This is a genomic window from Kitasatospora sp. NPDC094015, from assembly GCF_040304075.1.
Taxonomy (GTDB): domain Bacteria; phylum Actinomycetota; class Actinomycetes; order Streptomycetales; family Streptomycetaceae; genus Kitasatospora.
Genome location: NZ_JBEOUL010000008.1, coordinates 1 through 114,899, shown reverse-complemented (window position 1 = coordinate 114,899; position 114,899 = coordinate 1). Strand labels below are relative to the sequence as shown.

General features: G+C 75.7%; 92 protein-coding genes, 1 tRNA gene and 1 pseudogene. 64 read left to right on the top strand and 30 right to left on the bottom strand.

The features are described from left to right. Nucleotides 1–65: 65 nt before the first annotated feature. Both ABT014_RS12955 and ABT014_RS12950 read left to right on the top strand, forming a co-directional pair. Nucleotides 66–1,058 (top strand): saccharopine dehydrogenase NADP-binding domain-containing protein, encoded by a 993-nt coding sequence (locus tag ABT014_RS12955; protein ID WP_350638753.1) that lies wholly within the window; start codon nt 66–68, stop codon nt 1,056–1,058. Next, nucleotides 1,055–1,801, top strand: a complete 747-nt coding sequence (locus ABT014_RS12950; protein WP_350638752.1) for an MBL fold metallo-hydrolase — start codon at nt 1,055–1,057, stop codon at nt 1,799–1,801. The genes ABT014_RS12955 and ABT014_RS12950 overlap by 4 nt, the downstream gene beginning before the upstream one ends. A gap of 19 nt (nt 1,802–1,820) precedes the next feature. On the opposite strand, the gene ABT014_RS12945 is transcribed toward ABT014_RS12950, so the two are convergent. Next, nucleotides 1,821–3,164: an NAD(P)/FAD-dependent oxidoreductase gene (locus ABT014_RS12945; protein ID WP_350638751.1), complete on the bottom strand. Its 1,344-nt coding sequence runs from the start codon at nt 3,162–3,164 to the stop codon at nt 1,821–1,823. A gap of 156 nt (nt 3,165–3,320) precedes the next feature. Then, the gene (gene sigJ / locus ABT014_RS12940) at nt 3,321–4,202 is read right to left on the bottom strand and encodes an RNA polymerase sigma factor SigJ (RefSeq protein WP_350638750.1); all 882 of its coding nucleotides are present in this window, start codon (nt 4,200–4,202) and stop codon (nt 3,321–3,323) included. Between the two features lie 249 nt (nt 4,203–4,451). On the opposite strand from sigJ, the pseudogene ABT014_RS12935 reads away from it, so the two are divergent. Further along, nucleotides 4,452–10,091 (top strand): annotated as a pseudogene (locus ABT014_RS12935) (type I polyketide synthase); the annotation flags it as partial. A gap of 32 nt (nt 10,092–10,123) precedes the next feature. Continuing rightward, nucleotides 10,124–10,963: a methyltransferase domain-containing protein gene (locus tag ABT014_RS12930; RefSeq protein ID WP_350638748.1), complete on the top strand. Its 840-nt coding sequence runs from the start codon at nt 10,124–10,126 to the stop codon at nt 10,961–10,963. 53 nt (nt 10,964–11,016) lie between these two features. Here the strand turns inward: ABT014_RS12930 and ABT014_RS12925 are convergent, their stop codons facing one another. Both ABT014_RS12925 and ABT014_RS12920 read right to left on the bottom strand, forming a co-directional pair. Continuing rightward, nucleotides 11,017–11,850: a PaaX family transcriptional regulator gene (locus tag ABT014_RS12925; RefSeq protein WP_350638747.1), complete on the bottom strand. Its 834-nt coding sequence runs from the start codon at nt 11,848–11,850 to the stop codon at nt 11,017–11,019. Nucleotides 11,851–11,976: 126 nt separating this feature from the next. Next, on the bottom strand, nt 11,977–14,106 hold the full coding sequence (locus tag ABT014_RS12920; RefSeq protein ID WP_350638746.1) for a SpoIIE family protein phosphatase: 2,130 nt from the start codon (nt 14,104–14,106) through the stop codon (nt 11,977–11,979). A gap of 194 nt (nt 14,107–14,300) precedes the next feature. Between ABT014_RS12920 and ABT014_RS12915 the strand changes: the two genes are divergently transcribed. After that, nucleotides 14,301–16,094: a stealth family protein gene (locus tag ABT014_RS12915; RefSeq protein ID WP_350638745.1), complete on the top strand. Its 1,794-nt coding sequence runs from the start codon at nt 14,301–14,303 to the stop codon at nt 16,092–16,094. A 10-nt stretch (nt 16,095–16,104) separates the two neighbouring features. Here the strand turns inward: ABT014_RS12915 and ABT014_RS12910 are convergent, their stop codons facing one another. Genes ABT014_RS12910 through ABT014_RS12900 form a run of 3 tightly spaced genes read right to left on the bottom strand, consistent with a single transcriptional unit; the run spans nt 16,105 to nt 19,483 of the window. Then, nucleotides 16,105–16,839 carry a succinate dehydrogenase/fumarate reductase iron-sulfur subunit gene (locus ABT014_RS12910; RefSeq protein ID WP_350638744.1) on the bottom strand — a complete coding sequence of 245 codons (735 nt, stop codon included), beginning with the start codon at nt 16,837–16,839 and terminating at the stop codon, nt 16,105–16,107. Continuing rightward, nucleotides 16,836–18,782, bottom strand: coding sequence for a fumarate reductase/succinate dehydrogenase flavoprotein subunit (locus ABT014_RS12905; protein ID WP_350638743.1), 1,947 nt, complete (start codon nt 18,780–18,782; stop codon nt 16,836–16,838). Before ABT014_RS12905 ends, ABT014_RS12910 begins: the two co-directional genes overlap by 4 nt. After that, the gene (locus ABT014_RS12900) at nt 18,779–19,483 is read right to left on the bottom strand and encodes a succinate dehydrogenase cytochrome b subunit (RefSeq protein WP_350638742.1); all 705 of its coding nucleotides are present in this window, start codon (nt 19,481–19,483) and stop codon (nt 18,779–18,781) included. Before ABT014_RS12900 ends, ABT014_RS12905 begins: the two co-directional genes overlap by 4 nt. Before the next feature lie 83 nt (nt 19,484–19,566). Here ABT014_RS12900 and ABT014_RS12895 point away from each other — a divergent pair, with 83 nt between their 5' ends. From ABT014_RS12895 to modA, 13 genes are all read left to right on the top strand, one after another. Beyond that, nucleotides 19,567–20,544 (top strand): LysR family transcriptional regulator, encoded by a 978-nt coding sequence (locus ABT014_RS12895; protein ID WP_350638741.1) that lies wholly within the window; start codon nt 19,567–19,569, stop codon nt 20,542–20,544. A gap of 255 nt (nt 20,545–20,799) precedes the next feature. Beyond that, on the top strand, nt 20,800–21,003 hold the full coding sequence (locus ABT014_RS12890) for a cold-shock protein (RefSeq protein ID WP_350638740.1): 204 nt from the start codon (nt 20,800–20,802) through the stop codon (nt 21,001–21,003). Nucleotides 21,004–21,507: 504 nt separating this feature from the next. Then, nucleotides 21,508–21,687: a thiazolylpeptide-type bacteriocin gene (locus tag ABT014_RS12885; protein ID WP_350638739.1), complete on the top strand. Its 180-nt coding sequence runs from the start codon at nt 21,508–21,510 to the stop codon at nt 21,685–21,687. Nucleotides 21,688–21,737: 50 nt separating this feature from the next. Further along, a complete protein-coding gene (locus tag ABT014_RS12880) occupies nt 21,738–21,920 on the top strand; it encodes a thiazolylpeptide-type bacteriocin (RefSeq protein WP_033817874.1) in 183 nt (60 codons plus the stop codon). A gap of 154 nt (nt 21,921–22,074) precedes the next feature. Then, nucleotides 22,075–24,759 carry a lantibiotic dehydratase gene (locus tag ABT014_RS12875; RefSeq protein ID WP_350638738.1) on the top strand — a complete coding sequence of 895 codons (2,685 nt, stop codon included), beginning with the start codon at nt 22,075–22,077 and terminating at the stop codon, nt 24,757–24,759. Nucleotides 24,760–24,794: 35 nt separating this feature from the next. Continuing rightward, a complete protein-coding gene (locus ABT014_RS12870; protein ID WP_350638737.1) occupies nt 24,795–25,949 on the top strand; it encodes a lantibiotic dehydratase C-terminal domain-containing protein in 1,155 nt (384 codons plus the stop codon). Next, the gene (locus ABT014_RS12865) at nt 25,946–27,748 is read left to right on the top strand and encodes a hypothetical protein (protein ID WP_350638736.1); all 1,803 of its coding nucleotides are present in this window, start codon (nt 25,946–25,948) and stop codon (nt 27,746–27,748) included. The genes ABT014_RS12870 and ABT014_RS12865 overlap by 4 nt, the downstream gene beginning before the upstream one ends. Continuing rightward, nucleotides 27,745–29,640, top strand: coding sequence for a TOMM precursor leader peptide-binding protein (locus ABT014_RS12860; protein ID WP_350638735.1), 1,896 nt, complete (start codon nt 27,745–27,747; stop codon nt 29,638–29,640). Before ABT014_RS12865 ends, ABT014_RS12860 begins: the two co-directional genes overlap by 4 nt. A gap of 81 nt (nt 29,641–29,721) precedes the next feature. Next, nucleotides 29,722–31,422, top strand: coding sequence for a thiopeptide-type bacteriocin biosynthesis protein (locus ABT014_RS12855; protein WP_350638734.1), 1,701 nt, complete (start codon nt 29,722–29,724; stop codon nt 31,420–31,422). Between the two features lie 74 nt (nt 31,423–31,496). Then, on the top strand, nt 31,497–32,147 hold the full coding sequence (locus ABT014_RS12850; protein WP_350638733.1) for an AAA family ATPase: 651 nt from the start codon (nt 31,497–31,499) through the stop codon (nt 32,145–32,147). A gap of 137 nt (nt 32,148–32,284) precedes the next feature. Next, a complete protein-coding gene (locus ABT014_RS12845) occupies nt 32,285–34,627 on the top strand; it encodes an FUSC family protein (RefSeq protein WP_350638732.1) in 2,343 nt (780 codons plus the stop codon). 174 nt (nt 34,628–34,801) lie between these two features. After that, nucleotides 34,802–37,150, top strand: coding sequence for an FdhF/YdeP family oxidoreductase (locus ABT014_RS12840; RefSeq protein ID WP_350638731.1), 2,349 nt, complete (start codon nt 34,802–34,804; stop codon nt 37,148–37,150). 194 nt (nt 37,151–37,344) lie between these two features. Continuing rightward, complete coding sequence (modA, locus tag ABT014_RS12835) at nt 37,345–38,160, top strand: molybdate ABC transporter substrate-binding protein (protein ID WP_350638730.1); 816 nt, start codon at nt 37,345–37,347, stop codon at nt 38,158–38,160. 76 nt (nt 38,161–38,236) lie between these two features. Here modA and ABT014_RS12830 read toward each other — a convergent pair whose 3' ends face one another. The 3 genes from ABT014_RS12830 to ABT014_RS12820 all read right to left on the bottom strand — a co-directional run bounded on the left by ABT014_RS12830 (nt 38,237) and on the right by ABT014_RS12820 (nt 39,959). After that, nucleotides 38,237–38,668: an SRPBCC family protein gene (locus tag ABT014_RS12830; protein ID WP_350638729.1), complete on the bottom strand. Its 432-nt coding sequence runs from the start codon at nt 38,666–38,668 to the stop codon at nt 38,237–38,239. Nucleotides 38,669–38,789: 121 nt separating this feature from the next. After that, nucleotides 38,790–39,674 carry an oxygenase MpaB family protein gene (locus tag ABT014_RS12825; protein ID WP_350638728.1) on the bottom strand — a complete coding sequence of 295 codons (885 nt, stop codon included), beginning with the start codon at nt 39,672–39,674 and terminating at the stop codon, nt 38,790–38,792. Beyond that, on the bottom strand, nt 39,675–39,959 hold the full coding sequence (locus ABT014_RS12820) for a hypothetical protein (RefSeq protein WP_350638727.1): 285 nt from the start codon (nt 39,957–39,959) through the stop codon (nt 39,675–39,677). Between the two features lie 181 nt (nt 39,960–40,140). On the opposite strand from ABT014_RS12820, the gene sigK reads away from it, so the two are divergent. The 4 genes from sigK (at nt 40,141) to ABT014_RS12800 (ending at nt 42,636) form a co-directional block, all read left to right on the top strand. Beyond that, a complete protein-coding gene (gene sigK / locus ABT014_RS12815; protein WP_350638726.1) occupies nt 40,141–40,812 on the top strand; it encodes an ECF RNA polymerase sigma factor SigK in 672 nt (223 codons plus the stop codon). Continuing rightward, nucleotides 40,809–41,294 carry a DUF427 domain-containing protein gene (locus ABT014_RS12810; RefSeq protein WP_350638725.1) on the top strand — a complete coding sequence of 162 codons (486 nt, stop codon included), beginning with the start codon at nt 40,809–40,811 and terminating at the stop codon, nt 41,292–41,294. Before sigK ends, ABT014_RS12810 begins: the two co-directional genes overlap by 4 nt. A gap of 116 nt (nt 41,295–41,410) precedes the next feature. Beyond that, nucleotides 41,411–41,629 (top strand): DUF6480 family protein, encoded by a 219-nt coding sequence (locus ABT014_RS12805; protein WP_350638724.1) that lies wholly within the window; start codon nt 41,411–41,413, stop codon nt 41,627–41,629. Then, nucleotides 41,623–42,636, top strand: a complete 1,014-nt coding sequence (locus ABT014_RS12800) for a MerR family transcriptional regulator (RefSeq protein WP_350638723.1) — start codon at nt 41,623–41,625, stop codon at nt 42,634–42,636. Before ABT014_RS12805 ends, ABT014_RS12800 begins: the two co-directional genes overlap by 7 nt. 46 nt (nt 42,637–42,682) lie before the next feature. Here the strand turns inward: ABT014_RS12800 and ABT014_RS12795 are convergent, their stop codons facing one another. The 3 genes from ABT014_RS12795 to ABT014_RS12785 form a co-directional block, all read right to left on the bottom strand. After that, nucleotides 42,683–43,261, bottom strand: coding sequence for a hypothetical protein (locus ABT014_RS12795; protein ID WP_350638722.1), 579 nt, complete (start codon nt 43,259–43,261; stop codon nt 42,683–42,685). A 92-nt stretch (nt 43,262–43,353) separates the two neighbouring features. Beyond that, on the bottom strand, nt 43,354–43,956 hold the full coding sequence (locus ABT014_RS12790; RefSeq protein ID WP_350638721.1) for a S1 RNA-binding domain-containing protein: 603 nt from the start codon (nt 43,954–43,956) through the stop codon (nt 43,354–43,356). A 21-nt stretch (nt 43,957–43,977) separates the two neighbouring features. Beyond that, the gene (locus tag ABT014_RS12785; RefSeq protein WP_350638720.1) at nt 43,978–44,340 is read right to left on the bottom strand and encodes a hypothetical protein; all 363 of its coding nucleotides are present in this window, start codon (nt 44,338–44,340) and stop codon (nt 43,978–43,980) included. Nucleotides 44,341–44,560: 220 nt separating this feature from the next. On the opposite strand from ABT014_RS12785, the gene ABT014_RS12780 reads away from it, so the two are divergent. Next, nucleotides 44,561–44,658: transfer RNA gene (locus ABT014_RS12780), tRNA-OTHER, on the top strand. 41 nt (nt 44,659–44,699) lie between these two features. Here ABT014_RS12780 and ABT014_RS12775 read toward each other — a convergent pair. Continuing rightward, nucleotides 44,700–44,996 carry a hypothetical protein gene (locus tag ABT014_RS12775; protein ID WP_350638719.1) on the bottom strand — a complete coding sequence of 99 codons (297 nt, stop codon included), beginning with the start codon at nt 44,994–44,996 and terminating at the stop codon, nt 44,700–44,702. 161 nt (nt 44,997–45,157) lie between these two features. Between ABT014_RS12775 and ABT014_RS12770 the strand changes: the two genes are divergently transcribed. From ABT014_RS12770 to ABT014_RS12750, 5 genes are all read left to right on the top strand, one after another. Further along, complete coding sequence (locus ABT014_RS12770; RefSeq protein WP_350638718.1) at nt 45,158–45,919, top strand: maleylpyruvate isomerase family mycothiol-dependent enzyme; 762 nt, start codon at nt 45,158–45,160, stop codon at nt 45,917–45,919. A 461-nt stretch (nt 45,920–46,380) separates the two neighbouring features. Beyond that, nucleotides 46,381–47,382 (top strand): TIGR01777 family oxidoreductase, encoded by a 1,002-nt coding sequence (locus tag ABT014_RS12765; protein WP_350638717.1) that lies wholly within the window; start codon nt 46,381–46,383, stop codon nt 47,380–47,382. A gap of 253 nt (nt 47,383–47,635) precedes the next feature. Next, nucleotides 47,636–49,300 carry an FAD-binding oxidoreductase gene (locus ABT014_RS12760; RefSeq protein WP_350638716.1) on the top strand — a complete coding sequence of 555 codons (1,665 nt, stop codon included), beginning with the start codon at nt 47,636–47,638 and terminating at the stop codon, nt 49,298–49,300. A gap of 90 nt (nt 49,301–49,390) precedes the next feature. Further along, nucleotides 49,391–50,170 (top strand): serine/threonine protein kinase, encoded by a 780-nt coding sequence (locus ABT014_RS12755; protein WP_350638715.1) that lies wholly within the window; start codon nt 49,391–49,393, stop codon nt 50,168–50,170. Nucleotides 50,171–50,205: 35 nt separating this feature from the next. Further along, nucleotides 50,206–51,732 (top strand): serine/threonine-protein kinase, encoded by a 1,527-nt coding sequence (locus ABT014_RS12750; protein ID WP_350638714.1) that lies wholly within the window; start codon nt 50,206–50,208, stop codon nt 51,730–51,732. Between the two features lie 89 nt (nt 51,733–51,821). Here the strand turns inward: ABT014_RS12750 and ABT014_RS12745 are convergent, their stop codons facing one another. Then, a complete protein-coding gene (locus ABT014_RS12745; protein WP_350638713.1) occupies nt 51,822–52,193 on the bottom strand; it encodes a hypothetical protein in 372 nt (123 codons plus the stop codon). A gap of 350 nt (nt 52,194–52,543) precedes the next feature. Here ABT014_RS12745 and ABT014_RS12740 point away from each other — a divergent pair, with 350 nt between their 5' ends. Continuing rightward, on the top strand, nt 52,544–54,106 hold the full coding sequence (locus ABT014_RS12740) for an MFS transporter (RefSeq protein WP_350638925.1): 1,563 nt from the start codon (nt 52,544–52,546) through the stop codon (nt 54,104–54,106). Nucleotides 54,107–54,269: 163 nt separating this feature from the next. Further along, nucleotides 54,270–54,494, top strand: a complete 225-nt coding sequence (locus tag ABT014_RS12735) for a GlsB/YeaQ/YmgE family stress response membrane protein (RefSeq protein ID WP_350638924.1) — start codon at nt 54,270–54,272, stop codon at nt 54,492–54,494. Between the two features lie 88 nt (nt 54,495–54,582). Here the strand turns inward: ABT014_RS12735 and ABT014_RS12730 are convergent, their stop codons facing one another. The 7 genes from ABT014_RS12730 to ABT014_RS12700 form a co-directional block, all read right to left on the bottom strand. Next, the gene (locus ABT014_RS12730; RefSeq protein ID WP_350638712.1) at nt 54,583–55,029 is read right to left on the bottom strand and encodes a nitroreductase family deazaflavin-dependent oxidoreductase; all 447 of its coding nucleotides are present in this window, start codon (nt 55,027–55,029) and stop codon (nt 54,583–54,585) included. A 126-nt stretch (nt 55,030–55,155) separates the two neighbouring features. Continuing rightward, nucleotides 55,156–55,509 (bottom strand): hypothetical protein, encoded by a 354-nt coding sequence (locus ABT014_RS12725; protein ID WP_350638711.1) that lies wholly within the window; start codon nt 55,507–55,509, stop codon nt 55,156–55,158. A gap of 158 nt (nt 55,510–55,667) precedes the next feature. After that, nucleotides 55,668–56,300: a DUF309 domain-containing protein gene (locus ABT014_RS12720; RefSeq protein WP_350638710.1), complete on the bottom strand. Its 633-nt coding sequence runs from the start codon at nt 56,298–56,300 to the stop codon at nt 55,668–55,670. Nucleotides 56,301–56,337: 37 nt separating this feature from the next. After that, on the bottom strand, nt 56,338–56,592 hold the full coding sequence (locus tag ABT014_RS12715) for a hypothetical protein (RefSeq protein WP_350638709.1): 255 nt from the start codon (nt 56,590–56,592) through the stop codon (nt 56,338–56,340). A gap of 109 nt (nt 56,593–56,701) precedes the next feature. After that, complete coding sequence (locus ABT014_RS12710; protein WP_350638708.1) at nt 56,702–57,334, bottom strand: response regulator transcription factor; 633 nt, start codon at nt 57,332–57,334, stop codon at nt 56,702–56,704. Nucleotides 57,335–57,497: 163 nt separating this feature from the next. Then, nucleotides 57,498–59,753: an FUSC family protein gene (locus tag ABT014_RS12705; protein WP_350638707.1), complete on the bottom strand. Its 2,256-nt coding sequence runs from the start codon at nt 59,751–59,753 to the stop codon at nt 57,498–57,500. Nucleotides 59,754–59,884: 131 nt separating this feature from the next. Then, complete coding sequence (locus ABT014_RS12700) at nt 59,885–60,337, bottom strand: RICIN domain-containing protein (protein WP_350638706.1); 453 nt, start codon at nt 60,335–60,337, stop codon at nt 59,885–59,887. Between the two features lie 181 nt (nt 60,338–60,518). On the opposite strand from ABT014_RS12700, the gene ABT014_RS12695 reads away from it, so the two are divergent. The 17 genes from ABT014_RS12695 to ABT014_RS12615 all read left to right on the top strand — a co-directional run bounded on the left by ABT014_RS12695 (nt 60,519) and on the right by ABT014_RS12615 (nt 79,554). Further along, complete coding sequence (locus ABT014_RS12695) at nt 60,519–60,773, top strand: LapA family protein (RefSeq protein WP_350638705.1); 255 nt, start codon at nt 60,519–60,521, stop codon at nt 60,771–60,773. A 75-nt stretch (nt 60,774–60,848) separates the two neighbouring features. Further along, on the top strand, nt 60,849–61,763 hold the full coding sequence (locus ABT014_RS12690; protein ID WP_350638704.1) for a hypothetical protein: 915 nt from the start codon (nt 60,849–60,851) through the stop codon (nt 61,761–61,763). Nucleotides 61,764–61,982: 219 nt separating this feature from the next. After that, nucleotides 61,983–62,519, top strand: a complete 537-nt coding sequence (locus ABT014_RS12685) for a hypothetical protein (RefSeq protein ID WP_350638703.1) — start codon at nt 61,983–61,985, stop codon at nt 62,517–62,519. 268 nt (nt 62,520–62,787) lie between these two features. Then, complete coding sequence (locus ABT014_RS12680; protein ID WP_350638923.1) at nt 62,788–64,173, top strand: KamA family radical SAM protein; 1,386 nt, start codon at nt 62,788–62,790, stop codon at nt 64,171–64,173. Then, on the top strand, nt 64,170–65,483 hold the full coding sequence (locus ABT014_RS12675; protein WP_350638702.1) for a phenylacetate--CoA ligase family protein: 1,314 nt from the start codon (nt 64,170–64,172) through the stop codon (nt 65,481–65,483). The genes ABT014_RS12680 and ABT014_RS12675 overlap by 4 nt, the downstream gene beginning before the upstream one ends. Further along, a complete protein-coding gene (locus ABT014_RS12670; protein ID WP_350638701.1) occupies nt 65,480–67,204 on the top strand; it encodes a prenyltransferase/squalene oxidase repeat-containing protein in 1,725 nt (574 codons plus the stop codon). The genes ABT014_RS12675 and ABT014_RS12670 overlap by 4 nt, the downstream gene beginning before the upstream one ends. A 73-nt stretch (nt 67,205–67,277) precedes the next feature. Further along, the gene (locus ABT014_RS12665; protein ID WP_350638700.1) at nt 67,278–67,670 is read left to right on the top strand and encodes a hypothetical protein; all 393 of its coding nucleotides are present in this window, start codon (nt 67,278–67,280) and stop codon (nt 67,668–67,670) included. Beyond that, nucleotides 67,667–67,966: a hypothetical protein gene (locus ABT014_RS12660; protein WP_350638699.1), complete on the top strand. Its 300-nt coding sequence runs from the start codon at nt 67,667–67,669 to the stop codon at nt 67,964–67,966. The genes ABT014_RS12665 and ABT014_RS12660 overlap by 4 nt, the downstream gene beginning before the upstream one ends. Then, a complete protein-coding gene (locus tag ABT014_RS12655; RefSeq protein WP_350638698.1) occupies nt 67,963–68,931 on the top strand; it encodes an AMP-binding protein in 969 nt (322 codons plus the stop codon). Before ABT014_RS12660 ends, ABT014_RS12655 begins: the two co-directional genes overlap by 4 nt. Further along, on the top strand, nt 68,928–70,109 hold the full coding sequence (locus tag ABT014_RS12650) for an AMP-binding protein (protein ID WP_350638697.1): 1,182 nt from the start codon (nt 68,928–68,930) through the stop codon (nt 70,107–70,109). The genes ABT014_RS12655 and ABT014_RS12650 overlap by 4 nt, the downstream gene beginning before the upstream one ends. Beyond that, the gene (locus ABT014_RS12645) at nt 70,109–71,437 is read left to right on the top strand and encodes an amidase (RefSeq protein ID WP_350638696.1); all 1,329 of its coding nucleotides are present in this window, start codon (nt 70,109–70,111) and stop codon (nt 71,435–71,437) included. Before ABT014_RS12650 ends, ABT014_RS12645 begins: the two co-directional genes overlap by 1 nt. Then, nucleotides 71,434–72,768, top strand: a complete 1,335-nt coding sequence (locus ABT014_RS12640; protein ID WP_350638695.1) for an ATP-grasp domain-containing protein — start codon at nt 71,434–71,436, stop codon at nt 72,766–72,768. Before ABT014_RS12645 ends, ABT014_RS12640 begins: the two co-directional genes overlap by 4 nt. Then, nucleotides 72,761–74,059 (top strand): MFS transporter, encoded by a 1,299-nt coding sequence (locus ABT014_RS12635; protein WP_350638694.1) that lies wholly within the window; start codon nt 72,761–72,763, stop codon nt 74,057–74,059. Before ABT014_RS12640 ends, ABT014_RS12635 begins: the two co-directional genes overlap by 8 nt. A gap of 6 nt (nt 74,060–74,065) precedes the next feature. Next, nucleotides 74,066–75,367 carry an ATP-grasp domain-containing protein gene (locus ABT014_RS12630; protein WP_350638693.1) on the top strand — a complete coding sequence of 434 codons (1,302 nt, stop codon included), beginning with the start codon at nt 74,066–74,068 and terminating at the stop codon, nt 75,365–75,367. A gap of 17 nt (nt 75,368–75,384) precedes the next feature. Continuing rightward, nucleotides 75,385–76,563, top strand: a complete 1,179-nt coding sequence (locus tag ABT014_RS12625) for a 3-deoxy-7-phosphoheptulonate synthase (RefSeq protein ID WP_350638692.1) — start codon at nt 75,385–75,387, stop codon at nt 76,561–76,563. Beyond that, complete coding sequence (locus ABT014_RS12620; protein WP_350638691.1) at nt 76,560–78,182, top strand: aromatic amino acid lyase; 1,623 nt, start codon at nt 76,560–76,562, stop codon at nt 78,180–78,182. The genes ABT014_RS12625 and ABT014_RS12620 overlap by 4 nt, the downstream gene beginning before the upstream one ends. Then, on the top strand, nt 78,175–79,554 hold the full coding sequence (locus ABT014_RS12615) for an amidase family protein (RefSeq protein ID WP_350638690.1): 1,380 nt from the start codon (nt 78,175–78,177) through the stop codon (nt 79,552–79,554). Before ABT014_RS12620 ends, ABT014_RS12615 begins: the two co-directional genes overlap by 8 nt. A gap of 38 nt (nt 79,555–79,592) precedes the next feature. On the opposite strand, the gene ABT014_RS12610 is transcribed toward ABT014_RS12615, so the two are convergent. After that, the gene (locus tag ABT014_RS12610) at nt 79,593–82,691 is read right to left on the bottom strand and encodes an AfsR/SARP family transcriptional regulator (RefSeq protein ID WP_350638689.1); all 3,099 of its coding nucleotides are present in this window, start codon (nt 82,689–82,691) and stop codon (nt 79,593–79,595) included. A gap of 145 nt (nt 82,692–82,836) precedes the next feature. On the opposite strand from ABT014_RS12610, the gene ABT014_RS12605 reads away from it, so the two are divergent. The 5 genes from ABT014_RS12605 to ABT014_RS12585 all read left to right on the top strand — a co-directional run bounded on the left by ABT014_RS12605 (nt 82,837) and on the right by ABT014_RS12585 (nt 88,214). Then, nucleotides 82,837–83,406 (top strand): hypothetical protein, encoded by a 570-nt coding sequence (locus ABT014_RS12605; protein WP_350638688.1) that lies wholly within the window; start codon nt 82,837–82,839, stop codon nt 83,404–83,406. Continuing rightward, nucleotides 83,403–84,329: a sporulation-delaying protein SdpB family protein gene (locus ABT014_RS12600; RefSeq protein ID WP_350638687.1), complete on the top strand. Its 927-nt coding sequence runs from the start codon at nt 83,403–83,405 to the stop codon at nt 84,327–84,329. The genes ABT014_RS12605 and ABT014_RS12600 overlap by 4 nt, the downstream gene beginning before the upstream one ends. Before the next feature lie 254 nt (nt 84,330–84,583). Continuing rightward, complete coding sequence (locus tag ABT014_RS12595; RefSeq protein WP_350638686.1) at nt 84,584–85,333, top strand: SDR family NAD(P)-dependent oxidoreductase; 750 nt, start codon at nt 84,584–84,586, stop codon at nt 85,331–85,333. A gap of 79 nt (nt 85,334–85,412) precedes the next feature. Continuing rightward, entirely contained in the window at nt 85,413–87,011 is a 1,599-nt protein-coding gene (locus tag ABT014_RS12590) for a phytoene desaturase family protein (protein ID WP_350638685.1), read from the top strand. Nucleotides 87,012–87,137: 126 nt separating this feature from the next. After that, nucleotides 87,138–88,214: a PAS domain-containing protein gene (locus ABT014_RS12585; protein ID WP_350638684.1), complete on the top strand. Its 1,077-nt coding sequence runs from the start codon at nt 87,138–87,140 to the stop codon at nt 88,212–88,214. Here the strand turns inward: ABT014_RS12585 and ABT014_RS12580 are convergent. Genes ABT014_RS12580 through ABT014_RS12570 form a run of 3 tightly spaced genes read right to left on the bottom strand, consistent with a single transcriptional unit; the run spans nt 88,205 to nt 93,030 of the window. Further along, on the bottom strand, nt 88,205–89,569 hold the full coding sequence (locus ABT014_RS12580) for an MFS transporter (RefSeq protein WP_350638683.1): 1,365 nt from the start codon (nt 89,567–89,569) through the stop codon (nt 88,205–88,207). The two genes, ABT014_RS12585 and ABT014_RS12580, sit on opposite strands and share 10 nt — an antisense overlap. Nucleotides 89,570–89,623: 54 nt before the next feature. Further along, nucleotides 89,624–91,660: a PEP/pyruvate-binding domain-containing protein gene (locus ABT014_RS12575; RefSeq protein ID WP_350638682.1), complete on the bottom strand. Its 2,037-nt coding sequence runs from the start codon at nt 91,658–91,660 to the stop codon at nt 89,624–89,626. After that, entirely contained in the window at nt 91,657–93,030 is a 1,374-nt protein-coding gene (locus tag ABT014_RS12570) for an ATP-grasp domain-containing protein (protein ID WP_350638681.1), read from the bottom strand. The genes ABT014_RS12575 and ABT014_RS12570 overlap by 4 nt, the downstream gene beginning before the upstream one ends. 369 nt (nt 93,031–93,399) lie before the next feature. Here ABT014_RS12570 and helR point away from each other — a divergent pair, with 369 nt between their 5' ends. The 10 genes from helR (at nt 93,400) to ABT014_RS12520 (ending at nt 107,399) form a co-directional block, all read left to right on the top strand. After that, nucleotides 93,400–95,550 carry an RNA polymerase recycling motor ATPase HelR gene (helR, locus tag ABT014_RS12565; RefSeq protein ID WP_350638922.1) on the top strand — a complete coding sequence of 717 codons (2,151 nt, stop codon included), beginning with the start codon at nt 93,400–93,402 and terminating at the stop codon, nt 95,548–95,550. Nucleotides 95,551–95,795: 245 nt separating this feature from the next. Then, on the top strand, nt 95,796–96,635 hold the full coding sequence (locus tag ABT014_RS12560; protein ID WP_350638680.1) for a hypothetical protein: 840 nt from the start codon (nt 95,796–95,798) through the stop codon (nt 96,633–96,635). 288 nt (nt 96,636–96,923) lie between these two features. After that, nucleotides 96,924–97,985, top strand: a complete 1,062-nt coding sequence (locus ABT014_RS12555; RefSeq protein ID WP_350638679.1) for a 3-oxoacyl-ACP synthase III family protein — start codon at nt 96,924–96,926, stop codon at nt 97,983–97,985. Between the two features lie 3 nt (nt 97,986–97,988). After that, on the top strand, nt 97,989–98,906 hold the full coding sequence (locus ABT014_RS12550; RefSeq protein ID WP_350638678.1) for a hypothetical protein: 918 nt from the start codon (nt 97,989–97,991) through the stop codon (nt 98,904–98,906). Nucleotides 98,907–98,910: 4 nt separating this feature from the next. Continuing rightward, entirely contained in the window at nt 98,911–100,848 is a 1,938-nt protein-coding gene (locus ABT014_RS12545) for a fatty acid CoA ligase family protein (RefSeq protein WP_350638677.1), read from the top strand. Beyond that, the gene (locus tag ABT014_RS12540) at nt 100,845–101,918 is read left to right on the top strand and encodes an NAD-dependent epimerase/dehydratase family protein (protein WP_350638676.1); all 1,074 of its coding nucleotides are present in this window, start codon (nt 100,845–100,847) and stop codon (nt 101,916–101,918) included. The genes ABT014_RS12545 and ABT014_RS12540 overlap by 4 nt, the downstream gene beginning before the upstream one ends. 48 nt (nt 101,919–101,966) lie before the next feature. Next, nucleotides 101,967–105,101, top strand: a complete 3,135-nt coding sequence (locus ABT014_RS12535; RefSeq protein WP_350638675.1) for a non-ribosomal peptide synthetase — start codon at nt 101,967–101,969, stop codon at nt 105,099–105,101. Continuing rightward, nucleotides 105,098–105,850, top strand: coding sequence for a formyltransferase family protein (locus ABT014_RS12530; protein WP_350638674.1), 753 nt, complete (start codon nt 105,098–105,100; stop codon nt 105,848–105,850). Before ABT014_RS12535 ends, ABT014_RS12530 begins: the two co-directional genes overlap by 4 nt. Before the next feature lie 22 nt (nt 105,851–105,872). Further along, on the top strand, nt 105,873–106,703 hold the full coding sequence (locus ABT014_RS12525) for an alpha/beta fold hydrolase (protein ID WP_350638673.1): 831 nt from the start codon (nt 105,873–105,875) through the stop codon (nt 106,701–106,703). Nucleotides 106,704–106,994: 291 nt separating this feature from the next. Beyond that, nucleotides 106,995–107,399: a PPOX class F420-dependent oxidoreductase gene (locus tag ABT014_RS12520; protein ID WP_350638672.1), complete on the top strand. Its 405-nt coding sequence runs from the start codon at nt 106,995–106,997 to the stop codon at nt 107,397–107,399. Nucleotides 107,400–107,502: 103 nt separating this feature from the next. Here the strand turns inward: ABT014_RS12520 and ABT014_RS12515 are convergent, their stop codons facing one another. Beyond that, complete coding sequence (locus ABT014_RS12515) at nt 107,503–109,722, bottom strand: NADP-dependent isocitrate dehydrogenase (protein ID WP_350638671.1); 2,220 nt, start codon at nt 109,720–109,722, stop codon at nt 107,503–107,505. 162 nt (nt 109,723–109,884) lie between these two features. Here ABT014_RS12515 and ABT014_RS12510 point away from each other — a divergent pair, with 162 nt between their 5' ends. Then, nucleotides 109,885–110,682, top strand: coding sequence for a Mut7-C RNAse domain-containing protein (locus ABT014_RS12510; protein ID WP_350638670.1), 798 nt, complete (start codon nt 109,885–109,887; stop codon nt 110,680–110,682). On the opposite strand, the gene ABT014_RS12505 is transcribed toward ABT014_RS12510, so the two are convergent. Next, on the bottom strand, nt 110,648–111,958 hold the full coding sequence (locus tag ABT014_RS12505) for a M64 family metallopeptidase (RefSeq protein ID WP_350638669.1): 1,311 nt from the start codon (nt 111,956–111,958) through the stop codon (nt 110,648–110,650). The two genes, ABT014_RS12510 and ABT014_RS12505, sit on opposite strands and share 35 nt — an antisense overlap. Nucleotides 111,959–112,087: 129 nt before the next feature. Between ABT014_RS12505 and ABT014_RS12500 the strand changes: the two genes are divergently transcribed. After that, nucleotides 112,088–113,467 carry a helix-turn-helix domain-containing protein gene (locus tag ABT014_RS12500; protein ID WP_350638668.1) on the top strand — a complete coding sequence of 460 codons (1,380 nt, stop codon included), beginning with the start codon at nt 112,088–112,090 and terminating at the stop codon, nt 113,465–113,467. A gap of 112 nt (nt 113,468–113,579) precedes the next feature. Here the strand turns inward: ABT014_RS12500 and ABT014_RS12495 are convergent, their stop codons facing one another. Further along, complete coding sequence (locus ABT014_RS12495) at nt 113,580–114,002, bottom strand: hypothetical protein (protein ID WP_350638667.1); 423 nt, start codon at nt 114,000–114,002, stop codon at nt 113,580–113,582. Nucleotides 114,003–114,154: 152 nt separating this feature from the next. Beyond that, entirely contained in the window at nt 114,155–114,613 is a 459-nt protein-coding gene (locus ABT014_RS12490; protein ID WP_350638666.1) for a hypothetical protein, read from the bottom strand. Nucleotides 114,614–114,899: the final 286 nt, after the last annotated feature.

Sequence of the window (114,899 nt, the reverse complement as noted above, 5' to 3'; positions counted from 1 at the left end):
TGTTGTGTCATGACGCCGCCATGCTACTGCCGCGGCCCCACCCGCCCCACCCCGAGAGAGGGCCCATGACCACCCCCGACATCCTCCTGATCGGCGCCTCCGGCACCGCCGGCCGGCTCACCGCCGTCGAACTCGCCGCCCGCGGCGCCCGCCTGGTGCTGGCCGGCCGCGACCCCGGGCGGCTCGCCGCGACCGCCGCCGCGCTGCCGCCCGGCTCGCCCGCCCCGGTCCTGCTGCCGCTCGACCTCGACGACCCGGCGGCCCTCGCCGCCGCCGTCGGCTCCGCCCGGCTCGTCCTCAACACCGTCGGCCCGTTCGCCCGGCTCGCCGGGGCCGTGATCGACGCCTGCCTGGCCGCCGGCACCCCGTACGTGGACCTCGCCAACGAGCTGACCGCCGTCCGCTCGCTGCTGGCGCGGGACTCCGCTGCCCGGGCGCGCGGCGTCACGCTGGTGACCGGCGCCGGCTTCGGGCCGGCCGTCACCGAGGCGCTGGTGCTGCGGCTGCGCGAGCGGGCGGGGGCACCGCTCGCCCGGGTCGAGGTCGCCTCGGCCGCCGTCACCGCGTACGCCACCGAAGGGGTCAGGACCACCGTCGCCGAGGCACTGGCCGACGGCACCGCGTACTACGCCAGCGGGCGGCTGGAGCACGCCCCGCTCGGCACCGGCCTGACCACCCTGCGGTTCGGCGGCGCCGAGCGCCGGATGCTGCCGGTGCCGGTCGGAGACCTGGAGACCGCCCACCGGGCCTCCGGCGGCGCCGGATCGGTGACCGCCTACGCCCCCGCCCCGGGCTCCCCCGCCACCGCCGGCGTCGACTCCTTCGCGTACGCCCGCGCCGTGGACCGGGCCGGCCGGCCGCTGACGGCCGAACTGCGCTGCGGCGAGGGCTTCGCCGTCAGCGCGGCGATCGCCGCCGGCACGGCGCTGCGGGTGCTGGCCGACGGCGCACCGGGCGCCTGGACCCCTGGCGCGCTGTACGGCCCCGCCCTGGTCGAGGCCGCCGGCTGCACAGTCACCCTGGACGCCGGCGCCCGCCGGCCGCAGGAGCACCGGTGACCCTGCCCGCCGGAGTGCTCCGGCTCGGCGACCCGCTGGTCAACTTCTACCTGGTCCAGGAGGGCACCGACCTCACCCTGGTCGATGCCGGACTGCCCGGCCACTGGCGGCGGTTGACCACCGAACTGGCCCGGATCGGCCGCTCGGTCCACGACATCCGGGCGGTCCTGGTCACCCACGGCCACCTCGACCACCTCGGCCTGGCCCGGCGGCTGAACCGCGAGGCCGGGGCCGAGGTCTGGGTGCACGAGGCGGACGCGCCGATCGTCCGTGCCCCGCTGCGGACCGCGCAGCACTGGCAGCCCGAGCGCTCGCTCGCCCGGTACGCGCTGCGCCGGCCGGCCGCGCTGCGCGCGCCGCTGCACCTGGCCCGGCTGGGCGCGGCGACCACCCGGGCGGTGCCCGACCCCAGGACCTTCCGCGGCGGCGAGCGCCTGGACCTGCCGGGGCGCCCTCTGGTGGTGCACGCGCCCGGCCACACCGCGGGCAGCTCCGCGGTGCTGCTGCCGGAGCACGGCGTCGCCTTCACCGGGGACGCCCTGGTCACCGCCGACACGGTCGGCGGGCGGAGCGGACCGTGCCTGATCTGCCGGGCCTTCACCCAGGACAGCTCCCTGGCGCAGGATTCGCTGCGGGTGCTGGCCGGCCTGGACGCGGACACCGTGCTCCCCGGCCACGGGGAGCCCTGGACGGCGGGCATCGCCGAGGCCGCCGACCTGGCGCTGGCGGCGGGCCTGCGCTGAGCGGGCGCCGGGGCGCGGCTCAGGCCCCGCGCAGCACCGGCCAGAGCACCCGGGGGTGGAACAGCGTGGTGGGTGCCTGGGTCAGGCCCATCACGGCGACGAAGGCCGCGCAGACGTTCTCGTCCACCGCGGCCCGGGCGATCACCCGGTCCAGGTAGCGGTGCTGGATCCGGACCGCGGCGCCGGACGGGCCGCCGGTCGTGGTCGGGAAGCGGACGTCCTCGCTGCTGGACATCAGCCAGGCGTCGGCCGAGGCGGCCGCCACCCCGCGACGCGCCTCCCGGGCGCCCGCGTGGCCGATGCCGTGGGCCCGCACGGCGTCCCGCAGCGCCCGGGCGCCGAAGACCGCGGTCGAAATGCCCTGCCCGTAGACCGGGTTGAAGGTGCAGGCGGCGTCGCCGACCACCACCAGGCCCTCCGGCGAGCGCCGCTCGTAGTGCCGTCGCACGCCCGGCCCGGGGCGGAACCCCCGGACCTCGCCGGCCGGTTCGGCGCCGGCCACCAGGTCGCGCAGGATCGGGTCGCGCAGGCGCTCCAGTTCGGCGGCGAACCCGGCCTCGCCCGGGGCGGGTTCGGCGCCCCGCATGCCGCCGACGGTGACCAGCCAGCGGTCCCCCTCGACCGGGAGCAGCACGCCGAACCGGGGCTGGTCGGGCGCCTTGGTCTGGAGGTAGATCGCCCGCTGGTCGGGATCGGCCCCGGCCGGCCGGTGGTAGAGCCGGCTGGCGTACGCCACCCCGGGGTCGACCCGCTCCTCGGGGGCCGGGGCGAAGCCGGCCGCGGTCAGCCAGTCCGGCAGGTCGGTGGAGCGGCCGGAGGCGTCCACCACCAGCTCGGCGGGGAGGTCGGTCGCGTCGCCGCCGGCCGCGCCCCTGGGGCGTACCCGGACACCGGTCACGGCGGCGCCGTCCCCGAGCAGGCCGAGCACGGCGGTGCCTTCCAGGAACTCGATCGACGGTTCGGCGCGGACCCGCTCCAGCACGGCGTGGTCGAGCACCGGGCGGGTGCAGGAGACGAAGGCGAGGCCGGAGCGGAACCGGGGCATCCAGCCGGCCGAGCTCAGCCAGGTCATGCCGTCGGGCACGTCGATCAGCCGGGCCTGCCGGGCGTCCAGCTCGGCGCCGATGCCGGGGAGCAGCTCCTCCAGCGCCCGGCGGCCGCCCTCCAGCAGCAGGTGGGCGTGGTGCCCCTGCGGGGCGCCGACGCGGACGTCCGCGCCGGCCGGGTAGCGGTCGCGCTCGACCACGACGATCCGGCGGGCCTTGCCGCGCAGCGCCCAGGCGGCCAGGATGCCGGCCAGCCCACCGCCGATCACGACCGCCGTGCCGTACCTGTCCGTGCTGGTGGTGCCCGAAGTCGCCATGCGCCCAGCTTAGGGCTTCGGGTCGGGCCGGACGGCCGCTGCGGCGGCGGTTGTTGAGCGGGGGTCAGCGCCCTGCCCGTCCGGACACCGCCGGGTGTCCGGACGGCGCGCGGGAGGGACGCGGAGGCGCGCGGGAGGGGCGCGCGGGAGTGCGGGTCACTCCTGCGGGACGGTCAGCTCCAGCCGGTCGAGGCGCTCGGGGTCGGCCAGGATGTCGATCTCCACGATCAGGCCGCGCACCACGGTGAACCCCATCACCGACAGCGGCTTGCCGCCCGGCGCGGTGACCAGCCCGGGGGCGCCGTTGACCAGCACCGGACGGGCGTACGCGGCGAACCGCGAGAAGGTGACGGCCTGGCCGGCCACCGCCCCGGCGCCGCGCACCAGCCGGGACATGCCGGCGGAGAGCGCGCCGCCGTCCGCGCGCAGCACCACGTCCGGGTCGAGCAGCGCGAGCAGGGCGTCGAAGTCGCCGCCGCGCGAGGCCGCGAGGAAGGCGCCGACCACCTCGCGCTGGCGCGGCAGGTCGTCCGGCACGGTCTCCCGGCCCTGCACCCGCCGGCGGGCCCGGCTGGCCAGCTGCCGGGCGGCGGCCGGGCTGCGGTCGACGATGGGGGCGATCTCGTCGAACGGCACGGCGAACATGTCGTGCAGCACGAAGGCCAGCCGCTCGGCCGGCGCCAGCGTCTCCAGCACCACCAGCAGCGCGAGGCCCACCGAGTCCGCCAGCACCGCCTGGTGCTCGGGGTCGACCCCGTCGGCGCCGCTGACGATCGGCTCCGGCACGTGCACGTCGAGCGGGTCCTCCCGGCGTGAGGAGCGCGAACGCAGCATGTCCAGCGAGACCCGGGCGACCACCGTGGTGAGCCAGCCGGCGAGGTTGTCGATGCCCGCGTCGTCCGAGCGGTTCAGCCGGAACCAGGCCTCCTGCACGGCGTCGTCGGCCTCGCTCAGCGAACCGAGCATCCGGTAGGCGACCGCCCGCAGGTGCCCCCGGTGCTCCTCGAACCGCTGCGCCAAGAGGTCGCGCCCGTCCATCTGCCGTCCCTTTCGTCGGTGTTCCCACCACCCTGACGCGCCAGGCGGTGCGGATGTGACCGAACGGTCCGGCCCCGGCCGAAAACCACTCGCACACGTGCCTCGGGGGGCGGCCCGTCGTTGAGCTGATGAATGGACAGCGTCCCCGTCCGGTCGACGGAGCACACCCACCGCGGGCGTCTGCGGGCGCCCGCCCGAGTGGTGGAACGGATGAACCAGGGAGTGCGTGAGATGGGCGTTGTACGCGACAGGCTGGCCGAGCTGGCGGGCGCCGACCGCGAGGCGTTCCTGTCGGAGCTGGTGGCCGCCGAGGTCAACGCCGTCCTGGGGCGGGACCGGCACCGGCGGGTGGCCGGCGCGCAGCCCTGGCGCAGCCTGGGGATCTATCGGGAGCTGGCCCGGGAGCTGCGCGGGCGGCTCGCCGAGCGGACCGGGCTGGCGCTGCCGGCCACCGTGCTGTTCGACTGCCCGACCCCGGACGCGCTGGCGGGCTTCCTGCGGGCCGGGCTGCTCGGCGAGCGGGTGAGCATCCCGGTGCCCGCCGCCGAGGGCGGCCGCAGCCCGGCCGATCCGGTGGTGGTGGTCGGGATGGCCTGCCGCTACCCGGGCGGGGTCCGCTCCCCCGAGGAGCTGTGGCAGCTGCTGGCGGCGGGCCGCGACGCGGTCGGCGGCTTCCCGCGCAACCGCGGCTGGGACCTGGCCGGGCTGTACCACCCGGATCCGGCGCACTCCGGCACGACGTACACCCGCGAGGGCGGGTTCGTGCACGACGCGGACGAGTTCGACGCCGCGTTCTTCGGGATCGGCCCGCGCGAGGCGACCGCGATGGACCCGCAGCAGCGGCTGCTGCTGGAGGCGTCCTGGGAGGCGGTGGAGCGGGCCGGGATCGACCCGCTGGCGCTGAAGGGCACCCGCTCCGGGGTCTTCGTCGGCATCGCGTACCAGGACTACGGCCCCGGCTGGCACGAGGCGCCCGAGGAGTACGAGGGGCACCTGCTGATGGGCAGTCTGACCAGTGCCGCCTCCGGCCGGATCGCGTACACCCTGGGCCTGGAGGGCCCGGCGCTGACCGTGGACACCGCCTGCTCCTCCTCGCTGGTGGCGCTGCACCTGGCGGTCCAGTCGCTGCGCGCGGGCGAGTGCTCGCTCGCGCTGGCCGGCGGGGCCCAGGTGATGGCGACGCCCGGGGTGTTCCTGGAGTTCAGCCGCAAGCGCGGGCTGTCCCCGAGCGGGCGCTGCCGGTCGTTCTCGGAGCAGGCCGACGGCACCGGCTGGGCCGAGGGGGTCGGTGTGGTGGTGCTGGAGCGGCTGTCCGACGCCCGGCACAACGGGCACCGGGTACTGGCGCAGATCCGCGGCAGCTCGGTGAACCAGGACGGTGCCAGCAACGGGCTGACCGCGCCCAACGGCCCGGCGCAGCAACGGATGATCCGGCAGACCCTGGCCAACGCCGGGCTCGCCGCGCACGAGGTGGACGCGGTCGAGGCGCACGGCACCGGCACCGCGCTCGGCGACCCGATCGAGGCGCAGGCGCTGCTCGCCACCTACGGCCAGGGGCGTCCGGCCGACCGGCCGCTGCTGCTGGGCTCGATGAAGTCGAACATCGGGCACTCCAAGGCGGCCGCCGGGATCGGCGGGGTGATCAAGATGGTGCTGGCGCTGGAACGCGGCCGGCTGCCGCGCACCCTGCACGCCGAGGAAACGTCCCGTCAGGTGGACTGGACGGCCGGGGCGGTCGAGGTGCTCGGCCGGGACCGGGCCTGGCCGGAGACCGGACGGCCCCGGCGGGCCGCCGTCTCGGCCTTCGGGGTGAGCGGCACCAACGCGCACGTGATCCTCGAACAGGCGCCGCCGCAGGTGAAGTTGCCCGCCCAGGCCGGGCCCCGGCCCGAGCCGGCTGCCCCCGTCCCCTGGGTGGTCTCCGGCCGGAGCGAGGCGGCGCTGCGCGGCCAGGCCGAGCGGCTCCACGCACACCTGCGCGCCCACCCGGGGCTGGGCGCGGCGGAGGTCGGCCTCACGCTGGCCGGGCGCAGCCGGTTCGACCACCGGGCGGTGCTGGTCGGTGGCGGGCGGCCGGAGCTGATGGACGCGCTGGCCGCGCTGGCCGACGGCCGCCCGCGCCCCGGGCTGTACCAGGGGGTGGCCGGCGGGGCCGGCCGGCTGGCCTTCCTGTTCACCGGCCAGGGCAGTCAACGCCCGGCGATGGGGCAGGAGTTGTACGCGGCCCACCCGGTCTTCGCGGCCGCCTTCGACGCGGTCTGCGACGCGGTGGACGGCAGTCGCGGCCCGCGCCCGGCGCGCCCGGTCCGCGAGGTGCTGCTGGCCGCCCCGGGCAGCGCGGAGGCCGCCCTGCTGGAGCGCACCGAGTACGCGCAGGTCGCGCTGTTCGCCCTGGAGGTGGCGCTGTTCCGCCAGCTGGAGGCCTGGGGCGTGCGGCCCGACCTGCTGCTCGGGCACTCGGTCGGCGAGCTGGCGGCCGCCCACGTGGCCGGCGTGTGGTCGCTGCCGGACGCCGCCACGGTGCTGGCCGCCCGGGCCCGGCTGATGCAGGACTGCCGCGCGGACGGTGCGATGGTCGCGATCGCCGCGACCGAGGCCGAGGTACGGGCGACGCTGGCGGGCCGCGCGCACCTGGTGGACGTGGCGGCGGTCAACGGGCCGCTCGCGACCGTGGTGTCCGGCGACGCGGAGGCCACCCTGGAGCTGGCCCGGCAGTGGGCGGCGCGCGGGCGGCGCACCAAGCGGCTCCCGGTCGCCCAGGCGTTCCACTCCCCCCACACGGACGGCATGCTGGCCGCGTTCCGGCAGGTGGTCGCGGGCGTCACCGCGCACCCGGCGCGGATCCCGCTGCTCTGCACCCTCACCGGCCGGCCGGCCACCGACCGGGAGCTCGCCGACCCGGACCGCTGGGCCCGCCAGGCGCGCGGCGCGGTCCGCTTCCTGGACGGCATGCGCGGCCTCCAGGAGCGGGGCGCCACCCACTTCCTGGAGCTCGGGCCGGATCCGGTGCTGACCGCACTCGGGCACGACTGCCTGGACCACGGCGCGGAGACCCGCCCGGTGCTGCTCGCCGCCCAGCAGGGCGGCCGCGGCGAGGCCGGCACGCTGGCCGAGGCGGTGGCCCGGCTGCACGTGGCCGGGGTGCCGGTGGACTGGTCGGCGCAGTTCGGCCGGGCCGGGCGGGTGGACCTGCCGACGTACGCCTTCCAGCGGCGGCGCTACTGGCTGGAGCCGCCGCGGCTGCGGGCCGGGGCGGGGGCGGCGCAGGACCGGGGGCCCGGCCGGTACCGGGTGGGCTGGCAGCCGATGGCGGACCGGCCCGGTCGCCCGCTCGGCGGTCGCTGGCTGGTGGTGGTGCCGGGCGCGGTCCCGGACGGCTTCGCCGCGCGGGTGCTCGGCGCGCTGGCGGGAGCCGGGGCCGAGGCCGTGCCGCTGGCCTTCGGCGGTGGGCCGGCGGGCGGGTACCGGCAGCCGGCCGAACTGCTGGCCGCGGCCCGGGCCGCCGGGGCGCCGTTCGACGGCGTGCTCTCGCTGCTGGCCCGCGACGGGTCGCCGGACGCCGGGCACCCGGTGCTGGCCGGTGGGCTGGCGGCCGAATTCGCCCTGGCCCGGGCGCTGGCCGACCTCGGGTGGCGGTGCCCGCTGTGGTGCGTGACCGATGGGGCCGTCTCCGTCGGGGCCGGCGATCCGGCCGGTGAGCCCGCCCGGGCGATGCACTGGGGGCTCGGACGGACCCTCGCGCTGGAGCGGCCGGCCGGCTGGGGCGGTCTGGTGGACCTGCCGCCGGAGCCCGCAGCGCAGGACCTGGCCGCGCTGTGCGCGGTGCTCGCGGGCGGCCACGGCGAGGACCAGATCGCCGTGCGCGGCGGTCGGCGGTCGGTGCGCCGCCTGCTGGCGGCCGGTCCGGCCGGGCCCGGCCGGTGGCGCCCGCGCGGGACGGTACTGGTCACCGGCGGCACCGGTGCCCTCGGCGGCCGGGCCGCCCGCTGGCTGGCCGCGAACGGCGCGAGCCGGCTGGTGCTGGTCGGCCGGCGGGGCCCGGAGGCCCCCGGCGCCGCCCGGCTGGCCGCCGAACTGGCCGCCGCCGGCGCGGAGGTGACGGTGGTCGCCTGCGACGTCGCCGACCGGGCCGCGCTGGCCGCGGTGCTGGCCCCACTGGCCGGCGAGCTGACGGCGGTGGTGCACGCCGCCGGGATCAGCGGCCGGTTCGTCCCGTTCACCGAGACCGAACCGGCCGAGTTCGCCGAGGTGGTCCGGGCCAAGGTGGCCGGCGCGGTGCACCTGGACGAGCTGCTCGCGGGGGTGCCGCTGGACGCCTTCGTCACCTTCGCCTCGATCGCCGGGGTCTGGGGCAGCGGCGGCCAGGCCGCGTACGGCGCCGCCAACGCCTTCCTGGACGCGCTGGCGCACCGCCGCCGGGCGGCCGGGTTGGCCGCCACCTCGGTGGCCTGGGGCCCGTGGGCGCAGGAGGGGATGGCCGCCGATCCGGCGGTCGCCGACCACCTGCGCCGGCGCGGCCTGGTGCCGATGGAGCCGCAGGCCGCGGACGAGGCGCTGTGGCAGGCGGTGGCGGCCGGGGAGAGCGCGACCACGGTGGCCGAGGTGGACTGGGAACGGTTCGTCACGGCCTTCACCGCGGCCCGGCCGAGCCGGCTGTTCGACGAGCTGCGGCCCGCCCGCCCGGTGGCGGAGCCGCAGGCCGTACCGGCGACCGTCACCGCCGGGCCGGACTTCGCCGCGATGGCGCAGGCGCAGCGGCCCGACGCGCTGCTGGCGCTGGTCCGGGCCCGGGCGGCCGCGCTGCTCGGCCACGCCTCGCCCGAGGACATCGATCCGGCCCGCAGCCTGCTCGACCAGGGCTTCGACTCGCTGGCGGCGGTGCGGCTGTGCCAGGAGCTGGCGGCGGCGACCGGCCTGCGGCTGCCCACCCCGATGGTGTTCGAGCACCCGACCGCCCGGGCGCTGGCCCACCACCTCAGCGCGGAGTTGGCCCGGGCCGCGGCGCCGGCCCCGGCCGCACCCGAGCCGGAGCCCGCCGGCGGGTGGTCGGGCAGCATCCGCCGGCTCTACCGCCGGGCCTGCGCGGACAACCGCTACCTGGACGGGCTGGAGCTGCTGAGCGCCGCGGCGCGGATCCGGCCGGTGTTCCGGAGCCTGGAGGAGCTGCCGCCGCGGCCGGGCCCGGTCCGGTTGGCGGAGGGCCCACCGGAGCAGCCGGCGCTGGTCTGCCTGCCGCCCATCATCGCGCCCTCCGGCCCGCACAACTACGCCCGGCTGGCCGCACAGCTCGGCGGCCGGCGCGAGGTGTACGCGTACACCCATCCGGGGTTCGGCGACGGCCAGGCGCTGCCCGCCGGTTGGGACCTGATCGTCGACCTGCACGCGCGGACCCTGCGGCGGGACTTCGGCGACCGCCCGTACGCGCTGGCCGGCTACTCCTCCGGGGGCTGCTTCGCGCACGCGGTGACGGACCGGCTGGAGAGCCTGGGCGCCGGGCCGGCCGGGGTGGTCCTGCTGGACTCGCTGCCGCTGGTGGCGGGCTCCTGGGACCGGATCCGGCCGCTGTTCCGCAGCATGGCGCTGGACGAGCAGGCGTTCGCGCTGATGACGGACGACCAGCTCACCGCGATGGCCCACCACCTGCACCTGTTCGAGGGCTGGAAGCCGAACCGGCTGGACACCCCGATGCTGATGGTGCGGGCCGCCGACCCCGTCCCGGGCTGGGAGGAGGGTCTGCTCACCGACCAGGACTGGGACGGTGTGTGGCATCACGGCCACCGCACCGTGCAGGTCCCCGGCGACCACTGGTCGCTGATGAACGAGAACGCCGACTCGACGGCCGAGGCGGTCCACGCCTGGCTGCTCGGCGCCACCACCGCCAGGGCGTGACACCGGGTCACCCCGGAGAAGGAAACACCACCATGGAGACAGCACAGGACCCGTCCGCCGGCGCGCACCCGGGATCGGCGGGCGGCTACGGCACCGGCATGCTCAGCAAGGACCTGCCGACCGAGTTCGACCGGCTCCGGGCGCTGGAGCGCGCGATGGACCCCACCTCGATCGCCGTGCTCGACGGCCTCCCGGTCCAACCCAACTGGCACTGCCTGGAGATGGGCGCCGGCGCCGGGTCGATGGCGTACTGGCTGGCCAAGCAGTGCCTGGCCGGCCGGGTGGTGGCCGCCGACCTCGACCCGCGCTTCCTGGACCAGCGCCGGGCCGCCCACCTGGAGGTCGCCCGGCTCGACCTGGCGCGGGCCGAGTTCGCGCCCGGCTCGTTCGACCTGATCCACAGCCGCGCGGTGCTCTCGCACATCCCGGAGCGGGACCGGATCCTGCGCTCGGCCGTGGGCTGGCTCCGGCCGGGCGGCTGGCTGGTGGTGCAGGACTTCGTGCTGCTGCCGCCGGAGCCGGCCGCGGCCTCGCCGCTGACGCCGTTCATCGAGGCAATGATCCTGGGCGGTCCCGCGCAGGGCAACGACTCCCGGTGGACCCGCCGGATGCCGGCCGAGCTGGCCGCGCTCGGGCTGGAGGGTCTGCAGCTGCGGACCACTCCGCTGACCGCCGGGTTGGGCGGTCCGGCCGACGAGCTGTGGCGGATCTCGCTGGGCCAGCTCGGCCCGGTCTTCGTCGAGCGGGGCACCATGACCCAGGAGCAGGTGGACACCCTGGCGCTGGCGCTGGAGCGCCGGTCGCTGGTCGACCTGTCGTTCCTGTTCGTCTCGGCCTGGGCCAGGCGTCCCCGGGTCGGCCGCCAGCGCTGACCACCGGTCACCGCCCGTGTCCTGACCCGTCCCGCGCCGCCGCGCGGGGCGGGTCAGGTGGCGTCCGGCGCCAGGCCGGTGGCCCCGACCACGTGGCGCAGCGCCGGTTCGGCCAGCCGGCCGTGCAGTTCGAGGAAGAGCCGGCGGGCCTCGACCGCGTTCCAGTCGGCGGGGAGCAGTTCGGTCGGCAGCCCGGGGTCGAGGTAGGGCAGGCGGCGCCAGTCGTTCAGCATCGGGACGTAGTCGCGGAAGGCCTCGACGTCGTCGATCCGCGGGTAGGGCCGGAGTTCGTCGGCGACCGGCTGGTAGGTGTCGGTGAAGGCGGCGTACTGGGCCTCGATGGCCGGGAAGTCCCACCAGGAGCTGACGGCCCGCCCGAGTTCGGCGAAGCCGGCGTACTCCGAGGTGAAGAGGTGGACGTAGGCGCTCAGGCCGAGCCGTTCCAGCATCCGCCGGGCGTCGGGGAGCAGCCGGGCGGGGGCCAGCCAGACGCCGGGGGCGGCGTTGCCGAAGCCGAGCCAGCTGAGCCGGGAGCGCAGCTGGTGGCGGTGGGCGCGCTCGGACTCCGGTACCGAGAACACCGCGAGCACCCAGCCGTCGGCCAGCCGGGCCGGTTCGAGGCTGCCGAAGATCCGGCGGTCGCCCTCGGCGAAGACCGGCTCCACGGCGGGGCTGAGCCGGTAGCCGGTGGCGTCCCGGCGTTCCTGGACGAGGGTGCCGCCCTTCTTCAGCCGGGAGATCGCGGACCGGACGGCGGGCGCGTCGACGTCCAGTTCGGCCATCAGGGTGATCAGGTCGGCGATCGAGATCCAGCCGCCGAGCCGGCGGACGAACTCGCCGTAGACCGTGCTGATCAGGGCGCTGGGCCGGGTCGCGGTCTCCGCCATGCTCGCCTTCCTCGGTGGATGATCCGGTGATCATACCGAGCTGCCCCGGGGCCCGGCGGGCATCGCCCGGGGCGTCCGCCTGAGCCGGGCCGACCCGGGCCGATCGGCCGTCGGGGTGAGCGGTGCTCAGCCGCCGGCGACGGCCTGCTCGGTCCAGATCGTCTTCCCCGAACGGGTGAACCGGCTGCCCCACCGGTCGGCGAGCTGGGCGACCAGGAACAGGCCGCGACCGCCCTCGTCGGTGTCCCGGGCGCGGCGCAGCCGGGGCTGGGTGCTGCTGGGGTCGGACACCTCGCAGACCAGTACCCGGTCCCGGATCAGCCGCAGGCCGACCGGGCCGCCCGCGTAGCGGATGGCGTTGGTGACCAGCTCGCTGACCACGAGTTCGGTGACGAAACCGAGGTGCTCCAGGTGCCAGGCGGCCAGCTGGCCGACCACCAGCTCGCGGGCCCGGCCGACCACCGCCAGGTCGGCCTCCAGCTGCCACTCGGCGACGTGGTCGGGCGGCAGTTCGTGGGTGCGGGCGAGCAGCAGGGCCACGTCGTCGGTGGGGACGGCCGGCAGCAGCCGGTCGAAGACCGTCCGGGTCACCTCGTCCAGCGGCAGCCCGGGGCGGGTGGTGTCGCCGAGCGCGCGGCAGAGCCGGTCGGTGCCCTCGTCGATGTCGCCGAGGTCGCCGTCCCGGCTGCGGACCAGGCCGTCGGTGAACAGCGCCAGCACGGTCTGCGGCGCCACCTCGAACTCGGCCACCTCGAACGGCATCCCGCCGACCCCCAGCGGCGGCCCGGGGACCAGGTCGAGCGGCACGGCCGGTGCGCCGGGCGCCGCCACCACCGGGGCCGGGTGGCCGGCGGTCGCCACGGCGCAGCGGCCGGCCACCGGGTCGTAGACGGCGTACAGGCAGGTGGCGCCGAGCACCGCGGGTTCGGCGCGGTAGGTCCGGGCGTCCTGCTCGCTGGAGAAGCCGAGCACCAGGTCGTCGAGGTGGGTCAGCAGCTCGCCGGGTTCGAGGTCGAGGTCGGCCAGGGTCTGCACGGCGGTGCGCAGCCGGGCCATCGCGGCGGTGGCGCCGAGCCCGTGGCCGACCACGTCGCCGACCACGAAGGCGACCCGCAGCGAGGGCAGCGGGATGACGTCGAACCAGTCGCCGCCGACGCCCGCGCCGCCACCGGCCGGCTGGTACATCCCGACCGTCTCGGCCGCCGCCAGCCGGGAGACCGAGTGCGGCAGCAGGCTGCGCTGGAGCGCGACCGCGACCCGGCGCTCCTTGGTGTAGCGGCGGGCGTTGTCGACGCTGAGCGCGGCCCGGGAGGCCACCTCGGCGAGCACGGTGGCGTCCTCCTCGTCGAACGCGGACGGTTCCCGGCCGCGCCACAGGGTGAGGCAGCCGAGCACCAGGCCCCGGGCGAACAGCGGCACGGCGACGAAGGAGAGCGCGCCCTCGGGGGCGAACACCCGCAGCTCCTCCGGGGCCAGCCCGCCGGACGCCCGGAGCCGGTCCAGGTCGCCGACCAGGACCGGGCGGCCGTCCAGCAGGGGGCGCAGCAGCGGGTTGTCGGCGGTGGGCGGCAGGAGGTCGCCGACCGGGGGGAGGTGCTCGGCGGAGACCTCCGCGCCGCGGGCGGCGGCCACCCGGCGCAGCCGTACCCCGCCGCCGGCGGTGAGCAGCGGCGGCTCGTCGCCCTGCAGGACGGTCTCGGCCAGGTCGACGGCGGCCAGGTCGGCGAAGGCGGGGACGAGCAGGTCGACCAGGGTCTCGGCGGTGTCGACCATGTCGAGGGAGGCGCCGATGCTGCCCGCGGCGGCGTGCGAGAGGGTCGCCCGGCGGTTGTCCCCGTCCCGGCGGGTGCCGTGGGACGTGCGCCGGTCCGGGCCGACGGCACCGGTGGGACCCTCCGCGGGCGGCTCGGCGGGGCCGGGGGTGACGGGGGCGAGCAGGACCAGCCAGTGCCCGGGGCCGCCCGGCTCCGCCGCGCTCCCGGCGGTCAGCGGCGCCACCGTGCAGGCCAGCTCCAGCGGGCGGCCGGCCGCGTCGTGCACGGTGGTCCGAACGGGTGGCCGCGGGGCCGGATCGGCGCCGGGTGCGGGCAGCAGGCCGACCATCGGCGCGCAGGGGGTGCCGGGTGCGCAGTCCAGCAGGGCGGCGGCCGCGGGCGTGCAGAGGAGGACCGTGCCGAGCCCGTCGATCACCACCGCCGCGGAGCCGTCCGCCGCGGCGAGCTGCCGGCCCGGGCTGTCGCCCTCGGATTCGCGCATACCGCCCCGTTCCTCGCTCGGCCCTCGGGTCTCATTCTGACCCGCGGCCCGCAGCCCGGCGACCGTACGCGCAGGTGCAGTTGGCCCCGCGCCGCCGAAGCGCCCGCCGTGCCACCGGTCGGCGCGGGCCGGGGGCGCACGCGCCCGTAGGCTACACTCCGTAGTTCTCCGATCACTCATCCACGACCACCGGTGTGCGAGAACCCATGCTTTGGCAGTCCGACCAGGGGCCGGCCCGGCCGTCACCACCGCGCGCGGGCTGGGTGGGCCGCCTGACCCGGCGGGCGGCGGCGCCAACGCCCCGGCGGCCGCCGCAACCGCCGAGCGCCGCGCAGCTGCTGCTCGCCGCCGAGCCCGCGTTGGTGGTGGACCGGGGCCTGCTCGCCGAGGTGCGGGACGACCTGACGCCGGCCGGCGCCCGGGCCGCCAATCTGGAGCTGGCCTGCGCCGCACTGCGGGCCGGTGGCGTCCGGTACGCGCTGGTGCCCGACGCCCGGCGGCCGGAGGAGCCCGAGCGGCACCACGTCGCGGTGCCGGCCGAGCGGCGGGGCGCGGCGCTGCGGGCCCTGGAGGAGGCCTGCGCCGGGCGGCACGTGTACCTCGAGCCGGTGGGCTGGGGGCCCGGCCCCGGGCCGCTGCTGGCGCCGGGGCTGCGGGCCGCCGTCGGGCGGCAGGAGGCGGGCGCGGCGGACGAGCCGGAGCAGCGGCTGGTGCGGGGCGTGCGGGTGTTCCGGCCGGTGGTCACCGGGTCGCGGACCGTGCGGTACGGGCCGGAGCAGGGCTGCGAGGTCAAGTTCTGGCAGCCGGCCGGCCCCGGCGGGGGCCGGCTCGTCCCGTACGGGGACTCGCGGGCCGGCTGGTGGGTGCCGTCGCTGGAGCCGGCCGGTACCGTCCGGGTGGCGGGGCGGCGCCATCCGGTGCCGGCGGCCTTCGCCCGGCGGCTGATCGACGACGTGGACTTCCCGATCGACGCGGTCTACACCTGGGTGGACGACACCGACCCGCGCTGGCGGGCCGAGCGGGCCCGGCGGGCCGCCGCCGGCGGCGGGAGTGGTGGCGGGGGCGGGCCGGCCGGGCCGCCGCCCGGCAGCGAGCCGCAGCGCTTCCGCAACCGGGACGAACTCCGGTACAGCCTGCGCTCGCTGGCCCTGTACGCGCCGTGGATCAGGCGGGTGCACCTGGTCACCGACGAGCAGGTGCCGGCCTGGCTGGCGGCCGAGCACCCGGGTCTGACCGTGGTGTCCCACCGGGCGCTGTTCGGCGACCCGGCGGTGCTGCCGGTGTTCAACTCCCGGGCGATCGAGTCGCAGTTGCACCGGATCGAGGGCCTGTCCGAGCACTTCGTCTACTTCAACGACGACGTCTTCCTCGGCCGCGAGCTGGGGCCCGGCTTCTTCTTCCAGAGCAACGGCGCGGCCCGGATCTTCCAGGACGGCGTGATCCCGCCGGACGCCCCGCGCCCCGGCGAGGACACCTACGTCGCCGGCCAGAAGAACACCCGGGACGCCGTCGCCCGGCGCTACGGGCGCAGCCCCACCAGGACCCTGAGCCACGCGCCGCGGGCGGCCCACCGGAGCCTGCTGCGCCGCAACGCGCGCCGGTTCGCGGCCGAGCTGGCCCGGACGGCCGCCGAGCCGTTCCGCGGCCACCGCAGCCTCTCCCCGCTCACGCTGTACGGCTACACGGCGTACCTGGAGGGGCGGGCCGTGTTCGCCGAGCCGGACGAGCGGTTCGTGGACATCGGCGACCCGGCCGCGCTGGCGGGGCTGTCCGAGCTGCTGGAGCGGCGGGACGCCGCCGTGTTCTGCCTGAACGACGTGACCACCGGCGTGGTCGACCCGGTGCGGCAGGACGCGGCCGTCCGCGCGTTCCTGGAGGGCTACTTCCCGGTCGCCGGCCCGTTCGAGCGGCCGCCCGTCCGGCTGCCGCGGCCGGCCGCCGCGGGGCGGGAGGAAGGCGGGGGCGGGGTGGCGTCCGGGCGCGGCTGACCGGTGCCGGTCAGCGTCCGCCGCGCAGGAACTCCCGGTTGAGGGCGGCGATCCCGGTCAGCGGGATGCCCTTGGGGCAGGCGGTGGCGCACTCGCCGGTGTTGGTGCAGCCGCCGAAGCCCTCGGCGTCCATCGCGGCGACCATCGAGCGGGCCCGGCCGCCGCGTTCGGGGCCGCCCTGCGGCAGCAGGCTGAGGTGGACCACCTTGGCCGCCGTGAAGAGCATCGCCGAGCCGTTCGGGCAGGCGGCCACGCAGGCGCCGCAGCCGATGCACTCGGCGTGCTCGAACGCCAGGTCGGCGGCCTCCTTGGGGACGGGCGTGGCGTGCGCCTCGGGGGCGCTGCCGGTGGGGGCGGTGATGTAGCCGCCGGAGCCGATGATCCGGTCCAGTGCGGAGCGGTCCACCACCAGGTCGCGGACGACCGGGAAGGCACCGGCCCGCCACGGCTCGACGTCGATGGTGTCGCCGTCGGTGAAGTGCCGCATGTGCAGCTGGCAGGTGGTGGTGCGCTCGGGGCCGTGCGCCCGCCCGTTGATCACCATGCCGCAGGCGCCGCAGATCCCCTCCCGGCAGTCGTGGTCGAAGGCGACCGGCATCTCGCCGCGCAGGATCAGCTCCTCGTTGAGGGTGTCCAGCATCTCCAGGAAGGACATCTCAGGGCTGATCCCGGCGACCTGGTAGGTGGTCAGGGATCCGGGGGCGTCCGGGCCGGCCTGGCGCCAGATCCGCAGGGTGAGGTTCACGCGTAGCTCCGCCGGGTGGGGTGGACGTACTCGAAGGCCAGCTGTTCGCGGTGGAGCACGGGGGCGCGGCCGGTGCCGGTGAACTCCCAGGCCGCGACGTAGGAGAACGCCTCGTCGCGGCGCTCGGCCTCCCCCTCGGGGGTGCGGCTCTCCTCGCGGAAGTGGCCGCCGCAGGACTCGGTGCGGTGCAGGGCGTCCAGGCACATCAGTTCGGCGAGTTCGAGGTGGTCCACGATCCGGTTGGCCTTCTCCAGCGCCTGGTTGAACTCCTGGCCGGTGCCCGGCACCTTGATCCGGCGCCAGAACTCCGCGCGCAGCTCCGGGATCCGGGCCAGCGCCCGGCGCAGCCCGGCGTCGTCGCGGGCCATCCCGCACTCGTCCCAGAGCAGGGTGCCGAGTTCGCGGTGGAAGGAGTCCGGGGTGCGGTCGCCGTCCACCGCGAGGATCCGCTCGAGGCGTTCGGTGACCTCGGCGGCGGCCGCCCCGATCGCGGGGTGGTCGGCGGGCACCGGTGCGGCGGGCAGCCGGGCCAGGTAGTCGTTGAGCGTGGCGGGCAGCACGAAGTACCCGTCGGCCAGGCCCTGCATCAGCGCGCTGGCGCCGAGCCGGTTGGCGCCGTGGTCGGAGAAGTTGGCCTCGCCGATCGCGAACAGGCCCGGCAGGGTGGTGTGCAGGTCGTAGTCGACCCACAGGCCGCCCATGGTGTAGTGGATCGCCGGGTAGATCCGCATCGGCACCCGGTACGGGTCCTCGGCGGTGATCCGCCGGTACATCTCGAACAGGTTGCCGTAGCGCGCCTCGATGGCGGGGCGGCCGAGCCGGGCGATGGCGTCGGCGAAGTCGAGGTAGACGCCCTGGCCGCCCGGGCCCACGCCGCGGCCCTCGTCGCAGACGTTCTTGGCGGCGCGGGAGGCGATGTCGCGCGGCACCAGGTTGCCGAAGGCCGGGTAGATCCGCTCCAGGTAGTAGTCGCGCTCCGACTCCGGGACGTCCTCCGGCGGGCGGGTGTCGCCCGGCGCCTCGGGCACCCAGATCCGGCCGTCGTTGCGCAGCGACTCGCTCATCAGGGTCAGCTTGGACTGGTGGTCGCCGGAGCGCGGGATGCAGGTGGGGTGGATCTGGGTGAAGCACGGGTTGGCCAGGTGGGCGCCGCGGCGGTGGGCCCGCCAGAGCGCGGTGGCGTTGGAGTTCTTGGCGTTGGTGGAGAGGAAGAAGACGTTGCCGTAGCCGCCGGTGGCGAGCACCACGGCGTCCGCGAGGTGGGTGGTGATCCGGCCGGTGACCAGGTCGCGGGCCACGATGCCGCGGGCGCGACCGTCCACCACGATCAGGTCGAGCATCTCGGTGCGCGGGTGCATCTCGACGGCGCCGGCCGCGATCTGGCGCGACAGCGCCTGGTAGGCGCCGAGCAGCAGCTGCTGGCCGGTCTGGCCGCGCGCGTAGAAGGTGCGCGAGACCTGCACGCCGCCGAACGAGCGGGTGTCCAGCAGGCCGCCGTACTCGCGGGCGAACGGGACGCCCTGGGCGACGCACTGGTCGATGATCTCCACCGACACCTGGGCCAGCCGGTACACGTTGGACTCCCGGGCCCGGAAGTCCCCGCCCTTGACGGTGTCGTGGAACAGCCGGCGCACCGAGTCGCCGTCGTTGCGGTAGTTCTTGGCGGCGTTGATGCCGCCCTGGGCGGCGATCGAGTGGGCCCGGCGCGGGGAGTCCTGGAAGCAGAACTGGACCACGTGGTAGCCCTGTTCGGCGAGGGTGGCGCCGGCCGCGCCGCCGGCCAGGCCGGTGCCGACCACGATCACGGTGTGCTTGCGGCGGTTGGCCGGGTTGACCAGCTTCGCCTCGAACCGGCGCCGGTCCCAGCGCTGCTCGATCGGCCCGGCGGGCGCGGCGGTGTCGGCCAGCGGCGCGCCGGTGGTGAAGTCGAGGTAGGAGGTCATCGCACTACTCCGGTCAGCACGGCGAGGGGGACGGAGACGAATCCGGCGGTCAGCACCAGCGCGAGCAGGTCGGCCGCCGCCTTGAGCGCCCGGTGGCGGCGCGCGTTGTTGATGCCCAGGCTCTGCGCGGCGCTCCAGAAGCCGTGCCGCACGTGCAGGCCGAGCGCGAGCATCGCGACCAGGTAGATCCCGCCGCCGTACCAGGTGGAGAAGGAGGCCACGATGTTCTGGTACGGGTGGCCCTCCTCGGCCCGCGGGTTCACCGTCAGGGTGGTCAGGTCGAGGATGTGCCAGACGATGAACAGCCCCAGGATCACCCCGCCCCACCGCATGGTGCGGGTGGCGTAGCTCGCGCGCCGGCGGCGGTGGACGTAGCCCTGCGGGCGGGCGGCCAGGTCGCGCCGGCTCAGCTGGTAGGCGGCGAGGCCGTGCACCAGCACGGCGGCCAGCAGGACCAGGCGGGCGATCCACAGGAACCAGCCGTGGTGCAGCAGCGGTTGGCCGAGCGTGCGCAGCCAGGCGGCGTAGCCGTTCAGGTCGTCCGGGCCGAAGAACACCTTCAGGTTGCCGAGCATGTGCAGGACCAGGTAGCCCAGCAGGACGAGGCCGCTGACCGCCATCGCCGCCTTCTTGCCGACGGTCGACCGCCAGAGGGTCGTGAGGGTGGAGGGGGGTCGGCCCGTCCGAGTCGCCAGTGCCATGCGCTTCACGCTAGGCAGGCGCGGGCGGCGCGTCCAAGACATGATGGCGGCGGTTTCGATAGGCGGCGCCTATCATGGGAGGCGTGCAGTTGCAGCAGCTCCGCTACTTCGTGGCCGTCGCCGAGGCCGGCCACTTCACCCGCGCCGCCGAACGGATGCTGGTCGCACAGCCCTCGCTCTCCCAGCAGATCCGGGCACTGGAGCGGGAGTTGGGGGCCGAGCTGGTGCACCGCGGGCGCGGCGCCAGCGTGCTGACCGACGCCGGCGCGGCCCTGCTCCCGCTGGCCCGGCGGATCCTGGCGGATACCGAGAGCGCGCGGCAGGCCGTCCAGGAGACCGTCCAGCTGCGTCGCGGGCGGGTCCGGCTCGGGGCGACCCCGAGCCTGTCCGTCAGCCTGGTCCCGGACGTGCTGCGGGCCTTCCGGGAGCGCCACCCCGAGGTCGAGCTGCTGCTCCGCGAGGACGGCTCGCGCGACCTCGTCCGCACCCTGGCCGAGGGCGGGCTGGACCTGGCGCTGATCATCCCGCCGCCCGAGGGCGAACGGACCGCACTGGCCGTCACCGAGGTGCTGCACGAGGACCTGGTGCTGGTCTCGGCCGGCCCGGCCGGCCGGCGCCGGGCCCGGATCACGGACCTGCGGGACCGGCCGCCGGTGATGTTCCGGGAGGGCTACGACCTGCGCGAGACCACCATCGCGGCCTGCCGGGCGGCCGGGTTCGAGCCCCGCTTCGCGGTCGAGGGCGGCGAGATGGACGCGGTGCTCGGGTTCGTCCGGGCGGGCCTCGGGCCCGCGGTCCTGCCGGGCATGGTGGCGGCCCGGTCCGGGCTGACGGTCACCCCGTTCGCCGGCGCCGGACTCGGGCGCACCATCGCGGTCGCCCACCACCGCGACCTCCCGCTCCCCCGGGCCGCCGCCGCGCTGCGCACCGCCCTGCTGGACCACCTCGCCGAGGCCGACCGCACCGGCGCCCTCCCGCCGGGCACCCGGCTCGCCCCGCCCACCGGCCCGCCCACCGGCCCGCCCCGGGACGGTGGCGGGGCAGGGCCGACGGCGACCTGACCGGCCGGGGACGACGGCCGGGACGGGGCGCGGTGAAACCGGTCCGCCACTCCGCGCGGAATCCGCCGTTCGGCCGGCCGTCCTGTTACAGTCGAATCAGTTGCGGTTGTGGTTCCCATGAATGTTGTGTGCGCCTGCTGGCTTCGACCTTCAGGCGCATTTTCTGTTTCCCGGTCCTACCGGGTGGGTGATTAACACGGCGACGCGGAATCCGCGCGGTGCGGGTTCCGGACAGCCAGCTGAAGGAGATTTGCTATGGCTACTGGCACCGTGAAGTGGTTCAACGCGGAAAAGGGCTTCGGTTTCATCGAGCAGGAGGGCGGCGGCCCCGACGTCTTCGCCCACTACTCGAACATCAACGCCAGCGGCTTCCGCGAGCTGCTCGAGGGCCAGAAGGTCGAGTTCGACGTCGCGCAGGGCCCGAAGGGTCCGCAGGCGGAGAACATTCGCCCCCTGTAATTCCTCGACCGACCCGGGATTCCCGGGGCGGCACCAGGCCCGTACCGCATCCCGCGGTACGGGCCTTCGCCATGTCCGCGGGCGGCCGGGCAGCCGGCTCGGCCGGGGGTGGGCCGGCGAGGGGTGGGCCGGCGAGGGGTGGGCCGGCGAGGGGTGGGCCGGCGGGCGGATCAGCATCTCGGGGCGGGGTCGGCGCCCCCGGCCGTGCCCGGGCGGCAGCGCAGCAGGCGCGCCGCGGTCGGCTCCGGGGCGGCCACCGGTTGCCACCAGGCCCGCGTCCTCCTGGGGTCCGGCCCGAGCGAGGGTCGAGCGGTACTCGACCTGACGGACTGACGGTCCGTCAGGCGCTGCTCCGCCGTCGCCGACGGCAAGCTGTCGCCTACCTCCGGAACGGGCGCCCCGACGGGCCCGGTGACGGCTCGGGAGTTCACTCGCCCGGGCCGCCGCTCGGTTCCGTCCCGAGGTGCTCGGCCCGGCATCCATCCCACAGCAAGGGAGATCCACATGTCCGACACCACCGCGCAGCACGCCTTCGACCTGCAGGACCTCGACCTCAGCGACCTCACCGTCAGCTCGCTGCGCGACACCGCCGCGCTGCCCGAGACCGGCGCCTCCTGGGGTTCGTGCTCCTGCCAGGGCTCTTCCTCCTGTGCCCAGCCGCAGGTGGACACCCCCGCCCTCTGACCGGCACCACCGGTCCGTACCGGCACCGCTTCCGACCCCAGGGAGACCAGATGACCGACCACCAGAACGGCCTGAGCTTCGAACTCGAGGACCTGGACCTCGGCGAGCTCACCGTGACCTCGATGCGTGACACCGTCGCGCTCCCGGAGACCGGCGCCTCCAACGGCGGCAGCTCCTGCTCGTGCGGCTCGTCCTCCTGCGCCCAGCCGCAGTTGCCGACGCTGCCGTACTGACCCCGCACGGTCGGGGGCCGCGCCCCGGCGCGGTCCCCGACCGCCCTCCCCTGCCGATCCGACCGCAGGCCGGTCGGACCGCACCCCCGATCCGACCGATCCCCCCGATCCGACCGATCCGACCCGACCCACCGATCCCCCGGGAGCGTCCGGCATGCCGTACACCGCAGGGCCAGCGGCCGCAACGAGCGCGGCGCCGGCCGACCCCGACGGGTACGCCGTGCGGTCGGCGCCGTACGCGCTCGTACGGGCCACCGTGCTGCGGTACCCGGCGCAGAGCCGGCCCGCCGCGGTCTTCCGCGCCCGGCTCGCCGAACTGGCCGAACTGGAGGCCGGCGCCGCCGCGTCCACCCCCGCGCTCTGCGACGCGCTGTACGCCGCCCGGTCCGGCCACTCCCCCGCCTTCCACCGCGACGTGGTGCTCCCGCTGCGGCGGGCGCTGCACAACGGCCGCGAGCCGCGGCCCGCCCTGCTGGAGCGCCTCGGCGACCTGCCCGACCGGGTGCCGCAGCTCCGCGCCTGGCTGGTGCGGCGGGCCCGCCGCGCGGAGCTGCTGGCCGACCTCGACGCCGAGGCCGGGACGGCCGACGGCACCACCCCCGCCGCGCTGGCCGCCGAGCGCGCGGCCCTCGCCGAGCTGTGCCGGGAGCCCGCCCTCGCCCGGGCCGTCGCCCTGACCAGCGGCGACCTGCTGCGGGCCGTGGAGCGGGCCGGCGGCGGCGCCGACGACCGCCGGGCCCGCAAGGAGGAGCCCGGGGTCCTCCGGTACGCGCTGCGGGCCAGTACCAAGACCAGCCCGCTGTCCTGGTTCACCGCCGTCGGCTGGGGCCCGGTCGACGGCGCCCCCGGTACGGACGGCGCGGCCGGCGACGGCTTCGGGACGGACGGGCTGCGGACCGTGGTCCGCGCCAACCGGACGCTGGTGAGCGCGCTGACCGAGGCCCTGCTCGACGCCCCGCGCCGCCGGGCCGACCTGCCGCACCGGATGACCAGTACCGCCCGGGTCACCGGCGGCCGCGCCGCGTACGCCCGCAGCCGGGTGGTCTTCGCCGGCGGCCGCTACCTGGTGACCAACGAGGACGAGGCCGAACTCGCCGCCGGGCGCCCGCTGGACCTGCTCGCGGCCGGCGACGGCGCCCCGGCCACCCTGGCCGAGCTGACCGGCAGGCTGGCCGACGCCCTGGGCGGCCCCGGCGCCCGCGAGGCCGCCGCGGCCTACCTGGACCGGCTCGCCGAGGCGGGCCTGCTGGTGCCGACCGATCCGGTGGCCCCGCAGGACGCCGACCCGCTCGGCCGGCTCGCCGGCTGGCTGCGGACCTGGCCCGAGGACGCCGAACTGTCCGAGCGGATCGAGGGAATCGCCCGGCTCGGCGCGGAGTTCGCGACCGTGGACGCCGCCCGGCGGCCGGCCCTGCTGGCCGAACTCGCCGACCGTTGGAGCGAGTTGCTCGCCGCGGCCGGCCGGCCGGTGCCGACCGGCGGCGCGCCCCTCACCGTGCTCTCCGAGGACGTAGTGGCACCCCGGCCGGTGCCGCACGCCGGTTCGACCACCCCCGCCGACCACCGGGCGCTCGGCGAACTCACCGCGCTGGCCGAGCTGTTCGACCTGGGCCACCTGATGCGGCGGATCACCCGGGACCGCTTCGTCGCCCGCTACGGCGCGGGCGGCACCTGCCGACACCCCTGGGAGTTCGGCGCCGCCTTCGCCGAGGCTTGGGAGGAGGCCGGCCGGCTGGCCGCCCTCGACCCGCGGGACCGCGAGCGCTTCCCCACCGGCGCGGCCGACCTGGCCGCCCTGCGCCGGGAGGTGCTCGACACCGCGCACGCCGCCGCCCGGGCCGCCGACCCCGCCGCCGACCTGGTGCTGCCGGCCGACCTGGTCACCGGGCTCGGCGCCCGGCTGCCCGCCTGGGCGACCGCCCGGCCGGCCGGCTACGCGTACTTCGTGCAGCGCGAGGACGCCGCCGACGGCCTGCTCTGCGTCAACCACGTGTACGGCGGCTGGGGCCGCTTCACCAGCCGCTTCCTCGACGCGCTCGACCCGGCCGCCGCCGGGGCGGTCCGCGAGCAGATCCGGCTCGGCCTCGGCGAGGGGGCCCGGCCCGCCCAGATCCGTCCGGTCGGCGGGTTCAACGCCAACCTGCACCCGCTGCTCGTCCCGGACGAGATCGGGCCCGACCGCCGCTGGGCGTCGATCGGCGAGGCCGAGGTGGAGCTGGTGCACGACCTCGCGAGCGACCAGCTCAGGCTGCGGCTGCGGGCCACCGGCGAACTCCTCGACGTGCTCTACAGCGGCTTCCTGGCCCCGATCATGCTGCCGCAGCGGCTCGCCCCGTTCCTGTCCGACCAGCCGCACGGGGTGGCGGACTTCCGGGCCCTGGTGCACCGCCACGCCGTCCCGGCCCCCGGCGGGCAGGTGGTCCGCTCCGCCCGGCTGCGCCACCGGCACCTGGTGCTGCACCGGCGGCGCTGGCAGCTGCCGGCCGGCGTGGTGCGGGCGCTGCGCGCCGAACTCGCCACCGACCAGGCCGTGCCGGCCGCCACCACGGCCCGCTGGCGGGCCCTGCTCGACCTGCCCGAACAGCTCTTCCTGCACCCGGCGCCCACCGCCCCGGCGGGCCGCCCGACGGACGACTTCCTGGCCCATCTGCGCCGCCCCAAGCCGCAGTTCCTCGACCTCGGCAACGCACTGCACCTGCGCTCGCTGGCCAAATGGCTGGCCCGGCACGAGGGCGGCGTCGTCCTGGAGGAGGCGCTGCCCGCCCCCGGCGCGCGTCCGGCCGCCGGGCGGGCCGTCGAGCTGGTGGTGGAGACCTACCGCGCCGGGCGGCCCCGATGACCGCCCCGACCCCGACCGAGCAGGGAGCAGCCCCGGTGACCGAGACCCCCATCGACCCGGCCGACGGCGCCGCCCGTGACGTGGTCGCCTACTACCACCAGCCGGTCAAGGGCCCGCTGCTGCGCGGCGCGGTCCTGCCGCTGGCCGAGCGCTGCGCCGCCGAGGGCCTGACCGTCCACGTGGAGCGGCACTGGCTGCACGGCCCGCACCTGCGGCTGCGGCTGCGCGGCCCGGCGGCGCAGGTCGCCGACGCCGCCGCCCGCGGGGCCGCGCAGCTGCGCGACTGGGTGCGCGACCACCCCTCGGTGAGCGACCAGGACGCCGAGCAGCTGCTCGCCGGCGCGGCCGAGGCGGGCCGCGCCGAGCTGATCGCACCGCCGTACGGGCCGATCGTGCCCGACAACACCGTCCGGGTCGAGCGGGTGGACCTCGCCGAACTGCGGTCCCTGATCGGCGCCGACGGCGTGCTGCTGCGCGACGAGCTGCTCGGGATGGGCCGTCCGGCGCTGCACGCGGCGGCCGGGTTCCTCGGCCGGTGCGGGGACGGCGCCGCGGCCCGGGTGCAGCTCGCGGTGGCCGCGCTCGCGGCGCACGCCGCCGCGCACCCCGGCGGGCTGGTCGGCGGCCACTACTCGTACGTCTCCCACCTGGAGGACTTCCTGGTCCACGACGACCCGGACGGCCGGCTGCGGCGCGCCTTCGACGACCGCTGGGAGGCCACCGGCGAGGCGGTCACCGCCCTGGTCGGCCGGATCGGCGCGGGCGGGGCCACCGGCTGGGAGCAGGCCTGGGCCGACTGGTCGGCGGCGGCCTGGCAGCTGACCGAGCGCCGCCGCGCCGCCGGCGCGGACCTGGGCGGGCACCCGTACGAGTACCGGGTGCGGGCCGCCGCCACCGGCGACGCCGGCGCGGCCGAGCGCTGGAACCAGGACGTGCGCACCAGGTACAGCGAGTTCCACCGGCTGCTGCGCCGCTCGGACCCGCAGGGCGCGATGTGGAGCCGCCCGGAGTACCTGGTCTACCGCACCTGCACCAATGCGCTGTACCGACTGTTCGCGATCTGCGACCTGCGCCCGCTGGAGCGCTACCTGGCGGCCCACCTGGTGGTCCGCGCCGTCCCCGCCGTCACCGGGCACGACTGGCGCAGCCAGGTCGGCGCCGTCATCGAGGCCGTGGAGCGGGCCTCGTGACGCCGGGCCGGGCCACACCCCTCGACGCGCCCGCCGGGGCGCTCTCGCAGGGCGCGGTCGCCGGGGCCGGGCCCGAGGCGGCCGCGGCGACGCCCGACCCGCTCCGCGGCCTGGCCGGCCTGCGGCTGCGCCCCGGCGTGGCCGTCACCGCGCTGCGGGCCGGGCTGCACCTGCGCGGGCGACGGTCCGCGGTCACCCTGGAGGGCGGGGCCGCGCTGCCCGCGCTGTGGCGGCTGCTGGCCGAACCGCTGCGTACCGGCGACACCGGCCCGCTCGACCGGCAGGCGCCGCCGGGTTCCCCGGTACGGGCCGCGCTAGGCACCGTGCTCGCCCAACTGCGCGCGCACGACCTGCTGGTGGAGCCGGGCGACGGCACGGCCGGGCCCTGGCTGCTGGACGCGGCCGAGCGGCCGGCCGACGCCGCGGCGGCGCTGGCGGCCGCCCGGCCCCGGGTGCTGGGCGCCGAGCCCGGCGGGCCGCTGGCCCCGGCCGCCGTCCGGGCGCTGGTCCGCGCGGGCGCCGCTCCCTCGTACGCCGGGCGGGCCGGTGCCGCGCCCGGGCAGGTGCTGCTGCGTACGGCCGGCCCGGCGGCGCTCGCGGTGGCGGCCCGGGTGTGCGGCGGGACGGGCTTCGTCACCGCTCCCGCCGGCCCGGAGCAGGCGCTCGCGGACGCGGCGGCGCTGAGCGCCCGGCTGGGCCTGGACCCGGCCGAGCCCCCGGCGCCGGTGCTGGCCGCGCTGGTCGCCGGGGCGGCCGCGCAGCGGCTGCTGTGCGCGGTCGCGGGCCTGCCGGACCCGGCCACCGAGGGCGAGGATCCGCGGCTGCTGCCGGGCCGGCCCGCCGTCCTGGTGGCGGGGACCGGGCCGCTGCGGGCGGACCACCGTCCCTGGCTGGGTGGCGAGCCGCTGGACCAGGACCGGGCCGCGCCCGGCGCGGCCCCGGCCACCCTGGCCGAGGCGATGCACCGGGTGGCGGCGCTCGGCGACGAGCGGATCGGGGTGCTCCCGGCGGCCGAGCCCGGTGCGCTGCCGCAGCTCCCGGCCGCGCTGGCGAGCTGCGCGGTGGCCGGCGACGCCCTGCTCGCGGGGGCGCCGCGGACGGATCTGGCCCGGCTGGAGGCGCTCTGCCGGGCGGCCGAACTGCGGCTCGGCGCGGTGACCGTGGGGGCCGACCCCGGCCACGCCTGGGGCCGCGCGCTGCGGCGCGCTGCGGCGGCCGGCTCCGGCCGGGTCGGCCTTGGCGGCCCCGGCGGGCGGCCGGCGGAGTTGTCGGCCGCGAGCTGGTCGGCGGACCCGCAGGCCCGGCACTGGTGGAGCACGCTGACCGACCGGCTGGGCGTCCGCGCCGAGCTGCGGGTGGCCCCGCTCGCCCCGGGCGCGGCGGCCTTCCACGCCGTGGTGCTCGGTGCCGGCGGCCGGCTGCTGGCGGAGGCGGTCGAGGCCACCGCGGCGGACGCCGCCGCCTTCGCCGCCCTGGCCGCCACCGCCGGGGTGCAGGGCGCACCGCACCGACCGGCGCACAGCTGGGCTGCCGTCCGCCCGGTCACCTGTTCAGGTGGCGCCGCCGCCGTGCTCGCCACCGCCGGTGCCCGCCGGGCCGGCTGGGAGGACCGCCGCTGGACCAGTGGCTGGTTGGCCGAAGTCGCCTCCCGGGAGCCGGAGTTGCAGGTCGCCCTGCGGCGGCTGACCGGCCTGCGCGCCGCCCTCCGGGCGCCGGCCGGCCCGGACGCCCGCACGGTCGCCACCGGCCTGCACGGCGCCGGTTTCACCGTCCTGCACACGCTCGGAGGCCCGCGATGACCGGTGCACCGCTCCCGTCCGTCCTCGCGCCGCTCGGCCTGCCGGTGCTGGACGCACCCGCCGCGCTGGCCGCCGGGACCGGCACCGCCGTGGTGCTGCTGGAGTCCTGGACGCTGGGCCTGGCCGAGGAGCTGAGCCGGCACGCGCTGGCCCACCCGGTGCGCCTGGTCCCGGTCCGCCAGGACGGCTCGCTGACCGTGGTCGGCCCGGTGCTGGCGCCGGGCGCGGCGGCCTGCCTGAGCTGCGCCGAGTACCAGCGGCTGGCCACGGCGGGCGGCCGGGTGCCCTGGCAGAGCCCGTCGCTGGCGCTGGCCGGGGTGGGCTCGCCGGCGCTGGCCGAGGCGGTCGGACTGCTCGCCGCCGAGCTGGCCGGTGGCGGCGAGCCGGCCGACGGCACGGTGCACCTGGTGCACACCGGCCGGGCCACCTGGTCCACCCACCGGATCCGCCCGGTCGGCGGCTGCCCGGTCTGCCGGCCGCTGCCGGCGGACAGCGCCGCGGCCGCCCGGCTGCCGTACCGGCCGCGGCCGCTGCCGGACCCGGCCGTGCTGCGCGGCGCCAACTCCCTCACGAGCGGCGGCGCGTTGCGCGCGGAGCTGCACGACGAGCGGTTCGGGCCGGTGCGCCGGCTGGTCAGGTCGGAGGACTCGGCCGCCAGCCTGACCACCGCCCACGTCACCGACGGCCGGCTGGTGGACGACGGCGGCTACGGCCGCGGCGCGGACTTCGCGGGCAGCGAGCGGATCGCCCTGTTCGAGGCGGTGGAGCGGTTCGCGGGCATGCGCCCGACCGGCCGCCGGACGGTGCTGCGTTCCTCCTTCGCCGCGCTCGGCGCCGGACGCGCGCTCGACCCCGAGCGGCTCGGCCTCCCCGACCCGCGCCACCACGGGCACCCCGCCTCGCGCACCGTGCCGTACACCCCGGAGCTGGAGCTCGACTGGGTGCACGGCTGGTCGCTCACCCACGGCCGCCCGGTCGCCGTGCCCGAGCACGTGGCCTACTGGGACGTGCCCGGCACCGACCGGCCGCGGGTGGTCTACGAGTCCTCGAACGGCTGCGGGCTCGGCAACAGCCCCCAGGAGGCCGCGCTGTACGGGCTGTTCGAGGTGGCGGAGCGGGACGCCTTCCTGATGGCCTGGTACACCGCCACCCCGCTGCCGCGGATCACCCTGCCCGCCGAGGACCCCGAGGTGGCGCAGCTCGCCGACCGGGCGGAGCTGGCCGGCTACCGGCTGCACCTGCTGGACGCCACCAACGACTTCGGCATCCCGGCGGTCCTCGCGGTCTGCCGCTACACCGGCGAGCACCCGGACGCACCGCGGGTGTTCCTGGCCGCGGGGGCGCACCACGACCCGCGCGCCGCGATCCGCTCGGCGGTCGCGGAGGTGGTCACCAACGTGCACGAGTCGGTGCAGCGGGCGCTGGCGCCCGGCGGGCCGCGCTCCCCGGAGCGGCTGCGGCCGATGCTGGACCGGCCCGAGCTGGTGCGCTCGCTGGACGACCACGTCGGCCTCAACACGCTGCCCGAGGCGGCCGGCCGGCTGGACTTCCTGTTCGCGGACACCCCGGAGCGCGACCTGCGGCAGGTCTGGCCCGGGGCACCGGAACCGGTGGCCGACCTGACCGAGCTGCTGGCCGCCACCGTCCGGCGGCTGGCGGGCGAGGGCCTGGAGGTGATCGCGGTGACCCAGGACGAGCCCGGCGTGCGCGACCGGCTCGGCCTGCACTGCGTGAAGGTGGTGGTGCCCGGCTCGCTGCCGATGACGTTCGGGCACGTGAACCACCGCACCCGTGGGCTGCCCCGGCTGCTGGAGGTGCCGTACCGGCTCGGACGTACCGAACGGCCGCTGGAATACGACGAGTTGACGATCCACCCGCACCCCTTCCCGTGAGCCGTGCCGACCGCCCGGAGCACCCTCGCCGACACCCCCGCCGACACCCTCGGCGGTCGGCCCGACCCCCGAGGACCTGACGTGACGGACCGACCCGCCGCCGCCCCCACCGCCCCCACCGCCGCCACCGACCCCGCCGCCGCCACCGACCCCGCCGGCTGGCACAGCCTGCACCTCTACCTGCACAGCGGCACCGAGGACACCGACGCCTTCCTGACCGAGGACCTGGCACCGCTGCTGGACGCCCTGGTGGCCACCGGCCAGGCCGCCGCCTGGTTCTTCATCCGCTACGGCGAGGGCGGCCCGCACCTGCGGATCCGGCTGCGCGCCCTGGACCCGGAGGCGGCGGCCGGGCTGCCCACGACCCTGGCGAAGCTGGCCGGCGCCCGTCCGGCGGTGGCAGGGACGTGGCCGTCGCGGCACGGCGAGGTCCGCGAGGTGCCGTACGAGCCGGAGACCGAGCGCTACGGCGGGCCGCTCGCGCTGCCGGTGGCCGAGCAGGTCTTCACCGTCTCCTCCCAGGTGGCGGTCCGGGCGCTGCGCGAGCAGCCGCGCGGGGCCCGGCGGCTGGCGCTGGCGGCCGACCTGGCGCACACCACCGCGGCGGCGCTCGGCCTGGACCGGCTGGCGGGTGCCCAGTGGCTGCGCCGGCACGCGGCGAGCTGGCGGTGGATCACCGAGGTCACCCTGCTGCCCGGGGCAGTGGTGCACGCCAAGGTCAACTCGGTGTACGCGGGGCAGCACGAGGCCCTGGCGCAGCGGGCCGGGGCGCTGCGCGAGGCGCTGGCGGACGGCAGTGCGGCGCCCTGGCTGGCGGACTGGGCCCGGGAGGTGCGGGCCTCGGAGGTCCGGCTGCCCTGGGTGTGGGCCTCCCAGCTGCACATGCTGTTCAACCGGCTCGGGATCACCCCCGACGAGGAGCGGGCGGTCTGCCGGCTGGCCGCGCGGACCATGCTGGACGCGGGCGAGCCGCCGTCGTTCTTCCCGGCCGGGCACCGGGCGCCGGACCGCCAGTACCTGGAGCGCAGCAAGTTCCAGGTCGGCCGGCCCGAGGACACCGCGCTGCGGACCCTGCCCGCGGCTCCGGCAGCGAGCGTCTCCGCCGCCGAACTCCCGCTGCCCGCGAACCCGTTGCCGGACCTTCCGCTGGCCGCCGTGCTGGGCGCACGGACCTCCGCGCGCGGCCCGCTGACCGGCCCGCTGAGCGACCGGACGCTCGGCGCCCTGCTCTGGGGGTCGCACGCGGAGAGCCACCGCTCCGAGCAGCCGCTCGCCGACGGCACCGTCCGCCCGCTGGTGCACCGCCCGTACCCGAGCGCGGGGGCGCTGTACACGGCCCGGCTGCGGCTGCTCGCGCTCGACGTCGACGGCCTGCCCGCCGGCACCTACCAGTGCGTGCCGGAGCGCCGGGCGCTGCGGCTGCTCGGGCCGGCCCCGACCGTCGAGGAGATCAAGGCCCTCTCCTCCTACCTCGCCCGCTCCCCCGAGGACCCGGACGGGATCGGCATCGACCGGGCCCCCGCCGTGCTCGCCCTCTACCTGGACCTCGGCCTGCTGCGCCGCCGGTACGGCCTGCGGGCGCTGCGGCTGGGCCTGCTGGAGGCCGGCCACCTCGCGCAGACCCTGCTGCTCACCGCCACCGCGCTCGGCCTGGGCACCACGCCGCTGGGCGGCTTCCACGACGACCTGGCCCACGAACTGCTCGGCCTGGACGACCTGGAGCAGCCGCTGCAGTACCTGCTGCCGCTGGGCCGCCGCCCGGGCGGCACCGGCCCGAGCTGACCGCCGGGGGCCTCGGCGGACCGGCCCGCCGGCCGGCGTGCGAAGCTGTGGGCCGGCGGTCGGAAGGAACGGGCATGGACGGAACGGGCAGGTCAGGGGCGTCGGCGCAGCCGCGCACGGTCGGGCTGGTGGACCTGCGCGGGGCGGCCGGGGCCGCGCTCGAGCTGCGCTACCCGGCCGACGCCGTGGTGGTGGTGTCCGGGTTGCCCGGCAGCGGGAAGAGCACGCTGCTGCGCCGGTGGTCGGCGGCCGTCCCGGTGGTCGACCCGCGGGACGTGCACGAGGCCTGCGAGGCGGTGATGCCCGAGCGGCTCCCGTACGGCGTGTACCGGCCGTGGGCGCGGCTGGTGCACCTGAACTGGCTGCGGTCGGGGATCCGGGACGGCGGGCCGCTGCTGGTGCACGACTGCGGCAGCCGGCCCTGGCTACGGCGGTGGCTGGCCCGCGGTGCTCGGCGGCAGGGCCGGGAGCTGCACCTGGTGGTGCTGGACATCGGCCCCGAGCAGTCGCTGGCGGGCCAGCGGGCGCGCGGCCGGTGGGCGCCGCGGCGGGCGTTCGCCCGGCACTGCGCGGGGCTGGGCCGACTGGTCGGCGCGCTCACCCTGGCCGGGTCGGCCGGTACGGGGGTGGTGCCGACGGTGGTCGCCGAGGTGACCTCGGTGGTGCTGCTGGACGTCGACTCGCGCGCGCTGGTGACCGCTGCGTTCGATTACCCGGCGGTCTGAGGCCGGCCGGTGCGGCTCCCGGGCCGGTTCGGCCCTCCGGCCGGGCGCGCCCGAGGTGGTCCCCGTCCCTGACGGCGATACTGGATCCCCTGCGGCTTTGCGAAGGCACCGGCTGATCGAAGGGCCCCCAGACATCGATGCGGACTCGACCGAGCACGTCCGACGGCCAGACCCTGCTGGCACGGCTGCGAACGCACGATCCGGATTTCGCCGCCACCCGGCGCGCCGGACGCTGCGCGATCGTCGCGTCCGCCCTGTTCGCCCTGGGCATGGAGGTCCTGCACTCACCGCCGGTGGCCTACTACGCAGCGTTCGGATGCTTCTCCATGCTGCTGTTCGTGGACTTCACCGGGCCGATGCCGAAGCGGCTGCGCGCCCAGTTCCAGCTGGCGGTCGCGTGGGCCGCACTGGTCTGTCTGGGCACCCTCGCAGCACCGGTGACCTGGGTGGCCGTCGTGGCAACCCTGGTGGTCTCGTTCCTCATCCTCTTCTCGGGCGTCGTCAGCTCGGTCCTCGCGGGCGCGACGACGGCCCTGCTGCTCGCCTTCGTCATCCCCGTCAGCAGCCCCGCGTCCTACGCACAGCTCCCGGAGCGGGTGGCCGGCGTCGGACTGGCCGCGATCGGGTCGATGGTGGCGATCCGGCTGATGTGGCCGCGGGCCTCCACCGATCCACTCGGCGGACCTGCCGCGCGGGTGTGTCGTACCGCGGCGGCCCGCCTGCGGACGGAGCTGGGTCCGGTCGACGGCGCTGGATCCGGCCCGGGCGTCGAACCGGCCGAGGCCGTCGCTCGTGCGGAGGTCTCGGCGGCGCAGGATCTCCGTCGCGTGTTCGATCACGCTCCCTACCGGCCCACCGGCCTGTCCACCGGATCGCGTGCCCTGGTCAGGCTGGTCGACGAACTCACCTGGCTGCACGCCGTCCTGCAGAGCCCTTCGCTCCGACCGGAGGTCGACTCCGGCGTGGACCGCGGCGCGGATGCGGTGCGGGGCGCGGCCGCCGAGGTGCTGGACCGCTCCGCGGATCTGCTGCAGGACCCGAGCGGCAGCGTCGAGGACCTCCGGCACCGAGCCGTCGTTCTCCGCGCGGCCATGGACTCGCTCGTCGAGACCTCCGCCGCACGGCTTCCCCGTACCCTGCGGAACTCCGCCGAAGGGGGTGACGCCCAGGCGTTCCTGGGCGCCCTGGACGTCGGTTTCCGCGCCAAGCGGCTCGGCTACGCCACGCTGCAGGTCGCGGCCGACGTGGCACTCGTCGCGGAGGCCGAGCGGCGCACCTGGCGCGAGCGGCTGCTGGGCACGGAGCCGGGAGCACGCGCCGAACCCGCGGCCTCGGCGCTCGAGCGGGCCGGCGCCCACCTGCACGTCGACTCGGTGTGGCTCCACAACAGTCTGCGTGGCGCCGTCGGGTTGTCCCTCTCCGTCGCCCTGGCCGACCTGACCAGCGTCCAGCACTCGTTCTGGGTGCTGCTCGGTACCCTCTCCGTGCTGCGCTCGAACGCCTTGAACACCGGCCAGAACGTCCTGCGCGCCGTGGGCGGGACCGTGGTGGGATCGATCATCGGCGCCGCCCTGCTCGTGGGGATCGGCCATCGGACCGAAGTGCTCTGGTTCGTTCTCCCGGTCGCGGTCTTCCTGGTCGGGATCGCCCCGGCGACGATCTCCTTCGCAGCGGGTCAGGCCGCGTTCACGATCACGCTCGTGGTGATCTTCAGCATCGGCGAGGACCCGGACTGGCACCTGGCCGTGCTCCGGGTGCAGGACATCGCCCTGGGCTGCGCGGTGAGCCTCCTGGTCGCCCTGTTCTTCTGGCCGCGAGGCGCAGCCGCCGCCATCGACAGGGCGTTGGCCGAGGCGTACCGGAACAGCACGGGCTACCTGGCGGACGCGGTGCGGTACGGCATCGACCGCTGCGAGGACGACGGGCGAGCAGGTGACGGCCGGCCGCTCGAGGCCCAGCGCCGGGCGGCCGCGGCGGCCCGGCGACTCGATGACGCCTTCCGCTCCTACCTGGCCGAACGCGGTGCCAAGCCGATGGCGCTGGCCGACATGACCACCCTGGTCACCGGCGTGGTGAGGTTGCGACTGGCTGCGGACGCCGTGCTCTCGCTCTGGCGCCGGGCCGCCGCCGCGCGCCTGGACGAGGCCGGCTCCGGTGCCCGCCACGAACTGCTCGCCGGAACGGAAGCCGTGGCCGGCTGGTACCGGAGCCTGGCGGAGTCGCTCGCCCGGCACACGGCGGTGCGCAGCCCCGTCGAGGAGGACGTCGCCCGTGAGGTGCGCCTGGTGCGGTCCCTCCGGCGCGACCTGCTGGACGACACGGGGGCGGCCACCGCCAACGCCGTGCGCCTGATCTGGACGGGTGACTACGTCGAATCGGCCCGCCAACTGCAGCCGCGCCTGGCCGACGCGGCCGCGACGGCCGGGCACCAGCACGCCGTCGAGGCCCCCGGAGGATCACCGGACGAACCCCGAGGGTAACCGGCTGCGGTCGCGACCACGGCGCCCCCGCGGACCCTGGAACGCGGGGGCGCCGTGACGTGCGTCGGAGCGGACGGTCTGCCACGGTGGAACCCTGGGCCGGGTCGCGGGCCGGGCCAGGTTCGCTCACCCCGCCACCCGCGTACCGGGCTCGTGAGACCGGAGGACCGCACCATGGACCCGACCGGAAGCGCCGACCGACCCGGGGCCGACCTCGGACGTGGAGCACCCGGCGTGCCGGCACGGGGGCGCGGCCCGAACCGCCGGGGCGACATCTCCCAGGAGGACGACCGAGCGCCGTCGGCCGGGTGGGGAGCGGCGATCAGCGTCACGAAGGTCCTGGCCAGGACCCGGGAGCCGACCCGTGCCCCGTTGGCCATGCTGAAGATGAACCACGAGAACGGTGGGTTCGACTGCCCCGGGTGCGCCTGGCCGGACGACCGCCACGGCCTGCACCTGGACCTGTGCGAGAACGGCATCAAACACGTCACCTGGGAGATGACGCCCAAGCGGGTGACGCGCGAGTTCTTCGCCGCCCACACGGTGGAGGAGCTCGCGGAGTGGACGGACTTCGCGCTGGAGGACCAGGGTCGGCTGACCGAGCCGATGGTCTACGACGGGTCGACGGACACCTACGTCCCGATCTCCTGGGACGATGCGTTCGCCCTCGTCGGGGAGACGCTGCGCGGCCTGGACAGCCCTCATCAGGCGGCCTTCTACACCTCGGGCCGGCTGAACAACGAGGCGACGTTCCTGTACCAGCTGTGGGCGCGGGAGTTCGGCACGAACAACCTGCCGGACTGCTCCAACATGTGCCACGAGGCCTCCGGCCGAGCCCTGGACGCCTCGCTCGGGACCGGCAAGGGCACCTGCGACATCAACGACTGGGATGCCGCGGACCTGCTGATCATCATGGGGGTCAACGCCTCGTCGAACGCACCCCGCATGCTCACCGCGCTGGCCGAGGCGCACCGCCGTGGCGCGCAGATCGTGCACGTCAATCCCCTGATCGAGGCGGCCTCCCGGCGCACGATCGTGCCGCACGAGTTCGCGTCCATGGCCCTGTTCCGCGCCACCCCGACGGGCACCATGAACGTGCAGGTCGGGGTGGGCGGCGACATGGCGCTCCTGCGCGGAGTGGCGAAGGCGGTGCTGGAGCGCGCGGAGGACGACCCGTCGGTGCTCGATCACGACTTCGTCGAGCGGCACACGACGGGATTCGAGCGCTACCGCGACCTGGTGCGGGAGTCCGACTGGTCGACCCTCGTCGCACAGTCGGGCGTGAGCCGGGCGCAGATCCTGGAACTCGCGGACCGCTACCTGGCGGCCGACCGCACGATCGTCTCCTGGTGCCTGGGCGTGACCCAGCAGGACCACGCGGTGGACTCGATCCGCGAGATCGTCAACCTCCTGCTGCTGCGCGGCAACATCGGACGGGAGGGCGCCGGTCCGTCGCCGGTCCGCGGCCACAGCAACGTCCAGGGCAACCGGACCTGCGGGATCGACAACCGTCCGACCGCCGAGTTCCTGGACGCCCTCGACGAGGTCTGCGGCATCACCTCCCCGCGCGAGCACGGCCTCGAGACCGTGGGCACCATCAAGGCCATGCGGGACGGTCACCTCAAGGTGTTCGTGGCGATGGGCGGCAACTTCGTCCTCGCCGCGCCGGACACCGACGTGACCACCGCGGCGCTGCGCCGCACGGAGTTGACCGTCCAGGTCAGCACCAAGCTGAACCGCAGCCACCTGGTCCACGGCCGCAAGGCACTGATCCTGCCCTGCGTCGGGCGCACCGAGAAGGACATCCAGGCATCGGGCCCCCAGGGCGTCACCGTCGAGGACGCGATGAGCGAGGTGCACCTCTCGTACGGGATGCGCAAGCCTCCCTCCGATCAGCTCAGGTCCGAATGCGCGATCGTGGCCGGAATGGCCAGGGCGACCCTGCCGGCGTCCGCCACACCCTGGGAGGGGTACGTCGAGGACTACGACCGCATCCGGGACACGATGGCCCGCCTGCTCCCGGGATTCGAGGACTTCAACCGCAGGGTGCGCGAACCGCTCGGGTTCCGCATCACTCAGCCGGCCCGGGTCCGCGAGTTCCACACGGCCAGCGGCCGCGCGGAGTTCTGCCTGAGCGCCCTGCCGGACGTCCTGCCTCCGGACGGCATGCTCGTGCTCTCCACCATGCGCTCGCACGACCAGTGGAACACGACCGTGTACTCGGACGACGACCGGTACCGGGGTGTCAAGAACCTCCGCACGCTGCTGTTCATGAACCGTCAGGACATGGCGGAGCGCGGACTGGCGGAGTTCGCCCTGATCGACATCACCAGCCACGCCCGCGACGGGAGTTGCCGCTCGGTGTACGGCTACCGAGCCATCGCCTACGACCTGCCCGCGGGCAGCGTCGCCGGCTACATGCCCGAGCTCAACATCCTCTGCGGCCTCGACGACTACAGCCGCCAGAGCGACCAGCCGCTGATGAAGCACCAGCTCGTCACGGTCGCGCCTTCCCGGGCCTGACCGAGCACCGCTCGGACGACGGGGCGGGGGCGGGGGCGGGAGCGGGGCCGGGGGCGGGAGCGGGGCCGGGATGCATACGACCGGGCTAATGCGAGCCGGATGTGCCGTCCGGGCTCGCAGGTGCGACCTAGGCTCGCGGCCGTACCCATCGCTGCGCACCGCCGCGCCCGACCGCGGCAGACAGGGAGCATCGTGTGATCACCCGTACCGGCCGGCGGCCGCGTCTGCGCGTGGCGGGCGGCTGCCTCGCCGCCCTGCTCACGGTCGGCGCCTGCTCCTCCGGCTCCTCCGGCTCCGGCTCGGCGTCCGCCTCCGGCTCCGCGAGTGCTGCCGTGACCGGCACCGTCACCGTGTTCGCCGCCGCCTCGCTGAAGGAGAGCTTCACCACGCTCGGCCAGCAGTTCGAGCAGGCGCACCCGGGGACCAAGGTGGTCTTCAACTTCGCGGGCAGCGACGCGCTCGCCGCGAGCATCGTCGGCGGCGCCCCGGCCGATGTGTTCGCCGCCGCCAGCCCGGCGACCATGAAGACGGTGACCGACAAGGGCGACGCGGCCGGCGACCCCGCGACCTTCGCGCGCAACCAGCTGGAGATCGCCACCGTGCCGGGCAACCCGCAGCAGATCGCCACCTTGCAGGACCTCGCCCGGCCAGGCCTCAAGGTGGTGCTGTGCGCCAAGGAGGTGCCCTGCGGAGCCGCCGCCCAGAAGGCCCTGGCGGCGGGTAACGTCCAGCTCACACCGGTCAGTTACGAGCAGGACGTGAAGGGCGCGCTGACCAAGGTCGAGCTGCAGGAGGCGGATGCCTCGCTGGTCTACCAGACCGACGTGAAGTCCGCTGCCGGGAAGGTCGACGGAGTGCCGTTCGCCGAGGCCTCCTCGGCGATCAACGACTACCCGATCGCCACGCTCGCGCACGCGCCGAACAGCGCCGGGGCCGCGGCCTTCGTCGCCCTGGTGGAGTCGCCGCAGGGCCGGCAGGTGCTCGCCGACGCCGGGTTCCTCAGCCCCTGACCTGCGCTGCACCCGTCCGGGGTGCGCGCACGCGGCCCGCGCCGGGCTGGGCCGGGCAGGGCCGAGCCGGGCCGGGTCATCGTTGGGCCAGCACCCGGGGAAGCTGCTCGGCGACCGCGTCCGCGAGGCGCTCGAACTCGGCCCTGAGGAACGGCGCCGCGAGGCGTGCCAAGCCGTGGAACCGGAGCGACGCGCGGTAGACCACCAGGGTGCGGTCCGCGGACGCGCGGGTCGTGATGCGGTCGGTGGCCGTGACGGTGCGGTTGTGTCCGACGAACACCACTTGGTCGGGCCGGTACTCCTCCAGTCGGTACTCCAACTGGGTCTGCCGCCCGCGGAACCGCGAGGTGTTCCGCCAGCGGGCTCCCGCCACCACCGGGCCTGGGTCCAGCCGCACGCAGGCCTCGGTGCCCGGGTCCCATTCCACCGTGTTCCCGAAATCCGCCAGGTACCTCAGCACCTCCGCACAAGGGCGCCCCACCGCCATGCTGCGTTCCACACTGATCATCGGCTCGCCTTCCCTCCGGGCCCGCGGTGCGCAGGCCACTGCCCCTTGTTCGGTGCGGACGCTTCCGCGGATGGCCACCCCGGGCCGGCACGACAGCGCCACCAGGCCTGAGCGTGAGCTGTCACGGGCTCCCGGCGTTCCCGCCGGGCTCCCGCCACAGAACCGGGTCGTACCGCCGACGGGCCGCGGCCAGGTGCGGGCCCTCACGCCAGGATCGCGGCAGCCCCAGGGCGGCCTGCCGGAACAGCCTGGCCTGCGCCGTCGCCAGGCAGTCCGTGGCCGGCCAGCCGGGCAGGCCGTACATCCGCCGCGCCCAGGGCGGGAGCAGGCCGACCGCGCAGCCGACCAGCGCCGCCCAGGCCGGACGCAGCGGGCTCGCGAGGAGGGCCCAGCCGTGCAGCGGCGGCACCAGCGCGAACCGCATCGCGTCCCGGGCCGCCGGCGTCACCCGCAGCAGCGGGCGTACCGACACCAGGTACGCGTCCAGCTCCCGCACACCGGCGGGCACCTGGAACTCCTCCGGAACGCCCATGAGATGAGCCACCGTCGCCTGCTCGGCGAGGTAGCGGTCCGCGTCGGCGTCGCCGAGGGCCAGCCCACTGCGCCGGGCCGCCGTCAGGAAGGAGCCGACCTCCGCGCAGTGGACCCAGATCAGCAGGTCCGGGTCGTCGGCCCGGTAGGACCGGCCCGTTTCCGGATCGGTCCCGCGGACGTGTTCATGGATCGATCGGACCCGGTCGACGGCCTCGCGGACCTCGCCGCCGGTGCCGTAGGTCACCGCGCCGACGAAGTGCGCCGTCCGGTGGAGCCGGCCCCACGGGTCGTCACGGAACGCCGAGTGCTGCGCCACGCCGGCCATGGCGAGCGGGTGCAGCGCCTGCAGGAGCAGGGCCCGCAGGCCGCCCAGGACCATGGACGGGTCGGCGTGCACCGTCCAGGACACCGAGCCCGGCGTGAACAGTCCCGCCGCGGGGATCGGGGTCGGGCGGGACGACTCGCCGTTCACTCACCCGGCCTTGCTGCCCGGGCGGTCGAGCCACCCGCTGCGCGAATCCCCCTCCGCGAGGGGCGCCTGCCGCTCGTAAGTGGCCAGCGCCAGGCCGAGCGTGAAGAAGGTGGGCGCCCACTCGCCCACGAAGATGCCCCACCGGTCGGCGCGCTCGACGCCCGCCTGTTCGGCCTTCATCGACGCGATCCAGCTCAGCAGGGACAGGCCGATCGACCCGAAGGCCGCTGCATAGGCGTGTTCGCTGGTGATCCCGGCTTCGTGGAGCCGGCGCACGACGGCCATGACTACCCTCCAGAGGTTTGAGGCACGAGACTTCCTTGTCCCTGCATCCTCGGGGCGATCTCCTCACGGTGGCAGTCGCAGCGGTACCGCAGCGTTAGGGGGAGCGCAGCGGGGTGCGAAAACGCTGCACAAACGGTCCGACTGGGCCGACCGGGTCCGACCGCTGCACGGTGAACGGGTGATGACACCAGCGAGGACCGATCGCGGTACGCCCTCCGGCGATCGCCCCGGGCCGACGGACGAGGAGCTGCCTCGGCTCGTGGGACAGGTCGCCCGGGGTGACCAGGCTGCCTTCGAGGTGCTCTACGACGTGATCGCGGGGCCGGTGTACGGGGTCGCGCTGCGAACGCTGCACAGCCCGGCGCACGCCGAGGAGGTGGCCCAGGAGGTCCTGCTGGAGGTGTGGCGCACCGCCGACGCGTACCGGTCGGAGCGCGGGTCGGTGCTCACCTGGGTGCTGACCATCGCCCACCGCCGGGCGGTGGACCGGGTACGGTCCGCGCGGGCCTCCGCCGAGCGGGACCACCGGTCCCGGGGCCGGGAGTTGCCGCCGAGCGATCCGCCGGAGGACCAGGCGGTCCGCTCGCTGGAGCGGCAGCGGGTCCGGTCGGCGCTCGCGCAGCTGAGTACGGTGCAGCGCGAGGCCGTGGTGCTGGCCTATTACGGCGGGTACACGCAGCGGGAGATCGCGCACCGCGTCGGGGTGCCCCTGGGCACCGTCAAGACCCGCGTACGCGACGGGCTCATCCGCCTGCGCGCCGCATTCACGCCCGACGGCGCAGTACTCGGGCGGGGCGAGCCGCTGGTCGGGCCGCCGTCCGGACCGGGCCGCACGGCGGGGGCGCGGCGATGACGGCGGCCGGTCCCGGTGTCGAATCGGTGTGGGACTACCCGCGTCCACCGGCCGTCCGCTCCGCTCGCGGCACGCTGGTCGAGGTGTGGTTCGCCGGAATGCTGATCGCGTCCACGACCGAGGCGGTCCGGGTACTGGAGACGAGCCACCCGCCGGTCTACTACCTGCCCGCCGACGACGTGGCCACCGACATCCTGAGGGCGGGCGACGGTTCGAGCGTGTGCGAGTGGAAGGGGCACGCCCGCTACTGGGACGCGCAGGTCGGGGAGCGCAGAGCGGAGCGGGTTGCGTGGAGCTACCCCCGGCCGGAGCCCGCCTACCGGGAGTTGACCGGCCGGTTGGCGTTCTACCCCGGGAGGGTGGACCTGTGCACGGTCGACGGCGAAACGGTGCACGCCCAGGAAGGCGACTTCTACGGTGGGTGGATCACCGGCGCGATCATCGGCCCGTTCAAAGGTGCGCCGGGCACGGCCGGCTGGTGAGCACCCGGTGGTGCCTACGCCCCGGGGCCGTTCGTCCAGCGGTGCGGAAACGATGCGACTGGGCAGAAGGAGCGGACGGGACGACGATTGACCTCGAGATCCAGCGGGAGGACGTCATGACCCTCGAGCAACGGAACACCCCCGGCTACCACGCCGTGTCCGCGATCCCTCCCACCGAGACACCCGAATGCGAGGCGTCGACGTGCTCGGGCATCTCGACCCCGGAGTCGGTCGAACTGCACAACGCCTGGCCCTCCTGGGTTCCGCTGGTGATGATCGCCGTCCTGGTGGTGTGCTGCGCGGGCTTCGCCGTGGGGAGAATCGCAGGATGGTGACCTCGCCCGCCGCCCAGGACGCCCTGGAGGAGGCCGGACTGCCGACCGGCGGCGTGGCCCAGCGCCTCGGCGTGTCCCCCACCACGGTCCGCTCCTGGGAGCGCCGCTACGGCATCGGCCCCGCCCACCGCGAGGCCGGCCACCACCGGCGCTGGAGCCCGCAGGACATCGCCGTCCTGGAGGCCATGTGCCGCCTGACCGCCCGCGGGGTGCCGCCGGGCGAAGCCGCCCGCGCCGCCCTGGCCCAACGCACCGTGGCCGACCACGCCGGCACCTCCGGCCCGGTGCTCGGTGGACCGGGCGCGGGCCCCATGGGCGGAGGCCGCCCCGGCCGCGGCCCCGGGGGGAGCCGGGCCCTGCGGGTCGGGGCGGTGCGCCCCGAGTGCCGCGGGCTGGCCCGGGCGGCGGTGCGCCTCGACGCACCGGAGGTCGCCAGGATCCTGCGCGAAGCGGTCGAGTCGCTCGGGGTGATCGAAGCGTGGACCGAGGTGATGATGCCGGCGCTGCGCGCCGCCGGCCGCAAGTGGTCGGTGGACGGCGAGCACTACGTCGAGGTGGAGCATCTGCTGTCCTGGCACGTCTCCAGCGTGCTGCGGGGAGTGGCGGTGGGAACGGCGGCGACCCGTGCGGTGCCGCCGGTGCTGTTGGCCGCGGCCCCCGCCGAACTGCACAGTCTGCCGTTGGAGGCCACGGCCGCGGCGCTGACCGAACGCGGCCTGCCGTTTCGCATGCTCGGCGCGGCGGTGCCGCCACAGGCGCTGCTGGACGCCCTCCGGCGGATCGGCCCCAGGGCCGTGATGCTCTGGTCCCAGGACCGACGGAGCGCCGACGGCGAACTCCTCGGGCAGGTCGGCGCCAGTCTGTGGGGTCCGCGCGGCTCCCGCGGCGGGGCGGTCGTCGTCGCCGCCGGCCCCGGCTGGGCGCGCAGCAGGTTGCCGGTCGGCACAGCCGGTCCCCGGACCCTCGCGGACGCGGTCGACCTGCTCGAGCAGGCGGTCACGGGTTGACGTTCCGGACCGGACCGGGCGCGCCGACCGACCGCCGCCGCGCGGCTCAGCGTATGGGCGCCGGTTCCGGCACGCCCCACACCCGCTCGGCGGTCGACACCACCCACATCGGGAACTGCAGCAGGGGAACGGCCTGCGAGGCGGGATGGCCCGGGGCGACCGCACCCTCGGGGAAGAACGCCACCCGGCACCGCCGGCACCACCAGGCCGCCTGCCAGACCCGGTACTGCCGCTCCCAGAGCGCACGCCGCGCCCCGGCCTGCTGCTCGGCCGTCCGGACGCGCCGCGGCCGCGTCGAAAGCTGCACGACCAGCCCGGTCAGCGCCAGGGGGACGGCGAGGAACAGCGGGCCGAAGATGTAGCCCAGGCGGTAGGCAGCGTTGGCGCCCTCCAGATCACCCTGGTCGCGGACCACGCTGGTCAGCCAGAGGCCGATGATCACACCCGCCACGATGTACAGCACGCCGGCGGGCTTGCTCCGCTCGACGGTCGCCGGCGCGGGCACCGGCGGCGGCAGGAGCAGACCGTACTCCTGCGCCCTGAGCGGCTGGCCGGGGTCGGCCGCGGCGTACGGCACGCCCACCGTCAGGTCGGACGTGGCGCATTTGGGGCATTCGGCATTCATCGCCCGGCACGGCTCCTGGATCTGGGGTTGCACGCACAGCTGGTGCGTGGACGGTGTGACAGCGTATTGGAGCACACGTCCCCGACCGACCGTCACCCGTTTCCGCGGCCCTCCCCCGCGGACCGGCCCCCGGCCGACCGGACGTCATCCGGCCGGGCCGGCACCACCCTTCGCCGCGGGCGCTCGACCTCCGCGACGACGACCGGCGTCACATCACCGACCTGGAGGAGTCCGACCACGCCGTCCGCGGGCCTCCCGGACGCCTCCGTGCCGGGCAGCAGTCCGACGATGCCGTCCCCGACGTCGACGAGAGCACCGAACGGGAGCACCCGGACGACCGTCCCGCGCACCGCCTGCCCCACCACCGTACGATCCGCGAACACCAGGAACGGATCAGGCCGCAGAGCGCGCAGGGAGAGCCTGGCCTCCACGTTGTACGTGCCGAACTGGAGGAACTCGCACGAGACCCGCTGCCCGACCTGGACCACCTCGGTCGGAGCGTTGAAGTGCCGCCAGGACAGTTCGGGCATCGTGATGAATCCGACCCCGGGGAACACGGGATGGTCCGGACCGTCGTCCAGGCCCACGAAGACCCCGAAGTCCTCGACCGCCGCGACGCGGCCGGAAAGGACGTCACCACGGTGCAGTGACTCCAGGAACACCCGGAGCTCCGGACACTTCGACTGCCACGCCATGGCTGCCACCCTGGCACACACTCACGGAGACAGTTGCAGCCACCGGCGTGCGGCGGTCAGGTTCACCTCGGTCTCGCTGCTCCAGGAGCAGACCTCCAGCCACGCCAGGTAGCCGCCCTCGGCGAACACCAGGATCTCGCCGGGGCAGTCACCGGATTCGGTCCGGAGCTGTCGTTCGGCGGCCACGACGGTGCGCAGGCCGGTCGGCGCGGGCCCGATCCCGCACGCGTCGAACGCGAAGTAGGCGGTACCGCATCCGCACCCGCAGCGGGACTCCACGCGGACGTGCGGGATCTGCGCCCGGAGCGCGACGTGGGCCGGGTCGTCCGTGTCCAGGACGAGTGCGAGCACGTCGGCCATGTCGTCGGGCAGGCTTTCGGTCATGGCGTCACGGTAGTCGAGCAACGGGTCCGGGCCCCGAGGGTCTTCGGGTCGGCCCGGCACCGGCACCCGTACCCGGCCCGGTGGACCGCTACCGACCCAGCAAGACTTCTCCCGGACCGTGGCCTCGGTATCCGATCGATCTGCGGATGCCCCGCCGGTGCGGGGTCAGCCGGCAGTCAGGCCGCGGTCAGAGCGGCGGGGCAGGCTGGGAGCACGTCAGGGAGAGGTGCCCGGAGCAGATCATCGGGTGCCTGGCCAGCGATGGCCGAGCAGGGTCCCTCGGGGCCCGCGCAGGTTCGAATCCTGCCCTCTCCGCCAGTGATCCCCCCGGGCCGGACGCCCGGTTCCACTCCCGCAGTTCAGCGGGCGGACCAGATCGGACAGGTGGCCGCGTGGCGGGTCACCATCACCACGGTCCCGCCGTCCGACAGCTGCCGATCGTGCACGACCGTGCAGCACGTCATCGACGAGAGCGCTGCCGCCCGGACGACGGCAGGAGCCTCGTCCCGGTCCGGCAGGTCGGTGCCCCACCACGTGGGCTGCTCGAGCGGCCGCTCGGGCCGGCGGACGAAGGTTCGGCGGGCGGCCTGCTCGATGGGTACCCCGAGAGCTCGGGCACGGGCGTGAAGACGACGACGGTCGCGGCGTTCGGACATGGTGACACCCTGCACCCTCCCCCCGCCTCCGCGCCAATGACCAGGCCCGTCCGCCGGGCAGCCGCCCCACCACCGGCTGCGACCGCGAAAATCGCTGTCCGGTCACCGGAGCGCGGTGATAGACAACCGGCGTGGAAAAGAATCTTGAGTTCCCTGCCCTGATGCAACTGATCGACGAGCGGTCGGCCGCCTTTCGGGTCGCGGTCGCCGACGCGCCCGATCTCGACGCACCGGTGCCGACCTGCCCCGGTTGGACGCTGTTCGATCTGGTGAAACATCTGGGCGGCGGAGACCGTTTCTGGGCCGCCATCGTCGGCGCAGGGCCCGCCGACGCTCCCCCGGCCGGGGCCGTCGCCGCGCGGGCCGCGCTGGAACTGCCGCGGGAGCGGGAGGCCCTGCTGGCCTGGTTGGCCGCATCCACGGAGATTCTGCTGAACGCCCTGCGCGAGGCAGGACCGGACGCCGACTGCTGGGCGTGGTGGAGCGGCCTGCAGACGCCGCGGACCTCCGGCGGAGTCGCCCGGCACCGGGTGCAGGAGAGCGCGGTGCACACCTACGACGCCCGGCTCGCCGCGGGCGCGCCGCAGCCGCTGCCGACCGAGGTCGCCCTCGACGGTGTCGAGGAGTTCCTCTTCACCTGCGTCGCCACGCCCAGCGCCTGGCCGCACGAGCCCACGGCCTTCGACCTCCACGCCGCCGAGGGCCGTTCCTGGCGCCTCACGGTCGACGGCGACGGGGCACGGTCCACCCGCATCCCGGCTCCCGCCGCCGGCGAGGCCTCGGACGCGGTCGGCGCCTCCGTCCACGGCACGGCCGGCGAGTTGGTCCTCTACCTGTACGACCGTATCCAGGCCGGTTCCTTGCGCGTCGACGGAGATGCCGGACTGCTCGACCTGCTCCGCGCCTGGGAACCGGAGGCGTAGGACGCGACGGGGGCGGTAGGCGAGCCGCGCCACCGCTGCCACCGCCCGGGGCAGCCCGGCACCGTGCCGGAGAGAGGCACGGCGGCGATCCCTCTCATGTCTCATCGCTCCGGTTGCGGTACCGGATGACCTCGGCGAGGAGGTGGCGGTACACGGGATCGGGGTGCCCCCGCAGCGGGGCGAGGCCGTACGGAGCACGGGCGTACCGCCGTCCGGAAGCGCGAGGTCCTGGTCGGCACCCCCGCCGACCAGGACCTCGGCGGTGAGGTGATCGAGCCGAGCAGAGGCAGTCCGTCGGAGCCCACGATGTCCGGCGCATAGGCGTCCCCGGCGGTCACGGCGCTGATCAACCGATCTCGCCCGCCGGGGCGGCCGGCCGAGGGCGCCGGACGATCCACATTTGAACACGTTCAATAGTGGGCGTAGGGTGCCGGTGGACGACACGGAGAAGGGGGAATCCGGTGAAGGTTGTTCTTCCCGGCGGCACGGGGCAGGTCGGCTCGATCCTCGACCGCGCGCTGACGGCGGCGGGCCACGAGGTGGTCATCCTGGCCAGGCGGCCCACGCGGGAGCGTGAGGTGGAGTGGGACGGCCGGACCCTGGGCCGCTGGGCCGAGGCGGTGGACGGCAGCGACGCGGTCGTCAACCTGGCGGGACGCAGCGTCAGCTGCCGCTACACACCGGCCAACCTGGCAGCGATGATGGACTCCCGGGTCGACTCCGTCCGGGTGGTCGGCCAGGCCATCGCCGCCGCCGAGCGGCCGCCGCGGGTCTGGCTGCAGATGAGCACGGCGACGATCTACTCCCACCGCTTCGACGCCCCCAACGACGAGGAGCACGGCATCGTCGGCGGGACGGAACCCGGCGTGCCGGGCTACTGGGAGTTCAGCGTACGGATCGCCAGGAACTGGGAGCGCGAGCAGGAACTCGCCGCCACCCCGCACACCCGCAAGGTGGCGCTGCGCGCGGCGATGGTGATGAGCCCGGACCGCGGCGGAGTCTTCGACGTCCTGCTGACCATGGCCCGCCTGGGTCTGGGCGGGCCGGTGGCCGGCGGCCGGCAGTACGTCTCGTGGATCCACGACACGGACTTCGTCCGGGCGGTGGAGTTCCTGATCGAACGGGAGGACATCAGCGGCCCGGTCAACCTCGCCGCGCCCGGCCCGCTGCCGCAACGCGAGTTCAACCGCGCGCTGCGTCGCGCCTGCGGAATGCCGGTGGGCCTGCCCGCCACCCGATGGATGGCCGAGATCGGCGCGTTCGCCCTGCGCTCGGACACCGAACTGCTGCTCAAGAGCCGCCGCGTGGTGCCGGGCCGGCTCCGGGCGGCCGGGTTCACCTTCGCGCACGAGCAGTGGCCCGAGACCGCCGCGGACCTGGTACGCCGCCGGCGGACGCGACAGACAGTCGCAGGCACAGGCACAGGCACATGCACGGCAGCAGCCGACCCGGGCCGGCGGTGAGGTGACCGGCCGAACAGATCCCGCACGGACGGTCGGCCGGTGCTCGCCGGCGCCGGATTCCTGAGCCCCTGACCTGCGCCGCACCCGCCCGGAGTGTCGGAGCTGCGGCGAACGGCCCGATTGCTAGCCTCAATTCGCCCGGAACAGGCCCTGCTTGATGATTCGTCGGCAAACCGTTCCGTTCGCGAGCGGTCGGGCGCACTCCGGACTTCCGTGCCAGGGATTTCCCTTTCGTCGAAGGCGAGTTCACCACGTGGATCACGAGGTTTCCCGACGCAGACTGCTGGGCGCCGCCGCCGGCGTGGTCGCCACCGGGGCCGCGCTCGGCGCCGTGCCCGCCGGGGTCGCCCGGGCCGAGCCCGGCGGGCACGGCGGACCGCAGGGCCCGGACGGCCCCGGCGACCCGGGCGACCTGCGGGTGCTCCCGGGCGACGGCCGGTACGAGACCTTGAGCCAGGGCTTCAACCAGCGCTGGACCAGCGACCCCGCGTACATCCAGCTGGTGGACGGCGACGCGCGGGCGCTCGCCGCGGTGCGCGAGGCGCTGGACCGGAGGCTGCGCCCCACCGTGCGCAGCGGCGGCCACTGCTACGAGGACTTCGTGGAGAACACCGGCGGCGCCATCCTCGACCTGAGCATCATGAACGGGGTGCGGCGCACCGAGGACAAGTACGGTCACCCGGCGTACTGCGTGGAGGCGGGCGCCACCGTCTGGGACATGTACACCGAGCTGTTCCGCCGCTACGACGTGGCCGTCCCGGCCGGGTCCTGCTACTCGGTCGGCGCCGGTGGCCACATCTGCGGCGGCGGCTACGGCGTCCTGAACCGGCGGGACGGGCTGACCGTCGACCACCTGACCCAGGTCGACGTGATCACGGTCCGCGGTGGGCGGCCCGAGGTGACCAGGGCGCACCGCTCGGACCCGGAAGGTTCGGACACCGCGCACCTGTTCTGGGCACACACCGGCGGCGGGGGCGGCAACTTCGGCGTGGTGCTGCGGTACTACTTCTCCGAGGAGCTGCCGCGGCCGCCGGCCCGGGTCTGGCTCAGCAGCATCGCGTGGCCGTGGGCGGACATCCTGAAGAAGCCGGCGGACTTCACCCGGCTGATGAAGAACTTCGGCGAGTTCTTCACCGCGCACAGCGGGCCGGACGAGCAGGTGTACGACAAGCTGTTCGCCATCCTGAAGCTCACCCATCGGACCAACGGGAACATCGCGCTGTTCAGCCAGTGGGTCGGCGACGACGTCGCGCCGCTCGACGCCTTCCTGGACGCGATGGAGGCCGGCCTGGAGACGCCCGCCACCGTCCAGACCGACAGCGCGGGCGGCCTGTTCCTGCCGTACCCGGACCGGCGCCGGCGGATGCCGTGGCTCCAGGCCACCCAGACCCTGAACGGCTCGGGCGCCAACCAGCGCGGCAAGTACAAGTCCGCGTACCACCGCAAGCCGTTCTCGGACCACAACATCGACGCCACCTGGACCTGGCTGACCAGGGACGTCCCCGGGGTCGACCTCGCCCAGACCCTGGTCCAGATCGACGCCTACGGCTGCCGGGTGAACGCCGTCGACCCGTGCGCGACGGCGGTCCCGCAGCGGGACTCCGTCATGAAGCTGCAGTACCAGACGTACTGGACGGTGCCGGCCCAGGACGACGCCCACCTGGACTTCCTCAAGGGCTTCTACCAGGACGTCTACGCGGCCACCGGCGGGGTGCCGGAGATCAGCGACGCGGCGCACGACCTCGGCACCGACGGCGCCTACGTCAACTACCCGGACGTCGACCTCGGGATCGCCACCGATCCGGCGCCGCGCTACCCGCGGCTGTACTACAAGGACAACTATCCGCGGCTCCAACTGGCCAAGCGGATCTGGGATCCGGAGAACCGCTTCCACCACAAGCAGTCCGTGGTCGGCTGACGCGGACACGCCGGTTTCGATGACCGAGGGTGACCGACTCCTGGCGGAGCGCGTACCATCTGTTCGTACGCACCGCCGGGAGGGGGCTCGTTGGAGACCGTGATCGTGCAGCTGCCCGAGCGCCCGGCCGGGTGGCCCGGTGCCGGCGGGCAGCGGCCGCCGCTGCTGCGGATGGGGCCCGGCGAGAGCGCCGAGTTCGGCCGGGGCACGCCGGGCGGCTGCGTCCCGATCGCGCTGGAGGATCCGGGGGTCTCCCGCCGCGCCGGCGAGGTGACCGCGGCCGAGGACTACTGGCGGCTGTCCAACTTCAGCGGATCGGCGACCTACGTGGTGGAGAACCTCGAGGGCGCGGGCGAGCACGTCAAGGTGGCCCCCGGACGGCTGGGCGCCCCGGTGCCGTTCGAGTTCTCCCGGGTGGTGCTGCCGTCGGTGGCGGGCACCACCTCGTTCAAGGTGTTCGCGCCGCAGCACGCCTACCTCGACCGCGGCCCGGCCCCGGGTGCGGGCCTCGGTGAGCACACCGTCAGCCCGTTCGCGCTGGACCAGACCGCCAAGTACTTCCTGGTGCTGCTGGCGCTGTGCGAGCCGCGGCTGCGGGACGCCTCCGCCGCGGCCGTGCCCGGGGTGGGCGAGGTGCTGGAGCGGCTGCGGGCGCTGCCGTCCTGCCAGGGGCTCACCCGCTCGGCCGTCAACTACCACGTCGACTACCTCGCCGAGGCCAAGCTCCGGCTGCGGGTCGAGGAGGACCGCGAGCCCGGCGCCCCCGGCCGCACCGGGCGAAAGCGGGAGGAACTCGTCGCGCTCGCCCTGCGGTTCGACCTGGTCCGCGAGGACCACCTGACCCTGCTCCCGCCGCTGCGCGGGCGCTGATCCGCGCCCGCCGCTGCCCGAAAGGCCCGTAGGACATGCACGACACCGGGAGGCGTCCGCTCGACCTCCCCCCGGGCTACCCGGTCGCGGGCCACCGGATCACCGCGCTGATCGGCTCCGGCGGCTGGGGCACCGTCTACGCCGCCGAGGACGCGGCCGGGCGACCGGTGGCCGTGAAGTTCCTGCCACCGGGCCTGCTCACCCCCGGCCTGCGCCGGACGATGGCCGAACTGGTCCACCGTGAACGGTACTTCAGCGAGGCGGCGGACCACCCGCAGCTGATCCGCACGCTCGCCGCGCACACCGTGCACGACCCCGGACGGCCGGAGGTCGACGGCGCCCTCGCCCTGGTGATGGAGCGCGCCGACCGCAGCCTCCAGCAGGAACTGGCGGGCCGCGAACCGGGCCGCCCGGTGCCCGGGGCCGGCCGGATCCTCACCGAGGTCGCCGCCGGGCTGGCGCACATGCACGGCCGCGGCTGGGTGCACGGCGACCTCAAGCCCGGCAACATCCTGCTGATGCCCGACGGCGGCGTCCGGCTGGCCGACTTCGGCCTGACCGCCGAACTCGACGGCACCCACGCCTACACGCCGCCGCTGGGCTCGCCCGACCACGTCCCGCCGGAGTGGTGGTCCCAGCGGGCCGGGGCGCAGGGCGTCCAACTGCGGCCGAGCGCCGACGTCTGGGCCTTCGGCGTGCTCGCCCACCAGGTGCTCACCGGCGGCCTGCACCCGTTCCTCGGCGCCAGCGCCCGGGCCAGGTCGCTGGCCGCCCAGGCGTACGCCCGGGGGGCCGCCCCGCTGCGGCTGGACGAGCGGCTGCCCGCACCCTGGCGGGCCCTGATCGCCGACTGCCTGGCGGGCGACCGCCGCGAGCGCGAGCGGCTGGACGCGGACACCCTGCTGGCCCGGGTACGGGCGGCCGCCGCGCCGCCGACCACCCCGTCCGCCGTCCGGTGGCGGCGCCGCCGGCGCGGCCGTCACCGGGCCGGGCTATGGGCGGTCTGCGTGCTGGCCGCCGCCACCGCGGCCGCCTCCTCCGCGACCCTCCCGCCCGCGGGCGGCCCGGCGCCCCCGCCGCCGGGCCCGAGCGCGCCGGCGTCCGGCGCGATCCCCGCCGGCTCCGACGTGCCCACCGCCCTGCGCGAACCGATCGACCTGGCCGCCCGGCAGTGCCCGGAGGCCGAGATCACCCCGGCCTTCCTGGCCGCCATGCTCAAGGCCGAGAGCGGCTTCGACCCGAACGCCGCCCGCCCGCAGTCGCAGGAGTACGGCATCGCGATGTGGACGCCCTCGGTGTTCAACGCCTGGGCGCAGGACGGCGACCACGACGGGCGCAAGGACTACATGTCGGCCCCCGACGCCATCGTCACCATGGGCGGCTACGTCTGCTGGCTCGACCAGCAGCTCAAACGCCGCGGGTACCGCACCGACCTGCCCGCCCTGGTGGTGGCCGGCTACCGCACCAGCGACAAGACGGTGGCGGACACCGGTGGGGTGCCCGCCCGGGTCCGGCCGCACGTCGACCTGGTGCTCCGCTACCTGGCCGAGTACGGCGGCTGACGGGGGCCGACGGCGGGGCCGGCCGGGCCCCGTGCCCCGGCCGGCCCCACCCCGCCCTGTCGGGTCAGGTCAGGTCAGGTCAGGTCAGGTCAGCAGTAGGGCAGCCCCGGGACCGGCTCGTCGTTGCCGCCGCCGGAGAGGTAGATGACGTTGACCCAGACGCCGCGGTTGCCGCTGTCGTCGTCGGTCTTGGCGTACCAGAAGTTGTGGTACTGCCCGTCGGACATCTCCGTGCCCCTGGCCTGGCAGTAGAAGTAGTTGTCGCCGGCGTAGAGCGTGCCGGCCCGGACGTTGCCCTCGTGGAAGCTCGGCGCGTTCTTCCACACGTGGCAGTTGTAGGTGCCGTTGCCGTTGGCGGTGCAGCCGCCCGCGGCCTCGGCCGCGGTCGCCGTCAGGCCGAGCGTGCCGAGACCGAGCACGGTCGCCGCACCCGCCAGAGCCAGCTTGCGCACACCGAACATGGGACATCTCCTTGAGAGTTGGTGGTCACGATCCCCCGCTCGGGCTCCGCCGGTGCACCGGTTCGCCCTCGCCTCGACCAGAGAACCACCGCCCCGGGCCGCTGCGTACCTGACAGCTGTCAGGGGTGTGTCGGGCGGCCGGGGCGCGGCCCGCGGCGCCGACACGCTGTCAGCCATCCGCATGACATCGGCGCCTCCTGCCGTGCCCGCGCGCCCCGCTGCGGGCAGGCTCGGACCCGGGTGCCGCGACCGGGCGGGCCCGGCGTACGGATGATGGGGTGTGAGGCGTGGGTTCCGAGCCGAAGGTGACCGGGGCGGCCGGGACGAGCCAGCGGCTCGCGCTGGCCGGGATGCTGTTCGCGGTGTCGATGACGTTCATCGACCAGACCATCGTGTCGATCGCCGCGCCGAGCATCATCGGCGAACTCGGCCTGTCCTCCTCCGGCATGCAGTGGGTGGTGAACGCCTACCTGCTGTCGCTCGCCGCGTTCTTCGCGCTCGGCGGACGGCTGGCGGACGTGCTCGGGCACCGGCGGGTGATGCTGGCCGGCACGGTGGTGTTCGTGGTCTCCTCCGCGATCTGCGGCGCGGTGCCCTCCGGGGGCGGGGCGCAGGCCTGGCTGGTGATCTTCCGGGCCGTCCAGGGCTTCGGCGCGGCGCTGATGTTCCCGGCCGCGCTGGCGGTGGTGGTGGAGGTCTTCCCGGTCGAGCGCCGCGGCCGGGCCCTGGCGCTGTTCTTCGGCGTCTCCGGCGGGCTCACCGCGCTCGGCCCGATCCTCGGCGGCTGGCTGACCAGCTGGACCTGGCGGGCGATCTTCTGGGTGAACGTCCCGGTGGCCGTGATCGCGATCGTGCTCACCCTGATGGCCCGGATCCGCAACCACCCGCGCCCGGAGCGGATCGACTGGACCGGCGCCGCGCTGGCCGCCGCCGGGATGGGCCTGAGCGTGCTGGGGCTGCAGCAGGCCTCCAGCTGGGGCTGGGACAGCCCGCTGACCTGGCTCTGCATCGTCGGCGGCCTGCTGATCCTGGCCCTGCTGGTGGTGGTCGAGCTGCGGACCGAGCACCCACTGATCACCATGCGGATCTTCGCCGACCGGGCCTTCTCGGTCGACAACGCCGTGCTGTTCTTCGCCATGATGTCGTTCGTCCCGGTGTTCTTCTTCGCCTCGGTGTACGCCCAGGTCGCGCTCGACTACTCGCCCAACCAGGCCGGGCTCTACCTGCTGATGTTCTTCGCCGGCTTCGGCCCGGCCTCCCAGATCGGCGGCCGGATCCTGGACCGGCGCGGCGCCCGCCCGGCGATGATCCAGGGCACGCTGGTCGGCGCGATCGGCTTCGCGCTGTGGGCCGCGCACATCACCGACCTGTCGCTGGGCGACCAGTGGGTGTACATCGTGATCTCCGGCGCCGGGATCGGCCTGCTGCTCACCCCGGCCTCCACCGACGCCGTCAACCGGGCGATCGGACGCTCGTACGGCGAGGTCACCGGCATCACCCAGACGCTGCGCAACTACTCCGCCAGCGTGAGCCTGGCCGTGCTCGGCACGATCCTGCTGCACACGCTCACCGACCGGGTCGAGGAGACCCTCACCCAGCACGGCGTACCGGCCGGGGAGGCGCACTCCTCGGCGGTGCGGATCTCGCAGAGCATCACCGGCCACGGCGGGGGCAGCGGCACGCCCGCCGGGGTCGACAGCACGGTGCTCCAGCAGATCCGGATGGACTTCGCCGAGGCGAACCAGCCGGTGCTGTACGGGATGGCCGCGGCGCTGGTGGTGGCGTTCCTGTGCGCCCGGCTGCACCCGGGCACCCGGGTCACCGCCGCGGACGAGGCACCGGCCGGCCCGGCGGCGGGCAAGGCCGCGGACGCGGCGGACGGCGGCGGGGCGACCGGCGGCCCCGTCCCGTAGCCCGACCGTGCCCGGCACGGCGGCGGGCCTGCACATGCCGATTCCGCTCCCCCGGGTGATCCTGATCTTCACAGCGTTTTGCGCAGTGGGCGACGCGCACCAAGGACCGGAGGGCATCGTGTTCCAACTGCTCTGGATTCTGCTGATCGGATTCGTCCTCGGCATGCTGGCCAAGCTGATCCTGCGCGGCCCGCAGTCCATCCCCTGGTGGCTGACCATGCTGCTCGGTGCGGCCGGTGCCCTGGTCGGCAACGCCGTCGCCGGCTGGATCGGGGTCCGGAACACCTCGGGCATCGACTGGATCCGGCACCTGCTCCAGATCGGCTTCGCCGTGCTGTTCGTGGCCCTGGTCGCACCCGCCTGGGGGCGACGCGGGGTCTCCCGCTGACGGTCGGGCCGCTCGCGACCCGTGCGGCGCCCGCCCCGGCGCGATCGAAGCGCCGGGGCGGGGAGCCGGACGGTGCGGGGCGGACCGGTCAGTGCGGGGCGGCAGCCGGGGAGACCACGAAGACCGGGATCTCCCGGTCGGTCTTGGTCTGGTACTCCGCGTAGTCCGGGTACGCCTCGACGGCCCGGCGCCACCACAGCTCGCGCTCGGCGCCGCTCAGCTCGCGGGCGGTCATGTCCTGGCGCACCGGGCCGTCCTGGAGCTCCACCCGGGGGTCGGCGACCACGTTGTGGTACCAGACCGGGTGCTCCGGCGCGCCGCCCTTGGAGGCGACCACCGCGTAGGAGCCGTCGTGCTCGACCCGCATCAGCGGGGTCTTGCGGAGCTTGCCGCTCCGGGCGCCGCGGGTGGTCAGGACGATGACCGGCATGCCCCGCATGGTCGTCCCGTCGACGCCGCCGGAGCTCTCGTACTGCTGCACCTGATCGCGTACCCACTGCTCCGGGCTCGGCTGGTACTCACCCTCAAGAGGCATGTCATCCCGTTCCGTCGTCGAGGTCGGTCGGGCCGCCGGCGACAGCCGGGGCCGACTCCTGGCTTATCACCAACGGCCGCGCCGGTCACCGGCACACGCCGGACGGCGCCGCCCGCCCCGGCGGCCTCAGAACCCGGGCTCGGTCTCGGCCCTGAGCGCCAGCTCCCGCAGGACGTCCAGCGAGGACACCTCGGTCCGCCCGGAATCGTGCACCTCGGCCAGCTCCCAGAAGGCCACCGCGAAGGCGGTGGCGAGCTGGAGGATCGGGGCACCCAGCTCCTCGCTCAGGATCGCGCCGATCTCCTCACCGGACGCCTCGGCCGGGATGACCACCCGGGGCATCACGTCGTTGAGGAGCTGCAGCACCACATTGGTCTCCTCCTCGGCGTCCGCCACCGGCACGCCCTCCGGCTCGTGCACCCACTCCCCGGCCTGGGTGAGGATGCCGATGACCCGCTTCAGTACGTCGCTCTGCTCCACCACCCGAGCATACGAGGCGCCGCAGCCGTGGACGGAACGCCCGGCTCCCGTGCGCGGCGGGCAGGTCCCGAGCCCCGGGGCGCGGCCGAGGAGCCGGACGGGGGTGAAGCTGAGGTTCAGGGTGAGGGTCGGCTCCGGTGGCGCCCGTGGGCGGCGGGTCAGCGGTGGCGGAGCGGGGGCGCGCCGGCCGGGTCGGGTGCGCGGCGGCCCTCCACCTGGGCGGTGGCCCAGCCGGCGAGACCGTCGGCGTCGATCGCGTACGGCGGGTCCGCCCGGTAGGGGGTCAGGCCCGCGGCGGCGCGGGCGAGCAGGGCCCGGGCGCCGGTCTCGTTGCCGCGGGCCGCGTGGGTCAGCCCGACGGCGTACTGGGCGAGTGCCCGCCACAGCGCCCGCTCGGGCTCCGGGGCGGACTTCCAGCTGTCCTCGAGGACCTCATGGGCGTGGAACGGGCGGCCCGCGTCGAGCAGCCGCTGCGCCTCGGCGAGCGCGTCCAGCGGGGCGCGCAGGACGCCCTCGGGCTGCCGCTCCACCCCGGGCCGCCCGTACGGCAGCGGGCGCCCGAGTCCGTCGCGCGGGCGGCTGTTGCGGGCCCGGCCGGTGGCGTCCCGGTCGCGGTCGGCCCGTGCGGTCGTGAGCGGGACGGCAGGCGGCGGGGGCGGGCCGGTGTCCGGGGTGGCTCCGCAGTGCTCGCAGGGCGTCGGCCCGGGGCGTTCGCGCAGCCGTCCGCAGTCGTCGCAGACCCGGTCCAGCCAGCAGGCCGACTCGCCGCCCTCGTCCACCGCATCGCTCATGGACCGATTCTCCCCCGTGCGCGGGCCACCCGGAAGTTCAGGTGGCCATCGCCCTGGCGTCCTGCGCGGCGCCACCCGGGCGGGGCCGGTGCGGGTCCAGCCGGTAGCGGGTGGCGTAGTGCGCGTCGGTGCGCGGCCGGGCCTCGGGTATCGCGGTCCGGGCCGCGGCGCGGTCGGCGGGCGGCAGCAGGACGAAGGCGGCGGCGAAGGCCGCGGTGGCGGTGACGGTGGCAGCAGCGACGGTGGCAGCGGCGGCGATCGGGGTGGGGGTAGTGCGGTGCGGCGACGGCACGGGGGGCATTCCTAGGGGTGGTGGGGTGAAGGTGGTGGGGTGAAGGTGGTGGGGTGAAGGTGGTGGGGTGAAGGGGGTGGGGTGAAGGGGGGTGGGGTGCCGGCGGGGCTCAGATGATCCCGGCGCGCAGGGCGTAGGCGACGGTGTGCGCCCGGTTGTGCAGGCCGAGCCGGTTCATGGCGCCGTGGATGATGTTCTTGATGGTCCGTTCGGAGTAGTTCAGCCGCTCGGCGATGGCGGCGGTCTCCAGCCCCTCGGCGATCAGCCGGACGACCTCGACCTCGCGGCTCTCCAGCCGGCAGGTGGTCAGCCCGTTCGGTGCGAGCACGTCGTGCTGGACCTCCCGGACCCACTCGACCAGCCGGGCCGCCGCCCGTCCGGGCAGTTCGGCGTAGCCCTCGCGCACCCCGAGCACCGCGCGCAGCACCCGCTCGGGGGCCGCGTCCCGGCGCGGGATCACGCTCAGCACACCGGAGTTGACGGCCCGCAGCAGGTGCTGGTCGCGGACCACCTCGCCGACCAGCACCATCCGCATCGCGGGGTTGGTGGAGGCCCGGCCGGTCCGCTCCAGGCAGGCGAGGGTCTCCTCGGTGACCTCGCCGGTGAGCACCAGGACGACGTCCGCCTCGTCCCGGCGCTCGGCCGGGAGCAGGGTCGCCGCGGGGCAGTGCCGCAGCAGGGCCGCGACGCCCGCGCTGGAGATGGGGTCGCCCGACAGAACGGCGACCGAGACGGTGTCCACGATTCTCCTGCTCCCCGTGGCCGGGGGTGATCCGGCCAGCTGTGACGACCGCCCGGGGCGGAGCCGCGCCGGGCCCGTCCACGGTAGGCAGCGGGGCGTGCGGAAGGCATGACGGTGCGGACCGAAAGATCACCGCGCGCGGGGACCGGGGGCCGCGCGGCGCTCAGGCTCGCTGCTCAGAAGCCTCGTTCGGCCGGCGGCCCGGCCGGCGGCGGGCGGGCGCCGGGGCCGGCCCGATCCTGGCCAGGTCGGCGGCCAGCCCGCGGAGCCAGGCATCGGTGTCGTACAGGGCGGGCAGCACCCCGGCGGGGCTGGCCGGGCTACTGCCCCCAGCGGATCCGGCGGATCCGGCGGCCGGCTCGGGTGCGGCGGGTTCGGGTGCGCCGGGCCCGGGTGCACCGGGCTCGACGCCGAACCGCTCACCGGCCTGGCGGTACTGCCGGGACACCCGCTCCGCCCGGCGCATGATCCAGGTGCCGGCCACCGGGCCGGGCATCGCCTCGCCGGGCAGCTGGTGCGGGCCGAGCAGCCGCCGCGCGCCGCGCAGCGCGTGGTGACCGGCGATCAGGGCGGCCTGCCAGTCGGTGCCGCTGGGCGCGGCGGGCCGCGGCTCGCTCTGGAACTGGGCATAGGTGGACTCCGCCATGATCAACGCGTGCAGCAGCCGCAGGTCCAGCGGCTCGGGGTCGCGGCGGCCGGCGGCGACCGCGGCGGTGGTGGCGGTGACCGTCCCGGCGACGGCGCTCAGCAGCACGCCGGTGTCCCGGCGCAGCTCCTCGCGGGCGCCGCGCGGCCAGGCGAACACACCGATGACCAGCCCGATCAGGCTGCCGACCAGCACGTCCAGCACCCGGTCCTCGGCCAACCGCCAGCCGGCGGGCGCGAGTTGGGCGAACACCATGGAGACCACCAGGGTGAACATGCCCTGCGCCCAGCCGACGCCGAGCACCGGACCGAGGCTGAACGTGACCAGCATGGCGAGCGGCAGCACCCCGGCGTACACGTTGGTGTGGTGACCGACCGACAGCAGCACGACGGCGGCGGCCGCGGCGCCGAGCAGGGTGCCGGTGAGCGCCCGGCGGACGGTCTCCCGGGTCTGCGTCACCGTGGTCCGGGTCAGGGTGAGGGCGGCGAGCATCGCCCAGAACCCGTGCGGGAGCGAGGCCACCCCGGCGACCGCGCGTGCCGCGGCCAGGCCGAGACTGAGCCGGACGGCGTTCTGGAAGTACACCGAGTGCGGGCTCAGGTGCCCGCTCAGCCGGCGCCACCAGAGCCGGGTCAGGCTCCGGTGGGTGTACCAGAACGGCCCGTCGGGCGCCCCGACCGGCTCCTTGCGGCGCCGGTCGGCCACCTCGACCGCGCGCAGCAGGAACAGCGCGGCGTCGGCGACCTCCAGCAGCGCGGCCTGCCGGCTCATCGCCGCCGCCAGGCCCTGGCCGGAGCTGGCCGCCGCCGCGGAGAAGGCCCCGCGGCGGCGGCGGAACCCGATGACGGCCCGTTCCAGCGCGGCGGCCGGGGTGTCGCGCCCGGTCCGGACGGCGGTGGCCACGCCCTCGGCCGCGACGGCGACCTCGCCGAGCAGGTCGGGCCCGGGGTCGGCCGGGCCGGGCGGGCCGCAGCGCACCGGCGGCAGCTCGCGCAGCCGGGCCAGCAGGACGCGGGCGGCGCCGCAGGCGTCCGCGCGGGCCCGCTGGGTGGCGCCGGGGCCGGCCGGGCGCTCGGCCTCCGGGAGGTGGAGCGGGCGCAGCGCCTGGCCGGCCGCCCGGGCCGCGGCGGCGCTGCCGGGCGACAGTGCCCACGGTGCCCGGGCCAGTTCCCGGGCGCACCGGGAGGCGATGGTGGCGGCCTCGGTGAGCCGGTCCTGGAAGGTCGGCACGGGCGGGTCGGGCAGCAGCAGGGCCTCGGCGGCGATCAGCAGCACCAGGCCGAGGGTGAGCCCGCCGAGCCGCTCGCCGAGGGTGCCGGGTTCGTAGGGCGGGAAGCACGGCAGGATGTACAGCAGTTGGAGCCCGGGGGCGGCGCCGCCCGGCCGGGGTCCGGCCACCGCGGCGAAGGCGAGCACGAAGCCGATCACCAGCATCCCGAGCACCGCGGCCCAGGTGCGGACCGCGAGCAGGGTGCCGAGGGTGACCAGCAGCCAGCCGGCCGGCAGCACCCAGGCGACGGCGGCGGCCCGCTGCCGTCCGGTGCCGGGGATCCGGGAGAGGCCGGCCATGGCCACCGCCCCGAACAGCGCGTAGGTGGCGGCGACCGGCCGGTCCAGCCCGTACAGGCAGGAGTAGAAGCCGGCGCAGGACGCCGCGGTGACCCGGACCGCCCGGCGTACGGCCTGCGGGGCCGGGCCGGTGCCGTCGCACAGGAAGGCGCGGGCGCGGCGCAGCGGCGCGGCGCGGCCGGTGCCGTCCGGCTCGGTGTCCATGAACCGCACCCCCGTCCGCCGGCCGGCCGCGGGAGGTCCCCGTGACCCGCGCCAGCGTAGGCGTGCGGGGTGCGGGCGGGCGCCGGTCGGCGGGTGGGACGCGGTGGAGTTCGCCCGTTCGGCCCGCCGGGTCAGGCCGGTTCCAGCCGCCACCACTGGGCGGCCAGATCACGGTCCTCCCACTGGCGCACCGAGCCGTCCTCGGCGGCCTCCATCGCCTTGCCGCTGATGAAGGCGGTGACGGTGTACGTGCCGGGGGCGTCCACGTGCTGTTCGAACAGCCACTCCTGGGCGCCGAAGGCGTTGGCGGACCACTGCTGGAGCGGTACGCCGTCCTCGGTGCGGGCGCCGGTGACGTCCAGCCGCTTGCCGCTGGCCGCGTTCTCCAGGTGGTACAGGCCGGCGCCCCGGTGGACGGCGGAGACCTGCCAGAGCTGGGCCGCGGAGCCGTCCTCGGCGGCCAGCCGCACCTTGGCGCCGTGCCGGGCGCTGCCGCCCGCGACCTCCAGCAGCAGTCCGGTGCCGACGTTGCGCAGCCGGTAGCGGCCGTCCGCCACCGGTCCGAGCCGCGGTGTCCTGCCCATCGCCCCACCCCCGAGGTCCTCGTGTGATCGTCCGGCGCCCACGGTACGCCGTACGGGGCGGCCCCTCCGACCGCGCGGAGGCCGGGTGGGGCGGGGGCGGGAGCCGGTGCGGGGGCCCGGTGCGGGGCGGGCGCGGGGCGATCGAGGGGACCGGGGGGACGAATCGCACCATACTGGGACCATGGCGCAGAACACCCCTCCGCCGCACCGCCCGCCGACCGTCACGGTCAAGGGGCGGGACGTGCGGCTCCGCACGCTCGGGATCGGCATCCTCACGGTGCTGGCCGTCTGGTTCATCGCGGTCAACACCGACTCGGTGTCCATCACGCTCTGGGTCACCACTGTCACCCTGCCGCTGTGGGCGGTGCTGACCGTGACGATCCTGACCGGCCTGGTGATCGGCTGGTTCGTCGGCCGCCGCCGGACCAGACAGTGACCGCGGCGCTTCCGGCGGCCCCCGCGACGGGCCGGCCGCGGCGTGCCCGCGCCGGGGCCGGGTAGGAGCCGGGGCATGGGAATCCGTCGCAGATCGTCCGAGCCCGATCCGCCCGAACGGGCGGACCTGACCGCCGTGCCGGGACCGGCCCCGACCGACCCGACCGCCACCGACGCCGTCGCCGACGAACCGGGGCCGCCGGATGCGGTCGGCGAGCTGGCCGCGCTGTCGAGCGAGATGGAACAGGGCTCGGCCACCGCCCGCCGCCGAGGCGTGCGGCGCACCACCGCGCTGGTCGCGGCCACCGCCCGGGCCCTGGGCCGGGGCGGCGGAGCGGCCGCGAAGGGGGCCGGGTACGGCAGCCGGGCGCTGGCCGACCGGCTGCTGCGGACGGCGCCGCGGATCCCGGTCCGCGACCTCGCCACCCTGCGGGCGCAGCATCCGGGCGCCGCCAACCCCGAGGAGTTGGCCGACCTCCTGGTCAGCGGCGCCCTGCGGGCCTCGGCGGCCGTCGGGGCCGGGATCGGGGCCGCGGCGATGCTGCCGGTGCCGCCGGCGATGCCGATCGAGATCGCCGCGGAGACCCTGGTGGTGGCCGCGGTGGAGATCAAACTGATCGCCGAGCTGCACCAGGTGTACGGCGTGCCGGCGGCCGGCACCGCCACCCAGCGCTCGGTCGCCTACGTGAGTGCCTGGGCGGACCGGCGCGGGATCGACGGCTCGGCGATGGCCCACCCGTCGGGGATGGTCGCCCTGGCCGGGCTGGCGATGGGCTCCGAGGTCCGGCAGAAGGTCAGTCGCCGGCTCACCCGCAGCACCCTGCGCAAGCTGCCCTCGCTCGCCCCGATGCTGGTCGGCGCCGGCGTGGGGGCCACCCTCAACCGCCGCGACACCGCCCGGCTCGCCACCCGGGTCCGCGCCGACCTCCGGGTGCGTGCCGCACTCCGCGCCGGCTACTGGGAACAGGCCGCCCCGGGCCCGACCACCTGACCGGGGCCGACCGGCCCGATCCGGCCAACCTGTCTCCGCCGATGGCCGGGACCATGGCTGAGGTACTCCGATTTGCCGGGAGATATGCCCATCCCGGGTTCCCGATACGCAGCCGATATCGGTTGACCCGTCGAGGTTCGTATCCACAGGATGAAGCGCTCGCACGGATGCTTGGTGCGCGCTGCAAGAACCTTGGTCACACCTGGGAGGGGAATTCTCATGCTCAAGGCACTGTCCATGACCCTGGCCGCCGCGGTGGTCGCCGTCGGCGGTTCGCTGGCGGGGGCCGGCTCCGCGAACGCCGCCACCACCGGCTCGGCTTCCGCGCAGGCGGCGCAGAGCGCCCAGAGCGCGAACGGCCGCTCGATCTGCTACCACGCGCACGTCCAGGACATCGGTTGGCAGAACTTCGTCGCCTGCAACGGGGCGATCGCCGGAACCACCGGCCAGGCGAAGAGCATCGAGGCTCTGACCTTCGCCACGGCGGGCACCGGCGGCCTGTGCGTCCGCGCGCACGTGGCGAACGTCGGCTGGCAGTCCTGGGTCTGCGGCGGCGACGGTCAGGACCTCACCGTCGGCACCACCGGCCAGAACCGGGCCATCGAGGCGGTCGAGATCCAGATCAGCACCGGCCAGGTGGCGGCCCAGGCCCACGTGCGCAACATCGGCTGGCAGTCCGCGGTGGCCGGCTACGACATCGTGGTCGGCACCACCGGCCAGAACCTGCCGATCGAGGCGATCGCGGCCGCCGTCTGATCCGCGCACCGCGGTAGCACGACCGCGCCCGCCCCCGTTCCGCCCGGAACGGGGGCGGGCGAGCGTCGTTGACGGGCCGTCAGGGACTGTGCCGCCGGGGGCCGAGGTGACACGGTCGCGGCCGGGGTGGTGCTCCGGGGGCGGTGGGTGGGTAGCGTTCGGTCGGGTGGGTCGGGCTGAGCTGGGCCGATGTCGGGGGATGCAGCGGCGATGCCGAGGCGATGCAGCACCGATGTTCGAACCGCCGAGCCTGGTGGGCGTGACAGCGATGACGCACACCGCGGCCGGCGGAACGGTCTACGACTACCGGCGCAGAGAGCTGATCGAGCCTGACTGGCGGCGCTTCCCGGCGTGGCGCGCGGTCACGGCCGAGGAGTGGCGCGACCCGCAGTGGCAGCGCGCGCACTGTGTGAAGAACGTACGGCAGTTGCGCGAGGTGCTGGGCGAGGGGCCCGGCGAGGCGTTCTACGCCGATGTGGCGCGCGACCAGGCCGAGTTCGCGACCATGTCGCTGCTGCTGCCGCCGCAGGTGATCAATACCATGACGACGGCCGGACCACCGACCGCGGACTCCCTCTACCCGGACCCGGTGCGCCGCTACATGCTGCCGGTCGCCTCCGACCGGCACCCGGAGTGGCCGAGCCACCCGCTGGCGAGCCGCGACTCGCTGCACGAGGCGGACATGTGGGTGGCCGAGGGGCTCACCCACCGGTACCCGACCAAGGTGCTGGCGGAGGTGGTGGCCACCTGCCCGCAGTACTGCGGGCACTGCACCAGGATGGACCTGGTCGGCCCGGCCACCCCGGCCACGCCGAAGTACCGCTTCGCGCTCAAGCCCGGCGACCGGCTCGACCGGATGGTGGAGTACCTGCGGGCCACCCCGTCGGTGCGCGACGTGGTGGTCTCCGGCGGTGACACCGCGAACCTGCCGTGGCCCCGGCTGGAGGCGTTCCTGCTGCGGCTGCTGGAGATCGAGAACATCCGCGACATCCGGATCGCCACCAAGGCGCTGGTGGGCCTGCCGCAGCACTGGCTGTCCGACCAGGTCCGGGCCGGCATGGCCCGGGTCGCCTCGCTCGCCTTCCGGCGCGGCGTCAGCATCGCGGTGCACACCCACGCCAACGCGGCGCAGCAGGTCACCTCGCTCGTCGGGGACGCCGCCCGGGCCATGCTGGAGGCCGGCGTCCGGGACGTCCGCAACCAGGGCGTGCTGCTGCGCGGGGTGAACGACACCCCCACCGCGCTGCTCGACCTGTGCTTCGCGCTGCTGGACGGCGGCCGCATCACGCCGTACTACTTCTACCTCTGCGACATCATCCCCAACAGCGAGCACTGGCGGACCTCGGTCGCCGAGGCGCAGCGCCTCCAGGACGCCATCATGGGCTACCTGCCCGGCTTCGCCACCCCGCGGCTGGTCTGCGACGTGCCCTACGCCGGGAAGCGCTGGGTGCACCAACTCTCCAGCTACGACCGGGAGTCCGGCATCTCGTACTGGACCAAGCACTTCCTCACGCTGCTGGACGCGGACGATCCGACGGCGCTGGAGCGCGTCTACGAGTACCACGACCCGATCTACACCCTCCCCGAGTCCGGGCAGGAGATCTGGCGCCGCCGGTCGGTGCCGGCCCTGTCGGTATTGGAGCGCAGCCGATGATGCTGTTCACGGACCCGGCCGCGGGCGAGGCCTTCGCGGCCGCGCACGGCCGGTTGCAGGAGCTGGAGCGGGCGGGCTTCGCGCCCGAGGCCGTCCGGCAGGTGCAGCAGGAGAAGCTCGCGCTGCTCTGGGAGCGGGCGGCCGAGGCGCCGTACTACCGGGACGCCGAGGGGGTGGCGGAGCGGGACCTGACGGCCGTGCAGCCGACGCCCAAGGACCGGCTGAAGGCCGCGCCGGCGGACTTCGCCCGGCCGGGGCTGGCCCGGGTGGTCAAGTACTACGAGAGCTCGGGTTCGGGCGGCATCCCGACGCCGACGCCGCGGGTGGCCGAGGACATCGTGCACAACGTGGTCGGGGTGGCCCCGCTGTGGCGGCGGGCGCTGGGCGCCGACCCGCGCCGGGTGGCGGTGCTGCTGCCCTCGGACGTGGTGCCGGTGGCCGACTTCGTGGCCGGCGTCTGCGAGTACCTGGGGCACGCGGCGCTGCGCTGCTACCCGTTCACCACCGGGATGTGCGACTTCGACCGGCTGGAGCGGCTGTTCACCGGCTTCCGGCCCGAGGTGGTGTTCGCCGCGCCGGGGGTCCTCACCCAGTGGACCCGGGTGCTGAAGAGCCGCGGCGCGCTGGCGGCGGTCCGCGCCGAACTGCGCACGGTGATGCTGCTCGGCGAGGTGTCGCTGCCCGCGCAGCGCGCCAAGCTGGCCGCCGACTGGCAGGCCGACGTGTTCGACGCCTCCTACGGCAGCACCGAGACCGGCACCATCGCCGCCACCTGCGAGCGTGACCGGCTGCACCTGCTGAACCACGGGCACGTGCTCGAACTGCGCGACGGGGACAAGCTGGTGCCCGCCGAGCCGGGCGCGGTCGGCGAGCTGGTGGACACCCCGCTGAACAACTTCGCCCGCCCGCTGCTGCGGTTCGCCACCGGCGACCTCGCGGAGGTGCTCGGCGAGCCCTGTCCGTGCGGCCTCGCGCTGCCCACGGTTCGGATCCACGGCCGCGGCAGCGACCGGGTGGAGATCGCCGGGGCGGTGGTGGACGAGCGCCTGATCGGTTCGATCGTCTACCAGGACCACCGGGTCACCGGCTACCTGATCCAGGTCCGCGCCGAGGGTACCCGGCTGGTGCTGGAGCGCGACGTGGACGTGACCGACCCCGACGAGGAGCTGGCCGCCGACGCCCGGGAGCGGTTCGCCGGCACCGGGGTCGGCTGGGACGAGATCGTGGTGGTCAGCCAGCTGCCCGCCACCACCAAGGCGGGCGGCAGCCAGAAGAACTGGAAGCGCACCAACGTGGTGGTCGCCGGATGAGCCGGTTCACCGTGCTCGCCGACGGCGGGGCCCGCCAGGGCGAGGCCGACCTGTGGTGCAGCTACGCCGCGGTGCGCACCCTGCACTGGCTCGGCGAGACGCCGACCCGCCCGGCGGACGTGCGGTCCTACGTGCTGTCCCGGCAGAACGCGGACGGCGGCTTCGCCTGGCAGCGCGGCCTGCCCTCCGACATCTGGGCCACCTACTACTGCGCGCAGACGCTCGCCGACCTCGGGGAGCCGGTGCCCCGCACCGAGCAGCTGGTCGACTGGCTGGCCCGGCTCCGCACGGCGGACGGCGGCTTCGCGATGACGCCCGGTCAGGGCGCCGACGTGTGGGCCACGTACTACGCCACCCGGGTGCACGCCGAGGTGGTCGGGGTGCCGGTGCCCGAGCCGGAGGCGCTCGGCCGCTGGCTGGCCGCGGCGCAGCACGCCTCCGGCGGGCTCACCTGGAGCCCCGGCGGCGCCGAACCGGACGTGCGGGCGAGCTACTACGGCGCGCTCGCCTGGCGGGCGGCCGCCGGCGCGGCCCCGGTGCCGTGGCAGGACGAGGCGATGGTGGCCTGGGTGCGGGACCAGCAGGTGGCCGGGGGCGGCTTCCGGTTCGGGCCCGGCTCCCACCCCTGCCTGTGGGCGACCTTCCGGGCGGTGCGGGCGCTGGACGCGGTCGGGGCCAAGCCGCGGGACCAGGCCGGGCTGCTGGCCTGGATGGACGCCCGCCGGCTGCCGGACGGCGGCTTCGAGCGCTGGGAGGGGTACGGGGCCTCGGACGTGTGGGCGTGCTTCAGCGCGGTCGGCGCGTACCAGACCCTGGGCCGCGGCTTCGACCCGGTGGAGCGCGAGCAGATCGCCGACCAGGTCCGCGGCTGCCAGCTCCCCGACTCGGGCTACACCTACACGGTGCCCTCGCACGCCGGCGACAGCCTGGCGACCGCGGCGGCCGTGGTGCTCACCGCCCTGCGGCCGGCCGACGGCCCGGCCCGGCCGGACACCCTGACGCGCTGGCTGCGGCGGGCCCATCTGCCCTACGAGGGCGGCGTGATGTACATGCCGGGGCGCGGCGCGGAGGTGCGCTGCACGCTCTGGGCGGTCGAGGCGCTGGGCGCGGTCGGCTCCGGGCTGGACGCGCAGCGGCTGGGCGGCTGGGTGCGCGGGCTGCAGAACGCCGACGGCGGTTTCGGCTACTGGCTGGGCCGGGGCTCCGACCTGGTCTCCACCGCCAGTGCCGTCGAGGCGCTGGCCGCCGCCGGGCTCGACCCGCGCGAGTGGATCCGGGTGGAGCCGGCACTCGCCTTCCTGGCGAGCTGCGGCACGGACGGGCGGTACGGGCCGGTGCCCGGCGCGGAGCCGACGCTGGGCGCCACCGCGCAGGCCGCCCGGGTGCTGCAGCTGCTCGGCGAGCCCGCGACCGCGCACGCGATCGGCGTCGAACTGTCGTCGCTGGCCGGCCCGTTGGGCGGCTTCGGCGCGGCCGGTCGGGGCCTGCCGGACCTGATGTCCACCTACCAGGTGATCCTCACCCAGCACGTGCTCGGCCTGCCGGTCGACCTGGACGGGCTGCGCCGCTTCCTGGCCAAGGTCAGGGTCGGTTCGGGCTTCGCCTGGAGCCCGCTGAGCCGGCAGCCGGCCGGCCTGCTGGCGGCCTGCCTCGGCGGGCAGCTCAGCGTCCTGGCCGCCAGCGACGCGGCCCCGGCCCGCCTGCTGCGGCTGAACCTCTAGGACGTGTTCCGCCGGTCCGGCCCGGACCGACGGAGCGATCCGGCGCCGTACCCATCCGAAGGGAGACCCGTCCGTGCCGACCACCAAGGTCGAGACCCCGCTCGCCGATCCGCTGTTCGAACGCGAGGTGGCCAAGCGACTGAGCTTCTGGTGGCGCCGGCGAGGCGTCGACATCAACCACGTGATCACGCGCTTCGCCGACCTGCCCGGCCACCGGGTGTTCAGCGGCCCGTTCCCGCTGGCCGGCCCGGAGGGCGACCCCGCGGAGCTGTTCGCGATCGTCACCTGCGTGCTCTCGCACGACCGCGACGCCGACTTCCGGCGCTCGTACGCGCTCGCCGTGCGCGACGCGCTCGGGGCCCGCATCCCGGCCGACCGCGTCTTCCTGTCCTTCGAACCCACCGATCCGGCCGACCACTTCGCCCCGGGCGACACCTGGGCCGAGCCGTCCGAGGAGATACTGTGACCGCGATCCCCGCCGAAGCCGCCACCCTGCGCGACCCGCTGCGGGCGGCCCTCGCCGCGCTGCTCGACCACCCGCTGACGGCCGCCGAGGACGAGGTCTCGCTCGCCGAGATCGTGCCCGAGCGCTACGACAGCCTCGGGGTGCTGGACGCCGTCGGGCTGGTCGAGAAGGACTTCGGCGTCACCATCGACCTGGTCGTGGACGACCTGCGGTCCTCGTTCTTCAGCGTGGCCACGATCGCCGCGCTGGTGGAGCGCAAGCAGCGCGACGCCGCCGTGCTCGGCCTGCTCGCGTGAGCGTGCGACTGGCCGGCCCGGAGGTGGAGTTCACCACCTCCGGCTCCACCGGGGAGCCGCAGCGGTGGCTGCGCACCGAGCAGCAGATCGAGGCCGAGGCGGGGCTGCTGGCGGCGCTGTGCGCGGCCGACGGCGTCGACGGGGTGATCTCGTACGCGCCGCCGCGCCACCTGTACGGGCACCTGCTCAGCCTGGCGGTGCCGCGTCTGCTGGGCGTGCCCTGCCTGCAGGCGGGCCTGACCGTGCCGCTCACCCGGGCGGCGGCCGACTGGCGCCGGCCGCTGATCGCCGCAGTGCCGGCCGCCTTCGCGGTGCTGGCCCGCAGCCTGCCCCGGCTGGCCGCGGCCGAGCGGATCACGCTGGTGCACAGCAGCGCCGTACTGCCGCCCGCCGCCCTGGAGTTGCTGGCCGCGCTCGGCGAACGGGCCCGGCTGGTCGAGCTGTTCGGCGCCACCGAGACCGGGCTGATCGCCACCCGGACCGGCGGCGACGGCGACGGCGACTGGACGCTCGCCGAGGACACCGACTTCGCCCCCGACGGCCCCGAGCCCGGCCCGGACGGTGTCCGGCGGTTGCGGATCACCGGCCCCCGGCTGGCCCGCCGTCCGGAGCAGCCGGCCCCGACGGCCGCGGAGACCGGCGACCTGGTCTCCGTGGTCGGCCCGCGGACCTTCCGCTGGCACGGCCGCGGCGGCCGACTGGTCAAGATCAACGGCGTCCGGGTCGACCTCGACCTGGTCACCGCCCGGCTGTGCGCGGCCGTTCCGGGGGTGGCGATCACCTGCCGGCCCGAGCCGGACCCGCTGCGCGGCGAGTGGTACGCCGTGCACGCCGGCACCGACGACCCGGGGCTGCTCGCCGCGCTGCGCGAGGCCGTCCGGCTGCTGCCGGCCGCCGAGCGGCCCCGCGCCCTGCACCCCCACCCGCCCCTCGACCACCCGCCCCTCGACCAGGAGGTCCGATGACCGACACGGCCGCCGCCCTGCGCAACCTGGCCCGCCAGGCCACCAGGTTCCCGCACTTCCGCGACAAGTACGGGAAGGTCGACCTCGAGGGCGACTTCGACTACACCGACCTCCCCGAGATGACCCGTGACGACGTCACGGTGGCGGCCGAGCAGGCCGCCGCGCACCGTCCCCGGTCGGGCTCCGCCTACCTGTTCACCAGCGGCGGGAGCACCGCCGAGCCCAAGCTCGCCTGGATCCCCACCGAGATGCACCTCGGTGAGCTGACCCGGCACTGGCAGCCGCTGACCGACACCGACGTGCTGGCCAACCTGGCCAGCCCGGGCCGGCTGTGGTCCGCGCACTACTGCTACAACCGGCTGGCGGAGCTGGCCGGCGCCGACGTGATCGGGCTCGGCTACGTCGCGGACGAGGAACTCGGCCAGTGGCTGGACTTCCTGACCCGGCACGGCACCACGGCGGTCGCCGGCACCCCCTCCCAGCTGGAGCGGATCCTGCTGTTCTGCGAGCGGACCGGCCACCCGTTCGCCGGCACCCTGCGGGTCGGCATCTGGTTCGGCGAGCCCTGCGGCCCGCAGCTGCCGGTGCTGCGCGACCGGGTGGCGCCGGGGCTCGGCCTGTGGGGCCACTACGGCTCGACCGAGACCTGGGTGATCGGGCACAACGGCCCCGGCTGCCCGATCGACACCTTCCACCTGCTGCCGTACCAGCACGTGGAACTCGCCGACGGCGCGGTGCTGGTGAGCACCCTGCACCCCGGGGCGGTGGCGCCGGTCATCCGCTACCGGATCGGCGACCGGGCCGAGGAGGTCGCCTGCCCGTGCGGGCGGCCCGGCCGCGCGCTGCGGGTGGCGGGCCGGGAGGGCTCGCTGGTGAAGTTCGCCGGCACCCTGGTCTCGCCGCACCAGCTGGTCGCGATCGCCACCGAACTGCCGGGCGTCACGGCCGCGCAGATCGTGCTGACCGGCGCGGCCGGGATCGCCGAGCGGGCCGAGGTGCTGGTGGTCGGCGAGGCCGAGGAGGAGACCGTGCGGGCCCACCTGCTGGCCTCCCAGATCGACCTGGGCTTCGCCCTGCGCGGCGACGACGAGGAGTTCACCGTCCGCCGGGTCGACTCCCTGCCGGCCAACCCGCGGACCGGCAAGACCCCGGACTTCCGCTGGGCGCAGGCCGACTGATGCCGACCCACGACCGGCCGCTGCCGACGCCCCGGCAGCTGCTGCTGCCGCTGGCCGAGCGCGACCGCCTGCTCGCCGAGGGGGCGTTGGACCCCGCCGCGTACCGGGCAGCGCTGCTGGAGCACATCCGGCGCGCCGACCCGCTGGTGCGCGCGTTCGTGGACTGGCGGCCCACCGACGTGGCCGGGGCGCCGCTGCCCGGGCGGCCCTCGGTGACGTACAAGGACACCATCCACGTGGCCGGCCGGGCCACCCGGCTGGGGATCCGCAGCGGCTACCGGGAGTACCCGGCGGCCTCGGCCGAGATCGCCGCCCGGCTGGCCCGGCGCGGGCTGCACTGCCTGGGCAAGGTCACCACCACCGAGTGCGCGCTCGGGACGGCCAAACCCAGCTGCAACCCGGTGCACCCGCACGTCTCCACCGCCGGCTCGTCCTGCGGTTCGGCGGTCGCGGTCGCGGCCGGCTTCTGCGACCTGTCGGTGGGCAGCGACTCGGGCGGCTCGCTGCGCTGGCCCGCCGTGTACTGCGGGGTGACGGCGCTGCGGGTCACCCCGCGCCCGGAGCTTCTGGCCGGCGTACACGCGGTCTCGCCGCGGATGGAGTCGGTCGGGCTGGTCACCAGGACCGCCGCCGACCTCGGCCGGCTGTGGCACCACCACGGCCTGGCGGAGAGCTTCGGCGCTCCCCCGGTCGAGCCGCCGCAGCAGCTGCGGTTCGCGGTGGCGGCGCCCCCGGCGGAGCCGCTGCACCCGCAGGTGCGGGCGCTGCTGGACGCGGTCGCCCGGGCGCTCGGCGAGCGGGGCCACCTTTCGGTACGGGCCGAGCTGGACGAGGTGTGGGCGCTGCGCGCGCCGGCCGGCGAGCTGCTGGCCCGGGAGGCGTACGACAGCTACGGCCCGCTGGTCGGTGCGCCCGGCGCCGACCTCGGCCCGGACACCCTCGCCGCGATCGGGCGCGGCACCGCCGTGGACGACGCCCGGCACGCCGCGTTGCGGGCCGGCCAGGGCCGCGCCGAGGCGCTGCTGACGGCCCTGCTGCGGGAGCAGCTGGACGTGCTGGTGCTGCCGCTGGAGGCGGGCCTGCCGGACCTGGTCGGCGTGCCGGGCGATCCCGCCCTCGGCGCGGGCGGCGAGCTGACCCTGATCGCCAACTACGCGCGGCTGCCGGTGCTGGCGATCCCGCTGGCGCTCAGCGGGCAGGACTCGCCGCTGGGCGTGCAGGTGCTGGCCGCACCCGGCGCGGACGGCCTGCTGGTCGCCGTGGCCGAGATCCTCGAACAGCTCGCTGGGTCGATCACCCACACGATGAGACGGACGGCTGACGTATGACGAGTGCACCCACACCGCCCGGCGCGGTGGTCCTGCTGGGCGCGATGCTGGGCGGACGGTACCCGGAGCTGGTCCCGGCCGCGCTGCGGCGCGGACTGACCGTGCTGGGCATCGACACCGACACCGCGCGCGCCCGGCGCTTCGACCAGGCCCGCCGGGAGAACCCCGAACACCCCCTGGCGGGGCTGGCCGAGATGGCCTGGCTGCCCGGGGAGCGGCACGAGGAGATCGTCCAGCAGGTGCTGGACTGGGACGCCGAGCACCGGGTCGCGGCGGTGGTCCCGTTCGGCGAGGACTACGTGGAGGCGACCGCGCTGGTGGCCGACCTGCTCGGCCTGCCGGCGCCCGGTCTGCGGGCCGGTCGGGTGTGCCGCAACAAGCTGCTGCAGCGCCGCTACCTGGCCGCGCAGAGCCCGCGCTCGGTCCTGCTGCCGGCCGCCGACCGGGCCGACCGGGCCGACCGGGCGGCCGCCTGGGACACCTTCCCGGCCGTGGTCAAGCCGCTGGACGGGCAGGCCAGTTCCGGGGTGGAGCGGGTGGACGACCTGGCGCAGCTGGCGGCCGTGCTGGCCGAGCGGGACGAGGCCGAGGCGCTGCTGCTGGAGGAGCTGGTGGCCGGCCACGAGGTGTCGGTCGAGTCGCTGGTGCAGCACGGCGTGCCGGTGTTCGCGGCGGTCACCGGCAAGCGCACCAACGAGGGCGCGGGACCGGACGAGGCGGCCCGCTTCTTCGTGGAGCTCGGCCACACCGTGCCCGACCCGGAGCTCTCCCCCGCCGCCCGGCGGGCGGTGCTGGACGCCAACGCCGCGGTGCTGGCCCGGCTGGACTTCCGGGACGGCATCGCGCACGCCGAGTACCGGGTGACCGCCGAGGGCGAGGTCCGGCTGATGGAGATCGCGGCGCGGGCTGCCGGCGACAACATCCTGACGCTGTACCACCTGGCCACCGGCGCCCCGCTGGAGGAGGCGCTGCTCGGCATCGCGCTGGGCGAGCCGACCACCTACCCCGAGCCGCGCCGGTTCGTGCGGCAGGTCTACCCGGAGCACACCCCCGGGGTGCTGCTGGACGTGACGGCGCCGGGCCTGGACACCGAGGTCAGCTGGCTGGCGGAGCGCTGGATGTGGCCGCCCGTCAAGCCGCTGTCCGACGAGCCGGGCGCGGTGCACATGATCGTCGCGGGCCGCGCCCGCGGCGACCGGCTGACCGGGATCAAGGCGTCCTCGGACCGCTCGGCCATGTACGTCATCGACGCGCCGACCCCCACGGAACTCGACGAGCTCCAGGCCCGGGTGGACGCGGCGCTCACCGTGGAGGTCGACCCGAATGGCTGAGTCCCGTACCGAGGCGGCCCGCCGGCTGGTCCGCGAGCGGCTGGACCCGCTGCGCCCGCCCGGCTACCGGCGGATCGCCGCGGCGATGCTGGTCACCAACGTCGGCAACGGCATGCAGTTCATCGCCAACTGCCTGCTGGTGCTGGAGATGACCCACAGCCCGCGGGCGGTGGCGCTGGTGCTGCTCACCGCGGCGATCCCCGGGGTGTTCTTCGGCCCGCTGATCGGGGTGGCGATCGACAAGTTCGAGCGCCGCTGGGTGTTCGCGCTGGCGGACACCGTCTCGGTGGTCACCCTGGCGGTGACGCTGGCCCTGATCGGCACCGGGCACCTGCAGACCTGGCACGTGTTCGCGATGGTCTTCGTGCTCGGCCTGACCGAGTCGACGGCGGTGCCCACCGGGACGACGATGGTGCGTGAGATCGTCCCGGTCCAGAAGCTGCTGGCGGCCAACGCCACCACCGGCGTGGCGGTCCAGATCGGCAACGTCATCGGTACCGCGTTCGGCGGGTTCCTGATCGCCGCGTCCTCGGTGACCTGGGTGCTGGCGATCAACCTGGTGTCGTTCACCGCCTCGGCGCTGTTCGTCTCCGGGGTGAAGACCGACCGGGTCATCACCAAGACCGGCGGCGACGGCTGGCGGGAGACCGTCAAGCGGGCCGCGGCCGGCTTCACCTACCTGCGCACGCACCCGAAGACGCTGCCCTCGTACACCATGCTGCTGGTGCTGTTCGCGGTGCTCTACATGATGAACACGCTGGTCGCGCCGTACGCGGAGAACGTGCTCGAGGTCGGGGCGAGCGGGCTGGGGTTCATCGACGCGATGTTCGCGGTCGGCGCGATCCTCGGCGGGCTGGCGCTGCCGCTGCTGACCGCGCGGCTGAACCGGGACCGGCTGGCCTGCTTCGGGCTGGTCGGGATGGGCGTGACGCTGATCCTGCTCTGGCGGGCCGAGGGACTGGCCCAGCCGATGGTGCTGTACGCGCTGGCGGGCATCAACTTCCAGGCGTTCTACATCTTCCGCACCCGGGTCCAGGAGCAGGTCCCGGTGGACATCCAGGGCCGGGTGATGGCGCTGCTGATCACCACCGTGGGCATCTGCCGGATGGGCGTGTACATCGTGCTCGCCGCCTTCGTCTCCACCCTCACGCTCCGGCTGATCTACCTGTGCTGCGGGATCGCGGTGGTGGTCCTCGGAGTCGTCATGACCACCCACACGATCGTGCGGCGGGTCGAATCGCGTCCGCCGGAGAGCGAGCCCGAGCTCGTCCCGGCCACCACAGGGAGCTAGCCCACCATGGAGAACCGACCCCCCGCCCTGCTGCTGGTCGGCGGCCTGACCGTGGCCTGGAACCAGCGCTACCTGGACGCCGCCCGCGACCGCGGCCTGGCCGTCCTGGTGCTGGACGCGCCGACCGCGGCCGCCGCCGCCCTGCTCGCCGACCCGGAGTCGGCCGGGCTGGCGCCGGGCACCCTGGCCGAGGCCGCGCTGGTGGCGGCCGACGACCACGCCGCACTGGCCGACCGGGCGGCCGGCTGGGCCCGGACGTACGACATCCGCGGGGTGTGCTGCCTGCGCGAGGAGTACGTGGAGGGCACCGCGCTGGTCGCCGACCTGCTGGGGCTGCGCTCGCCGGGGCTGCGGGCCGCCCGGGTCTGCCGCAACAAGCACCTGCAGCGCCGCTACCTGGCCGACTGGAGCCCGGTGTCCGCGCTCGTCGCGGCCGGGGCGCGGGAGCGGATCGCGGCCGGCTGGCAGGACTTCCCGCTGGTGGTCAAGCCGGTCGGCCGGCTGGCCAGCTCGGGCGTGCGGCTGGCCGCCGACCGGACGCAGCTGCTCGACTCGCTCGGCGCGTACGGGCCCGAGGAGACGCTGCTGTTCGAGCAGCGGGCGGCCGGACCCGAGTACTCGGTGGAGTCGCTCAGCCTGGACGGCGAGGTGCACTACCTGGGCACCACCGAGAAGCGCACCACCGAGGTCAGCGGCGACTACTTCGTCGAGATGGGGCACACCACCCCGGCCCCGGGCCTGGACCCGCAGGCCCGGGAGGCGCTGCACGCCGTCCACCGGGCCGTGCTGGCCCGCCTGGACTTCCGCACCGGGATGGCGCACGCCGAGTACCGGGTCGCCCCCGACGGGCGGATCACCCTGATCGAGATCGCCGCCCGGCCGCCGGGCGACAGCATCATGGCCCTGCACTGGCTGGCCACCCTGGCCCCGCTGGAGGACGCGGTGGTCGCGGTCGCGCTGGGCGAGGCCCCGGCGCCGGCCCGGCCGCACCGGATCGCCCGCCAGGTCTACCTGCCGCACGAGGCGGGCGTCCTGGACGGCCTCGACGTGGACGGGCAACTGGACACCCCCGCCCAGTGGTTCGACCCGGCGCTGGTCCGGCCCCAGGTGACCGCCTGCGGCGAGCCGGCCTCGCCGGCGGCGCTGCGCTGCGTGGTGGCGCTCAAGCCGGCCGGCACCGTGCTGGAACCGATCCGGCAGTCCGGCGACCGCGCCGCGATGTTCGTGGTGGACGCCCCGACGGCCGAGGCACTGGACGAGATCGAGCGGCGCTGCCTCGCGGCGATCTCGCTGCGGACCCGAGACTGAACGGACGGCACCCGACCATGTCAGCACTGTCCACCGTGCGCAGCGCCCCCGCGCCCGCCCCCGAGGCGGCCCCCGAGGCCGGCTGGCCGTCCCCGCAGGCCGTCGCGGAGGTGGCCGCCCGGCTGCGGGCGCTGCCGCCGCTGGTCGCCCTCGGCGACTGCCTCGAACTGCGCCGCCGGCTGGCCGAGGTCGCCGCCGGGCGGGCCCACCTGGTCCAGGGCGGCGACTGCGCGGAGCTGTTCGCCGAGGTCTCCGCGCACACCACCCGCCGCAAGGCGGCCCAGCTGCGCGAGCTGGCCGCCCTGGTGGAGGACGGCACCGGCCGGCCCGCCGTCGCGGTCGGCCGGATCGCCGGCCAGTTCGCCAAGCCGCGCTCGCAGCCCGTCGAGACCGGCCCGCTCGGCGAGAGCCTGCCGGTCTACCGCGGGGACGCCGTCAACGGCGTCACCCCCACCGCCGAGGCGCGCACCCCCGACCCGGGCCGCCTGCTCACCGCGTACGAGCTGGCCTCCGACATCCACCGGCACCTGGCCGCCGAGACCGAGGGCACCGGCCGGCGGGTGTGGACCAGCCACGAGGCGCTGCTGCTGGACTACGAGCTGCCGCTCGCCCGCACCCTGGGCGACCGGCAGTACGGCTCCTCCGGCCACCTGCTGTGGATCGGCGAGCGGACCAGGCAGCCGGACGGACGGCACGTCAGGGCGCTGGCCGAGCTGGCCAACCCGGTGGCGGTCAAGCTCGGCCCCACCACCACCGCGGCCGACGTCGCGGACCTGGTGGCCCGCCTGGACCCGGGGCGCGAGCCGGGCCGGCTCTCGTTCGTGCTGCGCTGCGGCGCCGACCGGGTCGAGCAGGTGCTGCCCGGCCTGGTCCGCGCGGCCGCCGACGCCGGCGTCCGTCCGGTCTGGATCTGCGACCCGATGCACGGCAACACCGAGCGCTGCGCGGACGGCCGCAAGACCCGGCGGATGACCCGGGTGACCGCCGAGATCCGGTCCTTCGTACGGGTGCTGCGCCGGCTCGGCGAGCACCCCGGCGGGGTCCACCTCGAACTCACCCCGGACGACGTCACCGAGTGCGTCGCCGGGCCCGGGGACTCGCCCGGCCCGTCCCGCTACTGGACGGCCTGCGACCCGCGGCTGAGCCCCGACCAGGCCCGGGCCGCGACCGCCGCGTTCATCGAGGAGGCGCGGTGATCCTGCTGGGCACCGGAGAGCTGAGCGCCGGCCAGGTGGCCCGGCTGGCCGCCCGGCCGGTCGGGCGCCGGCTCGGTCTCGACCGGGCGACCGCCGGGCGGATCGACGCCTCGGTGGCCCTGCGGGACGAGCTGGTCGCCACCGGCGAGCCGCTGTACGGGGTGACCACGGGCTTCGGCGACCGCAACATCGGGCAGATCCCGGCGGAGCGGGCCGCGGCCCTGCAGCACAACCTGGTCCGCTACCACCTGGTCGGCAGCGGCCCGCAGGCCGCCGACGACGTGGTCCGGGCGACCATGCTGGTGCGCGCCAACTGCCTGGCCCGCGGGTACTCAGGGGTGCGCCGGGAGGTGATCGGCCTGCTGCTGGACTGCCTGGCCGAGGACATCCTGCCGATCGTGCCCGAGCGCGGCTCGGTCGGTGCCAGCGGCGACCTGGTACCGCTGTGCTACCTGGCCTCGCTGCTGATCGGCGAGGGCGAGGCCCGGCACCGCGGCGAGCGGGTGCCCGCCCGGCAGGCGCTGGCCGCGGCGGGGCTGCGGCCGCTGGTGCTGCAGCCCAAGGAGGCGCTGGCGCTGATCAACGGCACCTCGTTCATGGCCGGTTTCGCGGTGCTGGCCGCCGCCGAGGCCCGCCGGCTGGCCGAGGTCGCCGAGGTCTGCACGGCGCTCACCGTCGAGGTGCTGCTCGGCAACCGCGACCACTACCACCCGGTCATCCACCGGCAGAAGCCGCACCCCGGCCAGATCCGCTCGGCGGCCACCGTCCGCCGGCTGCTGCAGGGTTCGCGGCTGGCCCGGGACCACGCCCAGGTGCTGCGGGACAACGGCCCGGCCGACCCGGAGGAGTACCGGCGCCTCGACCACCCGATCCAGGACCGCTACTCGGTGCGCTGCGCACCGCACGTGATCGGCGTGCTGCACGACACCCTGGACTGGGTGGACCCGTGGCTGGACACCGAGGTCAACTCGACCAACGACAACCCGCTGTTCGACCCGGACACCGGACGGGTGCACAACGGCGGCAACTTCTACGGCGGGCACGTCGGCCTGGCGATGGACTCGCTGCGGGTCGCCGTGGCCAGCGTCGGCGACCTGCTGGACCGCCAACTGGCCTGCGTGGTGGACGAGAAGTTCAGCAACGGCCTGCCGGCCGGGCTGGTCCGCCCGGCCCACCAGGGCGGCCCGGAGGCCGGCCTGCACCACGGCTTCAAGGGTGCCCAGATCGCCTGCTCGGCGCTGGTCGCCGAGGCGCTCTCGATGGGGATGCCGGCGACCGCGTTCTCCCGCTCCACCGAGGCCCACAACCAGGACAAGGTCAGCATGGCCACCATCGGCGCCCGGGCCACCCGGACCGTCACCGGGCTGGTCTTCGAGGCGGCCGCGATCCACCTCGCGGCGCTCTGCCAGGCGGCCGACCTGCGCGGCGCCGAGCGGCTCGCGCCCGGCACCGCGGCGGCGTACAAGCTGGTCCGCAGCCGGCTCGCGTTCATGGCCGAGGACCGCCGGCTGGACACCGAACTGGCCTCGCTCACCGAGGCCCTGCGCGCCGGCGCGCTCACCCCGTCGACCACCGCCGGCGTGCCGGCGCCGAGGACCGAGGAGCCGACCCATGCCTGAGCCCTCCACCGCCACCGCCCCGGCCGGGGTGTCCGCCGCGGTGACCGGCTACCTGGCCGGGCTCGGCCCCGAGCCGGTGGAGCCGGCCCGGCCGCCGGCCGTGCTCACCCTGCCGCTGCGCCGGCGGCTCGCCCTGCTCGCCACCGGGGAGCTGGCGCCGGCCGACTGGAACCGGGTCGCCGACGACTGGGGCCGCGAGGCCGACGCCCGCTACCGGGCCTGCGCCGAGCTGCGCCCCGGCGGGGCGGCGGCCGCCCCGCTGCGGCTCGGGGTGAAGGACACCGTGGACGTGGCGGGCTTCGCCACCCGGCTCGGCCTGCGCCGCTACCGGCACCACCCGGCGCGCGGCGCCCGGCTGCTGGACGGGGCGCGGGCGCTGGCCACCGTGGCCAAGCTGGTCACCACCGAGCTCAACATCGGGATCGGCTCCGGCTGCGGAAACCCCTGGTTCCCCCGGATCGACCCGGCCGGCTCCAGCACCGGCTGCGGGGTCGCGGTCGCCGCCGGGATCTGCGACCTGGCGCTCGGCACCGACGTGCTCGGCTCGGTGCGCTGGCCGGCCGGCCGGTGCGGGGTGGTCGGCCTGCGGATGACCCACGACCCGGCGGCCGTGCACGGGATGCTCCCGCTCAGCCCGTCCATGGACGCCCCCGGCTGGGTGGCCAGGACGGCGGACGACCTGGCGGTACTGGCCGAGGTCACCGGCCTGCCGATCCCCCGCGCGGAGCAGCACCACGGGCTGCGGATCGGTGTGGTGGCCGAGGTCGCCGAGGGCGGCGCCGAGGCGGAGGTGCTGGCCGCCCTCGGGGCGACCGGCGAGCGGCTGGCCGCGCTCGGCCACCGGGTGCGGACGGCCCGGCTCGGCACGCCGTGGGGGCTGCGCGGCGCCGCCTGGGAGCTCTGCGCCCGGGAGGCCTGGGAGGGCAGCCGGGTGTGGGCCGGTCGGATCACGGACGAGCTGTCGCCCTCGACCCGGCGGGCGCTGGACTCCGGCGCCGCGGTCGGCGACGAGCGGTGGGCCGAGGTCCGCGGGCAGCAGGCCGAGGTCCGGGCCGCGGTGCCGGCGCTGTTCGAGGAGGCCGGGGTGGACGTCTGGCTGCTGCCGCTGGACCCGGACGTGCCGCGCCCGCGCGGCGCGGCGCGGGCCGCCTCCTCGCTGGTGACGCCCGGTCACCCGGACTACGACCGGGAGATCGGCTACACGCCGGTGGCCAGTTTCGCGGGTTTGCCGGCGATCACCTTCCCGGTCGGGCGCAGCGGGGCGGCGCCGCTGGCGATGCAGCTGGTGGGGCGGCCGGGGTCGGAGGGGATGCTGATCGGGCTGGCCCGGGAGGCGGCCGCCGAGGTCGGGTGGCCCACCGGGCAGGAGTAGGCGCTGTGCCCCCGGCCGGGGGGCCGGGGGCACAGTGCTCAGCGGGCCGGCTGGAGCCGGGGCAGCAGTCCGGCGCGCAGGTGGCGCAGGTCCGCCGCGCGGCCGGGGTGGATCCGGTCGAACAGGGCCAGCGCCTGATCGGTGTGGTCGAGCGCGGCCACCGGGTCGCCGGCGTCCTCGGCCAGCCGGGCCAGGCCCTCGTGGGCGACGCCCTGTTCGAACCGCAGGCCGAGGTCGGCCGCCAGCCGCAGGGCGCGCCGGTGGCTGTCCAGGGCCTCGTCCGGCGCGTGCCGGCTGCGGTGGATCATCCCGATCAGGTTGAGGGTCTGGCTCTCCAGGTCGCGGCTGCCGATCTCGCGGGCCGCGACCAGCGCCTCCCGGGCCCAGCCGAGCGCCGCCGACTGGTCGCCGGTGGAGTGCAGCAGGTCGCCGAACGCCCACCGGGTCTGCGCCTCCACCTCCCGGGCGCCGAGCTCCCGGGTGCGGGCGAGCGCCTGCTCCAGGCAGGTCCAGGCCTGGTCGGTGTGGCCGAGCCGGGCGTGCACCCAGCCGACGTTGACCAGGTCGACCGCCTCCCGGAACGGGTTGTCCAGGCTGCGGCTCAGCGCCAGTGCGAGCCGGTGGTACTCCAGCGCCCTCGGGTAGTCGGCCAGGTAGCCGTGCACCACCCCGATGTTGCCGAGGACCGCGGCCTGGTCGCGCGCCGAGCCGAGCTGCTCGAAGATCTCCAGCGCCGCCCGGTAGCGGTCCAGCACCTCGGGGTAGTCCCCGCGCAGCAGGCCGACGTGGCCGAGGGTCCAGAGCGTCCGGGCCTCGCCGTACCGGTTGCCGGTGGCCCGGCACAGCAGCAGCGCGCTGCGCAGCGTACGGACCGCCAGGTCGTAGCGGCCGAGGGCGCGGTGGGCGAGCGCGAGGTTGATCTGCACCTCGGCCCGGCCCTCCTCGTCGCCGGCGGTGCGGGTGGCGGCCAGCGCGTGCTGGTAGCCGGTCAGGGCGTCCTCGGCGAAGCCGTTGCGGACCAGCAGCGGGCCGACCGCGACCGCGAGGCGCCAGATCCGCTCCAGGTCCTCGCCGCTCCAGGCGTGGGCCAGCACCGCCGTGATGTTGGCCCGTTCGGCGGCCAGCATCTCGGCCGCGTCGGCAACCGTGCGCAGCCCCGGGATCGCACCGGTGGCCTCCCCGGCCGCGCCGGACTGGCGGCCCGGGTCGGAGACCTCGGCCACGCAGCGGGCCAGGTTGAGGTAGTGCTCGCGCAGGCGGCGCAGCGCGTCGAGCCGGCCCTGCGGCTGCTCCTCGTGCTCGGCCCTGGCCAGGGCGTACTGGTGGATGAGGTCGTGGAAGTAGTAGCGGCCGGCGGTGTGCTGGCTCAGCAGGTGGGTGTCGAAGAGCTCCTCGAGCAGCGGTTCCGCCTCGGCCACGGTGGAGCCGCTGAGGACGGCGGCGGTGACCGCGTCGAAGTCGTGGCCCGGGTGCAGGCCGAGCAGCCGGAAGAGCCGGCGCTGCGGCTCGCCGAGCTGGAGGTAGGACACCTCGAAGGCGGCGGCCACGCTGCGGTCGCCGGCGACGAGTTCGGCGAGCCTGCGCTGGCGGTCGCGGAGCCGGTCGGCGAGGTGGGCGACGCTCCAGGCGGGGCGGTGGCGCAGCCGGGAGGCGGCGATCCGGATCGCCAGCGGCAGCCAGCCGCAGAGGGCGGCGACGTCGGCGATGGCCTCGCGTTCGCCGGGGGCGGTGCGCTCCCGGCCGGCGATCCGGACGAACAGGTCGACCGCGTCCTCGGGGGCCAGCACCTCCAGGGACAGGTTGACGGCGCCGTCCAGCGCCGCGAGTCTTCGCCGGCTGGTGATCATGACCAGTGCGTGGCCGGCGCCGGGCAGCAGCGGGCGGACCTGCCGGACGTCCAGCGCGTTGTCGAGGACCACCAGCACCCGCTGGTCGGCCAGCACCGAGCGCCAGGTGGCGGCGCGCTGGTCGACGCCGTCGGGGATCCGCTCGGGGCTGACGCCGACGTAGCGCAGCAGGCGGTCGAGCGCGGTGGCCGGGGCGATCGGGTCCTGCCCGGGGGTGTGGCCGTGCAGGTCGATGAAGAGCTGGCCGTCCGGGTAGCGGTCGGCCAGGGCGTGCGCGGCGCGCACCGCGAGGGTGGTCTTGCCGATGCCGGCCATGCCGTCGACGGCGGTGACGACCAGGGTGGAGCTCTCGGCGGAGTCGGCGAGCGCGACCAGGCGGCCGAACTCGTCGCCGCGCCCGGTGAAGTCGGTGATGTCGTACGGCAGGAAGCGGCGCTGCTGGGTGCGGAAGGCGCTGCTGTCGATCCGGGTGGCCGGCTCCGCGGGCCCGGCGGGTGGGGCGGGCGCGGCCTCGGGGGCCGGGGCGGTCGGGCGGTCCAGGGCCGGGTCGCAGCGCAGGATCTGGCCGTGCAGGCGGCGCAGTTCGGCCCGGGTGTCCAGGCCGAGGTCGGTGGCCAGCAGGGCCCGGCCCTGCTCGTAGGCCTCCAGCGCGTCGGCCTGGCGGCCGGCCCGGTAGAGGGCCAGCATCAGCTGGCGGCGGAACGGGTCGCGCAGCGGGTGGGCGGCGACCAGGCCGGCGAGGGCGGGGATGAGTTCGGCCGGCTCGTCGGTGTCCATCCGGAGCTCGAACAGCCGCTCCATGGAGGTGAGTCGCTGCTCGTCCAGGCGGGTGGCGGCGATCCGCACCGCGCGGCCGTCCAGGCCGGACAGCGCGGGGCCCTCCCACAGGGCGAGGCCCTGGGCGAGCGCCGAGGTGGCGTCCTCGCGGCGGCCGTCGGCGAGGGCCAGGTCGGCAGCCTCCACGAGGCCGAGGTAGCGGTAGACGTCGACCCGCTCGCGCGGGATCCGGGCCAGGTAGCCGCGGCCGTCGGTGACGATCGAGCCGCGCAGCGGGCCGAGCGAACGGCGCAGCGCGGCGATGGCGTTGTGCACCTGGCGCCGGGCGGTGTCGGGCGGCCGGTCGTCCCACAGGGCGTCGACCAGGGTGTCGAACGGGACGACCCGGTCGGCGCCGAGCACCAGCATCGCGAGTAACTTCTCCTGCCGCGGGCCGTTCAGGTCCAGCTGCCGTCCGCCGACGTGCACCCGGACCGGACCCAGCAGCCCGATTTCCCATTCCTCGCTGCTCACGAGATGTACCGTCCTTCGGGCTTTGGATAGCGGTGGACGACCCGGATCATATATATCAGCAGTCACAGCGGCTCCGGATTCGCGAACTCCGGGGCGGAGTTGGGACGGTGGCGGCGTGCGCGGGCCGCGGGGAGGGCGCGGCGCGATGGCGGAGCAGGCCGGGCGGGCGGAGCGGGAGCGGGCCGAGGAGGCCCGGGGCTTCCGGCGGACGCTGTTGCTGCTGGGGGCGGTGCTGGTGCTGGCCCTGCTGGCGCAGCTGCCCGCCGACTGGGGGGCGCCGGCGGCCGGCTCCCGGGTGCGGGACGCGGCGGCCCTGGTCTGGCCGCAGGGGTGGAACCTGTTCGACGGCGGCGCCGCCGCCCCGGAGCTGGCCGCCTACCGCCGCTCCCCGTCCGGCTGGACGAGCGCGCTGCTCACCCCGCACGCGCAGGCCCGTAACAGCTGGGGGCTGGACCGCGGGCCGCGCGCCCAGATCGGCGAGATCGCCGCCCTCGCGGACCTGGTGCCGGCGCAGGACTGGCTGGCCTGCGGGGCCGCCACCCCGGACGGCTGCCCGTGGGGGCCGACCGTGCCGCAGGTGGCCAGCCCGGTGCCGCGCCCGACGCTGTGCGGGGAGATCGCGCTGACCGTCGAGTCGCCGCAGCCGTGGGGCGGCCGGCCGGGCGGCGGCCGGCGGATCGACCGGGCCGCGCGGCTGCTGGTGGGCTGCCCGTGAGCCGCCCGCCGGCCCCGCCCCGGCCGTCGGGGAGCCCGCTGCGCGCGGCCGGGCGGCCCCCGGTCCGGTACCCCGCGGCGGGCCCGCTGCTGGGCGTGGGCCGGTCCCTGCTGGCGCTGGCGCAGCTGCTCACCCTGCTGTTCACCTCGGACGCGGAGCTGTTCCCCGGCGGCCCGCGGTGCGGCGGCGGACGCCTGCTGACGCTCTGGTGCCTCGGGCCGCCCGGCGGTGCCCCGGGCGCCCGCCGGGTGCTCGCGGTACTCGGTCTGCTGCTGGTGATCTCCGGCTGGCTGCCGCGCTGGACCGCCGTGCTGCACTGGTACCTGACGTTCGGTCTCACCGGCACGATGGCGGTCGCGGACGCCGGGGACATGGCGGCGCGGATCGGCACCCTGCTGCTGCTACCGCTGCTGCTGGGTGATCCCCGGCGCTGGATCTGGACCGGTCGCCTGCGGCCGCCCGTACCGGCCTGGCGGGGGGCCGGCCGGGCCGCGCTGCTCCTGCTGCGGGTCCAGGTGCTGATCGTCTACGCCCAGGCGGCCGGCTCCAAGCTGCTGGACCCGCTGTGGCGGGACGGCACGGCGCTGTACTACTGGCTGCACAGCCACTACTGGGGTCTGGCACCGGCCCTGCGGCCGCTGCTGGACCCGGTGCTGGCGAACGGCTGGTCGGTGCGGGCGCTGACCTGGACGGTGATCGTGCTGGAGCTGGGGATCGCCGGCTGCATGCTCGCGCCGGGGCGGCCGCGGCGCGCGGCCGTACCGGCGGCGGTGCTGCTGCACGGCGGGATCGCGCTCTGCATGGGGCTGCCGGGCTTCGCCCTGACGATGGTCGGGCTGGTGCTGCTGGCCTGCGCCGACATCGGTCCGCTCGGGCCGCGGTGGCGTCCGATGCACATCCGATGTAACCGGGCCGCAGACTGAGTGCCCGGCCGACCGCGGTCAACCGCGGGCCCCCACCACAGGGGTGAACGGCCGTCGGATGGACCGGCCCGCGGGGCGCGGTCCGAGGAGAAGGAGCGGTATGAAGCCGGCATGGCTCGTGGCATGCTTCGTCGCGGCGGTGGCCGTACTCACCGTCGTGTCCCAACCGGCCGCACCGGCGCACCCGGTGCACCGGTCGCAGGCCAGCGATGGCTGCCCCTCGATCGGGCCCTGCTAGAGGAGGAGGTACGGCCATGACACGTCTGGTGGTGGTGTCCGGCGGCGGCAGCGGCATCGGCCGGGCGATCGCCGAGGCCTTCGCGGGGGCCGGCGACGACGTCCTGATCCTCGGGCGGCGGGCGGCGACGCTGGAGGAGGCGGCCGCGGCCGTGAACGCGGCGGTGGCGGGTGAGCGGGTGTCCTGGCGGACGGCCGACCTCACCGAGGTCGCGGACATCGAGAAGGTGGCGGCGCAGCTGGCCGAGGGCGGCCGCACCGTCGACGTCCTGGTCAACAACGCGGGCGGGTTCTACGGGCTGGACCAGCCCGACACGCTGGCCGGGTACGCGGCCCAGTGGCGGGCGAACTTCGAGGGCAACGTGCTGCCCGCGGTGCTGCTGACCGAGGCGCTGCTGCCGCAGCTCACCCGGCCCGGTGCCCGGATCGTCACGCTCTCCTCGATCGCGGCGCTGCGCGGCCCGGGGACCTACGGCGGGGCGAAGGCGGCGCTGCACCCGTGGAACGCGGAGCAGGCCGCGGCGCTCGGGCCGCAGGGCATCACGGCCAACATCATCGCGCCGGGTTTCGTCGAGGACACCGAGTTCTTCGGGCCGCGGATGACCCCGGCCGGCCACGCGGCGCGGGTGTCGCAGACCCTGGTCGGCAAGGCCGGGCAGTCGAGCGAGATCGCGGCCCTGACCCGCTACCTCGCCTCGCCCGAGGCCGGGTTCGTGACCGGCCAGATCTACCAGATCAACGGCGGGGCGCTGCTCGGCCGCGGCTGACCGGCGGGCGGTGCCGGTGCCCCGGCGGGGGCTCCGGCACCGTGGCCAAGCGGTGCCGGCTCTGGTACGACTGGGGTCCATGCAGCCACCCAGCCACGGCCCGGCGGCCGAACGAGCGCCGCACCGGCCCACCCGCTCCAGGTACGACGCCGTGATCGTGGGCGGCGGGCACAACGGCCTGGTCGCGGCCGCCTACCTGGCCCGCGCCGGGCGCAGCGTGCTGCTGCTGGAGCGGCTCGGCCGCACCGGCGGCGCCGCCGTCTCCACCGAGGCCTTCGCCGGTGTCCCGGCCCGGCTGTCGCAGTACTCGTACCTGGTCAGCCTGCTGCCCGGCAAGGTGGTGGCCGATCTGGGGCTGCGGTTCGCGGTGCGGCGGCGCGAGGTGTCCTCGTACACGCCGACGCTGGCCGCGGGGCGGGCGACCGGTCTGCTGGTGACCGGCGACCGGGCGCGCACCGCGGAGTCGTTCCGGCGGCTCACCGGCTCGGACCGGGAGTTCGACGCCTGGCGGGAGTTCTACGGCCGCACCGAGCGGGTCGCCCGGCGGGTCTTCCCCTCGCTGACCGAGCCGCTGCCGAGCCGGGCGGAGCTGCGCCGGACGGTGGACGACGAGGAAGCCTGGGAGATGCTGTTCGAGCGGCCGCTCGGCGAGGCCGTGGAGAGCCGCTTCCGGGACGACCTGGTCCGCGGGGTGGTGCTGACCGATGCCCTGATCGGCACCTTCACCCACGCCCACGACCCCGACCTGGCGCAGAACCGCTGCTTCCTCTACCACGTGATCGGCGGCGGGGACGGCGGCTGGCACGTGCCGGTCGGCGGGATGGGCGCGCTGACCTCGGCGCTGGCGGACGCCGCGGTGGCGGCCGGCGCGGAGCTGCGGACCGGCTGCGAGGTGACCGCGATCGACCCGGGCGGCGAACTCGCCGAGGTGGCCTACCGGGTGGACGGGGTCGAGCACCGGGTCGGCGCCGGCAAGGTGCTGTGCAACGCGGCCCCGAGCACGCTGGCCCGGCTGCTCGGCGAGGAGCCGGCGGCGCCGGCCCCGCAGGGCGCCCAGCTGAAGGTGAACATGCTGCTGCGGCGGCTGCCCCGGCTGCGGGACACCTCGGTGGACCCGCGGGAGGCGTTCGCCGGGACCTTCCACATCGCCGAGTCCTACCGCGAGTTGGAGGGGGCCTACCGGCAGGCCGCGACCGGGTCGCTGCCCGCGCCGGCGCCGTCGGAGATCTACTGCCACTCGCTGACCGACCCCTCGATCCTGGGCGGCGACCTGGCCGCCCGCGGGTACCAGACGCTCACCCTGTTCGGCCTGCACACCCCGGCCGCGCTGTTCGCCCGGGACCGCGACGCCGCCCGGCGAGCCGCGCTGGACGGCGTACTGGCGTCCCTGGACGCGCAGTTGGCCGAACCGCTCACCGAGTGCCTGGCCGTGGACGGTGACGGGCGGCCGTGCCTGGAGGTGAAGTGCCCGCCGGACCTGGAGGACGAACTCGGCCTGCCCGGCGGCAACATCTTCCACCGCGACCTGCGGTTCCCCTACGGCGATCCGGACGCGGACCGCTGGGGGGTCGCCACCGGCCGCCCGAACGTGCTGCTGTGCGGGGCGGGGGCGCTGCGCGGCGGCGGGGTCAGCGGCATCCCCGGCCACAACGCGGCGATGGCGGTGCTCGGGCGGTAGAGCCCGCGGCGGGGTGCGTACGGGCAGCCCACCACCCCCGGTCGCCGGTTCGGCCGGCGCCTCGTCCATGATCATTGGCGGGCCCCCGGAGCGGGACCGGCCTGCGGCGGATGGAGGAGCACGCGGATGGACAGTGGCTGGCGACGAGCGGGCGAGGCGGCCTCCGAACGGCCGGGCTTACGGGACGCACTGACGGCGGCTCAGCCGTGGCCGGACGGCGACCCGCTGGCGCAGCGCTGGTTCGCCACGCTGGCCGCGTACGCGCCGGCGCCCGCCTTCGTCCGGGACCGCGAGGGCCGCTACCTGTGGGTCAACGCGGCCTACGCGCACCTGTACCAGCTGGATCCGCAGGCCGTCGCCGGGCGGCGGGTGGAGGAGATCGACCGGCCGGCCGACGCGGCGCAGTTCCTCGCGCTGGACCAAGACGTGCTGGCCTCCCGCCGGCCGGTCCGGCACACCTTGGAGTTCCGGCACCCCGACGGCACGCCCGGCCAGGTGGTCGGCCACCGCTTCGTCCTGGACAGCAGCGGCGGCCCCTGCGTCGGCGGCATCTACTCGGACGTCACCAGCCACACCCGGGCCCTGGAGGAGAAGGCCGCCGCGGACGAGGAGATGCACGCGCTGCGGGAGCGGACCGGGCTCGCGGTGGTCACGCTGACCCCGGACGGCCGGGTGGAACGCGCCAGCGGCGGCGCCGTGCAGCTGCTCGGCGCCGCCCGGAGCGAGCTGGAGGGGTCGGCCGCGCTGGACCACCTGGACCCGGCCACCGACCCGGGGCCGACCGCCCGGCACTGGCAGGACCTGCTCGCCGGCCGGACCTCACGGGCCAGCACGGTGGTGCGCTTACGGGTGGCCGACGGCGGCCGGCTGCTGCGGGCCGACCTCGCGGCGGTCCGCGCGCACGGGGTCACCGACCGGGTGGTGGCCGTGCTCACCCCGCTCGGCGCGCCGAGCCCGCGGGCCGTCCGGGTCAGCCCGCTCCAGCTGCGGGTGCTCACCCTGATGGCCGGCGGGGAACCCAACAGCGGGATGGCCGCACTGCTCGGCCTGTCCCGTCAGGCACTCGACTACCACCTGCGCCGCCTAAGGGAGTTGCTGCGCGCGGCCTCGCGTCCGGAGATGGTGGCCCGGGCCTACGCGCTGGGGATCCTGGACGCGACCGCCTGGCCGCCCCGGGCGACCGCCGGCGTCCTTCACTGCTGATCGGCGGGCGCGCGCGGGGCCGCTGCCGGTGTGGCCGCTGCTGGTGCCGGGGTCTCCTGCGGGGCCGCTGTCTTCTGCGGGGCCGGTCCGGCGCCGCGTCGGGCCCGGCGCAGGGCGAGCGCGACCACGGCCAGCAGCACGCCGGTGCCGAGCGCCGCGTGCACCAGCAGCGCGTCCAGCCGGCCCGCCGCCAGGTAGCCGCCGACCGCCAGCGCGACCAGCGCGCACACCCCGCGGTCGATGATCGACTCCAGCGAGAGCAGGGTCGCCCGGTACGGCGTGGCCGGGATCGCCGCGTTGATCAGGTTGCGCTGGACGGGATAGGCGAGGCCGGTGGCGGCGGCGAACACGCACAGCCAGCCGACCGTCGCCAGGGCGCCGGACAGGCTGGTGGCGGCCAGCGACAGCGCCATCACCACGCTCAGCACCGTCACCGCGGCGGTGTCGGACAGCCGGGCCCGCACCCAGCCCGGCCGGGCGGAGCCGACCGCCTCGGCGACCGTCATCGCGGACAGCACGGCGCCGTGCTCCGCCAGCGGCACCGCCTTGGCGAGCAGCAGTGGCTGGAACAGGTTGACCTGGCAGATCCGCGCCAGCGTGAAGATCGCCACGCCCTGCACCATCAGCGGCCCGAGCGAGCGCGAGGTGCGCAGCACCGCCAGCGCGTGGCGGGCGGAGTCCAGGTACCCGCCGGCCGGCCGCCCCGCGCCGGCCCGGCCGGCCCCGGTGGCCCCGGTGGGCCCGGCGGGCAGCGCCGGCAGCGCACTGGCGCAGGCCAGCGAGCCGAGCGTGCAGGCGGCCGTCAGCAGGTAGGGCGCCTGGTGCTGGAAGCCCATCAGCACGCCGACCAGCGGCCAGCAGGCGATCTTCGCCCAGAGCCCGAGCGCCCGCGCGGTGCCCTCGGCCTGCACGTAGTGCGCGCCGGCGCCCTGCGCGTGCAGGTAGTCGTAGAGGTAGGCGCTGGACGCCCCGGACACCAGCGAGCGGGCCGCCGCGATCGCCAGGAAGTGCAGCAGGAAGCCGGTGGCCGAGGGCAGCGCGACCGGCAGCAGGTTGGCGCCGGTCATCACCGCGGCGCCGAGCTGGAGGCAGCGGCGTCCGCCGATCCGGTCGGCGACGAAGCCGGTGGGGATCTCCAGCAGGCAGAACGCCACGTAGTAGACGCTCTGGATGCCGAAGATCTGGCCGTCGCTCAGACCGGCCTCGCGCTGGTACTGGTAGAACACCGGCAGCCACCACAGCAGGTTGAACAGCAGCTGGAAGCCGTTGTTCAGCCGGATCACCCGGCGGACGGCGGGCGGCGCGGGCAGGCCGCGGGGGGTGCGGCGGACACGGGCGAGCAGGGACGGCGGCATGACTCCTCGTCGGGGGGGTGTGGGTGGGCGGGCTCGGCCGGCGATCGGGCGCGATCAGCCGTTGTACGGGCGCAGTTGCAGCAGGTGCACCCGGCCGCCCGGGCCGAGCAGCCACTCGACGTCCAGCGGGGCCGCGAAGGTGTAGTCGGTGGCGAAGTGCGACTGGAGCAGGCGGCCGGCCAGCGCCAGCCGGCCGAGCTGCGTCCTGGTCGCCCGGTCGAGGTCCTGCTCGGCGGCGCCGAGCGAGACGGTGCGGCCGCCGCCCTCCACGGTGTTGTACAGGTACTGGAGCGGCAGCGCGGTGCCGTCGACCACCGCTTCGGCCGAACCGGCCGAAGCGGGGGCGCAGTTGAGGTAGACGTTGCGGAAGTCGGCCCGGTTGGTGGGGTTGCAGGTGACCATCACCCCGCCGAGCGGGGAGGGCTCGTAGCGCTGGACGATCACGCCCATGAAGGTGTCGTCGAGCGCGATGCCGGCCTCGTGGCGCAGCCGGACGCTGCGCGGCGACAGCAGCGAGGCCCAGACCTGCCGGATCGCGTCGAGCAGACCGGGCAGGTCGGTGACCTTGGTGTGCGACTCGTAGACCCCGGCCGCCGAGAAGCCCGGCAGGTCCTCGGCGTTGGAGGAGGAGCGCACCGCGAGGCGGTCGGCCCCGGCCAGGTGGCGCACCACGTGGGCGTCCAGCGCGCGCACCAGGTCCTCGGGGACGGGGGTGGCCGCCACCAGCTGCTGGAGCTGGACGCAGACCGGGTCGACGGCGTCCATGGCGCCGAGCTCCAGCGCCATCTTCAGCTTCCCGATGCCCTGTTGGAGGGCGCGGGAGGAGTCCAGGAAGCGCTGCTGGACGGCGAACGGCACCGCGATCCCCTCCGGCGCGCTGACGTGCCGGGCCAGGAACTCGCCGGCCGCCTCCACCAGGTCGGCGCCCTCCGGCGCGCCCAGCCGGCCCGCCAGGTGGCCCAGCAGGTCGGCGCGCGGCGGCCTGGGGACGGCGTAGTAGCCGGTCAGCCGGCCCGAACCGTGGCGCAGCACGTGGTGCAGCTCGCCGAGGTTGGCGGCCTTGGTGCCGTAGCCGCGGCGGTCGGCGGCGCGCAGCCGGGAGAGCGGCACGATCGGCACGTCCTCCACCCGGGGCGCCTCGATCCGGATCCGCTGGGTGTGCCAGCCGGGGCGGGGCAGGTCGGCGGGCTCCTCGACCCGTTCCAGGGTGGCCGCGTCGGCGGTCACCCGGTAGCGCACCCAGCAGCCGTCCAGGCCCTGCGCGGCGATCAGGTCGAGCACCTCGTGGCGCACCGCGTTGGGTATCCCCCAGCCCGCGGCCAGCATGTTGGTGTGCGAGAGCGGGGTGGTGGGCCGGTCGTTGATCAGACCGGCCAGCCGGGGGATGTCCTCGGGGACGACCGGCATCGCCAGGATGTCGTACCACTCCAGGCCGGACCGGGCCGCCCGGTACTCCTCCGGGCCGGCGAAGGCGCGCAGCCGTCCGACCGCGTGGCCGAGGGTGAGCGGGACGAACGGGCGGGCGGCGAACAGCTCGTCGCCGGTGGTGCGCGGCACCAGGGTGGCGGGCACGGCGGCGAGGGCGTGCTCCTGGGCGTGGTTGGCCGGCTTGGTCAGCAGCGCCAGCGACTCGTCCAGGTGCTCGCGGACGAAGCGGTGGAACTCGGTGAGCAGGTCGGCGCCCATGGTGTCGGCCTCGGTGGTCTCCAGCACCATGAACGGCTGCGGGTGCCCGGCGTCCGGGCCGCCGGTGTGCAGGGACAGCACGCCGAGCAGGAAGCGGCGCTCCGGGTCGTGGTAGACGCCGTGGTTGAACCCGTCCAGGTCGGCGTCGAGTTCGGCCATGGTGAGGCCGGCGATCCGGGTGGCGATGTAGTCGACGTGGAAGGGGTGGACGGCGCTGTCGAGCAGGTGCCACTCGTGCTGCTGGCGGTCGACGACGACCTTCACGTAGGGGTGGCCGCCGAGCATCCCGCAGAGCCGCTCGAACAGCGGCAGGGTGAGCCGGGCGCCGATCACCGCGCCGTCGGGGGCGCCGGTGGCCGAGGTGTCCGTGCCGGGGTCGGGGACGGTGCCGAGCTGGGTGTTCACCGGGCTGCTCCTGGGATCAGGTGGGCGGTCAGGGCCTTCGGGAGGGCGTCGACGATCCGGGCGCAGTCCGCCAGCAGGGCGGGCGCGGACCGGGCGGTGAGGAAGCACAGCGCCGCCATCGTGTTGGCGCCCTCGGCCTCCAGGTAGGCGGGCATCGGGGTGCCGGGCGGCAGGCTGCGCTCGCGGACGAGCTCGATCGTCGAGCCCGGGTCCAGCAGTTCGGCCCAGTCGACCGCGTCGAAGTCCCAGCACGGCAGGTCGGTCCACGGCTCGCCGGCCCGGTCCACCGCGAGGATCACCAGCGAACCGGCCGCCCCGGTGCCCTCGGTGAGCATCCGGGGCGGGTAGGCCACCGGGCGGCCGAGCAGCTGGCGGGTCAGCATCCCGATCATGTCCAGGCCGAACACCTCCTCGGCCTGACGGGTGGTCAGCACGCCGCCGAACCGGGCCGCGGTCTCGATCAGCCAGGTCCCCTCGCCGCCCGGGGCGAGCTTGAGCTCGGTGTGGGTGGCGCAGGTCTCCAGGCCGAGCGCGTCCACGGCGGCCCGGGAGGCCTGCTCGATCCGCCGCTGCAGCGGCTCGGGCAGCTCGACCGGGGCGATGCTGGCCCGCTCGGTGAACGGCGGCACGGTCGGCAGCCGGCCGGTGATGCACAGCGGGTGGTAGACGCCGTCGGCGACGATGCCCTCGACGCTGACGTAGTCGCCCCAGCCCGGTCCGGTGAACCAGCCCAGGGTGCCGGCGGTGACGATCTCCTCCAGCAGGAAGTCGCTCACCCCGGCGCCGGCGGAGTGCAGTTCGGCGTAGCCGTCCTCGGCGGAGGCCGCCATCACGGCGCGGCCGAGCCGCCAGGCGCGGGCCGCCTGGCGGCGGTCGTGCACGGTGAGGTGGGCGGTGGACCCGGCGCTCCAGGCCGCCTTGAGCAGCAGCGGCGGGGTGAGCCGGTCGAAGGCGGCGTCGATGTCGGCGGCCCGGTGGATCTCCGCGAAGCCCGGCACGGGCACCCCGGCGTCCCGCCAGATCCGCCGCATCAGCCGCTTGTCGCGGGCGGCGGCCACCTGCTCCCCCGCGCCGGCCAGGCCGAGCCGGCGGCAGGCCAGGGCGACCGCGACCACCGCGTACTCGGAGAAGGTCAGCACCGCCTCGGCCGCGACCAGCCCGGCCCGCGCGGCGATCAGGTCGACCAGGGCGGCGCCGTCGACCGGCTCCGCCTCGGTGATCGACGCGCAGTGCGGCCGCCAGACCTCGGCGCCGGTGTCGGGCAGCGGGGCCAGCGCCAGCACGTGGACCTCGGCGTGCGCGGCCATCCGGGGCAGCGCGTACTCCAGCGGCGGGCCGCCCCTGGCATGGACGAACAGGATCGCGCTCACATCGCTCCTCGGCGTTTCGGGCGGGCGGGTGGGCCCGCGGCTCGGTCGGGTGGTACCGGACGGAACCGACAGACCGTCAGGTACCGACCAAGCAACCGAATCACGACGGAGGGTGACGAAACACCCGGAAGGGGCCCCGCACACTTTGGCGTACGCCAAACAACCGTTCGGCGTGGTTCGTGCGTCGGCGCACGGCCGGCGGAACGTCACACCGGCGGGCGGAGACGACAAAGGCGAGAGGGGAAACCCGCCTCTCGCCACTCTCAACTTATAGCGCACCGGGGGGCTTGCGGCAAGGCCCCCGGTGTGGTGGAGGATCGCTCTTCCACCGGCCCCGATCTGCCGAAACGAGTGATCCGAGACGTGCACGTGCATGCGCCCTTGACCACCAGTGCGTTCGACCTGCCCGAGCGCCTCTCCCCCAAGGCCGACCCGGCACTGATCGCCGCCGACGAACTCCACTTCGCGGCCGTCGCCGAGAGCCTGCGGGCGACCGTCGCCGAACTCTCGGCGCAGCTGGACGCCACCCTCAGGGCGCCGGGCGGCGCCGGGCGGGCGGCGATGGACCGCGACGCGGAGGTGCACCGGCTGTCCGCCCGGCTGCGCGCCCTGCGCCGCTTCGGCCTGGACCTGTGCCTGGGCCGGATCGTCGGCACCGGCGCCGACGGGCCGCTCTACATCGGACGGCTCGGCCTGACCGACGGCGCGGGCCGCCGCCTGCTGGTGGACTGGCGCTCCCCCGCCGCCGAACCGTTCTTCGCGGCCACCCACGCCCACCCGATGGGCCTGGCCAGCCGCCGCCGGTACCGCTGGCACCGGGGCCGGGTCGGCGACTACTGGGACGAGGTGTTCACCGCGGACGGCTTCGCCGGGCACCGGGCCGCGCTGGACGACCAGTCCGCGTTCATCGCCAGCCTGGGCAGCAGCCGCTCGCCGCGGATGCGCGACGTGCTCGGCACCATCCAGGCCGACCAGGACGCGGTCGTCCGGGCCGGCTCCCGCGGCGCCCTGGTGGTCGACGGCGGGCCGGGCACCGGGAAGACCGTGGTGGCGCTGCACCGCTCCGCCTACCTGCTGCACGCCGACCCCCGCCTCGGTCACCGGCGCGGCGGCGTGCTGTTCGTCGGCCCGCACCAGCCCTACCTGGCGTACGTCGCCGACGTGCTGCCGAGCCTCGGCGAGGAGGGCGTGCGCACCTGCACCCTGCGCGACCTGGTCGCGGAGGGCGCCGCGGCGGTGGGCGAGCCCGACCCGGAGGTGGCCCGGCTGAAGTCCTCGGCCGGCATGGTGCGGGCGATCGAGCCGGCCGTCCGGCTGTACGAGGAGCCGCCGGCCGAGGGGATGACGGTCGAGACGCCCTGGTCCGACCTGTGGCTGGGCCCCGAGGACTGGGCGGCGGCCTTCGACGCGGCGGAGCCGGGCGTCCCGCACAACGAGGCGCGCGAGCGGATCCGGGAGGAGCTGATCGAGCTGCTGGTGGCGAAGGACGGCGGCGAGGCCCCGCCCGAGCAGCTGCGCAGGTCGCTGGCGGGCAACCGGGAGCTGGTCGGCGCGCTGAACCGGGCCTGGCCGATGCTGGAGCCGACCGACCTGGTCGCCGACCTCTGGTCCGTCCCCGCCTACCTGCGGCGGTGCGCCCCGTGGCTCTCCCCCGAGGAGGTGCGCGCGCTGCGGCGCCCGGAGGGTGCGGCCTGGACGGTGCCGGACCTGCCGCTGCTGGACGCCGCCCGGCAGCGGCTCGGCGACGCCGGGGCGGCCCGGCGGGCGCGCCGCAACGAGGCCGCGGTCGCCGCCGAACGCGCCCGGATGGCCGACGTGATCGAGGGCCTGCTCCGGGCCGACGACGACGGCGAGGGCGCCGTGACCATGCTGCACGGGCGGGACCTGCGGGAATCCCTGGACGACGAGGGCGCGCTGGCGCAGGCCGACCCGGACCGGCTGGCCGGCCCGTTCGCGCACGTCGTGGTGGACGAGGCCCAGGAGCTGACCGACGCCGAGTGGCAGATGCTGCTGCTGCGCTGCCCGTCCCGGAGCTTCACCATCGTCGGTGACCGCGCCCAGGCCCGGCACGGCTTCACCGAGTCCTGGCGGGAACGGCTCGAACGGGTCGGGTTCGACCGGATCGAGCTGGCCTCGCTGACCGTCAACTACCGCACCCCGGAAGAGGTGATGGCGGTGGCCGAGCCCATCGTGCGGGCCGCGCTGCCGGACGCCAACGTGCCGACCTCGATCCGCCGCAGCGGCGTCCCGGTGCACTACGGCGCCAGGGCGGACCTGCCGCGGATCGTCGCCGACTGGCTGGCGGAGCACGCCGACGGCACCGCGTGCGTGATCGGCGACCCCGGCTTCCCGGCGACGCCGCGGGTCGGCTCGCTCACCCCGGCCCTCGCCAAGGGGCTGGAGTTCGACCTGGTGGTGCTGGTCGACCCGGACTCCTTCGGCGACGGCGTCGCGGGGGCGGTGGACCGCTACGTGGCGATGACCAGGGCGACCCGCCAGCTCACCGTCCTCACCGGCTGACCGGGGACGGCGGCGCACCACGGCGCAGCCGGGCCGTTTCGTACCGCGGAACGGCCCGCCCGCGGGGCTAGGCCCTCTCCTTCGGGTCTTGCCGGGCGTACGACGCTGGGCATCCCGGCTGGACGCACCGGCGAAACGCCCAAGTGCACCCAGCACGAGGGCGTTCCGCCGGCACGCCCAGCCGGGCCCCCAACGCCGCGCGCCGATCCGACAAGACCCGAAGGAGAAGGCCTAGGCTCGGCCCCGTGCAGCGATCCGAGGAGCGTGCGGAAGGCGCCGGGCCGTTCGTCACCAGGGTCACCTGGCGGCTCGCCGAGGGCGGCGCGGCGGTCTGGGAGTCCCGGCTCGCCCGCAAGCGCGGGGCGCTGCGGGTGCGGGCCGAGGGCGGCGCGGAGCAGGCGCCGCGCAGCGCCGATCGGACGGTGCTGCGCCGGCTGGCCCGGCTGAACGCGGTGGCGGCGGTGGCGTTCGTGCTCGGCGGTGCGTTGTTCGCGCTCGGCGCCGGGCTCGCCCAGTTCGGTTCGGCCGGGCCGACCACGATCGCCTCGGTCTACTTCGCCGGTGGCCTGTGCTTCAACACCGGCGGCTACGTCTCGCTGCTCCAGGCGATCAACGCGCCCCGACGCTCGGCCGGCTCCGGCGATCTGGCGCCTCCCCGGTGGCGGTGGTGGAGCTACGAGCCGGTGCGGATCGACTGGTTGAGCACCTTCGTGCTCTTCCTCGGCACCCTGGTGTTCGGGGTCAACCTGCTGGACTCCTTCCTCCAGGGGCTCACCACCCAGCAGGTCAACCGGCTGATCTGGACGCCCGACCTGGTGGGCTGCCTGCTCTTCCTGATCTCCGGGCACCTCGCCGTGGTGGAGGTCTGCCACGGCCGGCCGTGCCTGCACGCGCGCAGCCTCGGCTGGTGGATCGTCGCGGTCAACCAGCTCGGGTCGGTGCTCTTCCTCGTCTCCGCGCTGGCCGCGTTCACCCGCCCGGAGACCGGCAGCCTGGTCAACGTCGACATCGCCAACTGGGGCACCCTGCTGGGCGCGCTGTGCTTCTCGATCGGCGGCGTGGTCCAGCTGTTCGAGCACCCGTAGCGGGCACCCGGCGCCACCGGGCCGCCGTGGCCACGCTGGTGACCCCGCGTCAGCGGACCGGCACCCGGCGTGCGTGACGATCGTCACGAATCACCACCGGTCACACATCGGCAACATACTGTCAGGTAACGTGCAGTTGTGACCAGATGACCGGCCGTAGGGTCCCGTTCGCCGACGGCTCCAGTGATGGAGCCGGAGCAGGCGTCGTGGGGGCCCCGGCGCGAGTCCGTCCACCGGTCCGGCGCGAGCGGGCAGCCCGCCGACCGACGAACACCTGAAAGAGGAACAATGACCTCCGACGCACGGGGCAGTCGCTTCGAGGCCCTTGGCGCGTACCTGCCACCCACCGTCCTCAGCACGCCCGCCCTGGTCGCCTCCGTCACGGGGGCACCGGACGTGGACCTGGCCCGGATCACCGGCGTCACCGAGCGCCGGGTCTACGACCGGCGGCCCGAGGCCGGCGAGGACTCCTACGGGCTGGCGCTCAAGGCCGCCCGGGACGCGCTCGACCACTCCCGCTACCGCGCGGGCGACCTGGACCTGGTGGTCTCGGCCTCGATCACCCGGTTCCGGGACGGCGACGACTTCGCCTTCGAACCCTCCTTCGCGGGCCGGCTGGCCCGGGAGCTCGGCGCGCACCGGGCGATCCACTTCGACGTCTCCAACGCCTGCGCCGGCATGATGACCGGCGTCCAGCTGCTGGACCGCATGATCCGCGCCGGCACCGTCCGCAACGGCCTGGTGGTCAGCGGCGAGCAGGCGACCCGGGTCGCCGAGACCGCCGCCCGCGAGATCTCCGACTCCTACGACCCGCAGTTCGCCTCGCTCTCGGTCGGCGACTCCGCGGCCGCCGTGATCATGGACCGCGCGGTCGACGAGGCCGACCGGATCCACTACGTGGACCTGATGACCTGCGCCGAGTACGCCCACCTGTGCCTCGGCATGCCCAGCGACCGCACCGAGGGCATCGCGCTCTACACCGACAACAAGCAGATGCACAAGGAGGACCGGCTACGGCTGTGGCCGGCCTTCCACGGCGACCAACTCGCCAAACTGGGGCGCGGCTTCGCCGACGAGGGCTTCGACTACGTGGTCCAGCACCAGGTCGGCACCCGGTTCGTCGACTACGTGAACCGCACCGGCGAGCGCGAGTTCGGCACCCCGATGCCCGAATCGCTCTCGGTGGTCGAGGAGTTCGGCAACACCGCGTCCACCTCGCACTTCCTGGTGCTGCACCGCCACCTCAAGGCCGGTACGGCCCGGCGCGGCGCCCGGTACCTGCTGGTGCCGGCCGCCTCCGGGGTCGTCACCGGCGCACTCTCCGCCACCATCACCCACCTGGGGGTCTGACCGATGACCACCGTCATCACGGCCGCCGCCACCGCCACCGCACCCGCGGACGGCCCGGCCACCGCCGTCCGGCTGGCCGGCCGCGCCTCCCTGGAGTGCCTGGCCGAGGCCCGGCTGTCGCCCGACACCGTCGGCCTGCTGATCAACGTCGGCGTGTACCGCGAGCACAACACCTTCGAACCCGCCGTCGGCGCGCTGGTGCAGAAGGAGGTCGGCATCAACCTCGACTACCTGGCCGACCCGGTGCCCGGGGCCGCGTTCTCCTTCGACCTGATGAACGGGGCCTGCGGCGTGCTGAACGCCGTCCAGGTCGCCCAGGCGATGCTGGCCACCGGCTCCACCGAGCGGGTCCTGATCACCGCCGCCGACGTCCACCCCGGCGGCCGGGCCGCGCTCGACCCGGACTACCCGTACGCCGACCTCGGCGCCGCCCTGCTGCTGGAGCGCTCGGCCGGGGACGAGGGCGGGTTCGGCCCGGTCCGCACCGCGGGCTCGGACCAGGACTCGGCCGTCGCCGGCTACCTGCCGACGGCCGGGATGGGCGCCCGCGGCCGCGGCCGGATCACCGTCCGGCGCGACACCGGCTTCGCCGACCAGCTGCTCGACCTCGCGGCGGCCACCGCCGCCGAGTACGCGCACGCCGAAGGCCTCGACCTGGACCGCACCCTGCTGGTCACCTCCCGGCCCACCGCCGACTTCGCCCAGCGCCTGGCCGCCCGGCTCGGCCTGCCCGCGAGCGCCGCGGCGGCCGCCGAGGCCCCCGGCCCCGACGGGCGCCTGCCGCACACCGCCGCCCCGATCCTGGGCTACCTCCAGGCGATGGGCGAGGGCCTGCCCGCCGAGGTGGACCAGCTGCTGTTCGTGGCGGCCGGTGCCGGGCCGAGCGCGGCCTGCGTCTCCTACCGTCCGCCGGCGCGGTGACCGCGTGACCACCACCACCGACCTGCTCACCGGGGAGCTCGGCCTCGCCGCCCGGCTCGAACGCAACGCGCTGGCCTTCCCCGACAAGACCGCCCTGATCCACCCCGACGGCGAGCGGACCACCGAGCTCAGCTACGGCCGGCTCCAGCAGGAGGTCGTGCGGCTGGCCGACGCGCTGGCCGGCATCGGGATCGGCCCCGGCACCCGTACGGTGCTGATGGCACCGCCCGGCCCGGACCTCTTCGTGCTGCTCTTCGCGCTGTTGCGGGCCGGCGCCGTGCCGGTGGTGGTCGACCCCGGCATGGGCGTGCGGCGGATGCTGCACTGCTACCGCGCGGTGGGCGCCGAGGCCTTCATCGGCCCGCCGGTCGCGCACGCCGTCCGGGTGCTCGGCCGGCGCGCCTTCGCCACCGTCCGGGTGCCGGTCACGCTCGGCCGGCGGTACGCCTGGGGCGGCCACACCCTCACCGCGCTGCGCACCCGGCAACCGGCCGGGCAGGCTCCGCCCGCCGTCCGTGGCGGGGACCTGATGATGATCGGCTTCACCACCGGCTCCACCGGCCCCGCCAAGGGCGTCGAGTACACCCACCGCTCCGCCGCCGCGATGGCCCGGGCGGTCCGGGCCGCCCACGACCGCGACCGCGACGAGGTCTCGCTGGTCACCCTGCCGCTGTATGGGATGCTCGACCTGCTCTACGGCTCCACCCTGGTCCTGGCGCCGGTCGACCCCACCGAGGTCGGCGCGGCCGACCCGGCCCGGCTGGTGGCCGTCGCCCGCGAGCACCGCACCTCCACCATGTTCGCCTCGCCCGCCCTGCTGCGGCGCCTGGGCGCGTACCTGAGCGAGCATCCGACCGACCTGCCCGACCTGCGCTGCGTGGTGTCCGGCGGCGCACCCGTACCGCCCGAGGTGGTCGCCACGCTGCGCCGGGTGCTGGACCGGGGCACGGCGATCCACGTCACGTACGGCGCCACCGAGGCGCTGCCGATCACCTCGATCGAGTCCGCCGAGATCCTGACGCAGACCGCCGCCCTCGCCCCGCTCGGCGCCGGGACCTGCGTCGGGCGCCCGGTGCCCGGGGTCGAGGTCCGGATCGTCCGGGTCAGCGACGGGCCGCTGCCCGCCTGGCACGAGGGCCTGGCGGCGGCGCCCGGCGAGATCGGCGAGATCGTGGTCCGCGGTGAGTCCGTCAGCCCGCGCTACCACGCCTCGCCCGAGGCGGACGCCGCGCACCGGATCGCCGACGTCGGGGGCTCCTGGCACCGCACCGGCGACCTCGGACGGCTGGACGAGCGCGGCCGGCTGTGGTTCTGCGGCCGGCGCAGCCAGCGGGTCCGCACCGACGGCGGCGATCTGCACACCGTCCGCTGCGAGGGCGTGTTCAACGCGCACCCGCTGGTGCGCCGCACCGCCCTGGTCGGCGTCGGGGTGCCGGGGGCGCAGCGTCCGGTGGTGTGCGTGGAGACCGAACCGGGCGTCACCGACGCGCAGTGGGCCGAGCTGCAGCCCGAGTTGCGCGCGCTCGGCGCGGCGCAGCCGCCGACCGCGGGCCTGGAGGAGTTCCTGCGGCACCCGGCGTTCCCGGTGGACGTCCGGCACAACGCCAAGATCGGCCGTGAGCGGCTGGCCCGCTGGGCCGCCGGACGGCTGGCCGGGCCGCGCCCGGTGCGGGCCTGGGCGCTGCGCGCCGTCCCGCTGGCCGGCTGGGCCTACCTGGTGGCCGGCCTGGTGCTGGGGCTCGACCGGCCGGCGCTGGTGGCGCTGTGGTGGGTGGACGCCTTCCTGAGCGTGGTCGTGCACGCCGCCCAGATCCCGGCGGCGCTGCCCCGGGGCCGGGCCGCGGGGCGGGGCCCGGCGGCCACGGCGGCGCTCACCCTGCTGTACGGCGCGACCTGGTGGCGGCTGCTGCCGGCCGCGGACGGGACGGAGGCGGGCCGGTGAGGATCCTGGTCACCGGCGCGTCCGGGTTCCTCGGCGGCCATCTGGTGGACGGTGCGCTGCGCGCCGGGCACCAGGTCCGCGCCCTGGTCCGGCCGACCTCCGAGCTCGGCCGGCTGGCGGCACTGCCCGGACTGGAGCTCGCCTTCGGCGACCTCGGTGACGCCGCCTCGCTGCGGCGCGCCGTCGACGGGGTCGACGTGGTGCAGCACAGCGCCGCCCGGGTGGTCGACTTCGGCGGCCGGGCCAGGTTCACCGCCGACAACGTGGACGGCACCCTACGGCTGCTGGAGGCGGCGCGGGCCGCCGGGAGCAGCCGGTTCGTCTTCATCAGCAGTCCCAGCGCGCTGATGGGACCGGACGACGGCGACCGGCTCGGGATCGACGAGCGGGCGCCGTACCCGGAGCGCTGGCTGAACCTCTACTCCGAGACCAAGGCCGCGGCCGAGCGGCTGGTGCTGGCCGCGAACGCGCCCGGGTTCAGCACCGTGGCGCTGCGCCCGCGCGGCATCTGGGGGCCGCGCGACCACGCGGGCTTCCTGCCCCGCCTGGTCGCCCGGATGATGGCGGGCCGGCTGCCCGACCTGTCCGGCGGGCGGCCGGTGCTGGTCTCGCTCTGCCACTGCGACAACGCGGTCGAGGCCGCCCTGCTGGCCTCGGTGGCGCCGGCCGAACGGGTCGGCGGCCGGCCGTACTTCGTGGTCGACCGGGAGGAGACCGACCTGTGGGCCTTCCTGCGCCGGCTGGCCGGCCTGTTCGGCGGCACCCCGCCGACCCGGCGGGTGCCGGCACCGCTGCGCACCGCCCTGGTGGAGGCGGTGGAACTGCTGTGGCGGGTACCGGCGTTGGCGGCCCGCCACGAGCCGCCGCTCAGCCGGTACGCGGTGGCGCTGCTCACCCGCTCCGCAACCTACCGCAGCGCGGCCGCCGAGCGGGACCTCGGCTACCGGCCGGTGACGGACCAGGAGGCCGGCCTGCGCGGCCTGCTCGACTGGGCCCGGCCGGCCGGCGGCGACGGCCCGGCGTTCGCCCGGCCCCCGACGCGGCGGCGCACGACCGCACCGACGCTCTGACGCTGCAGCGCTGTGACGCTCCGACGCATCCGACCCTGGAAGACTGTGATGACACCGCACCACCGCACCGCCGCCGACCCGGCGGCCGGGCCCGCGTTCCGGCGCCCGGTCTCGGCCACCGAGTGGCTCTACCTCGCCGCGCACCGGCTCGGCCGCGCCATGGTGCTCCAGCTGGTGGTGGAGGGTGACGGCGCCCTCGATCCGGCCGAGCTGCGGGCGGCGCTGGCCACCGCCGCCCGGGCCTGCCCCGGCTCGCGGCTGGTCCGCCGGGGCCGCAGCTGGATCGACCCGGGGCGGCCGCCCCGGTTGCGGGTGGCCCCGCCCGGCAGCGGGCCGGACGCCGAACTCCGGTTCGGCACGGCCTTGTTGGAGACCCCGATCGATCTCGACGGAGAGCCGGCCTGCGAGCTGTTGCTGCTGACCTGCCGCACCGGCGGGCGCACCGCGCTGGTCTTCCGCGCCTTCCACGGAGCGATGGACGGGCACGGCGCGCTGCTCTGGATGGGCGAGGTGTTCCGCGCGTTGCGCGGTGCGGCGCCGCGGCCGGCCCGCTCCCCGGTGACCGACGGCGAGCTGCTCGCCGGGCTCGGGGCCACCGCTCGCCGGCCCGCGCTGCTGCTCGACCAGCCGTCCCCGCTGGCGGGCGCCGGCGCGCTCGTCCCGCCGTCCGCCGGGACGGCCGTCGCAGGCGGTCCGGCCGCGCTGTGGCGGCGCCGTACGCTGCCGGGCCGGCACCGCGCGCTGACCGCGCGCCTCGCCCGCGCCCTGGCCGACGCCACCGGGGCGCCCCGGGCCCGGGTGATGGTGCCGGTGGACCTGCGGCGCCACCGGGGAGGTTCCTCCAACACCGGCAACCTGACCCTGCCGGTCTTCCTCGACCTGGCGGCGGGCGACGGCTGGCAGGGCGCGCAGGCGCAGCTGCTCGGCGCGCTGGCGGAGCGCCGGGAGCTGGCCGGCGGTTTCGAGTCGGCGCTGGCCCGGCTGCCGCTGCCGGCCGCCGCCGCGCTGCTGCGGGCCGGCGGGGCGCTGGCGCACCGACGGGACCTGCACCTGGCCTCGGCGGTCGTCTCCCACCTGGGCCGGATCGACCCGGCGGACTGCTCGGCCGGCGCCTTCACCGCCCGCTCGCTGTACGCGCTGCCGGTGCACGCGCCGCTGGTGCCGGTGTCCTGCGTGGCGGTCGAGCTCCCGGGGCACACCGAGCTGACGGTGGGCTTCCAGGGCGGCCCGGGGCTGGCCGATCGGGCGGAGGAGCTGATGGACCATCTGGCGGCGGCCGTGACCGGGCACGGCCCTGCGCCGCGCTCCGCCGACGGGTGCGCACGGGTCGGGGCGGAGCCCGCGACCGTGGTGGGGGTGCTGCGGCAGCGGGCCGCCGCCACCCCCGAGGCGGTCGCGCTCGACGGGCCGGCCGGCCCGGTCGGGTACGCCGAGCTGGACCGCCGCTCGGACGCGGTGGCGGCGGAGCTGGTCCGGCGCGGGGTGGGGGCCGAGCAGGTGGTCGGGCTGCTGGTGGAGCGGAGCCCGGCCGGGGTGGCGGGCCTGTGGGGGGTGCTCAAGGCGGGCGCCGCGTACCTGCCGCTGGATCCGCAGCTGCCGGACGCCCGGATCGCCGAGGTGCTGCGCGAGTCCGGCGCCGTCGCCTGCGTCACCGAGCGGGATGCGCTGGCCCGGGCGGCGGGCCTGTCCCCCGGGCCGGCGCTGGCCGTCGAGGACCTCCCCGCGGCCCCGGCGGACGCCGCGCCGCTGCCCGAGCCGGCGCCCGGCCAGTTGGCCTACGTCATCTACACCTCCGGCTCGACCGGGCGGCCCAAGGGCGTGCAGGTCGAGCACCGGGCCCTGCTCGCGTTCGCGCGCTGGGCGGCCGAGCTCTGCCGGGTGGACGGCCGGACCAGGTTCGCCTTCCTGGCCTCGTTCGGCTTTGACATCTCCTGCTTCCCGCTGTTCGTTCCCGCGCTGCGCGGCGGCGCCACCGTGCTGGTGCCGGGCCGCCCGACCCGGCCGGCGCTGCGCGAGCTGCTGGAGCGCCACGGGGCGGACACCCTCGCCGTGACCCCCACCCACCTGCAGCTGGCCGAGGTGTACGACCTGGACCTCTCGGGGGTGCGCACGCTGCTGGTCGGCGGGGAGCAGTTCACCGGGCCGGCCGCCGGGCGGGCCTGGCGGCGACTGGGGCCGGACGCCCGGCTGATCAACGGGTACGGGCCGACCGAGGCCGCGGTCGGCTGCCTGGCGCACGTGCTGGACGGCACCGAGGCGGGGCCGGTGGTGCCGATCGGGCGGCCCGCGCCGTCCGTCCGGGTCGAGCTGGTCGACGCCCGGGGTGCGGCGATCGGGCCGGACCGGCCGGACGCGGTGGGCGAGATCCTGCTCTCCGGGGTGCAGCTGGCCCGCGGCTACCGGGGCCGCCCGGACCTGGACGCGGTGGCGTTCCCGGTCGGCGCGGACGGCATCCGCCGCTACCGGACCGGCGATCTCGGCCGCCGGCTGCCCGGTGGCGCGATCGAGTTCGTCGGGCGGGCCGACGACCAGCTGAAGATCGCCGGGCACCGGATCGAGCCGGCCGAGGTGCGGGCCGCGCTGGAGGCCGACCCCGCCGTGCGGGCCGCCGCGGTGACCGCCCGCACCCGCCCCGGGGGTGGTGCGGCGCTGTGCGCATACGTAGTGGCCGTCGGCCCGGTCGGCGAGCCGGCCGCGTTCGGAGCGGCGCTGCGCGCCAGGCTCGCCGGGCTGCTGCCGGCGCACCTGGTGCCCGCCGTCGTGCTGCCGGTCGCCGAGTTCCCGCGGACGGTCACCGGGAAGACGGACCTCGCGGCGCTGCCGGACCCGTTCGCGGCGCCGCCGGTGCCGGTGCCGCCGCGCCGACCGGTGGACACCGGGCCGGTCGCGGACGCCGTGGAGGAGCAGGTGGCGCGGGTGTGGGCCCGCACGCTCGGGGTGGAGCGGCGGCTGATCGGGCCCGGCTCGGACTTCCAGCAGCTCGGCGGCGACTCGCTGGCCGTGCTGGAGATGCTCGCCGCGGTCGCCGAGGAGCTGCTGGAGCCGGCCGACGCCGACGGCTTCACCGCCGATCTCGCTGACGTGCTGGCCGAGTTGACGCTGGGCCGGGTGGGCGAGGCGGTCCGCCGGGCCCGCCACCGGACGGACTTCCCGGCGAGCGGCCGGACGGGGAGGTCGGCATGATCTTCGTCGGACGCGGTGCGCTGCTGCACCGGGCCGTCGGCCACGCCCTGGCCGAGGGCCACCGGGTGGACCTGGTGGTGACCGACGACCGGGCGGCGGACCCGCCGGCCGCGGTGCCGCAGCTGGTCACCGGCGACGTCAACGCGCTCGCGGCGGAGCTCACCGCCCGGTGCTCCGACGGCCTGGTCTGGTCGGTCAACAATCGGATGATCTTCCGACCGCCGCTGCTCTCGGCCGGCCTGCGGATCCTCAACCTGCACAACGGCCTGCTGCCGCAGCACCGCGGCCTGCCCTCCGCCGCGGTGGCGTACGCGCTGCTGCACGGCGACCGCGAGTACGGCGCCACGCTGCACGAGGTCGACGCCGGCGTGGACACCGGCCGGGTGCTGGCGGAGCTGCGCTTCCCGGTCGGCGCCGAGGACCGCTACCACCAGGTGCTGCTGCGCGGCGTCCGGAGCTGCCACCTGCTGTTCCAGCAGTCGGTGGGGCGGCTGGCCGCCGGACTGGAGCCCGGGCCGCCGCCCGTCCGCCCGCCGGCCCGCCCTGGCTACTACGGTCTGCGGGCGCTGCGCGAGCTGCCCTCGTACGCCGGGCACCCCGCCTTCGCGCGGGCGACCGACCTAGGGGTGGCCGCGCCGTTCGTCCCGGAGCTGGTCGAGGCGCTGCGTACGGCCCCGGCGGCCGGGCCCGCCGGGGGCGCGATCCGGACTATTGACGAAACATCTCACAAGGGAGTGACCGATGGGTAACATCGGCCCTACCCTCGTCGGTATGGACCTTGTACACGAGCGCCGCGGCGACGGGCCGCCCCTCCTGCTGCTGCACGGCATCGGGCACCGCTGGCAGGGCTGGAAGCCCGTCCTGGACCTGCTGGCCCGGGAGCGCGAGGTGATCGCGGTCGACCTGCCCGGCTTCGGCGCCTCCTCGCCGCTGCCCGCCGGCACGCCCTACACGGTCGCCACCGCCGTGACCGTGCTCGGTGACTTCCTGGCCTCGCTCGGCATCGAACGCCCGCACCTGGCGGGGAACTCGCTCGGCGGCCTGTTCGCGCTGCGCGCCGCCCAGCAGGGGCTCGGCTCCTCGGCGACCGTCCTCTCCCCGGCCGGCTTCTACCGCGGGGCGGGCTTCCGGTACGCCTCCGGGGTGCTCAACCTGCACCGGTTCGCGGCCCGGACCCCGGAGCCGGTCCGGGCCAGGCTCGCCGCGTACCCGCTGGGCCGCAAGGCGATGTTCGGCATGATCTACGGGCGCCCCGAACGGCTCGACCCGCAGGAGCTGATGCTCGACACCCGGGCCCTGCTGGAGGCCCCCGGCTTCCGGCAGACCCTGCTCGCCGGGCGCGCCGAACGGGCCCTCGGCTTCCCGACCGGCATCCCCGCCGAGGTCCCGGTGACCATCGCCTGGGGCACCCGGGACCGCCTGCTGCCCAACGTCCAGGGACGCCGGGCCCGCCAGGCGCTGCCGGGCGCCCGGTTCGTGCCGCTGGTCGACTGCGGGCACGTGCCGATGGGCGACAACCCGGCGCTGGTGGCCAAGGTCCTGCTGGACGGCAGCAGTTCGCCGCTGCTCCCCGCCACCGACCGGGGCGCGGCACACCCGTGACCCCGGCCCGGCCGGGGTCGCACCCTAGGGCGTGTTTGCAGAGTCGCGTCGGATCAGGCCGCGGCTCCCCCAGCCTCCGGCCGGGAGGTGCCCCCACTACGCGCCCGGCTGGGCGTGCGCCCGGATCGCCCTCGTACTGGGTCGTACTTGGGTGATTCGGGCGTGCGTCCAGGTGGGGGCACCTCCCGGCCGAAGGCTGGGGGCGGATGCCTGGGGGTACCTCCCGGCCGAAGGCTGGGGGAGCGTCGCGGACCCGGCGGGACTCTGCAAACACGCCCTAGACTCTCGCCCATGGAGCACACGCCGCAGGAGCGGCTCGAACGACTGGTCACCCTCGCCTCCGGCAGCTACCTGCTGGTCACCACCTTCCGGAAGGACGGCACCGCGGTGCCCACCCCGGTCTGGGTGGTGCGCGACGGCGAGGCGCTCGGCATCTGGACCGTCACCGACTCCTGGAAGGTCCGGCGGATCCGCAACCGCGCCGACGTGCTGGTCGGCCCCTGCGACGTGCGCGGCCGGCCGACCGGCGAGCAGGTGCCGGGGACGGCGGAGATCTGCCCGCCCGAGCGGACGGCCGCCTACCGCACCCTGCTGCGCCAGAAGTACGGCCTGGTCGGCGTGGTGACGCTGCTGGGCAGCCGGCTGCGGCGCGGCGAGCGCGGCACCACCGGGATCCGGATCACCCTGACCGACTGACGCCCCGGCTCGGGGCGGACCTGACGCACCTGGCCCCGGCCACCGCTGCTGCGGCGGCCGGGGCCAGGTGCGGTTCTGCGGGTCGACGACCCGCTCACCGGTCTCAGGCGAGGGTCGCGAGGGCCTCGTTGAGGGTCTTCGACGGACGCATCACCGCGGCCGCCTTGGCGACCACCGGCTGGTAGTAGCCACCGATGTCGACCGGCGAGCCCTGGACCGCGATCAGCTCGTCGACGATCGTCTGCTCGTGCTCGGCCAGCGACTTGGCCAGGCCCGCGAACGCCTCGGCCAGCTCGGCGTCGGCGGTCTGCTGCGCCAGCTCCTGGGCCCAGTACAGGGCCAGGAAGAAGTGGCTGCCGCGGTTGTCGATCCCGCCCAGGCGGCGGCTCGGCGACTTGTCGCGGTCCAGGAAGGTGCCGGTCGCCCGGTCCAGGGTGTCGGCGAGGACCTGGGCCCGCGCGTTGCCCGTGCTCTGCGCCAGGTGCTCGAAGCTGGCCGCCAGCGCGAAGAACTCGCCCAGGCTGTCCCAGCGCAGGTAGTTCTCCTTGACCAGCTGCTGCACGTGCTTGGGCGCGGAGCCGCCGGCGCCGGTCTCGAACAGGCCGCCGCCGTTGATCAGCGGGACCACCGAGAGCATCTTGGCGCTGGTGCCCAGCTCCAGGATCGGGAACAGGTCGGTCAGGTAGTCGCGCAGCACGTTGCCGGTGACCGAGATGGTGTCCTCGCCGCGGCGGATGCGCTCCAGCGAGAACGCCGTCGCCTCCTGCGGCGACATGATCTCGATCTGCAGGCCCTCGGTGTCGTGCTCCGGCAGGTACGCCTTCACCTTGGCGATCAGGTTGGCATCGTGCGCGCGGCCCTCGTCCAGCCAGAACACCGCCGGGCTGCCGGTGGCGCGGGCGCGGTTGACGGCGAGCTTGACCCAGTCCCGGATCGGCACGTCCTTGGTCTGGCACATGCGGAAGATGTCGCCGGTGCCGACCGGCTGCTCCAGCACCACGTCGCCGTTGCCGTCGACGACCCGCACGGTGCCCTCGGCGGGGATCTCGAAGGTCTTGTCGTGGCTGCCGTACTCCTCGGCCGCCTGCGCCATCAGGCCGACGTTGGGCACCGAGCCCATGGTCGCCGGGTCGAAGGCGCCGTGGGCGCGGCAGTCGTCGATGACGACCTGGTACACGCCCGCGTAGCTGCTGTCCGGGATGACCGCCAAGGTGTCGGCCTCGTTGCCGTCCGGGCCCCACATGTGGCCGGAGGTGCGGATCATGGCCGGCATCGAGGCGTCGACGATGACGTCGCTCGGCACGTGCAGGTTGGTGATGCCGCGGTCGGAGTCGACCATGGCCAGGGCCGGGCCCTCGGCGAGCTCGGCGTCGAAGGAGGCCTTGATCGCGGCGCCCTCGGGCAGCGCGTCCAGACCGTGCAGGACGGCGCCCAGGCCGTTGTTCGGGTTCAGACCCGCGGCGGCCAGCACCTCGCCGTACGCGGCGAAGGTCTTCGGGAAGAAGGCGCGCACCACGTGGCCGAAGATGATCGGGTCGGAGACCTTCATCATGGTGGCCTTGAGGTGCACCGAGAACAGCACGTCCTCGGCCTTGGCCCGGGCGACCTGGGCGGCGAAGAACTCGCGCAGCGCGGCGACCCGCATCACGGAGGCGTCCACGACCTCGCCGGCCAGCACCGGGACGGACTCGCGCAGCACGGTGGTGGTGCCGTCGGCGCCGACCAGCTCGATCTTCAGCGCGCCGGCCTCGGTGATGACCGCGGACCGCTCGGTGGAGCGGAAGTCGTCGGCGCCCATGTGCGCGACGTTGGTCTTCGAGTCGGCGGTCCACGCGCCCATGCGGTGCGGGTGCGCCTTGGCGTAGTTCTTCACCGACAGCGGCGCGCGCCGGTCGGAGTTGCCCTCGCGCAGGACCGGGTTGACGGCGCTGCCCTTGACCTTGTCGTAGCGCGCGCGCACGTCGCGGTCCTCGTCGGTCCGCGGGTCGTCCGGGTAGTCCGGAAGGGCGTAGCCCTGCTGCTGCAGCTCCGCGATCGCGGCCTTGAGCTGCGGGATCGAGGCCGAGATGTTCGGCAGCTTGATGATGTTGGCGCCCGGCGTCTTGGCCAGCTCACCGAGCTCGGCGAGGGCGTCGGCGATCCGCTGCCCCTCCTCCAGACGCTCCGGGAAGCTGGCGATGATGCGCCCGGCCAGCGAGATGTCACGGGTCTCCACCGTGACGCCGGCCGAGGCGGCGTACGCCTGGACCACGGGCAGGAACGAATACGTTGCCAGGGCCGGGGCCTCGTCAGTATGCGTATAGATGATGGTCGAGTCAGTCACCGGTACTCCGCTCCACGTCGACAACGTCTCGACATCAAGATATCTCGGGATCGCCCCTCCCCTCCACCGACCCCCGGGTCGAACCGCCGGGCCGGCCGGCCCGGCCCGTGGCCCGCGGTTAACCGCTCGCCGCCCGGCGCGCCGCGCTGGCATGCTGACCGGGTGGACCGACCGGAGATCAGCCTCGACCTCGCCCCTGAGCTGCACGTCTTCGTGCCGACCGCACGGCGGGCGGGGCCCACGGCGCTGCGCACCGACGGCGTCTCCACGCTCGGGCACGTGGTGGAGTCCCTCGGGGTGCCGCTCACCGAGGTCGGCGAGCTGCTGGTGGACGGCGTGCCGGTGCGCACCGCCCACCTCCCGCGGGCCGGCGAGCGGGTGAGCGTCCGGCCCGTCGCCCGCCCGCAGCCGCTGCCCGGCCCGGCCCGGTTCCTGCTCGACGTCCACCTCGGCACCCTCGCCCGGCGGCTGCGGCTGCTCGGCGTGGACACCGCGTACGAGAGCGTGGACATCGGGGACCCGGCGCTGGCCGCCCGGTCCGCCGCCGAGCAGCGGGTGATGCTCTCCCGCGACCGGGGGCTGCTGCGCCGCCGCGAGCTCTGGGCGGGCGGCTACGTGTACAGCCACCAGCCGGCCGAGCAGCTCCGCGAGGTGCTCGGCCGGTTCGCGCCGCCGCTGCGGCCGTGGACCAGGTGCACGGCCTGCAACGGGGAGCTGCGCGCCGCCCCCAAGGAGGAGGTGCACGACCGCCTCGAAGGCGGCACCGAGCGGGCGTACGACACCTTCGCCCAGTGCGCGGCGTGCGGGCAGGTCTACTGGCGCGGCGCGCACCACGCCAGCCTGGAGGCGATCGTGACCGCGGCGGTGCGCGAGTTCGGCGGTGCCGCAGCCGTCGACGGCGACGACAGCGGCAGCGACGACGGGGTCAGCGGCCCACCCGCCAGGTCAGCGAGTCGGTGAGGGAGTCCTTCAGTGCCGGGTCGATCACCGCGGGGGTGGGGTCGGTGGCCACCGCCGTGAGCCGGTGCTGCGGGCCCCACGGAGGCAGCAGCCCGAGCCAGCCGAGCGGCACGGTGGTGCGATCCCGCAGCGCCCACAGCTCGATGCCGTCCAGGTACCAGCGCAGGCGGGTGCCGGGGACGGGCAGCGCCACGGTGAGCCGGTCGGTCGGGGTCAGCGGCCGGTCGGTCGGCGTGGCGCTGGAGAGCGTGGAGGCGTAGCGGTAGAAGCCCCCGATCATCGCCTCCCGGCCGGGCAGGTTGAACTCCCGCCCGAGCGACCGCATCATCGAGTTGTCGGTCGGCCGGTAGAGGCCCTGCGGGTAGTAGCCGGCCCCTTCGTAGGCGCCCACGGTGCCGCCGTCCGGCGACTGCTTGCCCAGCCAGCGGTACCACTTGGTGCGGCTGCGGCGCAGCTGGTCGGCGGTGAGCTTGGTGGTGTTGGCCTCCGCCGGTTCGTCGCCCTGGTAGGTGCCCTGGCCGTCGTAGGCGTACTCGTCGGCGAGGTGGCCCAGCGAGTGGCCGGTCTCGTGCAAGGCGATCTGGCCGGAGCGGTCGTTGCCGCCGGCCACCGTGGCTATCCCGGAGTAGCCGAGCGGGGAGACCACGTCGTTGTAGCCGGCGCCGCCGTACTTGGCGCTGTTGGCGACCACCACGACCAGGTCGGCCTGCGGGGCCTTGGCCGCGTACCGGTCGACCGCGTCGGTGTCCACGCACAGCAGCCGCTCGACGTCCTCGCACCAGAAGTACGAGCCGAGCGCGGTGTCCCGGACGGTGGCCCGGTCCGGGTCGCCGGTGATCCCCGACTGGGCGGAGACCGCGGCCACGGCCCACACGTTGAACAGCCCGCGGTAGGTCCTGTACGGCTCGACCGCGGTGATCTCCTGCCACTTGGTGGCGGCGTCGGCGCGAAATTTGTCCTGTTCGGCGGCGGTGTAGCCGTCGCCGATCATCACCACGTCCAGCTCGGCCGCGGAGGTGCCGCCCCGCACGATCGGCGTGACGGTGCCGTCCTCGCCCGCGGGGGCGGCCGGGCGGGCCCGGGGGGCGAGGGCCGGGCGGGCCGGCACCTCGACCCGGCTGATGCCGCCGTCCTCGGCGAAGGCCTCGACCTGGTGGCCGGGCCGGGCGCCGGGCCCGGACGGGGCGGCCGCGGCGACGGGCCCCGCCCCGGTCGCGACGGTCGCCAGTGCGGTGGCGCCGGCCAGGGCGATGGCGGCGAGTCTTCCCTTGCCCACGATGTGGTCCTCCCGGTCGACTTAACTTGACGATTAATCAGGCTTAATCGATGAGTTAATGTAGGGCACCACCGCGTCCCCGACAATGGGTCGGTGACAACCGGGAGTTCGGGACGGAAGGGGGCGGCGATGGCCGAGGAGCAGGGCCCCGCCGAGATCGGTCGGCGGGTCCAACAGCTGCGCCACGAGCGCGGGATGACCCAGCGCACGCTGGCCGAACCCGCCTACACCGCCGCCTACGTCTCCACCGTCGAGGCCGGCCGGGTCCGGCCCTCCGAGGCGGCGCTGCGCCACCTCGCCGAGCGGCTCGGCGTCACCTACGACGAACTCGCCACCGGCCGCCCGGCCCACCTGGCGACCGAGTTGAGCTTCGCCCTGACCGAGGCCCAGAGCGCCCTGGCGGCCGGCGACACCACCACCGCGGCCACCGGCTTCGCCACCGTCCTGGAGCACGCCGAGCGGCACGGCCTGGCACCCGCCCGGGCCGCCGCCCGGCTCGGCCTCGGCGAATGCGCGCTGGAGACCGGGCGGTTGGACGAGGCCCGCGAGCAGTTCGAGACGGCCGAGCGGCTGCTCGCCGCCGAGGCCCCGCCGCGCCGCGCCGCCGCAGTCCGCGGCCGGGCCGTCGCCCACCTGCTCGCCGGTGAACTCCGGTACGCCTGCTACCTGCTGGAGACCGCGATCGACCAGCTCAACGCGGGCGGGCTGCACGACCCGGACGCGCTGCTGCTGCTCTACTCCGCCGTCATCGGCCCGTACATGGACATGGGCGCGCACGCCCGCGCCGCCCAGGCCGCCGAACTCGCGCTCGCCCTCGCGCCCGGCGCCACCGACCCGGCCCTGGTCGCCGGCCTGCACCGGAGTGTCGCCCGGACGCTGATAGCCGAGGGCCGCACGGCCGAGGCCGACGCCTCGCTGGCCAAGGCCCAGGACCTCTACCAGCGGCTACGGCTCAACTCCGACCTGGCCAAGTGCCACTGGATGCGCGGCTACGTCCACGCGCAGGCCGGCGACCTGGACCGGGCGGAGCACGAACTGCGCACCGCCCGCACCATGCTGGCCTCCCAGCGGGCCGAGCTCTTCACCCACCAGGTGGACGTCGAACTCGCCGACGTGCTGCGCCGGCGCGGGCGCGACCGGGAGGCCGACGAGCTGCTCCACCGGCTGCTGGCGGGGATCGGGCCGGAGCGCGGCGCCGTGCACGCCGCCGGAGCGCACCGCCTGCTCGGCCTGATCGCCGAGGAGCGGGAGGACCTCGAGGCCGCCGAGGAGCACTACGTCACGGCGCTCTCGCTGCTCGAACGGGCCGGCGCCGCCGGGGACCTGGCCGACCTGTGCCGGCTGCTGGGCGACCTGCTGCGCCGCACCGGCCGCACCGAACTCGCACTGGACGTCTACCGGACCGGCCTCGGCCACCGGGCCGCCCCGGGCACCACCACACTGGGCCCCGGCCCCGCCCACCCGCCGATCCCCGCCGACGGGCCGCCGACGGGCCGCGGCCGCCGCTAGGCCTTGCATCACGGTCATGCAAGGCCGGGCGGGAACGCCGAAGCCCCGCCATCGGGCCGGACCGCTGTGGGGCGGGATCCGGGTCCGGTGGCGGGGCCGCCGCGGCGGCGGGTCAGCCGCAGTGGCTCCAGGGGCTCTCGTACGCGCTCTGGTCGAAGTCGCTGAACCAGCCGCCCCACTTGACGCACTTGCCCGCGGCGTGGGCGTAGACCGGCCCGGCGTAGGACCCGTAGTAGCCGGTGTCGGTCTTCTGGGCGCCGCCCTGGACGGTGAGGTCGGCCGACATGTGCACCGGGTCGCCCCCGTTCCCACGGATGGTGACCACGCAGTTGTAGCCGTTGGAGCTGTTGTAGGTCAGGTAGACCCACACGGTGCGGTTGATGAGCTGCTCGGAGTCGACGACCTTGTAGCCGGGACCGCAGAGCTCCGTCGGCGAGGCGGTGAGAGCCGAGGCCTCGGGCACGGTCATCACGGTGGCGGCTCCGGCCATCGCGAGGGCACCGAGGACGGAGACGATCTTCTTGCGCACGGACATACCTCTCTTGCGCCGAACATCCAGCGGTTCGGCACGGTGGGAAATGCGGATCTGTCGGACTCCGGTCGGCCCGCCGGGGGCGGGCCCGCAGGAGTCCGGAACGGGACCGCGGGGGCGTTCCCGCAGCCCGTCGGGGGGCGCGAGCGCGGGGCTCAGCAGCCCCGGGTCCCGCTCGACACGGCGTACTCGTGGCCGGCCCAGTCGACGTAGCCGTAGGCGTAGACGCAGTAGTTCGCCGTGCCGGTCACGCCGACCGGTCCGGCGTTGTACGCGAACGACCCCTTGTCGATGCGCGACGAGACGTCGACGGTGCAGCCGCCGCCCGTACCGGACTTCTGGAGGCACCGGTAGATCTCGACGCTGGTCGTCGCCGCGACGCCGTAGGACGCTCCGCGGTGGTAGAAGCAGGCACTGTTGGTGCCGCCGTTGCTGCTGTTGTAGTAGATGACCAACTCACCGATGGCGCTGCCGTCGTGCGACACGGTCTGGTCGTACGTGACGGTGCCGGAGCAGGAGGTGGCGGCCTGTGCGGCGGAGGACGCGAACAGGCTGACGCCGGTGAGCAGCGCCACACTGGCGACCACGGCGAGAACTCGGTGGAGGACGTGCATACGGAACCCTGTCTGAGGTGGATCATCGATGATCGATCGAACGCCGACCATGCTGGCGCAGCCGTGTAACGCCGCCGTATCGCACGGGACCCCCCGCCACTGTCGGCCCGGGTTCCGGGGGATCGCCGCGGACGGTCCTTCCTGGCGTCGGTCAGTCCAGGACGCCCACGGCGTGGGCGATGACGAGCAGCGAGGTGATGAGCGCGGCGATACTCTCCACCGCCATCAGCGCCTTCGCGCGGGTGGAGAGCGGCATGGTGTCGGTCGGGCTGAACGCCGTGGAGTT

Bases quoted from the DNA above. Each gene is read 5' to 3' on its own strand.
- ABT014_RS12955 (WP_350638753.1), top strand. From the start codon at position 66: ATGACCACCCCCGACATCCTCCTGATCGGCGCCTCCGGCACCGCCGGC.
- ABT014_RS12945 (WP_350638751.1), bottom strand. From the start codon at position 3,164: ATGGCGACTTCGGGCACCACCAGCACGGACAGGTACGGCACGGCGGTC.
- sigJ (WP_350638750.1), bottom strand. From the start codon at position 4,202: ATGGACGGGCGCGACCTCTTGGCGCAGCGGTTCGAGGAGCACCGGGGG.
- ABT014_RS12930 (WP_350638748.1), top strand. From the start codon at position 10,124: ATGGAGACAGCACAGGACCCGTCCGCCGGCGCGCACCCGGGATCGGCG.
- ABT014_RS12925 (WP_350638747.1), bottom strand. From the start codon at position 11,850: ATGGCGGAGACCGCGACCCGGCCCAGCGCCCTGATCAGCACGGTCTAC.
- ABT014_RS12920 (WP_350638746.1), bottom strand. From the start codon at position 14,106: ATGCGCGAATCCGAGGGCGACAGCCCGGGCCGGCAGCTCGCCGCGGCG.
- ABT014_RS12905 (WP_350638743.1), bottom strand. From the start codon at position 18,782: ATGACCTCCTACCTCGACTTCACCACCGGCGCGCCGCTGGCCGACACC.
- ABT014_RS12900 (WP_350638742.1), bottom strand. From the start codon at position 19,483: ATGGCACTGGCGACTCGGACGGGCCGACCCCCCTCCACCCTCACGACC.
- ABT014_RS12890 (WP_350638740.1), top strand. From the start codon at position 20,800: ATGGCTACTGGCACCGTGAAGTGGTTCAACGCGGAAAAGGGCTTCGGT.
- ABT014_RS12885 (WP_350638739.1), top strand. From the start codon at position 21,508: ATGTCCGACACCACCGCGCAGCACGCCTTCGACCTGCAGGACCTCGAC.
- ABT014_RS12880 (WP_033817874.1), top strand. From the start codon at position 21,738: ATGACCGACCACCAGAACGGCCTGAGCTTCGAACTCGAGGACCTGGAC.
- ABT014_RS12875 (WP_350638738.1), top strand. From the start codon at position 22,075: ATGCCGTACACCGCAGGGCCAGCGGCCGCAACGAGCGCGGCGCCGGCC.
- ABT014_RS12860 (WP_350638735.1), top strand. From the start codon at position 27,745: ATGACCGGTGCACCGCTCCCGTCCGTCCTCGCGCCGCTCGGCCTGCCG.
- ABT014_RS12850 (WP_350638733.1), top strand. From the start codon at position 31,497: ATGGACGGAACGGGCAGGTCAGGGGCGTCGGCGCAGCCGCGCACGGTC.
- ABT014_RS12845 (WP_350638732.1), top strand. From the start codon at position 32,285: ATGCGGACTCGACCGAGCACGTCCGACGGCCAGACCCTGCTGGCACGG.
- ABT014_RS12840 (WP_350638731.1), top strand. From the start codon at position 34,802: ATGGACCCGACCGGAAGCGCCGACCGACCCGGGGCCGACCTCGGACGT.
- ABT014_RS12830 (WP_350638729.1), bottom strand. From the start codon at position 38,668: ATGATCAGTGTGGAACGCAGCATGGCGGTGGGGCGCCCTTGTGCGGAG.
- ABT014_RS12820 (WP_350638727.1), bottom strand. From the start codon at position 39,959: ATGGCCGTCGTGCGCCGGCTCCACGAAGCCGGGATCACCAGCGAACAC.
- sigK (WP_350638726.1), top strand. From the start codon at position 40,141: ATGACACCAGCGAGGACCGATCGCGGTACGCCCTCCGGCGATCGCCCC.
- ABT014_RS12810 (WP_350638725.1), top strand. From the start codon at position 40,809: ATGACGGCGGCCGGTCCCGGTGTCGAATCGGTGTGGGACTACCCGCGT.
- ABT014_RS12805 (WP_350638724.1), top strand. From the start codon at position 41,411: ATGACCCTCGAGCAACGGAACACCCCCGGCTACCACGCCGTGTCCGCG.
- ABT014_RS12800 (WP_350638723.1), top strand. From the start codon at position 41,623: ATGGTGACCTCGCCCGCCGCCCAGGACGCCCTGGAGGAGGCCGGACTG.
- ABT014_RS12795 (WP_350638722.1), bottom strand. From the start codon at position 43,261: ATGAATGCCGAATGCCCCAAATGCGCCACGTCCGACCTGACGGTGGGC.
- ABT014_RS12790 (WP_350638721.1), bottom strand. From the start codon at position 43,956: ATGGCGTGGCAGTCGAAGTGTCCGGAGCTCCGGGTGTTCCTGGAGTCA.
- ABT014_RS12785 (WP_350638720.1), bottom strand. From the start codon at position 44,340: ATGACCGAAAGCCTGCCCGACGACATGGCCGACGTGCTCGCACTCGTC.
- ABT014_RS12775 (WP_350638719.1), bottom strand. From the start codon at position 44,996: ATGTCCGAACGCCGCGACCGTCGTCGTCTTCACGCCCGTGCCCGAGCT.
- ABT014_RS12770 (WP_350638718.1), top strand. From the start codon at position 45,158: ATGCAACTGATCGACGAGCGGTCGGCCGCCTTTCGGGTCGCGGTCGCC.
- ABT014_RS12750 (WP_350638714.1), top strand. From the start codon at position 50,206: ATGCACGACACCGGGAGGCGTCCGCTCGACCTCCCCCCGGGCTACCCG.
- ABT014_RS12745 (WP_350638713.1), bottom strand. From the start codon at position 52,193: ATGTTCGGTGTGCGCAAGCTGGCTCTGGCGGGTGCGGCGACCGTGCTC.
- ABT014_RS12740 (WP_350638925.1), top strand. From the start codon at position 52,544: ATGCTGTTCGCGGTGTCGATGACGTTCATCGACCAGACCATCGTGTCG.
- ABT014_RS12735 (WP_350638924.1), top strand. From the start codon at position 54,270: ATGCTGGCCAAGCTGATCCTGCGCGGCCCGCAGTCCATCCCCTGGTGG.
- ABT014_RS12730 (WP_350638712.1), bottom strand. From the start codon at position 55,029: ATGCCTCTTGAGGGTGAGTACCAGCCGAGCCCGGAGCAGTGGGTACGC.
- ABT014_RS12720 (WP_350638710.1), bottom strand. From the start codon at position 56,300: ATGAGCGATGCGGTGGACGAGGGCGGCGAGTCGGCCTGCTGGCTGGAC.
- ABT014_RS12705 (WP_350638707.1), bottom strand. From the start codon at position 59,753: ATGGACACCGAGCCGGACGGCACCGGCCGCGCCGCGCCGCTGCGCCGC.
- ABT014_RS12700 (WP_350638706.1), bottom strand. From the start codon at position 60,337: ATGGGCAGGACACCGCGGCTCGGACCGGTGGCGGACGGCCGCTACCGG.
- ABT014_RS12695 (WP_350638705.1), top strand. From the start codon at position 60,519: ATGGCGCAGAACACCCCTCCGCCGCACCGCCCGCCGACCGTCACGGTC.
- ABT014_RS12690 (WP_350638704.1), top strand. From the start codon at position 60,849: ATGGGAATCCGTCGCAGATCGTCCGAGCCCGATCCGCCCGAACGGGCG.
- ABT014_RS12685 (WP_350638703.1), top strand. From the start codon at position 61,983: ATGCTCAAGGCACTGTCCATGACCCTGGCCGCCGCGGTGGTCGCCGTC.
- ABT014_RS12680 (WP_350638923.1), top strand. From the start codon at position 62,788: ATGACGCACACCGCGGCCGGCGGAACGGTCTACGACTACCGGCGCAGA.
- ABT014_RS12675 (WP_350638702.1), top strand. From the start codon at position 64,170: ATGATGCTGTTCACGGACCCGGCCGCGGGCGAGGCCTTCGCGGCCGCG.
- ABT014_RS12670 (WP_350638701.1), top strand. From the start codon at position 65,480: ATGAGCCGGTTCACCGTGCTCGCCGACGGCGGGGCCCGCCAGGGCGAG.
- ABT014_RS12650 (WP_350638697.1), top strand. From the start codon at position 68,928: ATGACCGACACGGCCGCCGCCCTGCGCAACCTGGCCCGCCAGGCCACC.
- ABT014_RS12645 (WP_350638696.1), top strand. From the start codon at position 70,109: ATGCCGACCCACGACCGGCCGCTGCCGACGCCCCGGCAGCTGCTGCTG.
- ABT014_RS12640 (WP_350638695.1), top strand. From the start codon at position 71,434: ATGACGAGTGCACCCACACCGCCCGGCGCGGTGGTCCTGCTGGGCGCG.
- ABT014_RS12635 (WP_350638694.1), top strand. From the start codon at position 72,761: ATGGCTGAGTCCCGTACCGAGGCGGCCCGCCGGCTGGTCCGCGAGCGG.
- ABT014_RS12630 (WP_350638693.1), top strand. From the start codon at position 74,066: ATGGAGAACCGACCCCCCGCCCTGCTGCTGGTCGGCGGCCTGACCGTG.
- ABT014_RS12625 (WP_350638692.1), top strand. From the start codon at position 75,385: ATGTCAGCACTGTCCACCGTGCGCAGCGCCCCCGCGCCCGCCCCCGAG.
- ABT014_RS12615 (WP_350638690.1), top strand. From the start codon at position 78,175: ATGCCTGAGCCCTCCACCGCCACCGCCCCGGCCGGGGTGTCCGCCGCG.
- ABT014_RS12605 (WP_350638688.1), top strand. From the start codon at position 82,837: ATGGCGGAGCAGGCCGGGCGGGCGGAGCGGGAGCGGGCCGAGGAGGCC.
- ABT014_RS12595 (WP_350638686.1), top strand. From the start codon at position 84,584: ATGACACGTCTGGTGGTGGTGTCCGGCGGCGGCAGCGGCATCGGCCGG.
- ABT014_RS12590 (WP_350638685.1), top strand. From the start codon at position 85,413: ATGCAGCCACCCAGCCACGGCCCGGCGGCCGAACGAGCGCCGCACCGG.
- ABT014_RS12585 (WP_350638684.1), top strand. From the start codon at position 87,138: ATGGACAGTGGCTGGCGACGAGCGGGCGAGGCGGCCTCCGAACGGCCG.
- ABT014_RS12580 (WP_350638683.1), bottom strand. From the start codon at position 89,569: ATGCCGCCGTCCCTGCTCGCCCGTGTCCGCCGCACCCCCCGCGGCCTG.
- ABT014_RS12555 (WP_350638679.1), top strand. From the start codon at position 96,924: ATGACCTCCGACGCACGGGGCAGTCGCTTCGAGGCCCTTGGCGCGTAC.
- ABT014_RS12550 (WP_350638678.1), top strand. From the start codon at position 97,989: ATGACCACCGTCATCACGGCCGCCGCCACCGCCACCGCACCCGCGGAC.
- ABT014_RS12535 (WP_350638675.1), top strand. From the start codon at position 101,967: ATGACACCGCACCACCGCACCGCCGCCGACCCGGCGGCCGGGCCCGCG.
- ABT014_RS12530 (WP_350638674.1), top strand. From the start codon at position 105,098: ATGATCTTCGTCGGACGCGGTGCGCTGCTGCACCGGGCCGTCGGCCAC.
- ABT014_RS12525 (WP_350638673.1), top strand. From the start codon at position 105,873: ATGGACCTTGTACACGAGCGCCGCGGCGACGGGCCGCCCCTCCTGCTG.
- ABT014_RS12520 (WP_350638672.1), top strand. From the start codon at position 106,995: ATGGAGCACACGCCGCAGGAGCGGCTCGAACGACTGGTCACCCTCGCC.
- ABT014_RS12500 (WP_350638668.1), top strand. From the start codon at position 112,088: ATGGCCGAGGAGCAGGGCCCCGCCGAGATCGGTCGGCGGGTCCAACAG.
- ABT014_RS12495 (WP_350638667.1), bottom strand. From the start codon at position 114,002: ATGTCCGTGCGCAAGAAGATCGTCTCCGTCCTCGGTGCCCTCGCGATG.
- ABT014_RS12490 (WP_350638666.1), bottom strand. From the start codon at position 114,613: ATGCACGTCCTCCACCGAGTTCTCGCCGTGGTCGCCAGTGTGGCGCTG.